Annotated in this window: 86 protein-coding genes; 45 read left to right on the top strand and 41 right to left on the bottom strand. The window is 61.6% G+C overall.

Going from position 1 to position 89318, the window contains the following annotated elements; genetic code table 11:
* Nucleotides 1-21: 21 nt before the first annotated feature.
* Nucleotides 22-900: a putrescine utilization regulator PtrR gene (gene ptrR / locus BLX41_RS31230; RefSeq protein WP_123727975.1), complete on the bottom strand. Its 879-nt coding sequence runs from the start codon at nucleotides 898-900 to the stop codon at nucleotides 22-24.
* 100 nt (nucleotides 901-1000) lie between these two features.
* Here ptrR and BLX41_RS31225 point away from each other — a divergent pair, with 100 nt between their 5' ends.
* The 3 genes from BLX41_RS31225 to BLX41_RS31215 all read left to right on the top strand — a co-directional run bounded on the left by BLX41_RS31225 (nucleotide 1001) and on the right by BLX41_RS31215 (nucleotide 5335).
* Nucleotides 1001-2392, top strand: a complete 1392-nt coding sequence (locus BLX41_RS31225; RefSeq protein WP_123727974.1) for an aldehyde dehydrogenase family protein — start codon at nucleotides 1001-1003, stop codon at nucleotides 2390-2392.
* A 254-nt stretch (nucleotides 2393-2646) separates the two neighbouring features.
* Nucleotides 2647-2895: an Arc family DNA-binding protein gene (locus BLX41_RS31220; RefSeq protein ID WP_123727973.1), complete on the top strand. Its 249-nt coding sequence runs from the start codon at nucleotides 2647-2649 to the stop codon at nucleotides 2893-2895.
* Between the two features lie 256 nt (nucleotides 2896-3151).
* Nucleotides 3152-5335 (top strand): TonB-dependent siderophore receptor, encoded by a 2184-nt coding sequence (locus tag BLX41_RS31215; protein WP_123727972.1) that lies wholly within the window; start codon nucleotides 3152-3154, stop codon nucleotides 5333-5335.
* 187 nt (nucleotides 5336-5522) lie between these two features.
* Here BLX41_RS31215 and BLX41_RS31210 read toward each other — a convergent pair whose 3' ends face one another.
* The 5 genes from BLX41_RS31210 to BLX41_RS31190 all read right to left on the bottom strand — a co-directional run bounded on the left by BLX41_RS31210 (nucleotide 5523) and on the right by BLX41_RS31190 (nucleotide 8698).
* Entirely contained in the window at nucleotides 5523-5807 is a 285-nt protein-coding gene (locus tag BLX41_RS31210) for a helix-turn-helix domain-containing protein (RefSeq protein ID WP_015636246.1), read from the bottom strand.
* The gene (locus BLX41_RS31205; RefSeq protein WP_047288019.1) at nucleotides 5797-6114 is read right to left on the bottom strand and encodes a hypothetical protein; all 318 of its coding nucleotides are present in this window, start codon (nucleotides 6112-6114) and stop codon (nucleotides 5797-5799) included. The genes BLX41_RS31210 and BLX41_RS31205 overlap by 11 nt, the downstream gene beginning before the upstream one ends.
* Before the next feature lie 359 nt (nucleotides 6115-6473).
* Nucleotides 6474-6956, bottom strand: a complete 483-nt coding sequence (locus BLX41_RS31200) for a DUF4265 domain-containing protein (RefSeq protein ID WP_123727971.1) — start codon at nucleotides 6954-6956, stop codon at nucleotides 6474-6476.
* Between the two features lie 87 nt (nucleotides 6957-7043).
* Nucleotides 7044-7730, bottom strand: a complete 687-nt coding sequence (locus BLX41_RS31195; protein ID WP_123727970.1) for a hypothetical protein — start codon at nucleotides 7728-7730, stop codon at nucleotides 7044-7046.
* Nucleotides 7730-8698, bottom strand: a complete 969-nt coding sequence (locus BLX41_RS31190; protein ID WP_123727969.1) for a hypothetical protein — start codon at nucleotides 8696-8698, stop codon at nucleotides 7730-7732. The genes BLX41_RS31195 and BLX41_RS31190 overlap by 1 nt, the downstream gene beginning before the upstream one ends.
* A gap of 320 nt (nucleotides 8699-9018) precedes the next feature.
* Between BLX41_RS31190 and BLX41_RS31185 the strand changes: the two genes are divergently transcribed.
* The gene (locus BLX41_RS31185; RefSeq protein ID WP_123727968.1) at nucleotides 9019-10056 is read left to right on the top strand and encodes a PDDEXK nuclease domain-containing protein; all 1038 of its coding nucleotides are present in this window, start codon (nucleotides 9019-9021) and stop codon (nucleotides 10054-10056) included.
* A gap of 192 nt (nucleotides 10057-10248) precedes the next feature.
* On the opposite strand, the gene BLX41_RS31180 is transcribed toward BLX41_RS31185, so the two are convergent.
* The 5 genes from BLX41_RS31180 to BLX41_RS31160 form a co-directional block, all read right to left on the bottom strand.
* The gene (locus BLX41_RS31180) at nucleotides 10249-13371 is read right to left on the bottom strand and encodes a type I restriction endonuclease subunit R (protein WP_123727967.1); all 3123 of its coding nucleotides are present in this window, start codon (nucleotides 13369-13371) and stop codon (nucleotides 10249-10251) included.
* Nucleotides 13372-13460: 89 nt separating this feature from the next.
* Nucleotides 13461-14474 carry a Fic family protein gene (locus BLX41_RS31175; RefSeq protein WP_123727966.1) on the bottom strand — a complete coding sequence of 338 codons (1014 nt, stop codon included), beginning with the start codon at nucleotides 14472-14474 and terminating at the stop codon, nucleotides 13461-13463.
* A 37-nt stretch (nucleotides 14475-14511) separates the two neighbouring features.
* Nucleotides 14512-15453 carry a COG2958 family protein gene (locus tag BLX41_RS31170; RefSeq protein ID WP_123727965.1) on the bottom strand — a complete coding sequence of 314 codons (942 nt, stop codon included), beginning with the start codon at nucleotides 15451-15453 and terminating at the stop codon, nucleotides 14512-14514.
* A gap of 2 nt (nucleotides 15454-15455) precedes the next feature.
* The gene (locus BLX41_RS31165) at nucleotides 15456-16721 is read right to left on the bottom strand and encodes a restriction endonuclease subunit S (RefSeq protein WP_123727964.1); all 1266 of its coding nucleotides are present in this window, start codon (nucleotides 16719-16721) and stop codon (nucleotides 15456-15458) included.
* Nucleotides 16711-18450 carry a class I SAM-dependent DNA methyltransferase gene (locus tag BLX41_RS31160; protein WP_123727963.1) on the bottom strand — a complete coding sequence of 580 codons (1740 nt, stop codon included), beginning with the start codon at nucleotides 18448-18450 and terminating at the stop codon, nucleotides 16711-16713. Before BLX41_RS31160 ends, BLX41_RS31165 begins: the two co-directional genes overlap by 11 nt.
* Before the next feature lie 490 nt (nucleotides 18451-18940).
* Here BLX41_RS31160 and BLX41_RS31155 point away from each other — a divergent pair, with 490 nt between their 5' ends.
* On the top strand, nucleotides 18941-19333 hold the full coding sequence (locus BLX41_RS31155) for a DUF6124 family protein (protein ID WP_123727962.1): 393 nt from the start codon (nucleotides 18941-18943) through the stop codon (nucleotides 19331-19333).
* A gap of 77 nt (nucleotides 19334-19410) precedes the next feature.
* Here the strand turns inward: BLX41_RS31155 and BLX41_RS31150 are convergent, their stop codons facing one another.
* The 7 genes from BLX41_RS31150 to BLX41_RS31120 all read right to left on the bottom strand — a co-directional run bounded on the left by BLX41_RS31150 (nucleotide 19411) and on the right by BLX41_RS31120 (nucleotide 25152).
* Nucleotides 19411-19704 carry a type II toxin-antitoxin system RelE/ParE family toxin gene (locus BLX41_RS31150; RefSeq protein ID WP_123727961.1) on the bottom strand — a complete coding sequence of 98 codons (294 nt, stop codon included), beginning with the start codon at nucleotides 19702-19704 and terminating at the stop codon, nucleotides 19411-19413.
* A complete protein-coding gene (locus BLX41_RS31145; RefSeq protein ID WP_123727960.1) occupies nucleotides 19692-19964 on the bottom strand; it encodes a CopG family ribbon-helix-helix protein in 273 nt (90 codons plus the stop codon). The genes BLX41_RS31150 and BLX41_RS31145 overlap by 13 nt, the downstream gene beginning before the upstream one ends.
* A gap of 341 nt (nucleotides 19965-20305) precedes the next feature.
* Complete coding sequence (locus tag BLX41_RS31140; RefSeq protein ID WP_123727959.1) at nucleotides 20306-22339, bottom strand: LTA synthase family protein; 2034 nt, start codon at nucleotides 22337-22339, stop codon at nucleotides 20306-20308.
* Between the two features lie 49 nt (nucleotides 22340-22388).
* A complete protein-coding gene (locus BLX41_RS31135) occupies nucleotides 22389-23000 on the bottom strand; it encodes a hypothetical protein (RefSeq protein ID WP_123727958.1) in 612 nt (203 codons plus the stop codon).
* Nucleotides 23000-24295 carry a sialidase family protein gene (locus BLX41_RS31130; RefSeq protein ID WP_123727957.1) on the bottom strand — a complete coding sequence of 432 codons (1296 nt, stop codon included), beginning with the start codon at nucleotides 24293-24295 and terminating at the stop codon, nucleotides 23000-23002. Before BLX41_RS31130 ends, BLX41_RS31135 begins: the two co-directional genes overlap by 1 nt.
* 45 nt (nucleotides 24296-24340) lie before the next feature.
* Entirely contained in the window at nucleotides 24341-24886 is a 546-nt protein-coding gene (locus BLX41_RS31125; protein ID WP_123727956.1) for a cytochrome b/b6 domain-containing protein, read from the bottom strand.
* The gene (locus BLX41_RS31120) at nucleotides 24886-25152 is read right to left on the bottom strand and encodes a PepSY domain-containing protein (protein ID WP_041752407.1); all 267 of its coding nucleotides are present in this window, start codon (nucleotides 25150-25152) and stop codon (nucleotides 24886-24888) included. Before BLX41_RS31120 ends, BLX41_RS31125 begins: the two co-directional genes overlap by 1 nt.
* 170 nt (nucleotides 25153-25322) lie before the next feature.
* On the opposite strand from BLX41_RS31120, the gene BLX41_RS31115 reads away from it, so the two are divergent.
* The 3 genes from BLX41_RS31115 (at nucleotide 25323) to BLX41_RS31105 (ending at nucleotide 28097) form a co-directional block, all read left to right on the top strand.
* Nucleotides 25323-25985: a response regulator gene (locus BLX41_RS31115; RefSeq protein WP_011062140.1), complete on the top strand. Its 663-nt coding sequence runs from the start codon at nucleotides 25323-25325 to the stop codon at nucleotides 25983-25985.
* Nucleotides 25982-27364, top strand: a complete 1383-nt coding sequence (locus BLX41_RS31110; protein WP_011062141.1) for an ATP-binding protein — start codon at nucleotides 25982-25984, stop codon at nucleotides 27362-27364. Before BLX41_RS31115 ends, BLX41_RS31110 begins: the two co-directional genes overlap by 4 nt.
* A 190-nt stretch (nucleotides 27365-27554) precedes the next feature.
* Nucleotides 27555-28097: a hypothetical protein gene (locus BLX41_RS31105; RefSeq protein ID WP_123727955.1), complete on the top strand. Its 543-nt coding sequence runs from the start codon at nucleotides 27555-27557 to the stop codon at nucleotides 28095-28097.
* A 75-nt stretch (nucleotides 28098-28172) separates the two neighbouring features.
* Here the strand turns inward: BLX41_RS31105 and BLX41_RS31100 are convergent, their stop codons facing one another.
* The 8 genes from BLX41_RS31100 to BLX41_RS31065 form a co-directional block, all read right to left on the bottom strand.
* Entirely contained in the window at nucleotides 28173-28946 is a 774-nt protein-coding gene (locus tag BLX41_RS31100) for a 1,6-dihydroxycyclohexa-2,4-diene-1-carboxylate dehydrogenase (protein WP_123727954.1), read from the bottom strand.
* Between the two features lie 142 nt (nucleotides 28947-29088).
* On the bottom strand, nucleotides 29089-30102 hold the full coding sequence (gene benC, locus BLX41_RS31095; protein WP_123727953.1) for a benzoate 1,2-dioxygenase electron transfer component BenC: 1014 nt from the start codon (nucleotides 30100-30102) through the stop codon (nucleotides 29089-29091).
* 10 nt (nucleotides 30103-30112) lie between these two features.
* Nucleotides 30113-30601, bottom strand: coding sequence for a benzoate 1,2-dioxygenase small subunit (gene benB, locus BLX41_RS31090; protein ID WP_047287877.1), 489 nt, complete (start codon nucleotides 30599-30601; stop codon nucleotides 30113-30115).
* Nucleotides 30598-31962 carry a benzoate 1,2-dioxygenase large subunit gene (gene benA, locus BLX41_RS31085; protein WP_123727952.1) on the bottom strand — a complete coding sequence of 455 codons (1365 nt, stop codon included), beginning with the start codon at nucleotides 31960-31962 and terminating at the stop codon, nucleotides 30598-30600. The genes benB and benA overlap by 4 nt, the downstream gene beginning before the upstream one ends.
* 221 nt (nucleotides 31963-32183) lie before the next feature.
* The gene (locus tag BLX41_RS31080) at nucleotides 32184-33140 is read right to left on the bottom strand and encodes an AraC family transcriptional regulator (protein ID WP_011062147.1); all 957 of its coding nucleotides are present in this window, start codon (nucleotides 33138-33140) and stop codon (nucleotides 32184-32186) included.
* A gap of 136 nt (nucleotides 33141-33276) precedes the next feature.
* Entirely contained in the window at nucleotides 33277-34206 is a 930-nt protein-coding gene (gene catA, locus BLX41_RS31075) for a catechol 1,2-dioxygenase (RefSeq protein ID WP_123727951.1), read from the bottom strand.
* 51 nt (nucleotides 34207-34257) lie between these two features.
* The gene (gene catC / locus BLX41_RS31070) at nucleotides 34258-34548 is read right to left on the bottom strand and encodes a muconolactone Delta-isomerase (protein ID WP_011062149.1); all 291 of its coding nucleotides are present in this window, start codon (nucleotides 34546-34548) and stop codon (nucleotides 34258-34260) included.
* Nucleotides 34549-34558: 10 nt separating this feature from the next.
* Nucleotides 34559-35707, bottom strand: a complete 1149-nt coding sequence (locus BLX41_RS31065) for a muconate cycloisomerase family protein (RefSeq protein ID WP_185073870.1) — start codon at nucleotides 35705-35707, stop codon at nucleotides 34559-34561.
* A gap of 125 nt (nucleotides 35708-35832) precedes the next feature.
* Between BLX41_RS31065 and BLX41_RS31060 the strand changes: the two genes are divergently transcribed.
* The 4 genes from BLX41_RS31060 (at nucleotide 35833) to BLX41_RS31045 (ending at nucleotide 38462) form a co-directional block, all read left to right on the top strand.
* A complete protein-coding gene (locus tag BLX41_RS31060) occupies nucleotides 35833-36741 on the top strand; it encodes a LysR family transcriptional regulator (protein ID WP_123727949.1) in 909 nt (302 codons plus the stop codon).
* A gap of 101 nt (nucleotides 36742-36842) precedes the next feature.
* Nucleotides 36843-37343: an RDD family protein gene (locus tag BLX41_RS31055; protein WP_123727948.1), complete on the top strand. Its 501-nt coding sequence runs from the start codon at nucleotides 36843-36845 to the stop codon at nucleotides 37341-37343.
* 36 nt (nucleotides 37344-37379) lie between these two features.
* Nucleotides 37380-37709 carry a DUF6388 family protein gene (locus BLX41_RS31050; protein WP_123727947.1) on the top strand — a complete coding sequence of 110 codons (330 nt, stop codon included), beginning with the start codon at nucleotides 37380-37382 and terminating at the stop codon, nucleotides 37707-37709.
* Between the two features lie 48 nt (nucleotides 37710-37757).
* On the top strand, nucleotides 37758-38462 hold the full coding sequence (locus BLX41_RS31045; RefSeq protein WP_123727946.1) for a YoaK family protein: 705 nt from the start codon (nucleotides 37758-37760) through the stop codon (nucleotides 38460-38462).
* Between the two features lie 15 nt (nucleotides 38463-38477).
* Here BLX41_RS31045 and BLX41_RS31040 read toward each other — a convergent pair whose 3' ends face one another.
* A complete protein-coding gene (locus tag BLX41_RS31040; protein ID WP_123727945.1) occupies nucleotides 38478-39227 on the bottom strand; it encodes an SDR family oxidoreductase in 750 nt (249 codons plus the stop codon).
* 186 nt (nucleotides 39228-39413) lie between these two features.
* On the opposite strand from BLX41_RS31040, the gene tusD reads away from it, so the two are divergent.
* The 6 genes from tusD to BLX41_RS31010 all read left to right on the top strand — a co-directional run bounded on the left by tusD (nucleotide 39414) and on the right by BLX41_RS31010 (nucleotide 42886).
* Complete coding sequence (tusD, locus tag BLX41_RS31035) at nucleotides 39414-39806, top strand: sulfurtransferase complex subunit TusD (protein WP_123727944.1); 393 nt, start codon at nucleotides 39414-39416, stop codon at nucleotides 39804-39806.
* A 1-nt stretch (nucleotide 39807) separates the two neighbouring features.
* Nucleotides 39808-40170, top strand: coding sequence for a sulfurtransferase complex subunit TusC (gene tusC / locus BLX41_RS31030; protein WP_123727943.1), 363 nt, complete (start codon nucleotides 39808-39810; stop codon nucleotides 40168-40170).
* Nucleotides 40170-40466, top strand: coding sequence for a sulfurtransferase complex subunit TusB (gene tusB / locus BLX41_RS31025; RefSeq protein WP_053159429.1), 297 nt, complete (start codon nucleotides 40170-40172; stop codon nucleotides 40464-40466). Before tusC ends, tusB begins: the two co-directional genes overlap by 1 nt.
* Nucleotides 40463-40798 carry a TusE/DsrC/DsvC family sulfur relay protein gene (locus BLX41_RS31020; protein ID WP_019092901.1) on the top strand — a complete coding sequence of 112 codons (336 nt, stop codon included), beginning with the start codon at nucleotides 40463-40465 and terminating at the stop codon, nucleotides 40796-40798. The genes tusB and BLX41_RS31020 overlap by 4 nt, the downstream gene beginning before the upstream one ends.
* Nucleotides 40795-41796, top strand: coding sequence for a glycosyl transferase family protein (locus BLX41_RS31015; RefSeq protein WP_123727942.1), 1002 nt, complete (start codon nucleotides 40795-40797; stop codon nucleotides 41794-41796). The genes BLX41_RS31020 and BLX41_RS31015 overlap by 4 nt, the downstream gene beginning before the upstream one ends.
* A gap of 88 nt (nucleotides 41797-41884) precedes the next feature.
* Nucleotides 41885-42886, top strand: coding sequence for a glutathione S-transferase family protein (locus tag BLX41_RS31010; RefSeq protein ID WP_123727941.1), 1002 nt, complete (start codon nucleotides 41885-41887; stop codon nucleotides 42884-42886).
* Nucleotides 42887-42953: 67 nt separating this feature from the next.
* Here the strand turns inward: BLX41_RS31010 and cysG are convergent, their stop codons facing one another.
* From cysG to BLX41_RS30980, 6 genes are all read right to left on the bottom strand, one after another.
* Entirely contained in the window at nucleotides 42954-44348 is a 1395-nt protein-coding gene (gene cysG / locus BLX41_RS31005) for a siroheme synthase CysG (RefSeq protein ID WP_123727940.1), read from the bottom strand.
* A complete protein-coding gene (gene serS, locus BLX41_RS31000; RefSeq protein ID WP_123727939.1) occupies nucleotides 44349-45629 on the bottom strand; it encodes a serine--tRNA ligase in 1281 nt (426 codons plus the stop codon). It abuts the gene before it with no gap.
* Nucleotides 45630-45645: 16 nt separating this feature from the next.
* Nucleotides 45646-46020, bottom strand: a complete 375-nt coding sequence (gene crcB, locus BLX41_RS30995; RefSeq protein ID WP_016966951.1) for a fluoride efflux transporter CrcB — start codon at nucleotides 46018-46020, stop codon at nucleotides 45646-45648.
* Nucleotides 46017-47342 (bottom strand): replication-associated recombination protein A, encoded by a 1326-nt coding sequence (locus BLX41_RS30990; protein WP_011062166.1) that lies wholly within the window; start codon nucleotides 47340-47342, stop codon nucleotides 46017-46019. The genes crcB and BLX41_RS30990 overlap by 4 nt, the downstream gene beginning before the upstream one ends.
* A gap of 33 nt (nucleotides 47343-47375) precedes the next feature.
* Nucleotides 47376-47999, bottom strand: a complete 624-nt coding sequence (lolA, locus tag BLX41_RS30985) for an outer membrane lipoprotein periplasmic chaperone LolA (protein WP_123727938.1) — start codon at nucleotides 47997-47999, stop codon at nucleotides 47376-47378.
* 68 nt (nucleotides 48000-48067) lie between these two features.
* On the bottom strand, nucleotides 48068-50476 hold the full coding sequence (locus BLX41_RS30980) for a DNA translocase FtsK (RefSeq protein WP_123727937.1): 2409 nt from the start codon (nucleotides 50474-50476) through the stop codon (nucleotides 48068-48070).
* 295 nt (nucleotides 50477-50771) lie between these two features.
* On the opposite strand from BLX41_RS30980, the gene trxB reads away from it, so the two are divergent.
* From trxB to infA, 4 genes are all read left to right on the top strand, one after another.
* On the top strand, nucleotides 50772-51722 hold the full coding sequence (trxB, locus tag BLX41_RS30975) for a thioredoxin-disulfide reductase (RefSeq protein ID WP_015636286.1): 951 nt from the start codon (nucleotides 50772-50774) through the stop codon (nucleotides 51720-51722).
* A 72-nt stretch (nucleotides 51723-51794) separates the two neighbouring features.
* Entirely contained in the window at nucleotides 51795-52475 is a 681-nt protein-coding gene (gene aat, locus BLX41_RS30970) for a leucyl/phenylalanyl-tRNA--protein transferase (protein ID WP_053152680.1), read from the top strand.
* A 58-nt stretch (nucleotides 52476-52533) separates the two neighbouring features.
* Nucleotides 52534-53241 (top strand): arginyltransferase, encoded by a 708-nt coding sequence (locus BLX41_RS30965; protein WP_015636288.1) that lies wholly within the window; start codon nucleotides 52534-52536, stop codon nucleotides 53239-53241.
* A gap of 100 nt (nucleotides 53242-53341) precedes the next feature.
* Nucleotides 53342-53560: a translation initiation factor IF-1 gene (infA, locus tag BLX41_RS30960; protein WP_002553999.1), complete on the top strand. Its 219-nt coding sequence runs from the start codon at nucleotides 53342-53344 to the stop codon at nucleotides 53558-53560.
* 127 nt (nucleotides 53561-53687) lie between these two features.
* On the opposite strand, the gene clpA is transcribed toward infA, so the two are convergent.
* Both clpA and clpS read right to left on the bottom strand, forming a co-directional pair.
* Nucleotides 53688-55958, bottom strand: a complete 2271-nt coding sequence (clpA, locus tag BLX41_RS30955) for an ATP-dependent Clp protease ATP-binding subunit ClpA (RefSeq protein ID WP_011062172.1) — start codon at nucleotides 55956-55958, stop codon at nucleotides 53688-53690.
* 29 nt (nucleotides 55959-55987) lie between these two features.
* The gene (gene clpS, locus BLX41_RS30950; RefSeq protein WP_011062173.1) at nucleotides 55988-56350 is read right to left on the bottom strand and encodes an ATP-dependent Clp protease adapter ClpS; all 363 of its coding nucleotides are present in this window, start codon (nucleotides 56348-56350) and stop codon (nucleotides 55988-55990) included.
* 218 nt (nucleotides 56351-56568) lie between these two features.
* On the opposite strand from clpS, the gene cspD reads away from it, so the two are divergent.
* Nucleotides 56569-56832 (top strand): cold shock domain-containing protein CspD, encoded by a 264-nt coding sequence (gene cspD / locus BLX41_RS30945; RefSeq protein ID WP_019092905.1) that lies wholly within the window; start codon nucleotides 56569-56571, stop codon nucleotides 56830-56832.
* 79 nt (nucleotides 56833-56911) lie between these two features.
* Here the strand turns inward: cspD and icd are convergent, their stop codons facing one another.
* The gene (gene icd, locus BLX41_RS30940) at nucleotides 56912-58168 is read right to left on the bottom strand and encodes an NADP-dependent isocitrate dehydrogenase (RefSeq protein ID WP_011062175.1); all 1257 of its coding nucleotides are present in this window, start codon (nucleotides 58166-58168) and stop codon (nucleotides 56912-56914) included.
* A gap of 504 nt (nucleotides 58169-58672) precedes the next feature.
* On the opposite strand from icd, the gene BLX41_RS30930 reads away from it, so the two are divergent.
* From BLX41_RS30930 to nuoN, 22 genes are all read left to right on the top strand, one after another.
* The gene (locus BLX41_RS30930) at nucleotides 58673-60898 is read left to right on the top strand and encodes an NADP-dependent isocitrate dehydrogenase (protein WP_123727936.1); all 2226 of its coding nucleotides are present in this window, start codon (nucleotides 58673-58675) and stop codon (nucleotides 60896-60898) included.
* Nucleotides 60899-61045: 147 nt separating this feature from the next.
* Nucleotides 61046-61492, top strand: a complete 447-nt coding sequence (locus tag BLX41_RS30925; RefSeq protein WP_011062177.1) for an NUDIX hydrolase — start codon at nucleotides 61046-61048, stop codon at nucleotides 61490-61492.
* Nucleotides 61493-61563: 71 nt separating this feature from the next.
* A complete protein-coding gene (mnmA, locus tag BLX41_RS30920) occupies nucleotides 61564-62697 on the top strand; it encodes a tRNA 2-thiouridine(34) synthase MnmA (RefSeq protein WP_015636291.1) in 1134 nt (377 codons plus the stop codon).
* Nucleotides 62694-63317, top strand: a complete 624-nt coding sequence (hflD, locus tag BLX41_RS30915; protein WP_011062179.1) for a high frequency lysogenization protein HflD — start codon at nucleotides 62694-62696, stop codon at nucleotides 63315-63317. Before mnmA ends, hflD begins: the two co-directional genes overlap by 4 nt.
* Nucleotides 63318-63436: 119 nt before the next feature.
* Entirely contained in the window at nucleotides 63437-64807 is a 1371-nt protein-coding gene (gene purB, locus BLX41_RS30910) for an adenylosuccinate lyase (protein WP_019092906.1), read from the top strand.
* Nucleotides 64808-64890: 83 nt separating this feature from the next.
* The gene (locus tag BLX41_RS30905; RefSeq protein ID WP_123727935.1) at nucleotides 64891-66057 is read left to right on the top strand and encodes a ribosomal protein uL16 3-hydroxylase; all 1167 of its coding nucleotides are present in this window, start codon (nucleotides 64891-64893) and stop codon (nucleotides 66055-66057) included.
* Complete coding sequence (locus BLX41_RS30900) at nucleotides 66050-66472, top strand: GNAT family N-acetyltransferase (RefSeq protein ID WP_123727934.1); 423 nt, start codon at nucleotides 66050-66052, stop codon at nucleotides 66470-66472. Before BLX41_RS30905 ends, BLX41_RS30900 begins: the two co-directional genes overlap by 8 nt.
* 176 nt (nucleotides 66473-66648) lie before the next feature.
* Nucleotides 66649-67404, top strand: a complete 756-nt coding sequence (locus tag BLX41_RS30895; protein ID WP_123727933.1) for a secretin N-terminal domain-containing protein — start codon at nucleotides 66649-66651, stop codon at nucleotides 67402-67404.
* 514 nt (nucleotides 67405-67918) lie between these two features.
* Nucleotides 67919-69244: an isocitrate lyase gene (gene aceA, locus BLX41_RS30890; RefSeq protein WP_025126589.1), complete on the top strand. Its 1326-nt coding sequence runs from the start codon at nucleotides 67919-67921 to the stop codon at nucleotides 69242-69244.
* A gap of 611 nt (nucleotides 69245-69855) precedes the next feature.
* Nucleotides 69856-70269, top strand: coding sequence for an NADH-quinone oxidoreductase subunit A (locus BLX41_RS30885; protein WP_011062185.1), 414 nt, complete (start codon nucleotides 69856-69858; stop codon nucleotides 70267-70269).
* A 10-nt stretch (nucleotides 70270-70279) separates the two neighbouring features.
* Entirely contained in the window at nucleotides 70280-70954 is a 675-nt protein-coding gene (locus tag BLX41_RS30880; protein WP_011062186.1) for a NuoB/complex I 20 kDa subunit family protein, read from the top strand.
* 70 nt (nucleotides 70955-71024) lie between these two features.
* Nucleotides 71025-72809, top strand: coding sequence for an NADH-quinone oxidoreductase subunit C/D (nuoC, locus tag BLX41_RS30875; protein WP_015636296.1), 1785 nt, complete (start codon nucleotides 71025-71027; stop codon nucleotides 72807-72809).
* 2 nt (nucleotides 72810-72811) lie between these two features.
* On the top strand, nucleotides 72812-73309 hold the full coding sequence (gene nuoE, locus BLX41_RS30870; protein ID WP_011062188.1) for an NADH-quinone oxidoreductase subunit NuoE: 498 nt from the start codon (nucleotides 72812-72814) through the stop codon (nucleotides 73307-73309).
* A complete protein-coding gene (gene nuoF / locus BLX41_RS30865) occupies nucleotides 73306-74661 on the top strand; it encodes an NADH-quinone oxidoreductase subunit NuoF (RefSeq protein WP_123727932.1) in 1356 nt (451 codons plus the stop codon). Before nuoE ends, nuoF begins: the two co-directional genes overlap by 4 nt.
* Before the next feature lie 137 nt (nucleotides 74662-74798).
* Nucleotides 74799-77513 (top strand): NADH-quinone oxidoreductase subunit NuoG, encoded by a 2715-nt coding sequence (nuoG, locus tag BLX41_RS30860; protein ID WP_123727931.1) that lies wholly within the window; start codon nucleotides 74799-74801, stop codon nucleotides 77511-77513.
* A complete protein-coding gene (nuoH, locus tag BLX41_RS30855) occupies nucleotides 77510-78517 on the top strand; it encodes an NADH-quinone oxidoreductase subunit NuoH (RefSeq protein WP_123727930.1) in 1008 nt (335 codons plus the stop codon). Before nuoG ends, nuoH begins: the two co-directional genes overlap by 4 nt.
* Before the next feature lie 11 nt (nucleotides 78518-78528).
* Nucleotides 78529-79077: an NADH-quinone oxidoreductase subunit NuoI gene (nuoI, locus tag BLX41_RS30850; RefSeq protein ID WP_003223795.1), complete on the top strand. Its 549-nt coding sequence runs from the start codon at nucleotides 78529-78531 to the stop codon at nucleotides 79075-79077.
* Nucleotides 79078-79086: 9 nt separating this feature from the next.
* A complete protein-coding gene (gene nuoJ / locus BLX41_RS30845; protein WP_011062192.1) occupies nucleotides 79087-79587 on the top strand; it encodes an NADH-quinone oxidoreductase subunit J in 501 nt (166 codons plus the stop codon).
* Between the two features lie 4 nt (nucleotides 79588-79591).
* A complete protein-coding gene (gene nuoK, locus BLX41_RS30840; RefSeq protein WP_077934490.1) occupies nucleotides 79592-79900 on the top strand; it encodes an NADH-quinone oxidoreductase subunit NuoK in 309 nt (102 codons plus the stop codon).
* A complete protein-coding gene (gene nuoL, locus BLX41_RS30835; protein ID WP_123727929.1) occupies nucleotides 79897-81750 on the top strand; it encodes an NADH-quinone oxidoreductase subunit L in 1854 nt (617 codons plus the stop codon). Before nuoK ends, nuoL begins: the two co-directional genes overlap by 4 nt.
* 39 nt (nucleotides 81751-81789) lie before the next feature.
* Complete coding sequence (nuoM, locus tag BLX41_RS30830) at nucleotides 81790-83322, top strand: NADH-quinone oxidoreductase subunit M (protein ID WP_011062195.1); 1533 nt, start codon at nucleotides 81790-81792, stop codon at nucleotides 83320-83322.
* 7 nt (nucleotides 83323-83329) lie between these two features.
* Nucleotides 83330-84793, top strand: coding sequence for an NADH-quinone oxidoreductase subunit NuoN (nuoN, locus tag BLX41_RS30825; RefSeq protein ID WP_015636299.1), 1464 nt, complete (start codon nucleotides 83330-83332; stop codon nucleotides 84791-84793).
* Nucleotides 84794-85079: 286 nt separating this feature from the next.
* On the opposite strand, the gene BLX41_RS30815 is transcribed toward nuoN, so the two are convergent.
* The 5 genes from BLX41_RS30815 to BLX41_RS36830 all read right to left on the bottom strand — a co-directional run.
* Nucleotides 85080-86822 carry an ABC transporter substrate-binding protein gene (locus BLX41_RS30815; protein WP_123335498.1) on the bottom strand — a complete coding sequence of 581 codons (1743 nt, stop codon included), beginning with the start codon at nucleotides 86820-86822 and terminating at the stop codon, nucleotides 85080-85082.
* Nucleotides 86823-86874: 52 nt separating this feature from the next.
* Complete coding sequence (locus tag BLX41_RS30810) at nucleotides 86875-87147, bottom strand: DUF2160 domain-containing protein (protein WP_123727928.1); 273 nt, start codon at nucleotides 87145-87147, stop codon at nucleotides 86875-86877.
* Nucleotides 87148-87157: 10 nt separating this feature from the next.
* Nucleotides 87158-87958, bottom strand: coding sequence for a carbohydrate ABC transporter permease (locus tag BLX41_RS30805; protein ID WP_123727927.1), 801 nt, complete (start codon nucleotides 87956-87958; stop codon nucleotides 87158-87160).
* Nucleotides 87959-87965: 7 nt separating this feature from the next.
* A complete protein-coding gene (locus tag BLX41_RS30800; RefSeq protein ID WP_123727926.1) occupies nucleotides 87966-88832 on the bottom strand; it encodes a carbohydrate ABC transporter permease in 867 nt (288 codons plus the stop codon).
* Nucleotides 88829-89318, bottom strand: a 490-nt coding sequence (locus tag BLX41_RS36830; RefSeq protein ID WP_259745417.1) for a TOBE domain-containing protein, incomplete at its 5' end; no start/stop codon positions are given. The genes BLX41_RS36830 and BLX41_RS30800, both read right to left, overlap by 4 nt.

The following is an 89318-nucleotide window of genomic DNA, read 5'->3' as shown; positions in this document are numbered from 1 at the left end:
CGATCTCCCCCCCCCCGCCATTCACCCCTCGGCCAGCACCACGCCCCGTGCTTCCAGCAGCTTCACGAAACTGCTCAGGCTTTGCGACACGGTGCCGCGCCGCCAGACCAGCCAGGTGCGCAGGAAGCGAAAACGCGGCGACAGCGGCCAGACGCTGACCGTGGCGCAGCCGGGCATGCTTTCCAGCATGCTGCGGGGCATCAGCGCCAGCCCGGCACCGGCGCTGACGCAGGCCAGCATGCCGTGGTAGGACTCCATTTCATGGATCTTGCCCGGCACTGCGGCGTCCTGGGTGAACCAGCTTTCGAAGTGATGACGGTAGGAGCAATTGGCGCGAAAGGCGTAGATGCTTTCGCCATTGACTTCCCGCGCTCGGGTAATCGGGGCATGCCCCAGGGGCGCAATCAACACCATTTCTTCCTCGAACACCGGCAGTCCTTCCAGGGCCGGGTGGCGCACCGGGCCGTCGACGAAGGCCGCCACCAGACGGCCGGAGAGTACGCCTTCGATCATGGTCCCCGAGGGGCCGGTGGACAGGTCCAGCTCGACCTTGGCGTACTGCTGGTTGTAGGCCGCGAGCAAGGCCGGGATGCGCACCGCTGCGGTGCTTTCCAGGGAGCCCAGGGCAAACGGGCCCTGGGGTTCCTCGCCGGCCACGGTCAGGCGCGCTTCGGCCACCAGGTCGAGAATGCGCCGGGCGTAGTCGAGGAAGTTCCACCCGGCGGGCGACAGGCGCAGGCGGCTCTTCTCGCGGATAAACAGCTCCACCCCCAGGTCTTGCTCCAGTTGCTTGATCCTTGTGGTCAGGTTCGACGGCACCCGGTGGATCAATTGCGCCGCGGCGCTGATGCTGCCCTGTTCGGCAACCGCCTTGAAAATCTCCAGCTGGACCAGATCCACTTCATTCTCCAAACGTGAACGACTCGCTTAATATTATTCAGTTTTCAGCAAAGATCCAGCACCGTAACCTGCCGTCATTCCCACCCAGCAGGACGGTGCCATGAGCCTTGTTTCCAGCCACACCCACGCCTTGTCGATCAACCCCGCCAGCGGCGAGCAGATTGGCGCCTACCCCTACCAGTCCGAAGCGAAACAGGACGCCACCCTGGAGCGCGCCGCCCGCGGTTTCGCCCAGTGGAAACGCCAGAGCGTCGCCGAGCGCGCCAGCCGCCTGAACGCACTGGCCCAGGCCCTGCGGGACAACAGCGAGGCCATGGCACGCATGATCAGCCTGGAAATGGGCAAGCCCCTGCCCCAGGCCCGGGGCGAAATCGAAAAGTGCGCCCAGCTGTGCCTGTGGTACGCCGAACACGGCCCAGCCATGCTGGCCCCGGAAGCAACCCTGGTGGAGAACGACAAGGCGCGCATCGAGTACCGGCCCCTGGGCCCGCTCCTCGCGGTGATGCCGTGGAACTTCCCGATCTGGCAGGTGCTGCGCGGCGCGGTGCCGGCACTGCTGGCGGGCAATACCTATGTGCTCAAGCACGCCCCGAATGTCATGGGCAGCGCCTACCTGCTGCTGCAAGCGCTGCAGCGCGCCGGTTTCCCTGAAGGGGTGTTCGAGCTGCTCAACGTCACCCCGGACGGCGTGTCCCGCGCCATCGCCGACCGCCGCATCGCCGCCGTGACCCTGACCGGCAGCGTGCGCGCCGGCATCGCCATCGGCGCCCAGGCGGGCGCCGCCCTGAAGAAATGCGTGCTGGAACTGGGCGGTTCCGATCCCTTTATCGTGCTCAACGACGCCGATCTGGACGAAGCGGTGAAGGCCGCGGTGATCGGCCGCTACCAGAACACCGGCCAGGTCTGCGCCGCCGCCAAGCGCCTGATCATCGAACAAGGGGTGGTCGCGGAGTTCACCCGCAAATTCGTCGAAGCCACCCGTACCCTGGTGGTCGGCGACCCGCTGGCCAGCGACACCTACCTCGGCCCCATGGCCCGCTTCGACCTGCGCGACGAGCTGCACCAGCAAGTCCAGGCGACCCTGGCCGAAGGCGCCACCCTGCTGCTGGGCGGCGACAAGGTCGAAGGCGCCGGCAACTATTACCAGCCCACGGTGCTGGCCGACGTCACCGAGCAGATGACCGCCTTCAGGCAGGAACTGTTCGGCCCGGTGGCCGCCATCATCAGCGCCCGCGATGCCCAACACGCCCTGGAACTGGCCAACGACAGCGAATTCGGCCTCACCGCAACGATCTTCACCCAGGACCTGGAACGGGCCCGGCAGATGACCGACGAGCTGGAAACCGGCGGCGTGTTCATCAACGGCTACAGCGCCAGTGACCCCCGGGTGACCTTCGGCGGGGTGAAGAAAAGCGGCTTCGGTCGCGAGCTGTCGCACTTCGGCGTGCGCGAGTTCTGCAATGCGCAGACAGTGTGGCTGGATCGGCGTTGAGGTAGCACCAAAGCAACGTGACCTGTGGCGAGGGAGCAAGCTCGCTCGCCACAACCCAAGTGTTGATCCTTGACTGAGCGGCCTGACTTTTTTATGGAGATGAATCCCCCCATCAATCAGATCCGACTCAGCCAGCGTCCAAAACCGCTGAATAAAACTGCTTACGATTCTTTCAGTTTTTCAGAATTTTCTTGAGGCCCTGCCGCTACCGACCTTTCTATGATGTTTCTTTTTGATATCACCTGAGGTTCGGCATGTGCGCCCCCGTTCAAAAGTTCATCGTTCGCCTGCCTGGTGAGCTTCACCTGCAAGTCAAGCGCATCGCCAAGCAGGAAAACCGCAGCATGAACCATGAAATCGTCAACCGCCTGGAAAAGTCCCTGACCGCCACCGACGCCCGCCCCCTGGACGAAAAACTCATCACTATCCTGCTCAACAAGATTGAATCCCTGGAACAACAGATTGAATCCCTGCAAATGAACACCCCCGAGCCCGACCAGTAACGCAGCCCCTTTTCACCCATCAGCGCCGCCCCCCTCGGCAACCTGAGTTGATTCATTTCCCGCCTTTACCCCCACGCCGCACCTTGTATGATGGCGCCTGCCCGACAGCACCCAGCGGCAACCGCCAGGCCCTGGCCTGATGCCTGCAGGGCTCCCCCGCTGTTCCTCACTACAGACTCAGGTCGACGATCGTAGCCTTCTCAGGAACCTCCCCCGGCTTCTGCCATGGGGACAGCGTCGCCTTCTAGGATTGTTCATGAGCCGGACTCACCCGACGCCCCACACACGCGCCTGCTCCACAGGATTGCCTTTCAATCGCCTGACCCTCGGCCTGCTGCTGGCCGGTAGCCACGCCGTGGCCAACGCCAGCGGCACCCAGTTACCGACCCAGACCGTCAGTGGCGAAGAGCAATACGGCTACCGCGCCGACAGCGCCTCGGTGGGCGGCTTCAGCGAAACGCCGCTGCTGGACACCCCGGCGTCCATCAGCGTGATCAACGAAGAGCTGATCAAGGACCAACAGGCGCGGCTGCTCAGCGAGGTGCTGAAGAACGACGCCTCGGTGGGCCAGAGCTACGCGCCGGTGGGCTACTACGAAAACTTCGAGGTGCGCGGCTTTTCCCTGAACGCCGCCAGCAGCTACAAGATCAACAACCGCACCGTCACCGGCGAACAGAACGTCGCCCTGGAAAACAAGCAGCGGGTGGAACTGCTCAAGGGCCTTTCCGGCCTGCAAAGCGGGGTCAGCGAGCCGGGTGGGCTGATCAACTACGTGACCAAGCGGCCCACGGATATCCGCTCGGTGACCGTCTCCACCGACGATCGCGGCAGCGGTTACCTGGCCACCGACGTGGGCGGCTGGTTCGGCAGCGAACAGCAGTTCGGCCTGCGGGCCAACCTGGCCCATGAAGACCTGCACTCCTACGTCGAGCACACCAACGGCCAGCGCGACTTTGCCTCCCTGGCCTTCGACTGGAACATCAGCCCCGATGCCCTGCTGCAACTGGATATCGAATACCAGAACAAGCAACAGCGCTCGGCCCCGGGTTATCAACTGCTGGGCGGCTCCAGCCTGCCCCACCACGCCTCGCCGAAAAAACTCCTGGGACACCAGAGCGGGTCAAAGCCGGTGACCAACGAATCGCTGAATATCGGCGGCAACTTCGAGTACCGCTTCAACGACGACTGGAAGGGCAACCTCAGTGCGTCCCGCAGCCGGGTGGTGATCGATGACTACAGCTCGTTTGCCTGGGGCGGCTGTACCACCGGCTGCATCAACGCCAACGGCAACTACTTCAGCCCCGAGGGCAACTACGACCTCTACGACTTTCGCAGCCCCGACGACACCCGGCGCAACGATGAAGTGCAGGCGGTGCTCAACGGTCGTTTCGACGCTGCAGGACTGGGGCATGAGTTGACCGTGGGAAGCAGTGCGTTCCGCCGCGTGGTGGACCGGCGCGAGTCCATCAATCAATGGATTGGCACGGGCAATATCCAGAGCGAGCCGGAAAACTTCGACCGCTACAACGGCGCCCTCAACGACACCCACAAACGCCTCGACAGCCGTCAATACGGCCTGTTCCTCAGCGACCGCATCAGCTTCAACGATCAGTGGCAGACCGTCCTCGGCGGGCGCGAAGTGCGCCTCGACGAAGAAAGCTTCGACAAGGACGGCGTGCGCGATCGCCACACCCAACGCTATGTATTCCTGCCCCAGGCCGCGTTGATCTACAAACCGATCAACAATATTGCGCTGTACACCCAGTACAGCAAGGGCCTGAGCCTGGGTGGCCAGGCCCCATGGTTCGCCAGCAACAGTGGCGACACCCTGGCCCCCACCGTCTCGCGCCAAATCGAAACCGGGATCAAATACGACTGGCAGCGCATGAGTTTTACCGCCGCCCTGTTCCAGATGCGCCAGGCCTACCAGTACTCGCGCCCGGACGCTGCAGGCGGCTTCACCTACGTCCAGCAGGGCCAGCAAAAGAACACCGGCCTGGAGCTCTCCGCCAACGGCTGGGCCACCCAGCGCCTGCAGATTGCCGCCAGCGTCGCGGCGATCCGCTCCCGGGTCGAGGACACCGGCACCCCGGCCTACGAAGGCCATCAAACCCTCAACGTCCCACGCCTGCGGGCCAGCCTCCAAGGCGACTACGCCCTACCCTGGCTCGACGGCCTGGCCCTGCTGGGTGGCGTGCAGTACAGCGGCAGCAAGTACGCCGACCGCCAGGGCAACGTCGCCACCGGCGCCTACGCCATCTTCAACATCGGCAGCCGCTACAGCACGCGCATCGATGGCTACGACACCGTGTTCCGCCTGACCCTGGACAACCTGTTCGACAAGCGCTACTGGCGCGATGCCGGTGAATACATGGGCGACGACTACCTGTTCCAGGGCGCGCCGCTGACGGCTAGGTTGAGTGCTTCGGTGAGTTTCTGAGGCAGCGCCAACCGCCCAGCGCGAATGCGCCTCTCAAGTTAGCCCCTGTATTGTAGGAGCCGGCTTGCCGGCGAAGGCGGTCTCAAGGACACCCTCGCTGGCAAACCAGTGACTATGCGAATCTGTCAGGCATGCACAAAAAAGCCGGTCATCAAGACCGGCTTGTCAGCGCCTGGTCTACTCGCCATCAAACCGGCTGCAAAGCCCGCAAGGCTTCAGGGTACTGGCTGGCCACACGCAGCAGCGTTTGAGCCGCGCCTGTCGGCTGGCGCCGGCCTTGCTCCCAATCCTGCAGTGTACGCAGGCTGACCCCCAACAGCGTGGCGAACGCACTCTGAGAGAGCCCCACCTTAGCCCGGGCCTCTGCCGCCCCGGACAGTTTTACCACCGTTGCACGCGCCGCCTTGCCGGCTTTCATCTGGCCCACCGAAGTCAGCAAATCCTTCTGAAACTGCTGCAGTTCATGGTCCATGACTGATTCCCTCTTTCAATTGATTCAGAAAGCCGATGGGCAGATTGTCTAACTTCGCCTTGGTGTAGACGATCAGCAACCAAATAAGACCTTCCGAAAGCAGGTTGTAGTAGATGACTCGTGTGCCGCCGCGCTTGCCGATGCCACTGCAAGACCAGCGCACCTTGCGCAGCCCTCCGGTACCGGGGATGACGTCTCCAACCCATGGGTCTGCGACCAACCAGGTGATGAACTCCAAGCGCTCGGTGTCATTCCAGATCGGCTCGGCGTAGCGCTTGAAGACCTCTGTTTCGATAACGGTATACATGGCTCCACCATCTACGGCAAGGCCGTACAGACGAACAAACAGGCATTCGTCCGACACAACCTGCTGGCGCTGGAAAAACCAATACTCCTGCCGCAACCAGGCATCGCAAGGGGTGGACGTTTGATCTACTCATCACCGAGGGTGGCCGCAATCATCGAGGGCAGCCACTGCTTACCGAAAATACAGATTTGCCTTACAGGCTCGGAGCCGGTTTACCGGCGAAGGTGTCCTCAAGAGAGCAGTGGTAAGCCAAGGTGCATCACTCTGTAATGACTCGAAGCTGCCAACCTGCTTGATCGGTTACTTGGTCGGTTACTTGGTCGGTTACTTGGTCGCTCTGGCGGCAGCCCCAAGGATGATCACACGTCCAACCACCAGTTCAACAGCGTCTCGTCCTCATCGTCGTCGAGGTTTTTATAGACATTGGCGTAGTACCACTCGATCCCGGTTTTCTCGCGGAAGCGATCGAACACCGCATTGATACGGTCCATGCCATTCCTTGCAGGAACAGCAAATGACCGGTTCCCCTCGAACAGCCCATCCAGGGTTCCGCCCAGTTCACCAGCGACCTCGTTTTCAAGCGCACTGATCACCGTAGGATCAATGTAATCGGCATAGATCTGAATGCAGAAATTCCCGCCTCGGCGCAGTACTTGCGCCGGAGCATCGGGATTGCGGATTGAAACGATATCGCCCCGCGCCAGGTTCTGTGCCAGCCCCGGCGAAGACAGCAACTCGTAGGTATCCTCATCGATGCGCCGCGCCGGCAACTCCTCGCGAACGGCGCCATCGTCATCGGCCATGTACACCTGAATCAGCACAGGGGATTGCTTGTCATCCATACGATGGCTCCACCACTTCCAGGTTCAACACCAGACTCATCTAATCCACCAGCCGCCACGTCCCCAAAGGGCGCAAACGAACGGGCCTCAAGGCAACGGCGCAAAGCTCCCACCGCCCTCATTCCACCGAAACCCCGGAAACGTGCAGTCCTTGAAAGCAATCCGCAGTTGCTCCCCCTCACCCTGCAACTGCAAGGTATCCACTCCCTGATTCGGACAGCCCGGTGCCGCGATCGCCAGGCTCACCAGCAACTTGCCGGTGGCCTTGTCCATCACCTCCAGCGTCGTGATTCGCTGATCATTGCCCTGCATCGGCACCTGGAAATACCAGCGTTTGGTGGAAGCACTCTGCAACAGCGTGGTGACCGGCTGCGGCCACGAGCGATCCGAATCCACCAGCCCCACCAGCTTCAGCGCAATGGGCAAGGACTTGCCCGTGCGATAACTGGTCCAGGTGCCGCGCACCTGCTCCTGCTGGCGGGAGTTCATCAAGTCATTGAACTGCAGACGCGCCACCGGCAAGCCCTGCTCGTCCAGCTCATCCATGGCCAGCGTCTTGTTGCTGTAGCTGAAGGTCGGCTTGAGGCGGATCGGCGTGCGATAGCGCTGATAGGCATAGGTGCCCTGGTAGACCGCATTCTGGCTACCCAGGGTCAAGACAATCGCCTGCTTGCCCAAGGTCCCCTCATACACCCCATGGGACGCCTGCGCCGGCAACAGCCACAGCGCCAACACCAGCACCGCCAGCCCCCGAGCAAATTCAAACCCGCGCATCAGAAACGCTCCTCGCCCGACGACAGATATTCCAAACGCTCAGGGGTGATCACCCGGTAATAATCCCAACGCCGAGTGCGCTTGTCGTAATTGATAAAGTCCTGCTTGCTGAACTCCATCTGCCCACTGGGGGAAAAGCGCAGATCACCGTCCACCGCGAACTGCTCCAACTGCGGATGACGCCGATAGGTCCGCAGATCCCGGCTGTACAGGTAGTACTGCGTGGGCGAGCACCACACCCGGCCATCCGCCTCCCCCACGCGATAGCCCTGGACCTGAAAGTCCATCCGCGCCTCGGCATGAAAATGCCCGAAGGTCAGCGTCCTGGTGCCCACGGACGACAGACACCACTGCCCGCTAATCTCCTGCACCCGCTTACCGGTGGCCCGGCTGATCACCCGGATACTGTCCACCTGCGCCACCTCCTCCCCGGCCTTGCGCGCGGCATGCACACTGAAATAGAAATCCCGATCGAACACCGGCTGCAACAACTCCCCCTCAAACGCCTCCCGCTGACTGTCGCCAAAGCGCGTCACCCGCTGCAACTGCAACGGCTGCTGCGTGCCCGTGCGCAAATCCACCAGACTGCCCTGCAACGCCTCCGTGCCCTCGGCGAACGGCTGCAACGACACCGCCGTCGCCGGCAGGGTCGGGTTGTCCATGATGTTGATCAACAGCGCGGAGCCGGGATGGAAAGGGGTGGATTCCAACGCCATGGGCAAGCGCTCGGACTCGGAGAACCAATAGCCGGACATACCGCCGCCGTATTGGGAGTCGTAGGTGAGCGCCAGTTCAACCGGGGTGTCGCCGAGGGTGCCGCGGTAGGTGGTGGTGGGGTTGGCTTGGGCGGTTGGGGCGAGGATTGCCAGGCCCAACAAGAGTGCTGGAGCCAGGTGGGATAGGAGGTGTTGGAGGTAATGCTGTTTGCCAGCCCTTGTTTGCGAACTGCTGCCAATGGGCTGGGTCATGCCTGCGTTCCTTGCGGTAGGGAAAAGGGGCGCAGGATAGCAAAATCGATTGAAGGTCAGATGGTTTTGCCAAGGTCACTCTATAGCCGATATCCACCTTGCTGGTTTCAACCCCCTTGTGTGTAGCGGATCGATAAAACAGTAACCCCTTACGCACAAACCGGACCTGCCTTACAGCGCTGCCGTTGTACCAAAGAAATGCCCTGCCTACAGTTTCAGACGTGATGAAAAGCCCTACCGGCCTCCCTCCTGATACTTCGTTCCCCGGCCCTCTCGGCAATCAAAACCCGCACTGATCTGAAACCCCAGAAAGAGGCCGCATGACCGACTCTCGCCCCCTCTCGCTGACCACCCCACCCGTTGGCTACAGCGACTGGCTGGCGGAGTTGAAAACCCGTATTCACCAAGCGCAGCAACGTGCCATGCGGACAGTGAACCGCGAGTTGGTCGCACTCTATTGGCACATCGGCCACGACATACTCCAACGCCAGAACCGCGAAGGCTGGGGTGCCAAAATCATCGAACGACTGGCTCAGGACTTGCGTGCAACCTTCCCCGATATGAAGGGTTTCTCCCGCGCCAACCTGATGTACATGCGCGCCTTTGCCGAGGCCTGGCCCGATTCTGAAATTGTCCAACAGGCTGTTGGACAATTGCCGTGGGGCTACAATCTGCTGCTGATCACCAAGCTGAAAGCTCCACAAGAGCGCCTGGTCTACGCCCAACGGGCCGTCGAATACGGCTGGTCCCGAAACGTGCTGGGCATGCACATCGAGACTCGCTTGCTGGAGCGTGAAGGCATGGCCCAAACCAACTTTTCAACGCAGTTGCCGGCCCCAAACTCGGACCTGGCCCAACAGCTGTTGAAAGACCCTTATGTATTCGACTTTCTCGACGTCAACCGAGAAGCAAACGAGCGCGATATCGAACATGCCCTGGTACAGCATGTCACCCGATTTCTGCTGGAGTTGGGGGCAGGCTTTGCCTTTGTTGGTCGGCAAGTGGCACTGGAAGTGGGTGGAGAAGACTTCTTCATCGACCTGCTTTTTTATCACCTCAAACTGCACTGCTATGTGGTCATCGAACTGAAATCTGACAAGTTCAAACCTGAACACCTGGGCCAGTTGGGCTTCTACCTGACAGTCGTGGACAGCCAGATAAAAAGCCGGAAAGACGCCCCCAGCATCGGTTTGCTGTTGTGCAGAAGCAAAAACAAGGTCGTGGCGGAGTACGCATTGCGTGACAGCGCCAAACCCATGGGCGTAGCGGAGTATCAACTGAGGGCGGCGCTACCGGCGGAGTTGCAATCGACCTTGCCTAGCATCGAGCAGATAGAGCAGGAATTGGCTGAGCATTGAGTGGTGACAAGCATTGATGTAGCGGGATAGAAGGTGGGGCCGGCGTTACAAGAAACCCGCAAGCCATTGGTTATGTACAGCTATCAGTGGACTGGCTCATGTCGGATCCTCCTAGTTGTAGGGAAAAGGGGCGCTAGATAGCAAAGTCCCCTCTCCCTGAAGATCGTTAGATAACAACTAACTCCAAAAACCCTAGAACCACCCCTCACAAAGTTTTTCCGTTTGGTCGAGAATCATCTGCGCGGCATCCTCGGCCTTGTCGGGCGGGTACTTGTAATGACGTAAAATCCGCCGCACCAAAATCCGCAACTTAGCCCGCACACTCTCGCGCCGGCTCCAATCGACACTGACATTGGCGCGCAAGCTCGCCGTCAGCTCATGAGCAATTTTCGCCAAAATCTCATCGCCCAGTTCACGCACCGAGGCTTCATTGGTAGCCAGGGCATCGTAAAACGCTAACTCATCCTCATTGAGCCCAAGCTTCTCGCCACGCTTGCTGGCAGCGGCAAATTTCTTGGCCATCTCGATCAACTCTTCGATCACCTGAGCCGTTTCGATCGAGCGGTTTTGGTAGCGCTTGATGACATTGGCGAGCAGCTCGGAGAACTTCTTTTCTTGGACCAAGTTGGAGCTGTAGCGGCTCTTAATTTCACCTTCGAGCAAGCGTTCCAGCAGCTCTACCGCAAGGTTCTTCTCCGGCAGGTTGCGTACATCGGCAAGAAAAGCCTCATCGAGCAGGCCGATATTAGGCTTGTCCAGCCCCACTGCTTCGAAGATGTCCACCACATCCCCAGAGACCACGGCATTACCGATGATCTGGCGAATCGCCAACTCACGCTCTTCATCGGTTTTCTTCTGCTGACTGACATCGCGCTTGATCAAAATCACCTTGATCGCTTGGAAAAAAGCCACCTCCTCGCGCACTGCCTTGGCTTCATCCAAGGTGCAGCACAAGGTGAACGCCTTACTCATGGCCAACGCGTTGTCAGCAAAACGCTTCTTACCGTCCTCCAAACCCAACACATGGTTGGCGGCTCCAGCCAGCAACTTGTGGCCTCCGGTTAGAAAATCGCTGTAATCAAAACCGTGCAACAGGCTGCGCAGGACATCGAGCCGCTCCTCCAACACCGAGTAGGCTTCATGAGCATCCACCGTTGGGCGCCCTTTGCCCTTGCTGCCGGTGTATTCCTTGAGCGCCGCTTTCAACTCGTTGGCGATACCGATGTAGTCCACCACCAGGCCGCCCTGCTTGTCCTTGAATACTCGGTTAACCCGGGCGATGGCCTGCATCAGGTTGTGGCCCTTCATCGGCTTGTCGACATACAGCGTATGAACACAAGGCGCATCGAATCCGGTCAGCCACATATCCCGGACGATCACCAACTTGAGCGGATCGAGGGGATCTTTGAAGCGTTTTTCCAGGCGCTTTTTGACCTGGCCAGAGTAGATATGCGGCTGCAACAAGGCCTTGTCCGAAGCGCTGCCGGTCATCACGATCTTGATCGCGCCTTTCTCCGGGTCTTCGTGGTGCCAGTCAGGGCGCAGGGCAACGATTTCGTTGTACAGATGCACACAGATTTCGCGGCTCATGGCGACCACCATGGCTTTGCCGGGCATCTGCCCCATGCCGACCAGCCCCAGATTGCGCTCCTCAAAGTGCGTGACCATATCCGCCGCCACGCTGTGAATACGCGGCGAGGCGCCCACTACCTTTTCCAACGCAGCCCAGCGGCTTTTCAAGCGTGACTGTTGCTCGTCTTCTTCATCTTCGGCCAGCTCATCTACCTGATCGTCGATGTGCGGCAGTTCGCTTTCTTTCAAGGACAGCTTGGCCAGGCGTGATTCGTAGTAGATGGCGACGGTGGCGCCGTCTTCTGTGGCCTGCTGCATGTCGTAAACATGGATGTACTCACCGAACACCGAACGGGTATCGCGGTCTTCGCTGGACACCGGAGTGCCGGTAAAGGCCACGAATGTAGCGTTCGGCAGTGCATCGCGCAGGTGCTGGGCATAGCCCACTTCATAGCGCGCCCGGCTGTCTGCTGCCTGCAGGCCAGCGGGGGCTTTGAGCTCGGCATTAAAGCCGTATTGAGTGCGATGAGCCTCGTCGGCGATAACCACGATATTGGAGCGCAGGGACAGCACCGGAAAGCTGTCTTCATCCACGCCTGGCATAAACTTTTGAATGGTGGCGAACACAATGCCGCCACTGGGCCGGTTGGCCAGCTTGGTCCGCAGATCACCACGGGACTCCACCTGAACCGGCTGTTCCCGAAGCAAATCCTGGGACAGGGAGAACACTCCAAACAGCTGGCCGTCCAGATCGTTGCGGTCGGTGATGACCACAATGGTGGGGTTCTCCATCGCCGTTTCCTGCATCACCCGAGCGGCGAAGCAGGTCATGGTGATGCTCTTGCCCGAGCCCTGGGTGTGCCAAACCACACCGCCCTTATGGCTACCGCCAGGACGCGAAGCCACGACCACCTGCTGGATGGCGGCGCGCACGGCATGGAACTGGTGATAACCAGCAATCTTCTTCACCAAACGGCCGTCATCTTCGAACAACACAAAATAGCGCAGGTAATCGAGCAACATCTCCGGCGCCAGCGCACCACGGACTAATGTTTCAAGCTCACTGAATTGCCCCAGCGGATCGAGGGTTTCACCGTCGATGGTGCGCCAGTTCATAAAGCGCTCGATATCCGCCGACAGCGACCCCATTCGAGCTTCAGTACCATCGGAAATCACCAGGATTTCGTTGTACTGGAACACGTCCGGAATCTGCTCCTTGTAGGTCTGAAGCTGCTCAAAGGCTTTACCGAGATCTGCGTTTACGTCAGCCGGGTTTTTCAACTCCAACAAGACCAGCGGCAACCCGTTAATGAACAAGATGATGTCCGGCCGACGAAGCTTTTTCCGCCCTTGGATACGGAACTGACTGATGGCCAGCCAATCATTGGCTTTGACTTCGGCCCAATCGATCAAGCGCACGAAATCGCCGCGGGTTTCGCCGTCTTTCTGGTACTGCACCGGCACGCCACTGACCAGTAGGCGATGGAACAAGCGGTTGGCCGAAAGCTGCACCGGCAAACCCAACTCCAGCACCTGCTTAAGGGCATCTTCACGGGCTGCCAATGGCACCTTGGGATTGAGCTTGGCCATCGCACTGCGTAAGCGCTCTACCAACACCACTTGCCGGTAATTATCACGCTCAGGGTGTTCTCCGTCGTGGGCGATATCTGGCCCGTACAAACGGGTGTAACCCACCTCCTCCAGCCAGCCGAGGGTTTCCTGCTCCAGTTGGTCTTCGGTCATTACGGCATTAGTCCCTTATCAATCCTCGACATTGGCCAGCACTAGGCTACCCAATCAAGTCGCTTCCCCAGCCTCACAGACGGGGTCATCTAGTTATTGGCCACCCACGTCGCCCCTTGTGCAGTCAATCGGTACTTCTGTGCCGGGCTGCGTGGCGAATCGGGATGAGTCATTTCGATCAACCCGGCCACTAATGCCGGGTTCAAATAGTTGTTACGGAAACTCGGGCGATGGGCCAATTGCAGCTGCTGCATCAGCTCTCCCGCTTTCAGGGCAACACCGCCACTCAGCACGTGGAGCAGCCGAGCTACTTGGTCGCTTACTTGATCGGTTACTTGGTCGCTTTGGCCGCCATCGAGCAATGCCTGGTGCAAGGCTTGCAACATGAACTCCACGAAAGGCGTGGCCTCGCTGCGTTGATCCGCCGCACTCAGCGCAGCGTAATAAGCCTGTTGCTGCTCGCGAATCACCGTTTCCACCGGCAGCCAGGCCAAAACGGGACGCCATAGACTGAGAATCAGCGTTTGCCACAAGCGTCCCATCCGCCCGTTGCCATCGGCGAACGGGTGGATGAACTCGAATTCGTAGTGAAAGACACAGCTGGCCAGCAGTGGGTGCAGATCCGTGCTGGACAGCCAACCGAGCAGGTCGTCCACCAAGGTGGGTACACGGCTAGCCGGCGGGGCCATATGCACCAGCTTGTGCTCGCGATAGATACCGACCCCAGCACGGCGAAACTGCCCGGCATCGTCGATAAGCCCGTGCATCAACAGGGCATGAGCTTCCAGCAAATGCTCACGCAACGCCGGGCGCCAGCCAGGCATGGCCTCATAAGCGGCAAAAGCATTGCGCACTTCCTGGATCTCACGGGGCAGGCCTAATACCCGCCTACCCTCCAGAACGGCCGTCACCTGCTCCAGGCTCAGCGTGTTGTTCTCGATGGCCAGCGAAGCCTGGATGGTGCGAATGCGATTACCCCGCCGCAACTGCGGCGTCAGGGTCGCCTCATGCCGCGCCGACAACCGCCCCACCTGCTCGCTAATCTGCGCAACCAGCGCGAGCAGGGTTGGGGTCAGGGTCAACGGCGGCTGATAGCGGCTCATGGGCTAGGCCACCGCTCGGTGAGAAGCTGGGGATGGCTCACGCAGAAGCCTCCCATTCCTTGGCAGTTAACTCGCCGGTTTGGTGGAAGCGCCGGACACGTCCGAGGAACTCGGCAAAATCGCTATTTTCTTCGCTGAGGCGGTTGCACATGTCCCAGTCAATATCGCTGCGTTCCCGCGCAGGAATCAGAATCTGGCTTTCCGTGGGGTTCTCCACATCCAATTGAATCACCCCAATGCCATGGGCAGCGGCGAGCATGCGCAACTCTTTGAGCGTGCCATCGCCTTCCACCGTAGCAGCCACCAAGTAGCCAAAATGCGCCCAGGAGGAATTGGACACCGTCTGGAAAAAACACTTGCGGGCATTGGAGCGGTTAAGCAGCAACTTGACCTCGAACGACCACAAGCGAGCGCGTCGCTCACCCAATACACGAACGCACTCACGCACATTCGCCGTCCAGTCAGCGGTCAGGTTTTCCAGACCGACTAGATCCGGGTGCAACCACTCATTGCCACCGCTCCCGGCGCGGTTGGAGGAGCGTTTTTCGTTGATACGCATGGCGTTCACGCACTGTTCTTCCGACAGCAGGTACTGCGCCAGCAAAGGATAGAGCGCGTGCTCACGTAACCGTGAGGACTCAGGCAATTCTGCGACTTCAGGTGACAGGCCTTCCGCAGCTGCGACCTCAGCATTAGCGTCCAACTCCGACCAGTAATAGTGACGTGGCCGGCCTTCAGTGGTTTTCAATTGCGAGTGCTGCTTCTGCCAGCGAGGACGCGAGCCTGCGATTTCGGCCGCCAGTTGCTGCACAAGGTCAGCGTCGGTCTGAATATGGCTGCCGCTGCCAGCTTTTTTGACCGCGCATTCGGCGGGGAACTGCTCGAATACCCATTGCGCCAGTTCGCGAGCGGTGTGTTGGGTGTCGGGCTGGCTTTGCAGGCACTCGATGACACGTTCGCGCAGGTTAAGAGAAGTCATATTTAAATAACCTCCGATAAAAATTTTTCGGTGGCGGCTGTTGCTTCTGGTAGGCGTAGTTGGCCGGAGATTAGGCGGGGTAATAGGGTGTCGCGGAGTTGGGTGAGGGTTTTGGCTTGGCGTTCGTTTTCAATCCAAACATCTAGCAATGCACCTGCCACGCTCTCATAACTTTTCAAAATGCTGTCGGGAGCTAATAAAATTTTGTGGCTTGATACCAATCCTTTATTTAGGTTCTGTTGTGCCGATCCCGAAGATTTTGATGCAAGAACTTCCCGCTCTCGTCGAACACACATAAACAAAAATGCTCTATTGCATATCTTGGGAATCAAACCACAACAGGCTTGGTTGGCGGTTGACGATTCTGCTAACAGACATGCCTCACCGGCAGTCGCTCCATACATTGCGAGTACAGTCGTCCCTTGGGGCCAGAGTTTAGCCGAACTATCTTTAACTCCAAGATCACTAATTTTTTCCTTAGTATCAAAAACAATAGGGCTCCTGACCTCACCAGAGGTTAACCATGGAACTTCTCCAATCCAATATTCAGGAACTGTTCTCTTTGGAGTGCCGCCGCTTTCAATTCGGTCGCAGCACTCTGCTAAATTTCCGACCATCCACCCTTTGGGCGCCAACCCCAGCTCAGTCTCTTCGAAACTGTCAGGAAACAGTGCTGCAGTGGCTGCGTCCATACCTTCAGGCTCAAGCCCCTCAGACTTCGCACGCACAGGGTCGAAATCGACGAACCAGGACTTGAACAACGCCCGAGCAATGACTTCCAGGGTGGTGTTGGTTTCTCGTAGAAGGGTGATGCGGTCGTCGAGGGAACCAAGAACATCAACAATATCGTCCTGAATATGCAACGGTGGGCATTTCAATTCGATTTTGTTCATGTTTCCTTGGGTCAGTTTTGGCATCACGGCGCCTGTGAGATAGCCGCTGATGTCAGTACCCAGTAAGGAATACTGCAAATAACGCGTGTTTGCCCTCTCGTTCCCGGTCACGATATGTGCGTGATTGTTTACCCAAAATTTTCCAGATGCCATGAAAGCAACCGGTGTTTGGCGAGTACGCAAATTCTCACCATCTTCGGCAATCAACAAATAATCACCGTCAAAAATATACCCATCAACGAAATCGACGATACCTGATGCACCATAGTACGGGTATGGGCCAGGCTTGCGATCAGGCCCCCTCACTGGCTTTCGTTTTGTATCGTAGTTAACGGTTAACTGACCTAACGTCAAAATCTCCCACTCAGAACTCATACCCCAGCCCTCCCAGCTTCTGCCGGATCAACTGGTCGAGTTCTGCACCTTTGGCCATCTGTTCACCCAAGAGGGAAGTGAGATTCTGCATCTTGTCGGCAAAGGCTTCGTCGTCGTCTTCCACCGCCTCGGCACCAACATAACGGCCGGGGGTCAACACATAACCGTGCTCAGCGATTTCGGCGAGGGTTACGCTGCGGCAAAAACCTGGAACGTCGATGTACTCCGCGATATCGCCACCTACATCCAACGGCTCACCGCGCCAATTGGCCACGGTCTGCGCAATACGCTCGATATCACTATCGAGCAGTTCGATCTGCACTCGACTGATGTTAGTGCCTAACTTGCGTGCATCGATAAACAATACTTCGCCAGGGCGAGCAGCTTTTTGCTTGGTAAGAAACCACAAACAAGCCGGGATCTGCGTATTGAAGAACAACTGGCCTGGCAGCGCGATCATCACTTCCACCACATCAGCCTCAACCATGGCCTTGCGAATCTCACCTTCACCACTCTGGGTGGAGCTCATCGAGCCATTGGCCAAAACAATACCGGCCCGCCCATTGGACTTGAGGTGAAACAGCATATGTTGCAGCCAGGCATAGTTGGCGTTGCCTTGCGGCGGTGTGCCATATACCCAACGCGGGTCACCTTCCAAACTACCATGCCACCAGTCGCTGATATTGAATGGTGGATTGGCCAGTACAAAGTCTGCGCGCAGATCGCTGTGTTGGTTACGGATAAAGGTGTCAGCCGGTTCTTTACCGAGATTGAAGTCAATGCCGCGAATGGCCAGGTTCATTGCCGCCAAACGCCAGGTGGTTGGATTGGACTCCTGACCATAGATGGAAACATCACCCAGTTTGCCGCCATGAGCTTCGATGAACTTTTCCGACTGCACGAACATGCCGCCCGAGCCGCAGCAAGGGTCGTAAACCTTGCCATGGTGTGGGTTAAGCACCGCTACCAGGGTTTTAACGATACTGGCCGGGGTGTAGAACTGCCCACCCTTCTTGCCTTCGGCGCTGGCGAATTGGCCCAGGAAGTATTCGTATACCTGGCCCAGCAGATCGCGAGCCTGGTTGGCATCACCACCGAAGCCGATGGTCGAGATCAGATCGACCAGCTCACCGAGCTTGCCGTCCGGCAATTGGACGCGGGCATAACGCTTGTCGAGGATGTTTTTCAGGCTGGCGTTTTCCGCCTCGATAGCGACTAGGGCGTCGTCGATGAGTTTGCCAATATTCGCCTGTTTAGCGACGGCGCGCAGTGACTCCCAACGCGCCACTTCCGGCACCCAGAACACGTTGACTTCGGTGTAGTAGTCGCGCTCTTCCAGCTCTTGGGCTAACAGTTCGGCGTCGTCGCTGCCCAGGTAGTAATCATCGCTGGCATCGGTAAAACGACGCTTCAGCTCGGCACTACGGCCGGCGAAGCTGTCGGAGATGTACTTGAGAAAGATCAAACCGAGAACGATGTGCTTGTACTCGGCGGCGTCCATATTGGCGCGCATCTTGTCGGCGGTGGCCCACAGGGTTTTTTGTAGGTCTTGCAGCGTGTTGTTGGTGGTCTTGACCGCTGCCTTGGCTTTACGTCCTGGCTTTTTTTTAGCCGGTTCAGCCTCCAGGCCTTCGGGGGATTCGTTTGGTGTGTAACGCGCTCGGGCTTCGTTCAATGCTTGCTCGGCGAGGCTGATAGCAGCCTGTTTGCCAGTCTTTTGATCCGTCATGGACAAATTCCTACCTTCAACGCAGATGAGTTGCGCAACAAAAATGAAAAACCAACCCCTGAGGCTGGTTAAAGATGGACTGCATGATACCGGGCTGATGGCTTTTCGTCAGAACCCAGGCTTGAGTCGGCGAAAAATCACGAGGCGTCGCAAAAACTTCCCGTCCTTCGATGCCCAATGTAAGGCCAGTCCCTTTCTATTAAGCGACTTTTCCTAGAGAATCCAGACCGCTTGCGCCTGTGAAAGCGGCTGTCTAGGCTCGGTTCATCACTGCATATCAGTGATCGGGTTTAGCAGCTCGAAACATCACATTGGGCGCATCGACGTCACCTATTGGCAGAGTTTTTCTTCTGCTTTTCATGGTGGCTGTGCGCAGGGCACCTTCGGGTGCGCCGGTTTCCAATGTGACCGGTCTGCTAACCTGCGTACAGCTGCCACTCCTTCGTTTAGCAGCGATCGCTGGCAGCTCCATTCACATTGGAGATGCACCATGAAAAAGCTCGTTCCCGATCCGCCCCTGTCCTTGCCTGGACAATTCAGAACCCCCGAACACGATATCGACACCCAGCGCATTCGCTTGGCCTTGGCGGCGCATTGCGCCGAAACCTCGATCCTCAATAACCTGAAAGACACCGTGCCTACGTCAGTAGGTCATCAATCCATGTTCAGTGTCCGCCCCGGTATCAATGCCGAAGAAGCGTTGGTGCATGTGTCGTTGCTGCTGGACTGTGCGGTACAGGTCAGCGATGAAATCACCGAGCGCGCCAGCGGTGTGGAGCGTGGGTTGATTTGGTCGATGATCCATTCGGTGGAAATGGCTAGAGCGGTGGTGGATTCGTTGCTGGATGCCAATAGACCGGCAGAAAACATTCAGCAAATCTGAGGAAGGAGAAAACGGGGTAAGCCGTGACTTACCCCGTTGCCATCTGACTGAAGCGCTAAACAGCTTGCGACTAAAACTCAGTAACCGGCTTCTTTCTGGTGCCGAAAGGCAAGTAGGTAAACAGCATCATCCGCACGCTCATGCCGATAAAGTGCGACATAACCCGAATCATCGAACTCGATGATCAGCTCGCGTAGCTCCGGCAGCTCTGGAAAGGGATGATCGATTTCTGGGTCTTCCTCCAGTCGAGCGATTTGACGCTCAATCACTTGGGCAGCTCGTTGAGCGATCAGCGGGCCTTTCTCGACTAGAAACTGGCGACAACGCTCCAACCCTTGCGCAGCACCTTCGGTGAGAATCAATCGTGGCACTTAGGCAGCCCCGCCTCAGTCTCGGTACCCCAGGTATTGAGCCAGGCCCGAGTTTCTTCGCCGGTCAGATGCCGACCCGTTTCCTGATACGCCGCCCAAGACGCCAAGGCTTCTTGTTTGAAGCCCTCACGGGCTTCCTCGCGCTCGACGTACTGCGCTATTGCTTCGCGCATAATCCAGTGGGATGAATGTTGACGCAGTCCCGCCAGATGCTGAATGCGCTTTTTCAGCTCGTCATCAATCTTGATAGAAGTGGCCATTGCCGAACCCTTGTTATCTAAAGGTATTACCTTTCGATAAGGTATCAGGCACCCAACGCAGCTGTCCCGCACCGAAGGCGCGGATAATGTCACGCAGCACTGGCCTGGGAGGACACGAGGGGAGACAGATATGTACTTTAAAATAAACCTGATTTACCCCGTCTCCCTCTAACTTCTGCTGCTCGCAAGAACAGGCTGTTCGATGATCAGGCGCTTGATAAAGCGCTCAATCGCCTAACCACCAGCAGCTTCAGTTAAATAGAGCTCAGGCGGTATTTCGGCCGCCTTCGCTGGCAAGCCAGCTCCTACACGAGCCGGCGTCAGCCGATGGCTGTGCGGGGTCACCTAACATTGCGATACAACATCAACCGCGCCCCCTCATGCATCCCCCGCGTCAACTCCAGCAACCGTTCAAACTCCTGCGGATGCTCCTGCGCCACGTCGTCGCGTGGGGTGGGTGAGGCCAAATCATGCAAGGTCGCGCCACTGCCGTCGTGCTGCATCTGCAACAGAAAATCCTTGGTCACGCCGCCAATCACCGGGAAGGTCCCTTCCCTCAATACCAGCGGCACCACCCGCTCCCCCTCCGGTGCAGGCTGTTGAATGTCCCGCCCCATGGCGCCATTGGTGAAGGGCATCCCGGCCATGCCGGCTACGGTGGGCAGCAGGTCGGCGAGGCCGACGGCTTCTTCGATCACTCTGGGCTGCAACATCCCCGGTGCATGGATCAGCAGCGGTACGTTGTTGCTTTCCAGCCCTAGCTGTTCAAAGGCGGGGGCCATGTGGGGGATCTGGCTGATGCGGGTGTTGTGGTCGCCGAAGAACACGAAAATCGTGTTGTCGTAGTAGCCCCCCGCTTTGGCGATCTCCATCAGGCGGCCGATGTTGAAGTCCAGGAGGCGCACGGCGTTGTATTGCTCCAGGCTGCGGGAACCGGCGGCCTGGACTTGTTCTAGGGGCAGGTCCTGAGTTTGGAAGCCGTCGTTGTCCTCGGGGATGGTGAACGGGCGGTGGTTGCCGGAGGTTTGCAGGTAGGCGAAGAACGGTTGGTCCTGGGGGATGGCGCGCAGCAGGCGGTCGCTTTCCTTGAACAGGTCGAGGTCGGAGATGCCCCAGACGTCCACCTGGGGCGATTGCCAGTGGCTTTCGTCGTACAGGCGCACGTTGTCGATGCTCTGGCGGATCAGGCCGTTGATGTTGGCCCAGCCGGCGTTGCCGCCGATCAGGTAGAGCTTGTGGTAGTCGCTGAAGGCGTTGATCAGGCTGTGTTGGCGGGTGATCAGCGGCTGGCGGGTGGCGGTCTCTTGGCGGGTGACGTCGGGCACGCCGGTGATGCTGGCCCACACGGTCTTGGCGGTGCCGGTGACCGGGACGTAGAAGTGTTTGAAGAACCAGCTCTGGCTGGCCAGGCGGTCGAGGTTGGGGGTGGGGTTGAGCGGGTTGCCGTAGGCGCCCACGGCGCTGGTGCCGAGGGATTCGAGCATGACGAAGATGACGTTGGGCGGCCGGGGGCGGTCGATGCGGTACGGCTGTACGCCTTGCTGGCGGATGAAGTTCAGGCGCTGCGGGTCCGGGTGGTCGACGCCGAGGTAGCGGGCCAGGGCCGGGTAGTGTTGGCGCACTTGGGCTTCGTCGTACTGGGCTTGGCCGGCTTTGAGGGTGTCGTAGAAGAACAGCACGGGGTTCAGGCCCAAGGCGGCGATCTGGCTGTTGCCGGAGAAGTAGGCATCGCTCCAGCGCAGGGGCACGGGGTTTTCCAGGTTGAGGTTTTCGACCCGGCCCAGCAGGGCGAGGAACACGGCGGCGATGCCCAGGGCGCTGACGCTGGTCAGGGACCAGCGGCCCAGGGTTTGCGCCGGGCGGTCGAGGGTCAGGCGCTCCAGGCGCAGCAAGGCGTAGCACCACAGGCTCAGGGCGCTGCCCCAGGCGAGGACGATCCACAGCACCGGGTAGCTTTCCCAGAGCATTTGCCGGGAGATCTGTGCGTCGTCCAGGTAGCGCAGCACGGTGGCGTTGATGCGTACGCCGAGGTAGGCGTAGTGGCCGAAGTCGATGATGTACAGCAGCCCTACCCCGCCCAGCACCAGCAGCAAGTAGACCCGGGCCAGCCAGCGCAAAGTTGGCAGGCGCAGCAGGTTCCAGCGCGGCAGCCAGGCCAGCAGGGCCAGGGGCAGCAGTAGCAGCAGGGTCAGGCGCAGGTCGAAGCGCAGACCGATGCCGAGGGTCTGCAGAATGGCCTCGCGCTGGTCGGCGGCGCTCAGGTCCACTCCGGAAAACCCCACGGCGAACAGCAGCCGCAGCAGTGCCAGCAAGCCGAATACCAGCCCAATTGCGCCCACGCCGTAGCGCAGGCGGCGTGATTGCAACCCGCCCATCATTGACCTCTGTGTGGTGTTGTCGAAGGCCGCGGCGCGGCCTGTTGGTTTACCCGGCAAGGGGCTGCCCGCGGCTGCGCTGGGTGACGCGGCGCCACAGCCACAGCAGCAGCGCGCCGCTGCCGGCGATCAGGCAGTAGCCCGCCAGCAGCGGGTCCAGCAGGTAGTCCCAGTAGTTTTCCGAAGGCTTCAGACGCAGGGCAAAGGCCAGGGTCCCGGCCGCCAGCATCAGTACCCCCAGCAGGTTGCGCTGCCACAGCAGCACCAGCGCCGCCAGGCCCATCAGCACGATCATCGGCCGTGGGTTGTAGCCCCAGCGGTAGGGGTCGAGGTAGGTCAGGCCCAGGGTCGCGGGGTACAGGCTCAGGGTCAGGCCGATAAACAGCAGCAAAACCTGCACTCGGTGTTTGGCTGGCAAGGGCGCAATCACCCCCAAGTGCCGCAGGCTGACCCAGCCCAGCAGCACCAGGGTGCTGATGGCCAGGTCATCGGTGAAGCTGCGCACATAGGCCGCCAGCGGCAGCTGGTTCAGTGGAATAAAGCTGACCTGGGCCAGCACGGGCAGCAGCCAGGGCCGCCAGGGCGCGGTCAGGCGCAGGCTGCCGAGCAGCACGAAGCCCAGGAGGATAAAACTCAGGTGTGCTTGCCATAGCGACAGCATCACAAGCGCTCCGCCAGCCACGCCGCGTTGAAGCTGACGTGCTTGATAAAGGTGTTGTTCCAGGAATAGACCAGGTGGTACAGGCCGTCCGCCCCGCGGCTGAAGTAGGGGTATTCGTACTCGAAGTCGCAGCCCTGGGGCTTGCACACCCGGTAGTCGAGGTTGCTCAGGAAGCGCTGTTCCAGGGGCAGACGCCGGGCGCCGCTGGAGGCACGAAAGCCTTCGCCGATGATGTCCTTGTAGGCCTCGTGGGAAAACGGCTGGCCCAGGGGATCGGGGGACTGGTCCAGTTCCACCAGGGGCCGCCATTGGCTGAGGCCGGCATCGGTGCCGTACAGACTGAGTTTGAAGCGTCCGTCCTGCAGGTCGTTGAGGGCCACCAGCAGGCCCTGGTCGTCGGTGCCCACCGCCGCCAGCGATGAGTTGGGGTTGGACGGTTGCAGCGGATAGGGCTCGCTCCAGGTCTGCCCGGCGTCTTCGGTGCGGCTGGCCAGGACCTTGTGGTGGGTGTCGCCGGCGTAGCGCAGCATGGCCACGGCGCGGCGTTCGTCCAGGGGCACGATGGTCGGTTGCAGGGAGTGCTTGCCACGGCTGATGCGGAATTTGTCGATCACCGCGCCGTCGGCGCTCAGGTACAGGTACTCGGCGAACTTGCCCATGAACTCGTGGTACACCGGCAGGCCGATCGCGCCGTCGGCATGGAACACCGGCGCGGCGCGCACCAGGGTGCTGATGTTGAAGAACGGCGAGGTAATCAGTTGCCGCGGCGCCGACCAACTGCGCCCCAGGTCATCGGAAACCATCAGGTTGATGGCGCTGGTGGCCCAGCCGCCCACCGACACCGAGACGTAGAACATCCACAGGCGCTGGTCCGGGCCCAGGGCGATCACCGGGTTGCCGAGCTTGCGGATGTAGCGCCCGGTGCCGTCACGGGTCGATTCGCGGGTGGCCAGTACTTGCTCGGCGCCCCACTCGCCGCTCTGGGCGTCAAAGCGTGCGCTGCGCACCTGGACGTCGGCGGCGCCTTCCCGGGAGCCGGCGAACCACACGGCCATCAGGTCGCCGCCGGGCAAGGCGGTCACCGGGGAGGAATGCACGAAGTCATCCAGGTCCGAGGAGACGAAGCGGCTGTTGTATTGCGGCGTGCTGTTGGCTTTAGCCACATCGCTGCCGACGGCGGCCTGGGCAAACGGCGCCAGTTGGTGAGGCGGATGGCTGCGCCAGGCGGCAATAAAGACGGCGGCCAACAGCAGGCTGCCGCAGAGGAAGATCAGGCGAAAGGACAGCGCACGCATACAGGAGCCCGTGGCAAATACAGGGTGGGAACAAGGGAAAAACCATTAGCGCTTATCACTGTCCGGCAAGGGCCGACGGCGGCCGGTGAGCATCGACAACGGCAGGTTGTCGCGCACCTGCAGGCTTTCAAAAATCGCCGCGCACAGGTGCAGCAGCACCAGCCCCAGCAGCACATCGGCGCTGGTCTCATGCACTTGCAGCGGCCAGTCGGCGCCCCACAGGGCATCGATCTCTTCCATCAGGAAACCGCTGATGCCGATCAGCAACAGGGCCAGCAGCATCAGCAGCATCACCAAAGCCCCGAGGGGCGAATGCCCCAGGCGATGCTCGGGACGCCCGGCCAGCAGCGAGCGCAGGTGCCGCGCCAGCCGGGCCCGGGTCGGCCAGAAGTCGGACCAGCGCGCACTGCGCGGCCCGACAAATCCCCAGGCTGTGCGCAACAGCAGCCAGGCCATGGCGTAGTAGCCGAGCCAGACGTGCCAGTCGTCACCGGCTTCATTGAAGAAGTAGTTGCCGATAAAGACCCCGGCGATGGACAGGTGAAACAGTCGCACCAGCGGGTCCCACAGCCGCAGGGAAGCCTCTGGCATCAGCCTTTGATCTCGGTCTTCACCGCCTTGCCGGTGACCGGGTCGTGGTAGATCTCGACCTTGCGCTTGTCCTTGTCGAAGCCGTAGATCTCGTAGCAGTTGCCGTCGGTGACCTTGAACTTGCTGATCTGGTAGCCCTGGGCCTTGAGCTGTTCCTGAAAGGCCTTCTGATCCTGCCATTGCGAGCGTTCGGCGGTGGTGCATTGCGGGCCGGCGAGGGCCAGGGGGCTGGCGAGAACCAGGGACAGCAGGAGGATCTTGCGCATGGAAAACGCTCCGGTGATGGGGGAGATTCCACTGTGCAAAACCAAGCTTAGTGAAAGCTTAGTTGGCAACGCGCGGTAACATTTTCCCCGCTAAAAACCCCTGCCGACGGACCCTGGCCGGCGTCATCATGCGCCCCTTCCCTGCCCCCTCGCCCTACCGAGAACCGCCCATGCGCCTGCTGCTTGTCGAAGATGATCGTGCCCTCGGCCAGGGCATCCGCGTGGCCCTGAGCGCCGAAGGCTACACCCTGGACTGGCTGCAGGACGGTGCCAGCGCCCTGCACGCCCTGCGCACCGAAAGCTTCGACCTGTTGCTGCTGGACCTGGGCCTGCCGCGGCTCGACGGCCTCGAACTGCTGCAGCAATTGCGTGCCGCCCAGCAGGACCTGCCGGTGCTGATCCTCACCGCCCGCGACGGCACCGCCGAACGCATCGCCGGGCTGGATGCCGGGGCCGACGACTACCTGGTCAAGCCCTTCGATGTCGAGGAATTCAAGGCCCGGGTCCGCGCCCTGCTGCGCCGCAGCCAGGGTCGTGCCCAGCCGCTGCTGGAACACGCCGGCATCCGCCTCGACCCGGCCAACCAGCAGGTGCAGTACCAAGACAACGAAGTGGTGCTCACGCCCATGGAATACCAGCTGCTGCACCAGCTGATGGTGCGCCCGGGCAAGGTGGTGACCCGCGAGCGCCTGTCCCGGGCGCTGTACGGCTGGCAGGACCGGGTCGAGAGCAACACCCTGGAAGTGCTGATCCATAACCTGCGCAAGAAGCTCTGCAGCGAGCTGATCCGCACCGTGCGCGGCGTCGGTTACGTGCTGGCGCTCAAGCCATGAACTCGGTGCGCACGCGGATTCTGCTGCCGGTCCTGGTGCTGGTGCTGCTGGGGGACCTGCTGATCAGCTGGCTGGTGCTGCGCGACAGCCACCACGAAATCGAAGAGGTCTACGACGCCCAGCTGGCCCAGAGCGCGCGCCTGCTGCAAGGGGTGCTGCGCCAGCGCGACCCGGCTCAAAAGCCGGACGCGGCGGACTGGGAGCGCCTGCACCAGGCCTTCGACCAGGCCATGAGCCGGGTCGGCGTGGCAGGCGCGGCCCACCCTTATGAAACCCGCCTGACCTTCCAGGTCTGGCGCGACGATGGCCAGTTGCTGATGCGCTCCGCCGAGGCCCCGCTGCTGGAGGCGCCGCCCACCACCCTGGGGGCCCACGACATCCTGGAAAACGGCAAGGACTGGTGCGCCTTCCTGCTGGCCGACCCACAGCAGGGCTTGCTGATCTGGGTTGGCGAGCGCGATGACATCCGCCAGGACCTGATCCAGCGCATCGTGCGCCATACCCTGTGGCCGACCCTGATCGGCGTGCCGCTGCTGGCGTTGCTGATCTGGCTGACCATCGGCTGGGGCCTGGCGCCGCTGCGGGCCATGGCCCGGGCCATTCGCGGACGCAGCAGCGACACCTTGCAGCCGCTCGGGCTCAAGCCCCTGCCCCAGGACCTGGAGCCAATGCAGACCGCCCTCAACCAGTTGTTGGCCCAGATCGACAGCCTGCTGGAGCGCGAGCGGCGCTTTATCGCCGACGCCGCCCATGAACTGCGCACGCCCCTGGCGATCCTGCGGATTCATGCGCAGAACGCCCAGAGTGCCAGCAGCCCGGAGCAGCGCCGGGAGGCCCTGGATTTTCTAGTAAGCGGCGTCGACCGGGCCACCCGCATCGGCAGCCAGTTGCTGACCATGGCCCGCATCGAACCGCAGCTGAACAGCCCGCGCCTGAGCCGCATCGACCTCAGCGCCCTGGTGCGCGAAGAGCTGGCGGAACTGACGCCCCTGGCCCTGGAGAAAGACGTCGAACTGGTGCTGGAAGGCGACGAAGGCTGCCTGATCGCTACCGACCCGGTGGCCCTGGCCATCGCCCTGCAGAACCTGGTGACCAATGCCCTGAACTTTGCCCCAGCGGGCAGCGAGGTACGGGTCGGCCTGCGGCCCCAGGCGGACGGCGCGATGCACCTGTGTGTGGAAGATGCGGGGCCGGGTATCGACGAGCAGCAGCGCGAGCGTTTGCTGGAGCGCTTCTACAGCCAGGGCAACGCCAATGGCGCCGGGCTGGGGCTGGCAATCGTGCAGATGATCGTCAGCAAGATCGGCGGTCGCCTGGAGTTGCGCAATCGGCCTGAGGGCGGGCTGTGTGCATTGTTGTTGCTGAGGCCGGCGCTTTAGTCGGCGGCGCGAAGGGCCTATCCTGTGCGCCGCTCGGGAATGGGGGCGGCCTTGCGGGCGTATTCGCTGGCAAGCCAGCTTCTACACAAGCACGCCCCCGTAGGAGCCGGCTTGCCGGTGAAAGCGTCCGTAAGATCGCCTTCGTCGGCAGCCGACTCCTACAAACGAAATGACAATCAGGGAGACACCCATGGCCATGCCGGAACGGCTGAAACCAACACCCGCCACGCCGAAAATACGTGCGCTGATGAAGGGCTTGCTGAAGCAGATCCTCGACCGGATCTGGGACAACCAGGAACGGGAAAGCCCCGAGATCAATGCACTGATCCAGCAGTGGAACAGCCACGCCGGCCGGCCTTTCGAGTTCCACGAATTTCGCGATATGCACAGCCATACCAGCGCGGCGAACTTTCTGCGCACGGCCTTTCATCAGGAGCGCTACGTTGACGACCTGAGCTTCGCCGAGGCCTGCGCCGTGGCGGATTTCATCTGCCAGTGCGAGGGCACGGAATCTGATACGGACTACGCCCTGAACCTGCTGGAAACCAACTTCCCCGAGGTCAATGCCTCGGACCTGATCTTCTGGCCCAACGAGTGGTTTGGCGATCAAGATATGTTGCATATCGAGCTGAGCTCGGCGCAGATCATCGGTTATCTGATGGCGCAGTCTTCGCGGCAACTGCAGGATGCACCGCCGATCAACTTGCCCTACCCCATTCCACCGCAGCCATAGAGGCCCTCGGGCTGGCCAGTTGCATAAGCACCGCCGTGGCCAGCCACAGGTAAGGGCGTCCAGTTCGCCCCTCGTTCAGCCCTGATCGCCGCCGCCCACCGGCAGCACCGTGCCGGTGATATAGGAGGCTTCGTCGGAGGCCAGGAACAGGATCGCCGCCGCCTGCTCGTCAACGCTGCCGTAGCGGTGCATCAGGCTGCTATCCAGGGTCTGGTCGACGATCTGCTGGTACCAGGCCTGCTCTTCGGTACTGGGCTCGGCGCTGTTGCGCGGAATGCGCCGCGGCGGTGCCTCGGTGCCGCCGGGAGCGGTGGCGTTGACCCGCACGCCGCGGCCGGCGGTTTCGAAGGCCAGGCACGCAGTGAGTGCATTGATGCCGCCCTTGGCCGCGCCGTAGGGCACGCGGTTGAGGCTGCGGGTGGCGATGGACGAGACGTTGACGATGGCGCCGCGGCCCTGCTCCAGCATCTGCGGCAAGGCGGCGTGGCAGCACCACAGGGTGGGGAACAATGAGCGACGGACTTCGGCTTCGATCTGCGCGGGCTCGTAGTGTTCGAAGGGCTTGGCCCAGATGGTGCCGCCGACGTTGTTGATGAGGATGTCGAGGCGGCCGAAGTGGGCGATGGCCGCCGCCATGATCCGGCTGCATTCGCTGTACTGCTCCAGGTCGGCGGTCAGGGCCAGCACCGGGTAGCGGGGGCTGAGTGCAGTGGCCAGTTCGAAGACCAGTTCGGAGCGATCCACCAGCACCACGCGGGCGCCCTCTTCGGCCAGGCGTTCGGCAACGCGACGGCCGATGCCCTGGGCGGCACCGGTGACCAGGGCGACTTGGTTGTGGAAACGGTTCATGGAAACCTCGTGAGTACAAAAAGATGGAGAGCACATCACCCGACGTAGGAGCCGGCTTGCCGGCGAAAGGGCCCGCGAGCCTTGCAGCACCCTGATGGACGCCTTCGCTGGCAAGCCAGCTCCTACAGCGGCGAGGCGCTCTTCAGGCGGCGCTGGCGGCGAACTTCTCGTAGTAGAAGTTCGCCGGGGCGATGCCCTGTTCGCGGATGAACTGGCTCACCGCCTCCACCATTGGCGGCGGCCCGCACAGGTAGACGTCCACATCGCCCTGGTTGAGGTGCGCCGGTTCGATATGCTGGGTCACGTAACCCTTGCGCGGGTACTGGCTTTCGGGGTTGGCCACGCAGGCGCTGAAGCTGAACTGCGGGATGCGCGCGGCAAAGTCTTCCAGGCGCTCCAGTTCCACCAGGTCGAAGTCGTTGGTCACGCCATAGATCAAATGCAACGGGTGCTCGCTGCCCTGCTCGGCAATCTTCTCCAGCATGGCGGTGAACGGCGCCAGCCCGGTGCCACCGGCCAGCAACAGCAAGGGCCGGCGGATGTCCCGCAGGTAGAAGCTGCCCAGGGGCCCGGCCAGGGTCATGCTGTCGCCGGCTTTGGCGAGACTGCTGAGGAAGCTGCTCATCAGGCCGCCGGGCACATTGCGGATCAGGAAACTGACTTCGCCATCGCGCTGCAGGGAGCTGAAGGAATAGGCGCGGGTCTGCTCGCTGCCAGGCACGCCGAGGTTGACGTACTGCCCCGGCAGGAACGCCAGCTGGTTCAGGGCCTCGCCCTTGATCGACAGGGCGATGGTGCTGTCGGACAGCTGGCGCACCGCGCTGATGCTGGCCTGGAAGGTGGCCTGCCCGGCCCGGCAGACCTGGGACGAGGCCGGCACCCGCACCACGCAGTCGCTCAAGGCGCGCATCTGGCAGGTGAGGACAAAGCCCTGCTCGGCCTCGTCGGCGCTCAGGGCGTCTTCGATGTAGTCCTCCCCCAGCTCGTAGCGCCCGGCTTCGGCCAGGCACTTGCAGGTGCCACAGGCGCCGTCGCGGCAGTCCAGGGGAATATTGATGCCCTGGCGGTAGGCGGCGTCGGCCACGGTTTCGCCCGGGTTGGCGTTGACGAAACGGGTGACGCCGTCTTCGAAATTGAGTGCGATTTGATGGCTCATGGCGGTCGCCTCAGAGGTGGTAGATATCGACGACCTGGCGAACGTAGTCGTTCTTCAGGATGACTTTCTTGGCCAGGATCAGCGGGTTTTCGCCGCGCAGGTCGAGGGTGTAGAAGCTGCAACCGAAGTAGCTGTCCACGGTCTTGTAGCGAAAGCTCAGGGTGTGCCAGTTGAAGCGCAGCTTGCACTGGCCGTCGCCCTGCTCCAGCAGCTCGATATTGCTCAGGTTGTGGGAGGTGCGGGTGTCGGGAATGCTGGCGCTGGAGCGCTCGGTCTTGATGCGGAACACCCGGTCTTCCAGGCCGCTGCGGTTGCCGTACCAGATCAGCGAGATTTCCCGCTGCGGGTCTTCGGTCAACTGGTCGCTGTCATCCCAGGAGGGCATCCAGAAGGTGGCGTCCGGGGCGTAGAGTTCCAGCCAGCTGTCCCACTCCTTGTCGTCCAGGTAGCGGGCTTCGCGGTACAGGAAATCGCGCACGGCGTCGTAGGAAATGGTCATTGCACGGCCTCCACGTCGATCCGGCGAGAGGCTTCAAGCTCCAGGGCCGCGAGCATGGTTTGCTGCCAGTACTTGTGCTGCATCACGAACAGGCCTTCGTCCTCGGTGCGCACCCCGCTGAGGATCGGTTGCAGGTCGATTTCTTTCGCTGCGTCGTCCGCCCCCTGGACCCAATGCTCGGCGCCGCGGGACATGTCGTTCCAGGCCGTGGTGCTGCCCTGGTAGCCGAGCTGGCAGGAGCGGAATTCCTCCAGGTCGTCCGGGGTGGCCATGCCGCTGACGTTGAAGAAGTCTTCGTACTGGCGGATGCGCCGGGCCCGGGCTTCGTCGCTCTCGCCCTTGGGGGCGATGCAGTAGATGGTGATTTCGGTGCGGTCCACGGAGATCGGCCGGGCAATGCGGATCTGCGAGCTGAACTGGTCCATCAGGTAGACGTTGGGGTACAGGCACAGGTTGCGCGAGTTCTCGATCATCCAATCGGCGCGGGCCTGGCCAAAGTCCTGGGCCAGTTCGTCGCGGCGCTCGTAGAGCGGGCGGTCTTCGGGGTTGGACCAGCGGGTCCAGAGCAGCATGTGGCCCTTGTCAAAGGAGTAGAAACCGCCGCCCTGCTTGGCCCAGGTGCCGGCGCTCATGGTGCGGATGTCTTCCCCGGCCTCGCGCTGCTTGCGCTGGTTCTGGGTGGCCGCGTAGTTCCAGTGCACCGAGCTGACGTGGTAGCCGTCGGCGCCGTTCTCGGCGGTGAGCTTCCAGTTGCCTTCGTAGATGTAGCTGGAGGAACCGCGCAGTACTTCCAGGCCGTCGGCGGACTGGTCGACGATCATGTCGATGATCTTCGCCGACTCCCCCAGGTGTTCCACCAGGGGCAACACGTCGGGGTTGAGGCTGCCGAACAGAAAGCCACGGTAGGACTCGAAGCGCGCGACGCGGGTCAGGTCGTGGGAGCCTTCGCAGTTGAAGCTGGCCGGGTAGCCCGCGGCGGCCGCGTCCTTGACCTTGAGCAGCTTGCCGGTGTTGTTGAAGGTCCAGCCGTGGAACGGGCAGGTGAAGGAGGCCTTGTTGCCGGTCTTGTGCCGGCAGAGCATGGCGCCGCGATGGCTGCAGGCGTTGATGAAGGCATTGAGCTCGCCGTTCTTGTTGCGCGCGATGAACACCGGCTGCCGGCCCATGGTGGTGCTGTAGTAGTCGTTGGGATTGGGGATCTGGCTTTCGTGGGCCAGGTACAGCCAGTTGCCTTCGAAGATGTGCTGCATCTCCAGGTCGAACAGCCGGGGGTCGGTGAACATCTCCCGCTTGCAGCGGTAGACGCCCTGGTCGGGGTCTTCTTCAAGCAGGGAATGCAGGTATTCGGGTCGCAGGGACATGGCCGCCGCCTCCATTGTTTTTATTCAGGCAGGGCCATGCTAGGGCGGGCTTGGAACGGGCAATAGCCAATGCGTGCACACCTGTATCCGTTTTCTGCAAAAGCGCCGACGTGGCCTGTGTAGAAGCCGGCTTGCCGGCGAAAAGGCCCTTGGATGGGGTGCTGAGCCTGCAGGCCTCTTCGCTGGCAAGCCAGCTCCTACAAGAGGCCGATGCCAGAGGATCAGTGCCGACGCTTGAGGGTGTCGGAGGGCAGTTCGCCGTATTGCTGGCGGTAGCTTTGGGCAAAACGCCCAAGGTGCAGGAAGCCGAAATCCAGGGCCAGTTCGGTGACGTTGCGCACCGGGCTGTGCGGGTCGCTGAGGCAGGCGTGCACCCGTTGCAGTTTCTGCTGGCGGATGTAGTTCTTCGGCGTGGTGCGGGCGTTGCGTTCGAACAGCGCGTACAGCGAGCGCAGGCTCATGCGCGCCTGTTGCGCCAGTTCTTCGCATCCGATGTCGTGCTTGAGGTTGCGTTCGATGTAGTCGGCAATCCGTTCGAAGGTCGCCGCCGAGGCGCCCAGGGCACCGCGCTGCACGTTGGTCTGCATCAGCCCCAGCAGTTTGCCCACCAGGATGTGCGCGTAGTGCTCCTGGACCTTGGGCATGCTTTCCAGGGCTTCGGCTTCCTGGCACAGCAGGCTCAGCAAGGGCACGAAGCCTTCCAGTTCCTGCAGTTGGTAGCGCTGGCGCAGAAAGCGCACGCCCTGCCCCGGGTACTGCCAGCGCTGTTCCTGGCAGGCGTTTTCCACCAGGTGGGTGGGAATCTTGATGATGAATTTTTCGCAGTCGTCGGAATAGGTCAGGTCCACCGGGTCGTCGGGGTTGATCAGCAGCAGTTCCCCCGGGGCGAAGTAGTGCTCCTGGCCCGGGCCACGCCACCGGCAGTGGCCCCGCAGCAGTACTTGCAAGTGGTAGATGCTTTCCAGGGCCGGCGAGGTGACGCGCACGCTGGCGCCGTAGCTGATGCTGCACAAATCCAGGCTGGCCAGGGCCCGGTGTTGCAGGCTGGCCTGGGGATGGCCGGCCCGGGGCAGGCGGATGCAGTGGCTGCCCACGTGCTGGTTGACGTAACCGGATACGGCATAGGGATCGGCTTGAACAAACACGCTGCTGCGCTCACTCAACAGATGCATCTGCATGATCGGGTCACTCTGATGGTTCTTATTGGGTCTGCGCTTCAGGCACGCAGCGCAGTCTCGTCAGGCCCGGCATAACGGCAAAAGCCACGGGCACCTGGGTCGGTGCTCCGTGGCCGGGCCAGGCACGGTCGGCGCTTCAGTCCTCCAGGGCGCGGACCCGCTCGTGGCGCTGCTGCTCTTGCGGCTGGGCCGAAGACTGCAGGGTGAAGTCGAACTCGATCTCGGCAAAGCGCCCGCTGACCCCCAGGGCCATGGCCCGAGCCTGGTCTTCGCTGAAGGTGATCTGGGCGATCAGTTCGTCGCGAGTGGCGTAGGCAAAATCGTCGTGCAGGTACTGGTCGCCATCCAGGTTGATCTGGGTGGTCAGGTGGCGATGGTCATCGGCCGAGATGAAGAAGTGGATGTGCGCCGGGCGCTGGCCATGGCGGCCCAGTTGGTCCAGCAGTTGCTGGGTCGGGCCATCCGGCGGGCAACCGTAGCCGGACGGCACGATGCTGCGAAAGCGGTAGCGGCCCTCGGCGTCGGTGACGATGCGCCGGCGCAGGTTGAACTCCGACTGGCTGCCGTCGAAGTAGGAATAGGTGCCGCCGGTGTTGGCGTGCCAGACATCGACGATGGCCCCGGCCAGTGGCTCGCCGGCGGTGTTGCGAACCTGCCCCTGCATGAACAGCACCACCCCCGGGTCGACGCCGTCGTCCAGGCGCGCTTCGCCCTGGCTCAGCGGTGCACCGGCCACGTACAGCGGGCCTTCGATGGTGCGCGGAGTGCCGCCGGTCTTGCCCACCTGTTCGTCGGCGGCGTCCATCAGCAGGTCCAGGTAATGCTCCAGGCCCAGGCCCGCGGCCAGCAGCCCGGCTTCCTGGCGGGCGCCGAGAACGTTGAGGTAGTTGACGGCCTTCCAGAACTCTTCCGGGGTGATCTCCAGGTCTTCGATGATGTTCACCGAATCCCGCAGGATGCGGTAGATGATGGCCTTGGCCCGGGGGTTGCCGCCCTCGGTGAACTGGCCGCTGGCTTCTTCAAGAAACTGCTGGGCGCTGGCAGTGTGGGAAATTCTGACGTTCATGATTAATCCTCATCTTGTATTTATTAGAGTGGTGAACGGGCTGGCACGGGCTCAGCGGTCATCCTCATGAATGGACGAAGGATGCCTGCACATGGCGTCAACTTCGATGGCCATATAGGGGTACAGCGGCAATTGCATCAGGGTGTCGTGCAATTCCTGCACGCTGTCGACGTCGAACACGCTGTAGTTGGCGTACAGCCCGGCGATGCGCCACAGGTGGCGCCACTTGCCTTCGGCCTGCAGGCGTTGGGCCAGGGCCTTTTCGTCGGCTTTCAGCTGCGCGGCGCGCTCGGGGTTCATGTCGACCGGCAGGTTCACGGTCATTTTCACGTGGAATAGCATGCAGCCCTCCTCAGGTGTGGTGCAGCACGGGGGTGGTTTTGTCGCGACGGAAGAACGCCAGGCGCTCTTCGTCCAGGCTCAGGCCGAGACCCGGTGCCCGTGAGACATGCAGGTGGAAATCCCGGTACACCGGCGCCTCGGCGAGGATGTCCTCGGTCAGCAGCAGTGGGCCGAACAGCTCGGTGTCCCAGCTCAATTTGTTCAGGGTCAGGAAGGCGTGGGCCGAGGCCAGGGTGCCGATGCCGCCTTCGAGCATGGTGCCGCCGTACAGGCCGATGCCCGCCGCCTCGGCAATTGCCGCGGTGCGCAGGGTGGCGCGGGGGCCGCCGTTCTTGGCGATCTTCAGGGCGAACACCGAAGCCGCACCTTCCCGGGCCAGGTTGAAGGCGTCTTCCACGCATTCGATGGATTCGTCGGCCATGATCGGCGCCGGGCTGCTGGCGTTCAGGCGCACCATGCCGGCGCGGTTGTTGCGCGAAATCGGTTGCTCGATCAGGTCGATGCCGTTGCTGCCGAGAATGCGGCACGCGCGCAGGGCTACGGCTTCGTCCCAGGCCTGGTTGACGTCGACCCGCACGCTGGCGCGCTCCCCCAGGGCCTTCTTGATGGCGATCACGTGGGCCAGGTCGCGGTCCACTTCACCGGCGCCAATCTTCAGCTTGAAGATCCGGTGGCGGCGCAGGTCAAGCATCTTCTCGGCTTCGGCAATGTCCTTGGCGGTGTCGCCGCTGGCCAGGGTCCAGGCCACGGGCAGCGCATCGCGCACCCGGCCACCCAGCAGCTCGCTGACCGGCAGCCCGAGGCGCTTGCCCTGGGCGTCGAGCAACGCGCTTTCGATCCCGGACTTGGCGAAGGTGTTGCCGCGGATGCTCTGCTCCAGGCGCAGCATGGCGGCGTTGATGTTGCTGCTGTCTTGGCCAATCAGTAGCGGGGTGAAGAAGCGGTCGATATTGGTCTTGATGCTGTCCGGGCTTTCATTGCCATAGGCCAGGCCACCGATGGTGGTGGATTCCCCCAGGCCTTCAATGCCGTCGGCGCAGCGCAGGCGGATCAGTACCAGGGTCTGGTTCTGCATGGTGTGCATGGCCAGCTTGTGGGGGCGAATGGTCGGCAGATCGACGATGATCGTTTCGATCGACTCAATGGCAGAAGCGTGCATGTCCATACCCGTCAGGTTCTTGAAGTTCTGTGATCGATTCTGTCCCGGCTTTTTCCAGGGTTCCAATATAGAATTGGTCTGGTTTGATACCTTTAAGGTATGCACATCATCACAGGGGAGCTGTCATGGAACTGCGTCATCTGCGCTACTTCCAGGTGCTGGGGGAAACCCTCAATTTCACCCGCGCCGCCGAGCGCCTGCACATCGCCCAGCCGCCCTTGAGCCGGCAGATCCAGCAGTTGGAGGACGAGCTGGGGGTGCTGTTGCTGGAGCGTGGCCGGCCGTTGCGCCTGACCGCCGCCGGGCGGTTTTTCTATGAACATTCCAACCGGGTGCTGGAGCAATTGGGCAAGGTCTGCGACAACACCCGGCGCATTGGCCTGGGGCACAAGACCTGGCTGGGCATCGGCTTTGCCCCTTCGACCCTGTACGGCGTGCTGCCGCAATTGATCCGCCGCCTGCGCAGCAACGAGACCCTGGAACTGGAGCTGGGATTGTCGGAAATGACCACCCTGCAACAGGTGGAAGCCTTGAAGGCGGGACGCATCGACATCGGCTTCGGGCGCATCCACATCGACGACCCGGCCATCGTGCAGAAGGTGCTGACCGAGGACCGGCTGGTGGTCGCCCTGCCCGCCGGCCACCCCTTGCTGGGACAAGAGGTGAGCCTTGAGCAACTGGCCAGCGAGCCCTTCGTGCTGTATCCGGCCAACCCGCGCCCGAGCTACGCCGATCACGTGATCGCGCTGTTCAACGCCCGCGGCCTGAACCTGAAGATCGCCCAATGGACCAATGAACTGCAGACCGCCATCGGCCTGGTGGGCGCCGGCATCGGCATCACCCTGGTGCCGGCCTCGGTGCAGGTGCTGCATCGCGACGACATCGGTTTTTGCCCGCTGCAGGAACCCGAGGCCACCTCGCCGATCATCCTCAGCCGCCGGGTCGGCGAGCCGTCGCCGGGGCTCACCCACTGCCTGCACCTGATTGCCCAGTTGCGCAGCGAGATCGGTCGCGAACAGCCCGTGGTCAGCTGACTCGGTGCGGGTGTAGTAGGCTCCGGCCAAAACCACTGCTACACCTCGCCCTGCGGGGATTACACTGCGCCCGATGTGATGGAAAAACTTTGGAATCGACCATGGAAGTCTCAAGAACCCAACTGATCCTGCGCCGCGCCGCCGCCTTCATGCTCGACCAGGTGCTGGCGCTGGCGGTGTATTTGCTCCTGTCGCTGAGCCTGCACGGGGTGCTGGCGTTGCAGCCGGTCAGACGCTTGCTCGACCTCGAGCAACAGACGGGGCTGGAGCCCTACCTTCATTCAATGCTGTTCATGCTGGTCTGGCCCTTGTACTTCGTGGCCTGGGAGTATTTCTTCAAGGGCCGCACGCCCGGCAAGTGCGCCCTGGGCCTGGTGGTGATCAACGCCGCCGGGACGCCGCCGACGCTGATCCAGGTACTGATCAGAAGCGCCACCCGCCATCTGGAGGCCGCGTTCGCCTTTGTCCCGCTGATGGCCTGTGCGGAATCAAGCCGCTGCCAGCGAATAGGCGATATGCTCGCCCGCACCTACGTGATCCCGCACAAGGATCTGCAGCAGATACGCAGTGAAATGCCAGAACATCCCCTGTCCCGGGCTTGATGCCTGAAGACTGCCCGTTCCCCTCAAGGAGCCCCGATGCCCGCCAATGCCCTGCACCACGAAATAGCCTTGGAAAGATTTCTCGCCGCCCGCCCCGAACTGCGCGAAGCCCTGGACAAGCTCAATCCGCTGGAGGCCCAGGCCAAGGGCGAGACGCCCGAGCAGTACCGCAATGAACGTCTGCATGAAGCCTTTGAAGCCGAAGCCGAACACCTGGGGCTGTTCGCCTGGGAACTGAGCCTGCAACTGACCGCCGCCAGCCCCGAGGAATTCCACGCCCAGCGCCTTGAAGTGCACAGGGAAGTCGCGGAAATGGCCGGCTTGCCCTGGGATGAATATTGCGCCCTGCATCCTCTCGATCCATAGCCTTGACCCGCACACGTCCCCCGCAGTCCCTGTTCAGGAGAACCGACGATGTTGCCTTCGACTTCCACCCAATCGGCCAGCGCCGCCCTGCAGCACACGCAGAAATGGCGCGGGCGGGTCGGCCTCGGGCTAGTGGCTTGCCTTTCGGTGCTGGCTGGCATGACCGACGCCATCGGCTTCATGGCCACCGGCGATTTCGTTTCCTTCATGAGCGGCAACACCACGCGCATGGCGGTGGCCATCAGCGATGGCGAGCTGGGCCTGGTGCTGCGCCTGCTGCTATTGGTGGCGACCTTTATCGTCGGTAACGCCCTGGGCGTGGTGGTCAGCCGCCTGGCCGGGCACCGCGCCCTGCCCTTGCTGCTGAGCATCGGCGCATTGCTCTGCGCCTCTGCCGCCTGGCCCTTCGAGCAGCATCTGCCGGCCCTGCTGGCGGCCATTATCGCCATGGGCATGCTCAATGCGGCAGTGGAGGAAGTGAACGGCCTGCCCATTGGCCTGACCTATGTCACCGGTGCCCTGTCGCGCTTTGGCCGTGGGCTGGGGCGTTGGATGCTCGGTGATCGGCGCAACGGCTGGCGGGTGCAACTGGTGCCCTGGAGCGGGATGTTCGCCGGGGCGGTGCTGGGAGCCCTGCTGGAACAGCACCTGGGACTCAAGGCGCTGTATGTCAGCGGGTTGTTTGCAGCCCTGCTGGGCATCGCGTCATTGAAGATCCCGCGACGCTGGCAACTGGGCTACAAGAACCGCTGACATCAGGCCCGGCGATCAGCTGAACAGACCGCCGCTGTCGGTATCGATGACGATGGATGACAAGCTGATATGCCGCGGTCGGGTCAGGGCAAAGACCACCGCTTCCACCACGTCGCGGTTGGTGCCCTGCTCACCCTTCTGCCGCGCCGGAACTTGCTGCCAGGCCTCGTCCAGCGGCGAGACATCTTCCAGGTACGGTGGATGCACGCACAGCGAACGCACCGGCGTGCCCTTGAGCATTTGCCGCAGGCCGTCGGCCAGGGCCAGTTGCCCGTGCTTGGCCGCGTAGAACGGCAGCGACACGCTGTGCAGTGGTGCATTGGGCAAGCCGCTGATGGAACCGATGGTGACGATGTCCGGACGCTTGGAGGCCTTGAGCGCCGGCAGCAGGCCCTGGGTCAGCAGGAAGGTGCCCGTCAGGGCCGCATCGATCACGCCCGTGACCTCGGCAGCGCTGTGGGGCTGCTCGCTGGCCTCCAGCCACATGGCGCCGTTGTTGATCAGGATGTCCACTTGCGGGTGACGGACGTGAATCTCCGCCAGGGTCGCCTTGACGCTGTCGCTGTTGGCCAGGTCCACCACTACGTGATCGGCGGGACTGCCGGTGCGCGCCTCGATGGCCGCGCTGACTTGCGCCAGGGCTTCGGGGTTGCGCCCACAGAGAATCAGCTTGCAGCCCAGGTCCGCCAGACTGATGGCCAGTGCCGCTCCCAGCCCGCGACCGGCACCGGTGATCACCACCACCGCCGAATTCAAATCCATCATCCCTTGCTCCTTGTCCCAGGTTGAATGAAGGCGCGAGTCTATCCCTGGTTGCCGCTTCAGGGCCCGGGCAAAGCTTTACCCGATATGTCCTGGGCTCCCGGAGCCAGAGCCTTCGGGGCGAAAGGGGTTTAGCCGATCCACGGAGAAAGCTTTATCATGGCCGCAGTTTTATCCATCGAGTCCGTCATGAAGTTCGCCATCGCCCTGTTCTCCGCCGCTCACGCGCCTTCCTCGCGCCGCGCCCTGCTGTTCGCCCAGGCGGCGCTGGCGGGCGGGCATGAGATTGTCCGGCTGTTTTTCTACCAGGACGGCGTCTACAACGCTGCCAACAGCATCGTCACGCCCCAGGATGAGCAGAACCTGCCCCAGGAATGGCGCGACTTTGTCGGCCAGCATCAGTTGGATGGCGTGGTGTGCATCGCCGCGGCCCTGCGTCGGGGTGTGTTGAATGCCGACGAAGCCCAGCGCTATCAGCGCACGTCGGTGAGCGTCGAAGCCCCCTGGGAGCTGTCGGGGCTCGGGCAATTGCATGACGCGGTACAGGCCGCCGACCGCCTGATCTGTTTTGGAGGGGCGTGAGATGGCCAAATCCCTGTTGTTGATCAGCCGTCAGGCGCCCTGGTCCGGCCCTGGGGCCCGCGAGGCCCTGGATATCGTCCTGGCCGGCGGCGCCTTCGACCTGCCGATCGGCTTGCTGTTTCTCGACGATGGCGTGCTGCAACTGGCGCCGGGGCAACAGGCTTCATTGCTGCGGCAGAAGGACTTGAGCGCCAACCTGCAGGCGCTATCGCTGTTCGGCGTCGACGAGCTGTTTGCCTGCAGCGCCAGCATCGCTGCTCGTGGTCTGGACCCGGCGGCCTTGAGCCTTGACGCGGTACAGCTGCTGGACGCCCCGGAACTGGCCGGGATCATCGACCGTTTTGACCAGGTGATTACCCTCTGATGTCGACCTTGCATGTGTTGTCCCACTCGCCCTTCACCGACACCCGCCTGAGCAGTTGCCTGCGTCTGCTGGGCAGCGCCGATGGCCTGCTGCTGTGTGGCGACGCCGCCTATGCCTTGCAGCCGGGCACCACTCTTTACGGCGAACTGGGCGCCCGTAGCGGCCTGAATCTGTATGTGCTGGAAGAGGACTTGCAAGCCCGGGGCCTGGAGCTGCCGGCCTGGGCCCGCGCAGTGGATTACCCGGGCTTCGTCGAGCTCTCGATTGAGCATGACAAGGTCAACACCTGGCTATGAGTACCCTGACTGTGGGCGCTCGCGCCATCGAACTGGACAAGGACGGTTACCTGGTCAACCTCGACGACTGGTCCGCCGACGTGGCCCAAGCCCTGGCCGCCAATGAAGCACTTGAACTGAGCCCGGAACACTGGGAAATCCTCGAGCTGCTGCAAGGCTTCTATAGAGAGTTCCAACTGTCCCCGGCCACCCGCCCGCTGATCAAGTACACCGCCCTCAAGCTGGGCCCGGACAAGGGCAACAGCCTGCACCTGAACCGTCTGTTCAAAGGCACTCCCGCCAAACTTGCCGCCAAGCTGGCGGGCCTGCCGAAGCCGACCAATTGCCTATGAACGATTTCGCCCCCCTGCTCACCCAGACCCCGGAAGAACACCCTTTTGCCCAGTTCGTGCGCATCCTTGGCAAGGGCAAGCGCGGCGCGCGCAACCTGACCCGGGAAGAAGCCCGGGAAGCCATGGGCATGCTGCTGGACGGCAAGGTCGAGGACACTCAGCTCGGCGCCTTCCTCATGCTGCTGCGGCACAAGGAGGAAAGCCCGGAAGAGCTGGCGGGCTTCACCGAAGCCTTGCGCGAACGCCTCAACGCCCCGGCCATTGCCCTGGACCTCGACTGGCCGACCTACGCCGGCAAGAAGCGCCACCTGCCCTGGTACCTGCTGGCGGCCAAGTGCCTGGCGCAGAACGGCGTGCGCATCCTGCTGCACGGCGGCGGCGCCCATACGGCCGGGCGCCTGTACACCGAGCAGTTGCTGGAGCCCCTGGGGATTCCCCTGTGCCGTGACTGGCCATCGGTCAGCCAGGCACTGGATCAGGGCAACCTGGCCTTCATGCCGTTAGGCGACTGGGCGCCACAGCTGCAACGGATGATCGACCTGCGCAACATCCTCGGCCTGCGCTCACCGATCCACTCCCTGGCGCGCATTCTCAATCCCCTGGGCGCCCGTTGCGGCCTGCAGAGCATCTTCCACCCCGGCTATCAGGCGGTGCACCGCGATGCCAGCGGCCTGCTGGGGGACAACGTCATCGTGATCAAGGGTGACGGCGGCGAGATCGAGATCAACCCGGACACCACCAGCCATCTGTACGGCAGCACGGGCGGCGTCAGTTGGGACGAGGAATGGCCGGCACTGTCGGCACAACGCCATGTGAAACCGGCCAGCCTGGAACCCGAGCACCTCAAGGCGCTGTGGCGTGGCGAGGTAGAGGACAGTTACCCGCAGTTGGCCCTGCTGGCGACCATGGCCCTGGCCTTGCGCGGCCTGGGCATGCCTCGGGAGCAGGCCTTCGAGCGCGCCCAACACTACTGGGACGCCCGGGACAGATCGATTTAATCGATCCTGACTGCCCAAGTTTTGCGCTTTTTGTTCGAACCCAGCGCAATAGACTGCACTCCAACGCAAAATCGCTGAGGAGCATTTCATGGGTCTGCTGATCGAAGGGCGCTGGCATGACCAGTGGTACGAAAGCGGCAAGGACGGCGCCTTCCAACGGGAACAGGCGCAACGTCGTCACTGGATCACTGCCGATGGCAGTCCGGGGCCCAGCGGTGAAGGCGGCTTTGCCGCCGAGGCCGGGCGCTACCACCTTTATGTATCGTTGGCCTGCCCCTGGGCCCACCGCACGCTGATCTTGCGCAAGCTCAAGGGCCTGGAACAGTTGATCGACGTCTCGGTGGTCAGTTGGCTGATGCGCGAGAACGGCTGGACCTTCGACAGCGCCTTCGGCTCCAGCGGTGATGCGCTGGATCACTTCGACTTCATGCACCAGCGCTACACCGCCGACAGTGCCGACTACACCGGCCGCGTCACCGTGCCGGTGCTCTGGGACAAGCAGCAACAGCGCATCGTCAGCAATGAGTCGGCGGAGATCATCCGCATGTTCAACAGCGCTTTTGATCACTTGACCGGCAGTGACCTGGATTTTTATCCGCAACCATTGCGCGCACAGATCGACGAACTCAACGGACGCATCTATCCAGCGCTGAACAATGGCGTGTATCGCGCCGGGTTTGCCACGTCACAACAGGCCTATGAGTCGGCGTTCGATGATGTCTTTGCCGAGCTGGACGCTTTGGAAGCGTTGCTGGGTAAACAGCGCTACTTGGTCGGCGAGTACCTGACCGAAGCCGATGTGCGGCTGTTCACCACGCTGATCCGCTTCGATGCGGTGTACTACAGCCACTTCAAGTGCAACCTGCGACGGATTGCCGATTACCCGAACCTGTCGAACTGGCTGCGGGAGCTGTATCAGTGGCCGGGGATTGCCGAGACCGTGGATTTTGCCCATATCAAGGGGCACTACTACGCCAGCCATCGCACCATCAATCCGACGGGGATTGTGCCGAAGGGGCCGTTACAGGACTTCAGCCGCGGCCATGATCGGCAGCGGTTGAGTGGGCAGGGGGTTTGGTGCAGGGGTTGAGGACGCTTTCGCTGGCAAGCCAGCTCCTACATCGATCCTGTAGGAGCCGGCTTGCCGGCGAAGCTTTTCAGACCTCGGACTGAGCGCCTTCGAACCAGGCCAGCTTCTCGCGTAGCTGGACCACTTCGCCAACGATCACCAGGGTCGGGGCATGCACTTCGTGTTCCGCCACCAGGGCCGGCAGGTTGGCCAGGGTGCCGGTGAAGACTCGCTGGTTGCTGGTGGTGCCCTGCTGGATCAGGGCGGCCGGGGTGTCGGCGCCCCGACCGTGCTTGATCAGTTGCTCGCAGATAGTCGGCAAGCCCACCAGGCCCATGTAGAACACCAAGGTCTGGGCCGGCGCCACCAAGTCGCTCCAGGGCAGGTTGCTGGTGCCGTCCTTGAGGTGACCGGTGACGAAGCGCACCGACTGCGCGTAGTCGCGGTGAGTCAGGGGAATCCCGGCATAGGCCGAGCAACCACTGGCCGCGGTAATCCCCGGCACCACCTGGAACGCAATGCCGTGGGCCGCCAGTTCTTCGATCTCTTCGCCGCCCCGGCCGAAGATGAACGGATCACCACCCTTGAGACGCACTACACGCTTGCCTTGCTGGGCCAGGGTCACCAATTGCTGGTTGATCTGTTCCTGGGGCACGGCGTGATCGGCGCGACGCTTGCCGACATAGATGCGTTCGGCGTCGCGGCGGCACAGTTCGAGAATCGCCGGCGCCACCAGACGGTCGTAGAGCACCACGTCGGCCTGCTGCATCAGGCGCAGGGCACGGAAGGTCAGCAGGTCCGGATCACCCGGGCCTGCCCCCACCAGATACACCTCGCCCGGCGCATGGGGCGCCTTGCCGGCGATCTTGGCCTGCAACAGACGTTCGGCTTCCGCGCCCTGCCCCGCCAGTTGGCGATCGGCGATGGGGCCCTGGAATACATCCTCCCAGAACGCCCGGCGTTGCTGCACATCCGGAAACAGGCCTTTGACCTGGGCGCGGAAACGCGCCGCCAACCCGGCCAGTTGGCCGTAGGTGGAAGGAATCCAGGTTTCCAGCTTGGCCCGGATCAGCCGCGCCAGCACCGGCGCATCGCCGCCGCTGGAGACTGCGATGACCAGCGGCGAACGGTCGACGATAGCCGGGAAGATCACGCTGCACAGGGCCGGCGCGTCCACCACATTGACCGGGACGCAACGCCGATGGGCATCGGCGGAGACCTGGGCATTGAGGGATTCGTCGTCGGTGGCGGCGATGATCAGGGTGCAGCCGTCGAGGTCAGCCTCGACATACCCGCGCAGCAGGGACTCACCGCCGCTGGCGACGATCAGTTCCTGCAATTGCGCTTCTATTTCAGGTGCGACCACTCGCAGCTGCGCACCGGCATCGGCCAGCAGACGGGATTTGCGCAAGGCAATTTCCCCTCCGCCGACCACCAACACACGACTGCCGCGAAGGTTGTGAAACAGCGGCAGATATTCCATTTAGCCGATGACCTCAAGGCCACCCATGTACGGCTTCAGCACGTCCGGCACACGGATCGAACCGTCGGCCTGCTGATAGTTTTCCAGCACCGCCACCAGGGTACGGCCCACGGCCAGGCCGGAACCGTTAAGGGTGTGCACCAGCTCCGGCTTGCCGGTTTCCGGGTTGCGGAAACGTGCCTGCATACGGCGGGCCTGGAAGTCGCCGCAGTTGGAGCACGAGGAGATCTCGCGGTACTTGTCCTGGCTCGGCACCCAGACTTCGAGGTCGTAGGTCTTGACCGCGCTGAAGCCCATGTCGCCGGTGCACAGGGCCAGTACGCGGTACGGCAGTTGCAGCAGTTGCAGGACTTTCTCGGCGTTGGCGGTCAGGCCTTCCAGGGCCTCCATGGACGTCGACGGCTCGACCACCTGGACCATCTCGACCTTGTCGAACTGGTGCTGGCGGATCATGCCGCGGGTGTCGCGACCCGAGGCACCGGCTTCACTGCGGAAGCATGGCGTGTGGGCGACGAACTTCAGCGGCAGTTGCTTCGGATCGAGGATCTCACCCGCCACGATGTTGGTCAGGGACACTTCGGCGGTCGGGATCAGGTACAGATCGGCTTCGCCTTCGCGAGTGATCTTGAACAGGTCTTCCTCGAACTTCGGCAGCTGGCTGGTGCCCACCAGGGCCGGCGCCTGCACCAGGTACGGGGTGTAGGCCTCTTCGTAGCCGTGCTCGCCGGTGTGCAGGTTGATCATGAACTGCGCCAGGGCGCGGTGCAGACGGGCGATAGGCCCGCGCAACAGGGCGAAGCGCGCGCCGGACAGCTTGGCCGCGGTTTCAAAGTCCAGCCAGCCGTGGGTTTCGCCCAGGGCCACGTGGTCCTTGATCGGGAAATCGAAGGCGGTCGGGGTGCCCCAGCGGCGCACTTCAACGTTGCCGTCTTCGTCTTCGCCGACCGGCACCGATTCGTGAGGCAGGTTGGGAATGCCGAACAGGATCGAGTCCAGTTCGTTCTGGATGTTTTCCAGCTCTACCTTGCCGGAGCTCAGCTCGTTCCCCATGCGCTCAACGTCGGCCATCAGCGGGGCGATGTCTTCGCCGCGTTGCTTGGCCTGGCCGATGGACTTGGAGCGCGCGTTACGTTCAGCCTGCAGTTGCTCGGTGCGGGTCTGCACGGTCTTGCGCTGTTCTTCCAGCGCTTCGATGCGTGCCACATCCAGGGCAAAGCCGCGGGATGCCAGACGATCCGCTACGTCCTGGAGGTTGCTACGTAACAGTTTGGAATCGAGCATGTCGTTCTCTCGTTTATCAAAGTTTGGTCAAGGACAGGCCGGCCCAGGTAGCAAGCAGCCCGCCGAATACACTCAGTGCCGCATAGCCCAGGGCCAGCGCCACTTGTCCGCTTTCCAGCAGACGCACGGTATCCAGTGAAAAGGATGAAAAAGTCGTCAGGCCACCGAGGAAGCCCACTATCAATCCGGCACGCACTTCGATCGGCACTTCCGGACGGATCAGGAACAGTCCGTACAGCACGCCAATCAGCAGGCAGCCCACGATATTAACGGCCAGCGTCGCGGTATAGAAGTGCCGCGGCCAATTGGCGTTGATCCAGTTGCCCGTGGTGAAGCGCAACAGGGTGCCGGCCACACCGCCGGCGGAGACTGCGAGGATCAGGGGGATCAAGGTTTTCTCCGCTGCAGGGGGCTGGCCCGGTCCAGGGCAGCCAGATGCTTGAGCTTCTCGCCGATTTTCAATTCCAGGCCACGGGGCACCGGCTGGTAGAGCGGCAAGGGTTCAAGTTCTTCGGGAAAATAGTCTTCACCGGCAGCGTAGGCATCCGGCTCGTCATGGGCGTAGCGGTATTCATCGCCGTAACCCAACTGCTTCATCAGCTTGGTCGGGGCGTTGCGCAGATGGATCGGCACTTCCAGGGAACCGTGCTCGGCAGCGGCGCGCATGGCGGCCTTGAAGCCCATGTACACGGCGTTGCTCTTCGGCGCACAGGCCAGGTAGGTGATGGCCTGGGCCACCGCCAGCTCGCCTTCGGGGCTGCCCAGGCGCTCCTGCACATCCCAGGCCGCCAAGCACAGGCTCAAGGCCCGCGGGTCGGCGTTGCCGATGTCCTCGCTGGCCATGCGCACCACGCGCCGGGCCAGGTACAGCGGATCGCAACCGCCATCAAGCATGCGTGCAAACCAGTACAGGGCACCGTCAGGGTTGGAGCCGCGCACGGATTTGTGCAACGCGGAAATCTGGTCGTAGAACGCCTCGCCGCCCTTGTCGAAACGGCGGCGGGTATCCCCTAACAGGCTTTGCAACAGATCGACACTGATCTCGCCGCCGTCTTCCGCCAGATCCGAGGCGTTCTCCAGCAGATTGAGCATACGCCGGCCATCGCCATCGGCCGCCGACAGCAGCATCTGGAAGCCTTCATCGCTGAGGCTCAATTGGCGCTTGCCCAGGCCGCGTTCCTCGGTCAGGGCGCGCTGCACCAGGGTGCCCAGGGCCGCTTCATCCAGGCTCTTGAGCACATAGACCCGGGCCCGGGAGAGCAAGGCGTTGTTGAGTTCGAAGGACGGGTTTTCCGTGGTGGCACCGATAAAGATCAGCGTGCCGTCTTCCACGTAGGGCAGGAAGGCATCCTGCTGCGACTTGTTGAAACGATGCACTTCGTCGACGAAAAGGATGGTCCGCCGCCCGTATTGCCCGGCCTGCTGCTTGGCGATTTCCACCGCCTGGCGGATCTCCTTGACCCCGGCCAGCACCGCCGAGACGGTTTCGAAGTGGGCATCCGAGACTTCCGCCAGCAGCCGCGCCAGGGTGGTCTTGCCGACCCCGGGCGGGCCCCAGAAGATCATCGAATGCAGGGCGCCCTGCTCCAGGGCCTCACGCAGCGGCTTGCCCCGAGCCAGCAGGTGCTGCTGACCGACGTACTCGTCCAGGTTGGTCGCACGCAGGCGTGCGGCCAGTGGCTGGGCGATCGGGGCACTACGAAACAGGTCCATGGACTACCTTCGAAACCTTGCGGCTGCGGCTGCTTACTCTTGGATCACATCGGCACCCTTGGGGATGTCGAACTTGAACTTGGACGCTGGGATCGATTCGTTGGCCTTGACCCCGGTGAACAGGATATTGGTGCGCTGGCCAACGCTGTCGATCAACTGCATGTCGTTGATCATGCCGTTGCGAAACGACAGGCGCAGGCTGTCGAACAGAGTGTCGCGGGTTTTCGGCTTGAGGGTGAAGTCCATCACGCCACCGGCCTCCTTGGAGGTGATGTCGAAGCTTTCGCTGATCTTCGACACGTCACCGGAGAGCAGCAAGGCTGGGGTCTGGGTCAGGCGCTGGTCGAGCTTCTTGATGGTCACTTGCTCCAGGTCCGGGTCCCACAGGGAGACTTTCTGGCCGTCGGAAACCATCAGCTGTTCTTGCGGCGCATCGGTGTGCCAGTAGAACAGGCCAGGACGCTGCAGGGACATCTCGCCGGCGGTTTCCTGCAACTGGGTGCCGCTGCCGTCGAGGGTCAACTGGGAGAAACGCGCCGTCAGGGTCTGGGACTTTTCCAGCAACTGGGTCAGGCGCGCCACGTCTTTGGGGTCGGCGTGGGCCGACAAGGTGGTCACAGCCAATACCGGCAGCAGCAACATGCGAATCAGGCGCATGGAATTCCTCATAAATTGGATGGGTATGCGAGCGGCGTGACCTCACGCCGCTGAAAGCGAAACAGGGATCAGTCGCGCATCGGGCCCGGCGCCAGCACTTCGCGGGAGCCGTTGGTGTTCATCGCCGTCACCACTCCGGCCATTTCCATGGCCTCGATCATCCGGGCGGCGCGGTTGTAGCCAATCTTCAGCTTGCGCTGTACCGCCGAGATCGAGGCCCGGCGGCTTTCCAGGACGAACTGCACGGCTTCGTCGTAGAGCGCGTCGGCTTCCGGATCATCACCGTCACCACCGCCGCTGCTGCCTTCGAAACCACTGCCCGCCTCTTCGACACCGTTGAGGATGTCGTCGTTGTATTCCGGCGCGCCGCGCAGTTTCCAGGCCTCCACCACGCGGTGCACTTCATCGTCGGAGACGAAGGCACCGTGGACACGAATCGGCAGACTGGTGCCCGGTGGCATGTAGAGCATGTCACCGTGGCCCAGCAGCTGTTCGGCGCCGCCCTGGTCGATGATGGTCCGCGAGTCGATCTTGCTCGACACCTGGAACGCCATGCGGGTCGGGATGTTGGCCTTGATCAGGCCGGTGATCACGTCCACCGACGGCCGCTGGGTCGCGAGAATCAGGTGGATACCGGCAGCACGGGCCTTCTGAGCGATACGGGCGATCAGTTCTTCGACCTTCTTGCCGACGATCATCATCATGTCGGCAAATTCGTCCACCACCACCACGATGGTCGGCAGCTTGGTCAGCAGCGGCGCTTCGTCGTGGATGCTTTCGCGGTTGTACAGCGGGTCCGCCAGTGGCGTACCGGCTTCAATGGCTTCCTTGACCTTGGCGTTGAAGCCCGAAAGGTTGCGCACGCCCATCTTGGCCATGAGCTTGTAGCGCCGCTCCATCTCCGCCACGCTCCAGCGCAGGGCGTTGGCCGCGTCCTTCATGTCGGTGACCACTGGGCACAGCAGATGCGGAATGCCTTCGTAGATCGACAGTTCGAGCATCTTCGGGTCGATCATGATCAGCTTGGCGTCTTCCGGGCCAGACTTGAACAGGATCGACAGGATCATTGCGTTGACCCCCACCGACTTACCGGAGCCAGTGGTACCTGCCACCAGCAGGTGAGGCATTTTCGCCAGGTCAGTGATGATCGGCTTGCCGCCGATATCGTGGCCCAGGGCCAGGGTGACCGGGGATTTGAAGTTGTCGTATTCCGGGGTCGAGAGCACTTCGGAGAAGCGCACGATCTGCCGGTCTTCGTTGGGAATCTCGATGCCCACGGTGGTCTTGCCGGGAATCACTTCCACCACGCGCACACTGGTCACCGCCAGGGAACGCGCCAGGTCCTTGGCCAGGTTGGCGATACGGCTGACTTTCACCCCGGCCGCCGGCTGGATTTCGTAACGGGTAATCACCGGCCCCGGGTGGATCGAATCCACCGAGACTTCGACGCCGAACTCCTTGAGCTTGATTTCCAGCAGGTGGCCGACTGCCGCCAGGGATTCGGGGGAATAGTTCAGCTGTTTCTTTTCTGCCGGGTCGAGGATCGAGATCGGTGGCAAGGTGCCTTCCACCGCGCTGTCGACGAACAGCGGCACCTGTTTCTCTTTCTGCACGCGCTTGCTGGGCTCCGGCGCCTTGGTGGCGATCGGCGTGATCACTGGCGGCACCTGCTTTTCGCGCTCGGACATGTGCTTGCTCAGGGCCTGCTCGCGCTCGATAAGGCGCTCCTTGACCTTGGCCTGCTCGCGCTTGTCGGCCACGTTCGGGGTCACGACTTCATCGACCCGGGCATCCACTTCGCGCAATTGCGCCACCAGTTGCTTGCGCTCCACGCGCGCATCCCACCAGCGGTTGGCGGCGCCCTGGAACAGTTCGAACAGGTCGAGGGTGATCTTGCCGGTCACGTCCATCACCTTGAACCACGACAGGTCGGTGAACACCGTCAGGCCGAACAGGAACAGGGCAATGAACATCAGGGTGCTGCCCTGCACGTTCAGGGCATTCTTGGCCAGGTCGCCCAGGCTTTCGCCCAGGGCGCCACCGGCACCGGCCGGCAGGCCCGTGGCGGCATGGAAATGGATATGGGCCAGCGCGGCGCCCGACAGCACCAGGAACACCAGGCCGATCAGCCGCCAGGAAAACAGCCAGCCGCTCCACTGCCAGGGCTCATGGCGCTGGCGGAAGATCTGGTAGGTCTTGATCGCCAACAGCAGCGGGAAGATATAGGCGAAGTAACCCAACACCATAAACAGGATATCGGCGCTGTAGGAACCGGCCGGGCCACCGAAGTTCTGCACGTCTTCAATCTTGCTGTTATGACTCCAGCCCGGATCATCTTTCCCATAGGTCAGAAGTGCCATCATCAAGAACAGGCACAGGGCGCCAATGGCGATCAACGCACCTTCCTTGAGCCGGTAGTGCAATTGTTGACGCCAGAGCGGAACAACAGGTTTAGGTGCTGCGGTGGATTTCTTCAAAACGCGTCTTTTCCTGCGCCAAGGGCGCGTCCAACGGGTGATTGACTACAAGATACTGCTCAATCCGAGCAGGTAAATAAAGTTGACCGGCGTAACTGGGGCTACTTTTAACACTCTGCCCCTTGCTTCTGAAACAGTGCAATTCTGAATAAACCCGGTACAGCGTCGTATTGTACGGGTTTGTTCACGCCATGCCACGTCGGAACCCTCCGACCAGCATAGTCAACGGCCTGTTACGCACTGTTCAATTGGAGCATGCATTCTCTTTTGTGACAAAGGCTTATGAGGTGTTTTTATGAACGATGCGAAGCATTCACGCCTGATCATTCTGGGCTCTGGCCCTGCCGGTTACAGCGCTGCCGTCTATGCCGCTCGGGCCAACCTCAAACCGACGGTGATCACCGGTTTGCAAGCCGGCGGCCAACTGACCACCACCACCGAAGTCGACAACTGGCCCGGCGATGTCGAAGGCTTGACCGGCCCGGTGCTGATGGAGCGGATGCAGAGACACGCCGAACGCTTCGACACCGAGATCGTCTATGACCACATCCACACCGCACAGTTGCAGCAGCGGCCGTTTATCCTCATCGGCGACAGCGGCACCTACAGTTGCGACGCGCTGATCATCGCCACCGGCGCCTCGGCGCAATACCTGGGCCTGCCCTCCGAAGAAGCCTTTGCCGGCAAGGGGGTTTCCGCCTGCGCCACCTGCGATGGCTTCTTCTACCGCAATCAGGTGGTGGCCGTGGTGGGCGGCGGCAACACCGCCGTGGAGGAAGCACTGTACCTGTCGAACATCGCCAAAGAAGTGCACCTGGTGCATCGCCGCGACAAGCTGCGAGCCGAGAAGATTCTCCAGGACAAGCTGTTCGACAAGGCCGCCAATGGCAATATCCGCCTGCACTGGAACCAGCACCTGGAGGAAGTGCTGGGCGATGCCAGCGGCGTGACCGGCGCCCGCCTCAAGGACAGCCACAGCGGAGAAACCAAGGATCTGGCACTGGCCGGGGTGTTTATCGCCATCGGCCACAAGCCCAATACCGATCTGTTCCAGGGCCAGCTGGAGATGCGCGACGGCTACCTGCTGGTGCGTGGCGGCAGCGAAGGCAATGCCACGGCCACCGGCATCCAGGGGGTATTTGCCGCCGGCGACGTGGCCGACCACGTCTATCGCCAGGCCATCACTTCGGCCGGCGCCGGCTGCATGGCAGCGCTGGATGCGGAAAAATTCCTCGACGACAACTAAGCCCTCGCCCTACGCTTGTGGCGGGCCCGCAATGGCTCGCCACCGCCCTCCCCTGCCGCAAGTCTGGATACCATGCTGACCTGGTTACAACGCAACACACTCGACTTCCCGCCGCTGGAAAAGGCCATGCGCGAGCCCAATGGCTTGCTGGCCGCGGGCGGAGACTTGTCTGCCGACCGCCTGATCCAGGCCTATCGTCACGGCTGCTTTCCCTGGTTTTCCGAAGGCCAGCCGATTCTCTGGTGGTCCCCCGATCCGCGCACGGTGTTATTCCCGGACGAACTGCATGTCTCCCGCAGCCTGGGCAAACTGTTGCGCAAACAACGCTATCAGGTGACCTTCGATCGGGACTTTGCCGCAGTCATCAGCGCCTGCGCAGCGCCTCGCGCCTATGCCGACGGCACCTGGATCAGCGAAGCGATGCAACGCGCCTACCTGCAACTGCATCAACGCGGCTACGCCCATTCGGTGGAGGTCTGGGATCAGGGAGTGCTGGTGGGCGGCTTGTATGGACTGGCCATGGGGCAGCTGTTTTTCGGCGAGTCGATGTTCAGCCGCGCCGACAATGCCTCGAAATTCGGCTTTGCCACTCTGGTGGAACGCTTGAAGGCGTGGGGATTTGTGCTGATCGACTGCCAGATGCCCACCGAACACCTGCACAGCCTCGGCGCCCGATCCATTTCCCGGCCAGAGTTCGCGAATTACCTGAAACACCACCTGGACCTGCCGAGCCGCGCCATATGGGTTTCCTAGGCGGGTTTGCCGGGGGTGGCTTACACTTAATTGCAAAGCTTATTCCGAGGGTTGACTCATGACCGAGTTGGCGCGCCTGAAGTTCTATGCCACCCAACCCCACTCTTGCAGCTACCTGCCCGACGAACAGGCGACCACTCTGTTCCTCGATCCCAGCCAGCCCATGGACGTGCATGTCTACGCGGATCTGTCGGAAATGGGCTTTCGGCGCAGCGGCGATCATCTGTATCGCCCCCACTGCCAGAACTGCAACGCCTGCGTGCCGGCGCGCATTCCTGCTACACAGTTCCTGCCCAGCCGCCAGCAAAAGCGCATTCTCAAACGCAACAGCGACCTGACCGTACACGCGGCGAAACCCTGCTTCAGCGAAGAGTATTTCGACCTCTACCAGCGCTACATCGAGCAACGCCACGCCGATGGCGACATGTTCCCCCCAAGCCGCGACCAGTTCTCGACCTTCCTGGTTCGAGACCTGCCCTTCTCGCGCTTCTACGAGTTCCGCCTGGACGGCCGCCTGCTGGCCGTGGCGGTCACAGACCTGCTGCCCAATGGCCTGTCAGCGGTCTACACCTTCTATGAACCCGACGAAGAGCGCCGCAGCCTCGGGCGCTTTGCGATCCTTTGGCAAATCGGCGAAACCCTGCGCCTCGGGCTGGATGCGGTGTACCTCGGCTACTGGATCAAGAACTGCAAAAAGATGAACTACAAGACCCAATATCGCCCCATAGAGCTGCTGGTTAACCAGAGATGGGTGATCCTCAACTAGAAGGTCTTGGCTTAAACCCCACTTTTCGGGCACAATGCACGCCGCTTTTGCCTGGCGCAGTTGCACCGGGCCATTCATTGGACACCGAGGGCTTTACTGCATGTCGAAAGAAGACAGCTTCGAAATGGAAGGCACTGTCGTCGACACCCTGCCCAACACCATGTTTCGTGTGGAGTTGGAAAATGGGCACGTCGTAACCGCGCATATTTCCGGCAAGATGCGCAAGAACTACATTCGTATTCTTACCGGTGACAAAGTGCGCGTCGAGCTGACGCCCTATGACTTGAGCAAAGGGCGCATCACTTACCGCGCTCGCTAAGCAAGTCAATACAAGACGCCCGGTTATGCCGGGCGTTTTTGTTCGTCTGCAAAAAAACGTTTCAAACGCCAGATAGCACAAAGGCACCTCCCGGTGCCTTTGGCTGTACTGCTGTGTTATGCGGCGATCAAGCCATTTCCGCCGTGGTCTCGAAATCGAAGGTCAGCTCGCCATCCTTGATGTCGATGTGGACCACACCGCCATGGTCGGACAGCTCGCCAAACAGGATCTCCTCGGCCAGGGGACGCTTGATCTTGTCCTGGATCAAGCGCGCCATCGGACGGGCGCCCATGGTCACGTCGTAACCACCGGCGGCCAGCCAGCTGCGAGCGGCATCGGTCACTTCCAGCTGCACGCGCTTGTCTTCCAGCTGCGCCTGAAGCTCGGTAAGGAACTTGTCCACCACGCTCTTGATCACTTCGTGGCTCAGGCGACCGAACTGGATAATGGTGTCCAGACGGTTGCGGAACTCCGGCGTGAAGCTCTTCTTGATCACTTCCATGGCATCGGAAGAGTGATCCTGATGCGTGAAGCCGATGGAGGCTCGCGCCGCGGTTTCAGCACCGGCGTTGGTGGTCATGATGACGATCACATTGCGGAAATCCGCCTTGCGCCCGTTGTTGTCGGTCAGGGTCCCGTGGTCCATCACCTGCAGCAGCAGGTTGAAGACTTCCGGGTGGGCCTTCTCGATTTCATCGAGCAGCAATACGCAATGCGGCTGCTTGGTGATGGCCTCGGTCAGCAAGCCACCCTGGTCGAAACCGACATAGCCGGGAGGCGCACCAATCAAGCGCGAGACGGTGTGCCGCTCCATGTACTCGGACATGTCGAAGCGTACCAGCTCGATCCCCATGGCCTTGGCCAACTGCCGCGCCGCTTCGGTCTTGCCGACACCGGTAGGACCGGCGAACAGGAAGGAACCGACCGGTTTGTCCGGCGATTTCAGGCCTGCACGGGACAGCTTGATCGCGGTGGACAGCGAATCGATCGCCGCATCCTGGCCAAACACCGTCAGCTTGAGATCGCGCTCAAGATTACGCAGCAGCTCTTTATCGGAACTGGTGACGTGTTTTGGTGGAATCCGCGCGATTTTCGCCACGATGTCTTCGACCTGGGCCACTTCGATGCGCTTCACGCGCTTCTCCGCCGGCTGCAGGCGCTGATAGGCACCTGCCTCGTCGATGACGTCGATGGCCTTGTCCGGCATATGCCGGTCATTGATATAGCGAGAGGCCAATTCTGCAGCGGCACGCAGGGCTTCATCACTGTATTCGATACTGTGATGCTGCTCGAAACGCCCCTTGAGGCCGCGCAGGATGCCAATGGTGTCTTCAACCGAGGGCTCGGACACATCGACTTTCTGGAAGCGCCGCGCCAAGGCCCGGTCCTTCTCGAAAATGCCACGGAACTCCTGGAAGGTAGTCGAGCCGATGCAACGGATATCACCCGAGGACAGCAGCGGCTTGAGCAGGTTCGAGGCGTCCATCACCCCACCGGAGGCCGCACCGGCACCGATGATGGTGTGGATTTCGTCGATGAACAGGATCGCCTGAGGGCGTTTTTTCAGTTCGCCCAGCAGCGCCTTGAAGCGCTTCTCGAAATCGCCGCGGTATTTGGTACCGGCCAGCAACGCCCCGAGATCCAGCGAGTAGACGACGCTGTTGACCAGCAGGTCCGGCACTTGATTGTCGACGATGCGCTTGGCCAGGCCCTCGGCAATCGCGGTCTTGCCCACGCCTGCCTCACCCACCAGCAGCGGGTTGTTCTTGCGCCGGCGCGCCAGGATCTGCGCTACGCGCTCGACTTCCTGCTCGCGCCCTACCAACGGATCAATGCGGCCCTGACGGGCCAACTCATTGAGGTTGCTGGCATAGGCATCCAGAGGATTGCCCGAAGAAGACGACTCACCACCCTCTTCGTCCTGCATATCCTGTTCACCTTCAGAATGATCGCCATGCCCGGGCACCTTGGAGATGCCATGGGCGATGTAGTTGACCACGTCGATACGGGCAACGCTCTGCTGTTTCAGCAGGAACACCGCCTGGCTCTCTTGCTCACTGAAGATTGCCACCAGCACATTGGCACCGGTGACTTCACGCTTGCCCGAGCTCTGTACGTGAAAGACAGCACGTTGCAATACACGCTGGAAACCCAGGGTTGGCTGAGTTTCGCGATCCTCGTCGTGCACGGGAATCAGCGGCGTTGTGGAGTCGATGAACTCCTGCAGGTCGTGCTTGAGTTTGTCGAGGTTTGCTCCGCAGGCACGTAAAACGGTGGCGGCGGCCTCATTATCCAAAAGAGCCAACAGGAGATGCTCGACGGTCATGAACTCATGACGCTTCGAACGGGCCTCCTTGAAGGCGAGATTGAGGGTGACTTCGAGCTCGCGGTTTAACATAGCTTCACCTCATACCCAAGTGGTCGGCGTTAACCGTCCTTCTCGATTTCACAGAGTAGCGGATGCTGGCTTTCCCGGGCGTACTGGTTGACCTGCATGGCCTTGGTCTCGGCGATGTCGCGGGTAAACAATCCACACACTGCCCGCCCTTCGGTATGGACGGCCAGCATGACCTTGGTCGCCAGCTCGCGATTCAGGTTAAAAAACATCTCGAGCACTTCGACGACGAAATCCATCGGCGTGTAGTCATCGTTGAACAAAACCACCTTGTACATCGGCGGCGCCTGGAGAGCAGGCTTAGCCTCCTGTACTGCCAAGCCAGCGGAATCGTCGTCGTGCAAGTCCGGGCGATCCTGATTGAATGTTAGTCGAATCTGGCTGATTGCATGCATGGAAAGAAAGGTTCGTCAGTTGTGCAAATACAGTGGTGGGGGCGCCCTGGAAGGATTTCAACTCCGACCGCCGGGTCAACTTGACTATCGGCAAAACGGTGTTACAACCAATAGGGCCCACATTGGGTAATAAACGTCCGCGGCGTCAACCTTTTTACCAAGCTTGGCGGCGGATGAACTGGATGATACTCCAGTGATGGAGTCTGTTGCAGAGGGATATGAGTATGGCTAGCGGTAAGGTCAAGTGGTTCAACAACGCCAAGGGTTATGGCTTTATTAATGAGGAGGGCAAGACTGACGATCTGTTTGCCCATTACTCGGCCATCGATATGGATGGCTACAAGACCTTGAAAGCCGGACAGGCTGTGAGCTTCGAGATCATCCAAGGGCCCAAGGGCCTGCATGCGATCAAAATCAGCGCGTTGAAGGTGCCCGGCGAAATCGTCACCGCCGAGGCCCAGCCCGAAAGTGCCCTGAGCTGATCCAACCAACATCCAGTCATGAAAAAACCGGCCGACTCAAGGGATTGAGTCGGCCGGTTTGCTTTGGGCGCCGTACAGCTTACATGTGCGAGATCAGCGCATCGCCGAAGGCCGAGGAAGACAGCAGGGTTGCACCGTCCATCAGGCGTTCGAAGTCATAGGTCACGGTCTTGGCCGAGATTGCGCCATTGGTGCCCTTGATGATCAGGTCGGCCGCTTCGGTCCAGCCCATGTGGCGCAACATCATCTCTGCGGAGAGGATCAGCGAACCCGGGTTGACCTGGTCCTTGCCAGCATACTTGGGCGCGGTACCGTGGGTGGCTTCGAACATGGCCACGGTATCGGACAGGTTGGCGCCTGGCGCAATGCCGATGCCGCCCACTTCCGCCGCCAGGGCGTCGGACAGGTAGTCACCGTTGAGGTTGAGGGTCGCGATCACATCGTATTCGGCCGGGCGCAGCAGGATCTGCTGGAGCATGGCGTCGGCGATGGCATCCTTGACGATGACGTTCTTGCCGGTTTTCGGGTTCTTGAACTGCATCCAGGGACCGCCGTCCAGCAGGGTCGCGCCGAACTCTTCGGCCGCCACTTCGTAGGCCCATTCCTTGAAGGCACCTTCGGTGAACTTCATGATGTTGCCTTTGTGCACGATGGTCAGCGAGTCGCGGTCGTTATCCACTACATATTGCAGCGCCTTGCGCGCCAGACGCTTGGTGCCCTGCAGGGAAACCGGCTTGACGCCGATGCCGCAGTTTTCGTCGAAACGGATCTTGGTGACACCCATTTCCTCCTTGAGGAACTTGATGACCTTGGTGGCTTCTGCCGAGCCGGCTTTCCACTCGATGCCGGCGTAAATGTCTTCGGAGTTTTCACGGAAGATGGTCATGTCCACGTCACCCGGCTTCTTCACCGGGCTGGGCACGCCTTCGAACCAGCGCACAGGGCGCAGGCATACATAAAGATCGAGTTGCTGACGCAGGGCCACGTTCAGGGAACGGATGCCACCACCGACCGGAGTGGTCAGCGGGCCCTTGATGGAAACCACGTAATCCTTCACTGCGTCCAGGGTTTCCTGAGGAAGCCAGGTGTCCTGGTCGTACACTTGAGTCGCTTTTTCCCCGGCATACACTTCCATCCAGGAAATCTTGCGTTCGCCGCCGTAAGCCTTCTTAACCGCAGCATCGACAACCTTGATCATGACCGGGCTGATATCAACACCAATACCGTCGCCTTCGATGAAAGGAATAATCGGGTTGTTAGGAACATTGAGAGAATGGTCTGCGTTGACGGTGATTTTGTCGCCGACTGCTGGAACCTGAATCTTCTTGTATCCCATGCTGAACTCCGTTGTGTGGATTGAACATCTGGCTGCGTTCGAGCGTACCCCAGTTGAATCTGGACGGGAACCTCATGTTCCACCCATATGCCGTGAAAGCTGCACAGTTCGCGGCCTACAAGCCTGAAAGCAAAGGGAAAAGTGCCAAAGTAAAGCACCCCGAGCGACTCTACGCCTGCACCCTGCCTGCGACCTTTAGACCAATGGACGAGAACGGGCGCCTATGAAGCATCGGCGTTTTGCTAGCTACCTATGTATAATGCCGCCGCTGACCACAGAGTCACGACGGCCGAACGCTCTGCTACCGACAAAACAAGCCGAGAATGGCCGCCCAAAGCCGGGTTGTTACCGCAGCCCACCCGCTTGACGCTCGACTGATGCACCCAACATCACCGCGAAGAAACCTCGACATTCGGCTCATGGATGACCTTTGAACGAAAGCGCTTACCCGGCGCACCTCGAGTTTCTGCGCACGCTTTAGCAAAGAAGAGAGTTAATCCGAATATGCCCACCCGCTCGAAGATCATCTACACCTTCACCGACGAAGCCCCGGCCCTCGCCACCTATTCCCTGCTGCCTATCGTAGAAGCCTTCACCGCTTCGGCTGATATCGCCGTGGAAACCCGCGACATCTCCCTGGCCGGCCGCATCCTCGCCAGCTTCCCTGAGCAGTTGGGTACCAAAGCGGTGCCGGACCACCTTGCCGAACTGGGCGAGCTGGCGGTCACCCCAGAAGCCAACATCATCAAGCTGCCGAACATCAGCGCCTCGGTCCCGCAACTGCAAGCCGCGATCAAAGAGCTGCAGGCCCAGGGCTATGCGCTGCCGGACTACCCAGAAACCGTGACCTGCGACGCCGACAAAGACGCCAAGGCGCGTTACGACAAGGTCAAGGGCAGCGCCGTGAACCCGGTCCTGCGTGAAGGCAACTCCGACCGCCGCGCTCCGCTGTCGGTGAAGAACTATGCGCGCAAGCACCCGCACAAGATGGGCGCCTGGGCCAAGGACTCCAAGTCCCACGTTGCCCACATGAGCAACGGCGACTTCTACGGCAGCGAAAAAGCCGCCCTGATCGAAGCAGCCGACAGCGTCAAGATCGAACTGATCGCCCTGGACGGCACTGCCACCGTCCTGAAGGAAAAGACCGCCGTGCAAGCCGGCGAGATCCTCGACTGCGCCGTAATGAGCAAAAAGGCCCTGCGCGCCTTCATCGCCGCTGAAATCGAAGACGCCAAGAAGCAAGGCGTACTGCTCTCGGTACACCTCAAGGCCACCATGATGAAGGTCTCCGACCCGATCATGTTCGGCCAGATCGTTGCCGAGTTCTATCAGGATGCCCTGAGCAAGCACGCCACCGTGCTGCAAGAAATCGGCTTCAACCTAAACAACGGCATCGGCGACCTGTACGCCCGCATCAAGGCCCTGCCGGCCGACCAGCAAGCTGCGATCGAAGCCGACATCCAGGCCGTCTACGCTGCCCGCCCTGCCCTGGCCATGGTCAACTCCGACAAAGGCATCACCAACCTGCACGTGCCGAGCGACGTGATCGTCGACGCCTCGATGCCGGCCATGATCCGTGACTCCGGCAAGATGTGGGGCACCGACGGCCAGCTGCACGACACCAAGGCCGTGATCCCGGACCGTTGCTACGCCACTATCTACCAGGCCGTGATCGAAGACTGCAAAGCCAATGGCGCGTTCGATCCGACCACCATGGGCAGCGTGCCGAACGTTGGCCTGATGGCGAAAAAAGCCGAAGAATATGGCTCCCACGACAAGACTTTCGAAATCAAGGCTGACGGCGTGGTTCGCGTCACCGACAGCAAAGGCAGCCTGCTGCTGGAGCAGAAAGTCGAAGCCGGCGACATCTTCCGCATGTGCCAGACCAAAGACGCGCCGATCCAGGACTGGGTCAAACTGGCGGTCAACCGTGCTCGTGCCAGCAGCACTCCGGCCATTTTCTGGCTGGACCCGATGCGTGCCCACGACGGCGTGATGATCGAGAAAGTTCAGGCCTACCTGAAGGATCACGACACCAGCGACCTGGACATCCGCATCATGTCCCCGGTTGAAGCCATGAAGTTCACCCTGGCCCGCACCCGCGACGGCAAGGACACCATCTCGGTGACCGGCAACGTACTGCGCGACTACCTGACCGACCTGTTCCCGATCATGGAACTGGGCACCAGCGCCAAGATGCTGTCGATCGTGCCGCTGATGAACGGTGGCGGCCTGTTCGAAACCGGCGCCGGCGGTTCGGCCCCGAAGCACGTACAGCAGCTGCTGGAAGAGAACTTCCTGCGCTGGGACTCCCTGGGTGAGTTCCTGGCCCTGGCAGCCTCCCTGGAGCACCTGGGCAACACCTACAACAACCCGAAAGCCCTGGTGCTGGCCAAGACCCTGGACCAGGCGACCGGCCAGTTCCTCGACAACAACAAGTCGCCATCGCGCAAGGTCGGCAACATCGACAACCGCGGCAGCCACTTCTACCTGGCGCTGTACTGGGCTCAAGCCCTGGCCGCCCAGACCGAGGACGCTGCCCTGCAAGCGCAGTTCAGCACCCTGGCCAAGACCCTGACCGAGAACGAAGCGACCATCGTCGCCGAGCTCAACGCCGTACAGGGCAAGCCCGTGGACATCGGTGGCTACTACAGCGCCAACCCCGAGCTGGTGAGCCAGGCCATGCGCCCGAGCGCCACCCTCAACGCGGCCATCGCTGCGCTGGTGTAAGCACGAGCGAACACACAAACCCCGGCCCCGCGCCGGGGTTTGTGCTTCTGGCGCCCGCAGCAACCGGCCTGTCGGCGAAAAAGACAGCGCTCGCTTCGCCGGCAAGCCGGCTCCTACAATGCTCACCCTTTATAAAGGAGTGCCTTTATGGAATGGCAACCCCATATCACTGTCGCCACCATCGTCGAGGATCAGGGCCGCTTCCTGTTCGTCGAGGAATACCAGGGCGAACAAGCCGTGCTCAACCAGCCCGCCGGGCACCTGGATGCCAATGAAAGCCTGCTCCAGGCGGCCGTACGCGAAACCCTGGAGGAAACCGGCTGGGATGTGGAGTTGACCGGCGTGGTCGGCATCTACCTCTACACCGCCCCCAGCAACGGCGTGACCTACCAGCGCGTGTGCTTTGCCGCCAAGCCACTGCGCCATCATCCGGACTATCAGTTGGATGACGGCATCATCGGCCCGCGCTGGCTGAGCCGCGAGCAACTGCTGGAGCAACGGGCCAACTGGCGCAGCGAGCTGATCCTGCAGTGCCTGGACGATTACCTGGATGGCCAGTTGCACAGCCTGGCACTGATCCGACCAATGCTTTAACCGCAGTTTTAGCCTTGCAGGCCTCAGCCTGTTAGAATCGCGTCCTTTTTCAAGACACCCGTTGAATTCCTATGCGTGATCCAGCCCCTTCTGATAACCAAAAGAAGCGCGTCATTGTCGGCATGTCCGGCGGCGTGGATTCTTCCGTTTCCGCCCTCCTGCTGATGGAGCAGGGTTACCAGGTGGAAGGCCTGTTCATGAAGAACTGGGAGGAAGACGACGGAACCGAATACTGCACCGCCATGGACGACCTGGCCGACGCCCAGGCCGTGTGCGACAAGATTGGCATCAAGCTGCACACCGCCAACTTCGCCGCCGAATACTGGGACAACGTGTTCGAGCACTTCCTGGCCGAATACAAGGCCGGCCGCACGCCGAACCCGGATATCCTCTGCAACCGCGAAATCAAGTTCAAGGCCTTCCTCGACTACGCCATGATGCTCGGCGCCGACCTGATCGCCACCGGCCACTATGTGCGCCGCCGCGACATCGACGGCCGCACCGAACTGCTCAAGGGCCTGGACCCGAACAAGGACCAGAGCTACTTCCTCCACGCCGTTGGCGGCGAGCAGATCGCCAAGACCCTGTTCCCGGTAGGCGAGCTGGAAAAGCCCGAAGTGCGCGCCATTGCCGAAAAACACGACCTGGCCACGGCGAAGAAGAAAGACTCCACCGGCATCTGCTTTATCGGTGAGCGGCGCTTCAGCGACTTCCTCAAGCAATACCTGCCGGCCCAGCCCGGCGAGATCAAGACCACCGAAGGTGAAGTCATCGGCCGCCATCACGGCTTGATGTACCACACCATCGGCCAGCGTCAGGGCCTGGGCATCGGCGGCCTGAAAGACGCCGGCGAAGAGCCGTGGTACGTGCTGATCAAGGACCTGGAGCACAACGAGCTGATCGTGGGCCAGGGCAATGATCACCCCTGGCTGTTCTCCCGCGCCCTGCTGGCCTCCGACATCTATTGGGTCAACCCCATCGACCTGAGCCAGCCGCGACGCCTGACCGCCAAGGTGCGCTACCGCCAGAGCGACCAGCCCTGCACCCTGGAAAAGACCGCCAACGGCTACCGCGCCACCTTCGACGACCCACAGCGCGCCGTCACTCCCGGCCAGTCCGTGGTGTTCTACGACGGCGAGATCTGCCTCGGTGGCGGCGTGATCGAAGTGGCCGAACCCTGGAGCAGCAAGGACGCCCGTCCATGAGCCCGATTCAGGAACAACTGACGGCGCTGGGCGGTGTATTCCTGGCCGCCGTACTGGTGGACCGGATCGCCAAGACCGGCCAGGTCAGCGAAGCGGCCTTGAGCTGCATGCTCGGCAGCCTGCTGATCCGCGACCCGAAAGACACCCTGGAAGTCTACGGCGGCGACGACATCAACCTGCGCGAGGGTTACCGGGCCCTGATCGGCGCCCTGGAGCGCGACCCCAGCACCCTGCAGCGCGAACCGCTGCGCTACGCTTTGTCGATGCTCGGCCTGGAGCGCCAGCTGGCCAAGCGCGACGACCTGCTGGAGACCATCGGCAAACGCCTGCCGCAGATTCAGTCCCAGGTAGAACATTTCGGTCCAGCCCACGAAAACGTCATCGCCGCGTGCGGCGGGCTGTACCAGGACACCCTGAGCACCCTGCGCCAGCGCATTCAGGTGCACGGCGACATGCGCAACCTGCAGCAGCCCAGCAATGCCTCGAAGATCCGCGCCCTGCTGCTGGCCGGCATCCGCTCGGCACGCCTGTGGCGACAGCTGGGCGGCCATCGCTGGCAACTGGTGATCAGCCGGCGCAAATTGCTCAAAGAGCTTTATCCGTTGATGCGCAGCAGCTGAGCTGCGCCTGATTTTTCAAGAGCTGCGCGTAAGACGCTGGTCAGTTGGCAACGGACCGGCGGATATTTTCATGTATTATACGCGCCCCATTTCGTTGCCCGACTGTCCGAGAACACCCCATGCAGCTCTCTTCGCTCACTGCGGTTTCCCCTGTTGACGGCCGCTACGCCGGCAAAACCCAGGCCCTGCGCCCCATTTTCAGCGAATACGGCCTGATCCGTGCTCGCGTCCTCGTTGAAGTGCGCTGGCTCCAGCGCCTGGCCGCCCACAGCGCCATCAGCGAAGTGCCGGCGTTCTCCGCCGAAGCCAACGCCGTGCTCAATGCCCTGGCAGAGAATTTCTCCCTGGAGCACGCCGAGCGCGTCAAAGAGATCGAGCGCACCACCAACCACGACGTCAAGGCCATCGAGTACCTGCTCAAGGAGCAAGCTGCCAAGTTGCCTGAACTGGCCAACGTCAGTGAATTCATCCACTTCGCCTGCACCAGCGAGGACATCAACAACCTGTCCCACGCCCTGATGCTGCGCGAAGGCCGTGATGAAGTGATGCTGCCGCTGATGCGCCAGACCGCCAACGCCATCCGCGAACTGGCGATCCGTTTCGCCGAAGTGCCGATGCTGTCGCGCACCCACGGCCAGCCGGCCTCGCCGACCACCCTGGGCAAAGAACTGGCCAACGTCGTGTACCGCCTGGAGCGCCAGATCGCCCAGGTCGCTGCCGTGCCGCTGCTGGGCAAGATCAACGGCGCCGTAGGCAACTACAACGCCCACCTCTCGGCCTACCCGGACATCGACTGGGAAGCCAACGCCCGCGCCTTCATCGAAGACGAGCTGGGCCTGGCCTTCAACCCCTACACCACGCAGATCGAGCCGCACGACTACATCGCCGAGCTGTTCGACGCCATCGCCCGCTTCAACACCATCCTGATCGACTTCGATCGCGATATCTGGGGCTACATCTCCCTGGGCTACTTCAAGCAGCGCACCATTGCCGGCGAAATCGGTTCCTCGACCATGCCGCACAAGGTCAACCCGATCGACTTCGAAAACTCCGAAGGCAACCTGGGCATCGCCAACGCCCTGTTCCAGCACCTGGCGAGCAAGCTGCCGATCTCCCGCTGGCAGCGCGACCTGACTGACTCCACCGTATTGCGCAACCTGGGCGTAGGCTTTGCTCACAGCGTGATTGCCTACGAAGCCAGCCTCAAGGGCATCAGCAAACTGGAGCTCAACGCCCAGAAGATCGCTGAAGACCTGGACGCTTGCTGGGAAGTCCTGGCCGAGCCGATCCAGACCGTGATGCGCCGCTACAACATCGAAAATCCGTACGAAAAACTCAAGGAACTGACCCGCGGCAAGGGCATCAGCCCAGAAGCGCTGCAGACTTTCATCGACGGGCTGGACATGCCCGCCGCGGCCAAGGCCGAGCTGAAACAGCTCACCCCGGCCAGCTACATCGGTAATGCCGCAGCCCAGGCCAAGCGCATCTGACCGATTGCTCGACCTTTTGACGCCCGGCCGCGCCGGGCGTTTTTATTCCTGCTAGAAAAGTACACTTTTTCAATAGGTTACACATGAATCCTGATATTCCTCTTCAACTTCTGGGCGGCATCACTGCACGGGAATTTCTGCGTGACTACTGGCAGAAGAAACCCCTGCTGATCCGTCAGGCCCTGCCTGACTTCGAAAGCCCGATCGAACCTGACGAACTGGCCGGCCTGGCCCTGGAAGAAGAAGTCGAATCGCGCCTGGTGATCGAGAACGGCGAGCGCCCATGGGAACTGCGCCGCGGCCCCTTCGCCGAAGACGAGTTCAGCAAGCTGCCGGAACGCGACTGGACCCTGCTGGTCCAGGCCGTGGACCAGTTCGTCCCGGAAGTCGCCGAGCTGCTGGAGCACTTCCGCTTCCTGCCGAGCTGGCGCATCGATGACGTGATGATCAGCTTCGCTGCGCCTGGCGGCAACGTCGGTCCGCACTTCGACAACTACGACGTGTTCCTGCTGCAAGGCCACGGCAAGCGCAACTGGAAGATCGGCCAGATGTGCGACTCCGAGAGCCCGCTGCTGCAACACGCGGACCTGCGCATCCTCGCCGAATTCGAAGAGACCGAAAGCTGGGTCCTGGAGCCGGGTGACATGCTTTACCTGCCACCGCGCCTGGCCCACTACGGCGTCGCGGTGAATGACTGCATGACCTACTCGGTCGGCTTCCGCGCCCCAAGCGCCGCCGAAGTGCTGACCCACTTCACCGACTTCCTCGGTCAGTTCCTGCCGGACGAAGAGCGCTACACCGACGCCGACGTGCAACCGGTCAGCGACCCGCACCAGATCCAGCAGGATGCCCTCGATCGCCTCAAGGGCCTGCTGGCCGAGCACATGAGCGACGAGCGCCTGCTGCTAACCTGGTTCGGCCAGTTCATGACCGAGCCACGCTACCCGGAGCTGGTGGTCGGCCCGGAACTGGAAGAGGACGACCTGCTGGGCAGCCTGGAACAGGGCGCGATCCTGATCCGCAATCCAAGCGCGCGTCTGGCCTGGTCGGAGGTCGATGAAGACCTGCTGCTGTTCGCCAGCGGCCAAAGTCGTCTGCTTCCCGGTAAACTGCGCGAGCTGCTGAAAATGATTTGCGCCGCTGACGCCCTGCATATCGACAACCTCGGCCCCTGGCTGGCGGATGAAGATGGGCGCGGCCTACTGTGTGAACTGGTCAAGCAAGGGAGCCTGGGGTTTGCCGATGAATAAGATTCACGTACGTGTCGCAGACTGGCAAAAGGATAACGCCGAGATCCGGCGCATTCGTGAAGCAGTGTTCATTGCCGAGCAATCCGTTCCACCCGAGTTGGAGTGGGATGCCGACGACGACAGCGCCGTGCACTTCCTGGCCTTCGAGGGTGATTTCCCTATCGGAACCGCACGCTTGCTGCCGGACGGCCATGTCGGCCGGGTCTCGGTGCTCAAGGACTGGCGCGGCCTCAAGGTCGGCGATGCGCTGATGCGCGCAGTGATCGATGAAGCCGAGAAGCGCGGCCTGAGGCAACAGATGCTCAGCGCCCAGGTCCAGGCCACGCCGTTCTACGAGCGCCTGGGCTTCTCGATTGTCAGCGAGGAGTTCCTCGAAGCGGGCATCCCCCACGTCGACATGGTTCGCGGCGCCTGACCGACATGCCCTGGCGGCAATGGCCAGAGCGAACGCCCCGCCATCCCCTTGCGTCCACCCGGCGCAAGACCAGGATGCCGGGGCGTTTTGCCGTCTAGGATTCAACTTGCCCCACCCAAAGCCGACAAAGTGTCAAACTCAAGGCTTTACGCCAGCTACTCGCGGAGATAACGGATATGTCCCTACGCACCTTGCTCACGACGCTGCTGCTGACCTTCAGCTGCTCGGTCATGGCCGCCACCGAGATCATGCCCCTCAACAACCGCACCAGCGCCGACCTACTGCCGGTGGCGCAGAATTTTCTTGGCAAGGACGGCAAGGTCAGCGCCTATGGCAACCAACTGATCGTCAACGCCGAACCGGACAAGATCGCCGAACTGCGGGCTTTCATTGCGCAATTGGATACGGCGGCCAAGCGCCTGCTGATCACCGTCGATACCAATGAAAACAACCTCCAGGACAATCAGGGCTATTCGGTCAACGGCGCGCCCCAGACCCGCATCATCAATCGCAGCACCGAGAGCCGCGATGGCGGCATCCAACAGGTCCAGGCCAGCGAAGGCGTGCCGGCGCTGATCCAGGTGGGCCAGAGCGTGCCCCTGACCACCACCCAGACCGATCCCTACGGTCGCCTGCAAAACCAGACTCAATACCGCAACGTCACCCAGGGCTTTTACGTGACAGCCAGCGTGACCGGCGAGACCGTGCACCTGAGCATCAGCACCAACCGTGACCGCATGAGCCAGGAACGTCCCGATGTAGTGAACGTGCAAAGCACCGACACAACTGTCAGTGGGCGCCTGGGCGAGTGGATCACCCTGGCCGGGGTCAATCGCCAGACCCAGGCCGACAAGCAGGCCCTGAGCCGCAGCTACTCGACTCAAGGGCGGGATGACATGACCTTGCGAGTCAAGGTCGACGCCTTGGACTAAAGCACCAAAAACTGACTGATTAGTCGTATTAGACCAAAGATGTAGTGCCACAAAAAAAGCACTACAAAACATTTGACGAGCCAAAAAACCGCGGGCATGATGGCCTCGCTCCCGCTAATCAGGGGCCCTGGCAAGGGCCTTCGGATCGCCGCTCTAACCTACCCACCTGAGCCGATTCGTGTCTGTACCGCCCACAAGGTGTGTTTGACGAGATTGCGACTGGAACGAAGTTGTCCCGAGGGACGGAAGCGTAATTAGGTCGATCGGCAACACACTGATGGAACGCACCAAGGCCCACGACGCCCGCATGCGCACCGCAGCTCGCCTTCACCTGCTCACTTTCCCCTCGAGCCCATCGTTCACCCGTCGCCATCCCCGCCAGACCCGACTTGACCGCCTAAGCTTCCTGGTCAGCGAGCAGCCTTCCACGCAGCGTTATGACGCGTGATCGGCGGAGCCGGAATTCTCCAACCAAGAACGACTTTTTACACAAGACGCGACGAGGTTTATCTCCATGGCACTGACACGCGAACAGCAAATTGCAGCCCTTGAAAAAGACTGGGCTGAAAACCCGCGCTGGAAAGGCGTGACTCGCACTTACTCCGCTGCCGACGTGGTCCGTCTGCGTGGCTCGGTCCAACCCGAGCACACCCTGGCACGCATGGGCGCCGAGAAGCTCTGGAACCTGGTCACCCAAGGCGCCAAGCCGTCCTTCCGTCCTGAGAAAGATTTCGTCAACTGCATGGGCGCCCTGACCGGCGGCCAGGCTGTACAACAAGTCAAAGCGGGGATCCAGGCGATCTACCTGTCGGGCTGGCAAGTGGCTGCGGACAACAACTCCGCCGAATCCATGTACCCCGACCAGTCGCTGTACCCGGTGGACTCGGTTCCGACCGTGGTCAAGCGCATCAACAACTCGTTCCGTCGTGCCGACCAGATCCAGTGGAAAGCCGGCAAGAACCCGGGCGACGACGGCTACATCGACTACTTCGCACCGATCGTGGCTGACGCTGAAGCCGGTTTCGGCGGCGTGCTGAACGCCTACGAGCTGATGAAGAGCATGATCGAAGCGGGCGCCGCTGGCGTTCACTTCGAAGACCAGCTGGCTTCCGTTAAGAAGTGCGGGCACATGGGCGGCAAGGTACTGGTTCCAACCCAGGAAGCCGTACAGAAGCTGACCGCTGCCCGTCTGGCGGCCGACGTTGCCGGTGTACCGACCATCATCCTGGCCCGTACCGACGCCAACGCTGCTGACCTGCTGACTTCGGACTGCGACCCGTACGACCAGCCGTTCGTGACCGGCACCCGCACCCAGGAAGGCTTCTACAAAGTCAAAGCCGGCCTGGATCAAGCAATCGCCCGCGGCCTGGCTTACGCTCCGTACGCCGACCTGATCTGGTGCGAAACCGCCAAGCCGGACCTGGACGAAGCCCGACGTTTCGCCGAAGCGATCAAGAAGGAATACCCAGACCAGATCCTCTCGTACAACTGCTCGCCTTCCTTCAACTGGAAGAAGAACCTGGACGACGCCACCATCGCCAAGTTCCAACGCGAACTGTCCGCCATGGGTTACAAGCACCAGTTCATCACCCTGGCCGGCATCCACAACATGTGGCACAGCATGTTCAACCTGGCGCACGACTACGCCCGCAACGACATGACCGCCTACGTGAAGCTGCAAGAGCAGGAATTCGCTGACGCCGCCAAAGGCTACACCTTCGTGGCGCACCAGCAGGAAGTGGGCACCGGCTACTTCGACGACATGACCACCGTGATCCAGGGTGGTTCGTCCTCGGTAACCGCGCTGACCGGCTCCACCGAAGAAGAGCAGTTCCACTGATTTAGGCCTCGCGCCTTGATCGAGCGGCCAATGCAGATCCGGTAAAAACAACTGCATTGCTGTACAGCTGACGCCCCGACTGGTTCGGGGCGTTTTTTTTGCCCGCCCCTCCTGTAGGAGCCGGCTTGCCGGCGAACCGCCCCCCTCTGCACCGCCCGCTGACCGAAAAACTTGCCAGCAAGCCGCCGTCGACGAAAAAGCCGACAAAAAATTGATCCAGAGCGGTGTTACCCAGAGCGAAAGAGGTTAAAAGGTGCGCCCCTGCTACTTGCAGTAACAGGGATATAACAAGCAACTTTCCCACTCCCCGAAGGAAAGCAGATTAAAACAGCCTCTAAACAATATTGATTATCATTTAGCAGTTGTAACTTTCGTTACAGCAGCCACAAAACATAATTAACAAAACCTCCCCTAATGCCCGCAGGCCGCGGCTTACGGGGCTACCGGGGTGAGCTATGTCCTTATTACGATAAACAATTTCGCTTTAGAAATTTTACTTGCCCGGTGTTTAGCCATAAAATCAGCGCGATTGATTGCGCTGCGACATATCGTCACTGCTTTATTTCTTTATCAAGCTCAGAGACTCTTGCTCTCTGTTAAGGATTACCAGCATGCCCGAAGCGACAGGACTCATGGCCCACAACTGGGGCTTTGCCATTTTCCTTCTGGGTGTTGTCGGCCTTTGCGCCTTCATGCTCGGCGTCTCCAGCCTCCTCGGGTCAAAAGCCTGGGGCCGCAGCAAAAACGAACCGTTCGAGTCCGGCATGCTACCTACCGGTGGCGCCCGCTTGCGGCTCTCAGCCAAATTCTATCTGGTCGCGATGCTCTTCGTGATCTTCGATATCGAAGCCCTCTTTCTCTTTGCCTGGTCTGTGTCCGTCCGCGAAAGCGGCTGGACCGGATTCGTCGAAGCTCTCGTTTTCATAGCAATTCTGTTGGCAGGTCTTGTCTACCTTTGGCGAGTGGGGGCTCTTGACTGGGCTCCGGAAGGTCGTCGTAAGCGGCAGGCGAAGCTAAAACAATGAGGCTTTGGCGATGCAATACAATCTCACCAGGATCGACCCCGATGCTCCTAACGATCAGTACCCGATCGGCGAACGGGAAACCGTTTCCGATCCGTTAGAGGATCAGGTCCACAAAAACATCTTCATGGGCAAGCTGGAAGACGTGCTGAGCGGCGCGGTCAACTGGGGGCGTAAGAACTCCCTGTGGCCGTACAACTTCGGTCTGTCCTGCTGCTACGTGGAAATGACCACTGCCTTCACGGCGCCCCACGACATCGCGCGCTTTGGCGCCGAGGTTATCCGGGCATCGCCGCGTCAGGCGGATTTCATGGTTATTGCCGGCACCTGCTTCATCAAGATGGCGCCGATCATCCAGCGTCTCTATGAGCAAATGCTCGAGCCTAAATGGGTTATCTCCATGGGTTCGTGCGCCAACTCCGGTGGCATGTACGACATCTACTCCGTAGTTCAGGGGGTGGACAAGTTCCTGCCCGTGGACGTCTACGTACCTGGCTGCCCGCCCCGCCCTGAAGCATTCCTGCAAGGCTTGATGCTCTTGCAAGAATCCATTGGCCAGGAGCGTCGCCCACTTTCCTGGGTCGTCGGTGATCAAGGCGTGTACCGCGCCGAAATGCCGTCGCAAAAGGAGCAGCGCCGCGAACAGCGTATTCAGGTCACCAACCTGCGCAGCCCTGACGAAGTCTGATCCAGATCTGTTCTCACGAAGAAACGACACTGGTTTCACTCTTTACGTTGACCGAAAGCGATAAAAAACCATGACTACAGGCAGTGCTCTGTACATCCCGCCTTATAAGGCTGACGACCAGGATGTGGTCGTCGAACTCAATAACCGTTTTGGCCCTGAGGCATTCACCGCCCAGGCTACCCGCACCGGCATGCCGGTGCTGTGGGTTACCCGCTCCAAACTCGTTGAAATCCTGACTTTCCTGCGCAACCTGCCCAAGCCGTACGTCATGCTCTATGACCTGCACGGCGTGGACGAGCGCCTGCGCACCAAGCGCCAGGGTCTGCCGAGCGGCGCCGATTTCACCGTGTTCTATCACCTGCTGTCGATCGAACGTAACAGCGACGTGATGATCAAGGTCGCCCTGTCCGAAAGCGACCTCAGCGTACCGACCGTGACCGGTATCTGGCCGAACGCCAACTGGTACGAGCGTGAAGTCTGGGACATGTTCGGCATTGATTTCCCGGGCCACCCGCACCTGTCGCGGATCATGATGCCGCCGACCTGGGAAGGTCACCCGCTGCGCAAGGACTTCCCGGCCCGCGCCACCGAATTCGACCCGTTCAGCCTGAGTCTGGCCAAGCAGCAACTGGAAGAGGAAGCCGCACGCTTCCGTCCGGAAGACTGGGGCATGAAGCGTTCCGGGGCCAACGAGGACTACATGTTCCTCAACCTGGGCCCGAACCACCCTTCGGCTCACGGTGCCTTCCGCATCATCCTGCAACTGGACGGTGAAGAGATCGTCGACTGCGTTCCGGACATCGGCTACCACCACCGTGGCGCCGAGAAGATGGCCGAACGTCAGTCCTGGCACAGCTTCATCCCTTACACCGACCGTATCGACTACCTCGGCGGGGTGATGAACAACCTGCCGTACGTGCTCTCGGTCGAGAAGCTGGCCGGCATCAAGGTGCCGGAGAAGGTCGACGTCATCCGCATCATGATGGCCGAGTTCTTCCGGATCACCAGCCACCTGCTGTTCCTGGGCACCTACATCCAGGACGTGGGCGCGATGACCCCGGTGTTCTTCACCTTCACCGACCGCCAGAAGGCCTACACGGTGATCGAAGCCATCACCGGTTTCCGTCTGCACCCGGCCTGGTACCGCATCGGTGGTGTTGCCCACGACCTGCCCCGCGGCTGGGAAAAGCTGGTCAAGGACTTCGTCGAATGGCTGCCCAAGCGCCTGGACGAATACACCAAGGCCGCCCTGCAGAACAGCATCCTCAAGGGTCGGACCATCGGCGTTGCCGCCTACAACACCAAGGAGGCCCTGGAGTGGGGCGTCACCGGTGCCGGCCTGCGTTCCACCGGTTGCGATTTCGACCTGCGCAAGGCCCGTCCGTACTCCGGCTACGAGAACTTCGAGTTCGAAGTCCCGCTGGCCGCCAACGGCGACGCCTATGACCGCTGCATGGTTCGCGTCGAGGAAATGCGCCAGAGCATCAAGATCATCGACCAGTGCCTGCGCAACATGCCGGAAGGCCCGTACAAAGCGGATCACCCGCTGACCACGCCGCCGCCGAAAGAGCGCACCCTGCAGCACATCGAGACCTTGATCACGCACTTCCTGCAAGTTTCGTGGGGCCCGGTCATGCCGGCCAACGAATCCTTCCAGATGATCGAAGCGACCAAGGGCATCAACAGTTATTACCTGACGAGCGATGGCGGCACCATGAGCTACCGCACCCGGATTCGTACCCCAAGCTACCCGCACCTGCAGCAGATCCCTTCGGTGATCCGCGGCAGCATGGTCGCGGACTTGATCGCGTACCTGGGTAGTATCGACTTCGTTATGGCCGACGTGGACCGCTAAGCATGAACAGCACGCTTATCCAGACAGACCGTTTCGCCCTGAGCGAAACCGAGCGCTCGGCCATCGAGCACGAGATGCATCACTACGAGGACCCGCGCGCGGCGTCCATCGAAGCCCTGAAGATCGTCCAGAAGGAACGTGGCTGGGTGCCGGACGGCGCGGTCTACGCCATCGGCGAGATCCTTGGCATCCCCGCCAGCGACGTTGAAGGTGTGGCGACGTTCTACAGCCAGATCTTCCGCCAGCCAGTGGGCCGCCACATCATTCGCGTCTGCGACAGCATGGTCTGCTACATCGGCGGCCACGAGTCCGTGGTCAGCCAGATTCAGAGCGAGCTGGGCATCGGCCTCGGCCAGACCACCGCCGACGGCCGCTTCACCCTGCTGCCGGTGTGCTGCCTGGGCAACTGCGACAAGGCCCCGGCGCTGATGATCGACGACGACACTTTCGGCGACGTACAGCCTGCTGGCGTGGCCAAACTGTTGGAGGGCTACGTATGACCCTGACCTCTTTCGGCCCTGCGAACCGCATTGCGCGCAGCGCAGAAACCCACCCCCTGACCTGGCGCCTGCGTGACGACGGCGAGCCGGTGTGGCTCGACGAGTACCAGGCCAAAAACGGCTACGCGGCGGCCCGCAAGGCTTTCGCCGACCTGTCCCAGGACGACATCGTGCAGACCGTCAAGGATGCCGGCCTCAAGGGTCGCGGCGGTGCGGGCTTCCCCACCGGCGTGAAGTGGGGCCTGATGCCCAAAGACGAATCCATGAACATCCGCTACTTGCTGTGCAACGCGGACGAAATGGAACCCAACACCTGGAAAGACCGCATGCTGATGGAGCAACTGCCCCATCTGCTGATCGAAGGCATGCTGATCAGTGCCCGCGCACTGAAAACCTACCGCGGCTACATCTTCCTGCGCGGCGAGTACACCACCGCCGCCAAGCACCTGCGGCGTGCCGTGGAAGAAGCCAAGGCCGCGGGCCTGTTGGGCAAGAACATCCTGGGCAGCGGTTTCGATTTCGAGCTGTTCGTCCACACCGGCGCCGGGCGTTACATCTGCGGTGAAGAAACCGCACTGATCAACTCCCTGGAAGGCCGTCGCGCCAACCCGCGCTCCAAGCCGCCCTTCCCTGCCGCCGTGGGCGTGTGGGGCAAGCCGACTTGCGTGAACAACGTCGAGACCCTGTGCAACGTGCCGGCGATCATCGGCGACGGCGTGGAGTGGTACAAATCCCTGGCCCGCGAAGGCAGCGAAGACCACGGCACCAAGCTGATGGGTTTCTCCGGCAAAGTGAAGAACCCCGGCCTGTGGGAGCTGCCCTTCGGCGTGACCGCACGCGAGCTGTTCGAAGACTACGCCGGCGGCATGCGCGACGGCTTCAAGCTCAAGTGCTGGCAGCCAGGCGGCGCCGGTACCGGCTTCCTGTTGCCAGAACACCTGGATGCGCAAATGTATGCCGGCGGCATCGCCAAAGTGGGCACCCGCATGGGTACCGGCCTGGCCATGGCGGTGGACGACAGCATCAACATGGTGTCGCTGTTGCGCAACATGGAGCAATTCTTCGCCCGTGAATCCTGCGGCTTCTGCACCCCTTGCCGCGATGGCCTGCCATGGAGCGTCAAACTGCTGATGGCCCTGGAGAACGGCCAGGGCCAGCAAGGCGACATCGAGACCCTGCTGGGTCTGGTGGGTTTCCTCGGCCCAGGCAAGACCTTCTGTGCTCACGCACCGGGTGCCGTGGAGCCGTTGGGCAGTGCCATCAAGTATTTCCGCCCAGAGTTCGAAGCCGGCATCGCGCCTACCAGCGCCGCCGTCCCGCCTCTGGCCCGACCGATCGTAGTCGGCGCGTAACGCTTAGATGAGGGCGCCGGGTCCGTGCCCTGCGCTCGACGTGCGATGACGCCGTGAACGGCTGTGTTGATTCGCACGCATAACAAGATTCCATTAGCCACGCCCGCTGACACCGGGCCAACGAAGAACTTTGAACCATGGCCACTATCCACGTAGACGGCAAAGCGCTCGAAGTCGATGGGGCGGACAACCTGTTACAGGCTTGTCTGTCACTAGGCCTCGACATCCCTTATTTCTGCTGGCACCCCGCTCTCGGTAGCGTCGGTGCCTGTCGCCAGTGCGCGGTCAAGCAGTACACCGACGAGAACGACACCCGTGGTCGTATCGTCATGTCCTGCATGACCCCAGCCACTGACAACACCTGGATCTCCATCGACGATGAAGAATCCAAGGCCTTCCGCGCCAGTGTTGTCGAGTGGCTGATGACCAACCACCCCCACGACTGCCCGGTCTGTGAGGAAGGCGGTCACTGCCACCTGCAAGACATGACGGTGATGACCGGCCACAACGAGCGCCGTTATCGCTTCACCAAGCGCACCCACCAGAACCAGGACCTCGGCCCGTTCATTTCCCACGAGATGAACCGCTGCATCGCCTGCTATCGCTGCGTGCGCTTCTACAAGGACTACGCCGGCGGTACCGACCTGGGCGTCTACGGCGCCCACGACAACGTGTACTTCGGTCGCGTTGAAGACGGCACCCTGGAAAGCGAGTTCTCCGGCAACCTCACCGAGGTCTGCCCGACCGGTGTGTTCACCGACAAGACTCACTCCGAGCGCTACAACCGCAAGTGGGACATGCAGTTCTCGCCGAGCATCTGCCATGGCTGCTCCAGCGGTTGCAACATCTCCCCGGGCGAGCGCTATGGCGAGCTGCGGCGCATCGAGAACCGCTACAACGGTTCGGTGAACCAGTACTTCCTCTGCGACCGTGGCCGCTTCGGTTATGGCTACGTCAACCGCAAGGACCGTCCACGCCAGCCACGCCTGGCCGACGGCACCCAGCTGACCCTGGACCAGGCTCTGGACCAGGCGGCCGACCTGCTGCGCGGTCGCAACATCGTCGGTATCGGCTCGCCTCGCGCCAGCCTGGAAAGCAACTACGCGCTGCGTGAACTGGTAGGTGCCGAGCACTTCTACAGCGGTATCGAAGCCTCCGAACTGGAGCGCATCCGCCTGGTGCTGCAGGTTCTGAACGACAGTCCGCTGCCGGTTCCGAACATGCGCGACATCGAAGACCACGATGCCATCTTCGTCCTCGGCGAAGACCTGACCCAGACCGCCGCACGCATGGCCCTGGCCCTGCGCCAGTCGGTCAAGGGCAAGGCCGAGGAAATGGCCGATGCCATGCGCGTCCAGCCTTGGCTCGACGCGGCGGTGAAGAACATCGGCCAGCACGCGCTGAATCCGCTGTTCATTGCCAGCCTCGCCGAAACCAAGCTCGACGACGTGGCCGAGGAGTGTGTACACGCCGCTCCGGACGACCTGGCGCGCATCGGTTTCGCCGTGGCCCACGCCATCGACGCCAGTGCCCCTGCCGTGGAAGGCCTGGACAGTGAAGCCCTGGAACTGGCCAAGCGCATTGCCGACGCTCTGCTGGCGGCCAAGCGTCCACTGATCATTTCCGGTACATCCCTGGGCTCCAAGGCACTGATCGAAGCGGCGGCGAACATCGCCAAAGCCTTGAAGCTGCGCGAGAAAGCCGGCTCCATCAGTCTGATCGTGCCAGAGGCCAACAGCCTCGGCCTGGCCATGCTTGGTGGCGAATCCGTGGACGCGGCTCTGCAGGCGGTGATCGACGGTAAGGCCGACGCCATCGTGGTGCTGGAAAACGACCTGTACACCCGCACCGATGCAGCCAAGGTGGATGCCGCACTGAACGCAGCCAAGGTGGTGATCGTTGCCGATCATCAACAGACCGCTACCCTTGAGCGCGCGCACCTGGTGCTGTCGGCGGCCAGCTTCGCCGAAGGCGACGGCACCCTGATCAGCCAGGAAGGTCGCGCCCAGCGCTTCTTCCAGGTCTTCGATCCAACCTACCTGGACGCCAGCATCATGGTTCACGAAGGCTGGCGCTGGCTGCATGCCCTGCGCAGTACCTTGCTGAACCAGCCGGTGGACTGGACCCAGCTGGACCACGTGACCGCTGCCTGCGCCGCGAGCACCCCGCAACTGGCCAGCATCGTTGACGCCGCGCCATCCGCCGCGTTCCGCATCAAGGGCCTGAAACTGGCTCGCGAACCGCTGCGCTACAGTGGCCGTACCGCCATGCGCGCCAACCAGAGCGTGCACGAACCGCGTACCTCGCAAGACCCGGATACCGCCTTCGCCTACTCCATGGAAGGTTACTCGGGCTCCGCCGAACCGCGCTCGCAAGTGCCGTTCGCCTGGTCGCCGGGCTGGAACTCGCCGCAAGCCTGGAACAAGTTCCAGGACGAAGTCGGCGGCCACCTGCGTGCCGGTGACCCGGGCACCCGCCTGATCGAAACCCAGGGCGACCGCCTCAGCTGGTTCGCCAGCGTGCCGCGGGCCTTCTCCCCGGCTCAGGGCTCTTGGCAAGCGGTGCCGTTCTACCACCTGTTCGGCAGCGAAGAGAACTCTTCGAAAGCCGCTCCAGTGCAGGAACGCATTCCGGCGGCCTACGTGGCCCTGGCCAAGTCCGAAGCCGATCGCCTGGGTGTCAACGACGGTGCCTTGCTCGCGGTGAACGTAGCCGGCCAGACCCTGCGTCTGCCACTGCGCATCAACGAAGAGCTGGGCGCTGGCCTGGTGGGCCTGCCTGCCGGTCTGGCGGGGATTCCTCCGGCGTTCTTTGGCAAATCCGTTGACGGTCTGCAGGAGGCGGCGCAATGAGTTGGTTTACCCCTGAAGTGATCGAAGTGATCCTGACGGTCGTCAAGGCCATCGTGATCCTGCTGGCCGTGGTGGTCGCCGGGGCGCTGCTGAGCTTCGTCGAACGTCGCCTGCTGGGCTGGTGGCAGGACCGTTACGGTCCGAACCGCGTTGGCCCGTTCGGCATGTTCCAGATCGCTGCCGACATGCTGAAGATGTTCTTCAAGGAAGACTGGACTCCACCGTTCGCCGACAAGGTGATCTTCACCCTGGCACCGGTGGTAGCCATGAGCGCCTTGCTGATCGCCTTCGCGATCATCCCGATCACCCCGACCTGGGGCGTCGCGGACCTGAACATCGGCCTGCTGTTCTTCTTCGCCATGGCCGGCCTGTCGGTCTACGCGGTGCTGTTCGCCGGCTGGTCGAGCAACAACAAGTTCGCCCTGCTGGGCAGCTTGCGGGCCTCGGCCCAGACCGTGTCCTACGAAGTGTTCATGGGCCTGGCGCTGATGGGCATCGTGGCTCAGGTCGGTTCATTCAACATGCGCGACATCGTCGAGTACCAGGCGCAGAACCTGTGGTTCATCATTCCGCAGTTCTTCGGCTTCTGTACCTTCTTCATCGCTGGCGTGGCCGTGACTCACCGTCACCCCTTCGACCAGCCGGAAGCGGAGCAGGAACTGGCCGACGGCTACCACATTGAATACGCCGGTATGAAATGGGGCATGTTCTTCGTCGGTGAATACATCGGCATCATCCTGATCTCGGCGCTGTTGGTCACCCTGTTCTTCGGTGGCTGGCACGGTCCGTTCGGCATCCTGCCGCAACTGTCCTTCGTCTGGTTCGCCTTGAAGACCGCGTTCTTCATCATGCTGTTCATCCTGCTGCGCGCTTCTATCCCGCGCCCGCGCTATGACCAGGTGATGGACTTCAGCTGGAAATTCTGCCTGCCGCTGACCCTGATCAATTTGCTGGTGACCGCTGCGCTTGTGTTGTTGAACACGCCTGCGGGCGCGGTTCAGTGAGGATTTGACCCATGTTCAAATATATTGGCGACATCGTTAAGGGTACTGGTACCCAGTTGCGCAGCCTGGTGATGGTGTTCGGTCACGGCTTTCGCAAACGCGACACCCTGCAATACCCCGAAGAGCCGGTGTACCTGCCGCCCCGCTACCGTGGCCGCATCGTGCTGACTCGCGACCCCGACGGCGAAGAGCGTTGCGTAGCCTGCAACCTGTGCGCCGTGGCCTGCCCTGTGGGTTGCATCTCGCTGCAGAAAGCTGAAACCGAAGACGGTCGCTGGTACCCGGACTTCTTCCGCATCAACTTCTCGCGCTGCATTTTCTGCGGCCTCTGCGAGGAAGCCTGCCCGACCACCGCGATCCAGCTGACACCGGATTTCGAGATGGCCGAGTTCAAACGTCAGGACCTGGTTTACGAGAAAGAGGATCTGCTGATCTCCGGTCCCGGAAAGAACCCTGACTACAACTTCTATCGTGTTGCAGGTATGGCCATTGCCGGTAAGCCAAAAGGCTCCGCGCAGAATGAAGCCGAGCCGATCAACGTGAAGAGCTTGCTGCCTTAAGGAAGAACGATGGAATTCGCTTTCTATTTCGCATCAGGTGTTGCCGTTGTTTCCACGCTGCGCGTGGTCACCAACACCAACCCTGTGCACGCCCTGCTCTACCTGATCATTTCGTTGATCGCCGTGGCCATGACCTTCTTCAGCCTCGGCGCACCGTTCGCCGGTGCCCTGGAAGTGATCGCCTACGCCGGCGCCATCATGGTGCTGTTCGTGTTCGTGGTGATGATGCTCAACCTCGGCCCGGCCGCGGCTCAGCAAGAACGCATCTGGCTCACGCCCGGCATCTGGATCGGCCCGGTGATTCTCGCCGCGCTGCTGCTGGCTGAACTGCTGTACGTATTGTTCAGCCACCAGAGCGGTGCCGGTATCGGTCAAACCACCGTCAGCGCCAAGGCCGTGGGCATCAGCCTGTTCGGTCCTTACCTGCTGGTGGTCGAACTCGCCTCGATGCTGCTGCTCGCCGCAGCCGTCACGGCGTTCCACTTGGGCCGCAACGAGGCGAAGGAGTAATACCATGCCTGTTATCCCTCTCGAGCACGGTCTGGCGGTTGCCGGCATCCTGTTCTGCCTCGGTCTGGTCGGCCTGATGGTCCGCCGTAACATCCTCTTCGTATTGATGAGCCTGGAAGTGATGATGAACGCCTCTGCACTGGCCTTCATCGTTGCGGGCGCCCGCTGGGCGCAACCGGATGGACAAGTGATGTTCATCCTGGTGATCAGCCTGGCAGCCGCCGAGGCCAGTATTGGCCTGGCGATCCTGCTGCAGCTGTACCGCCGCTTCCACACTCTCGATATCGATGCAGCCAGCGAGATGCGCGGATGAACCTTCTCTTTCTGACTTTCGTATTCCCCCTGATCGGTTTCCTGTTGCTGTCGTTCTCCCGGGGACGCCTCTCGGAAAACCTCTCGGCCCTGATCGGCGTCGGCTCCATTGGCCTGTCGGCCATCGTGACCGCCTACGTGATCTGGCAATTCAACGTCGCGCCGCCCGAGGGTGGTCACTACACCCAGGTGCTGTGGCAATGGATGTCGGTGGACGGTTTCGCGCCGAACTTCGCCCTGTACCTGGATGGTCTGTCCGTGACCATGCTGGGTGTAGTAGTGGGCGTGGGCTTCCTGATCCACCTGTTCGCGTCCTGGTACATGCGTGGTGAAGCCGGCTACTCGCGCTTCTTCGCCTACACCAACCTGTTTATCGCCAGCATGCTGTTCCTGGTGCTGGGCGATAACCTGTTGTTCCTGTACTTCGGTTGGGAAGGCGTGGGCCTGTGCAGCTACCTGTTGATCGGTTTCTACTACAGCAACCGCAACAACGGTAACGCTGCACTCAAGGCCTTTATCGTCACCCGGATCGGCGACGTGTTCATGGCCATCGGCCTGTTCATCCTGTTCCAACAGGTAGGCACGCTGAACGTCCAGGAACTGCTGGTGCTGGCACCGCAGAAATTCCAGGCCGGCGACTTCTGGATCACCCTGGCAACCCTGATGCTGCTGGGTGGCGCCGTGGGTAAATCCGCGCAACTGCCGCTGCAGACCTGGCTGGCGGACGCGATGGCCGGCCCGACCCCGGTTTCGGCACTGATCCACGCCGCGACCATGGTGACCGCCGGTGTCTACCTGATCGCCCGTACCCACGGCCTGTTCACCCTGGCGCCGGAAGTCCTGCACCTGGTAGGCCTGGTCGGCGGCGTGACCCTGGTACTGGCCGGTTTCGCCGCGCTGGTGCAGACCGACATCAAGCGGATCCTCGCCTACTCCACCATGAGCCAGATCGGCTACATGTTCCTGGCCCTGGGCGTTGGCGCCTGGGACGGCGCGATCTTCCACCTGATGACCCACGCCTTCTTCAAGGCCCTGCTGTTCCTTGCTTCCGGTGCGGTGATCGTTGCCTGCCACCACGAGCAGAACATCTTCAAGATGGGCGGCCTGTGGAAGAAACTGCCTCTGGCCTACGCCAGCTTCATCGTCGGTGGTGCAGCCCTGGCGGCCCTGCCTCTGGTGACCGCAGGCTTCTACTCCAAGGACGAAATCCTCTGGGAAGCCTTCGCCAGCGGCAACCACGGCCTGCTGTACGCCGGCCTGGTGGGTGCGTTCATGACCTCGCTGTACACCTTCCGCCTGATCTTCATCACCTTCCACGGTGAAGCCAAGACCGAAGCCCACGCCGGCCACGGTATCTCCCACTGGCTGCCGCTGGTGGTGCTGATCGTGCTGTCCACCGGGATCGGCGCGATGATCACTCCGCCCCTGCATGGTGTACTGCCGCTGAGCGCCGGTCATGCCGGTGGCGAAGCCAAGCACAGCCTGGAAATCGCCTCGGGCGCCATCGCCCTGGCCGGTATCCTGCTGGCCGCCCTGTTGTTCCTTGGCAAGCGTCGCGTTGTGACCGCCATCGCCAACAGCGGCATCGGGCGTCTGCTCTCGGCCTGGTGGTTCGCCGCCTGGGGCTTCGACTGGATCTACGACAAACTGTTCGTCAAGCCATACCTGGCCATCAGCCATGTACTGCGCAAGGACCCGCTCGATCAGACCATCGGTTTGATCCCGCGTATGGCCAAAGGGGGTCACAACTCCCTGAGCCGTACCGAGACCGGTCAACTGCGTTGGTACGCCGCCTCGATGGCAGCCGGTGCCGTGCTGGTCATCGGCGCCATTGTGCTGGTAGCGGTCTGATATGAACCTTGCGAACTTGCGAAAGGAATTGAGCCCGTCATGATTCTGCCTTGGCTAATCCTGATCCCCTTCATCGGCGGCCTGCTGTGCTGGCTGGGGGAGCGCTTCGGCGCCACCCTCCCCCGCTGGATTGCGCTGTTGACCATGACCCTGGAACTCGCTCTCGGCCTCTGGCTGTGGGCCCACGGTAACTATTCATTTGCTCCGGCGCCTGGCGCCGATCCAACTTGGGCCATCGAGTTCAAGCATGTCTGGATCGAGCGCTTCGGCATCAACGTGCACCTGGCGCTGGACGGCCTGTCGCTGTTGATGATCCTGCTGACCGGCCTGCTGGGTATCCTCTCGGTACTCTGCTCCTGGAAAGAGATTCAGCGTCACGTGGGCTTCTTCCACCTGAACCTGATGTGGATCCTGGGCGGTGTGGTCGGCGTGTTCCTGGCGCTGGACCTGTTCATGTTCTTCTTCTTCTGGGAAATGATGCTGGTGCCGATGTACTTCCTCATCGCGCTCTGGGGTCACAGCTCGGCAGACGGCAAGAAAACCCGGATTTACGCAGCAACCAAGTTCTTCATCTTCACTCAGGCTTCCGGCCTGATCATGCTGGTGGCGATCCTGGGTCTGGTGCTGGTCAACTTCAACAACACCGGGGTCATCACCTTCGATTACGCCCAGCTGTTGAAAACCAAGATGTCCACCGCCACCGAGTACATCCTGATGCTCGGCTTCTTCATCGCCTTCGCGGTGAAGCTGCCGGTGGTGCCGTTCCACTCCTGGCTGCCTGACGCTCACGCCCAGGCACCGACTGCCGGTTCCGTGGACCTGGCGGGCATCCTGTTGAAGACCGCGGCCTACGGCCTGCTGCGTTTCGCCCTGCCACTGTTCCCCAACGCCTCGGCAGAGTTCGCACCGATCGCCATGACCCTGGGTCTGATCGGGATCTTCTACGGCGCCTTCCTGGCCTTCGCCCAGACCGACATCAAGCGTCTGATCGCCTTCTCCAGCGTTTCCCACATGGGCTTTGTGCTGATCGGTATCTACTCCGGCAGCCAGCAGGCTCTGCAGGGCGCGGTGATCCAAATGCTGGCCCACGGTGTTTCGGCAGCCGCGCTGTTTATCCTCAGCGGCCAGTTGTATGAACGCACCCATACCCGCGACATGCGTGAAATGGGCGGCCTGTGGTCGCGTATCGCCTACCTGCCGGCCATCAGCCTGTTCTTTGCAGCCGCTTCTCTGGGCCTGCCGGGCACCGGCAACTTCGTCGGCGAGTTCCTGATCCTGATCGGCACCTTCGTCAGCGCGCCATGGATCACTGCGATCGCGACTTCCGGCCTGGTGTTCGGCTCGGTCTACTCGCTGATCATGATCCACCGTGCCTACTTCGGCCCGTCCAAGTCGGACGCGGTACTGCACGGAATGGATGCTCGCGAACTGATCATGGTGCTGGGACTGGCGGTACTGCTGATCTACATCGGCGTGTACCCGCAACCGTTCCTCGATACCTCTGCCGCCACCATGCATGGCGTGCAGCAATGGCTCAGCACCGCCTTCACTCAACTCGCTTCGGCCCGGTAAGAGCGCTATGGACTTTACGATTCAACACTTTATAGCCCTGGCGCCGCTGCTGATCACCAGCGCCACCCTTGTGGTGGTGATGCTGGCGATCGCCTGGCGGCGCAACCACGCCCAGACCTTCCTGCTGTCGGTGGCCGGTCTGAACCTGGCATTGCTGTCGATCTTCCCGGTGCTGAAAGTGGCACCCCTGGCAGTCACCCCGCTGTTGCAGATCGACCAGTTCGCCTGCCTGTACATGGCCCTGATCCTGGTAGCCACCCTGGCCTGTGTCACCCTGGCCCACGCCTACCTGGGCGACGGTAGCAGCGGGTACCCGGGCAACCGTGAAGAGCTGTACCTGCTGATCCTGCTGGCCGCCGCCGGTGGCCTGGTACTGGTCAGCGCGCAGAACCTGGCCGGCCTGTTCATCGGCCTGGAGCTGCTCTCGGTACCGGTCTACGGCCTGGTGGCCTATGCCTTCTTCAACAAGCGCTCCCTGGAAGCCGGCATCAAGTACATGGTGCTGTCGGCCGCCGGTTCGGGCTTCCTGTTGTTCGGCATGGCCTTGCTCTACGCAGAAGCCGGCAGCCTGAGCTTCAGCGGTATCGGCCAGGCCCTGGCCGCCACTGGGCTGCCAAGCCCGCTGGCGCAACTGGGCCTGGGCATGATGCTGATCGGCCTGGCCTTCAAACTGTCGCTGGTACCGTTCCACCTGTGGACTCCGGACGTCTACGAAGGCGCCCCGGCCCCGGTCGCCGCCTTCCTGGCCACCGCCAGCAAGGTGGCGGTGTTCGCGGTACTGGTGCGTCTGTTCCAGCTCTCGCCAGTGGCCAGCAGCGGTGTCCTGAGCAACGTGCTGACCGTGATCGCCATCGCCTCGATCCTGGTGGGCAACCTGTTGGCGCTGACCCAGAGCAACCTCAAGCGTCTGCTGGGTTACTCGTCCATCGCCCACTTCGGTTACCTACTGATCGCCCTGGTGGCGAGCAAGGGCCTGGCCATGGAAGCCATCGGCGTGTACCTGGTCACCTACGTGATCACCAGCCTTGGCGCCTTCGGTGTGATCACCCTGATGTCTTCGCCGTACAAAGGCCGTGATGCCGACGCCCTGTATGAGTACCGCGGCCTGTTCTGGCGCCGTCCGTACCTGACCGCCGTCCTCACCGTGATGATGCTGTCCCTGGCTGGTATCCCGCTGACCGCAGGCTTCATCGGCAAGTTCTACATCATCGCTACCGGTGTCGAAGCGCACCAATGGTGGCTGGTCGGTTCCCTGGTAATGGGCAGCGCCATCGGCGTCTTCTACTACCTGCGAGTGATGGTCACCCTGTACCTGATCGAGCCGAACCTGCGTCGCGTCGATGCCCAACTGCACTGGGAACAGAAAGCCGGTGGCGTCATGCTGCTGGCCATCGCGGTCCTGGCGTTCTTCCTCGGCGTATACCCACAGCCGCTGCTGACCCTGGTCCAGCACTCCGGCCTGGCGGGTTGATCGCTTAGGTTTCAACGCAACAAACAGAACGGCACCTTCGGGTGCCGTTTTGCATTTCAGGGTTCCTACCACTCTCCCCTGCTTCCCTGGCATTTACCGAAACGCCCTTCAGCGTTTAAAGGGATGGGCCACGCCCAATGCCCGGGCCACAATCCTGATTCTCCCGGTGGAGCGTTTTCCCGATACGGTCGAGCATCTGGCGGCGCTGGCCTGAAACCCGGCTATTTCGCCCCTGGCAAAAAAAACGGCACCCGAGGGTACCGTTGCAGATGACTACAAAGGTCAACTATTTACGCGCGGCCTCCCACGACTTGAGCAGTTCGTTGTAGCTGACGGTCTCCCCCTTGGGCTTTTCGTTGGCCAGTTTCGGTTTCGGCGCACCCGGTTGGTCGAACCAGTATTGGGCGTCCCGTTCCGGGTTCATCTTCGGCGCACACACTGCCTGGGCCTTGGAGCGTTCAAGCCGCGTCATGATCGCGTCCTGATCCTTGGCCAGGCCGTCGAGGGCTTGTTGCGGAGTCTTCTCGCCGCTGGCGGCTTCCGAGATATGGCTCCACCACAGCTGAGCCAGGCGTGGATAGTCCGGCACGTTGGTCCCGGTCGGGGTCCATTGCACCCGGGCCGGGCTGCGGTAGAACTCCACCAGGCCACCGAGCTTCGGCGCCAGGTCGGTCATGGCCTGGGAGTTGATGTCCGACTCGCGAATCGGTGTCAGGCCGACGATGGTTTTCTTCAGCGAAACGGTTTTCGAGGTGACGAACTGGGCATACAGCCAGGCCGCCAGTTTCTGTTTCTCCGGCGTGGACTTCATGAAGGTCCAGGAACCCACGTCCTGATACCCCAGTTTCATGCCCTCTTCCCAGTACGGCCCACGTGGTGACGGTGCCATCCGCCATTTTGGCGTGCCATCGGCGTTCATCACCGCCAGGCCCGGCTTGGTCATGTCGGCGGTGAAAGCGGTGTACCAGAAGATCTGCTGAGCGATATTGCCCTGGGACGGTACCGGCCCGGATTCGGAGAAGGTCATGCCCGCCGCTTCCGGGGGGGCATAAGCTTTCATCCAGTCGACGTATTTCTGGGTGGCGAAGACCGCCGCCGGGCCGTTGGTGTCGCCGCCCCGGGTGACGCTGGAGCCCACCGGGTGGCAGTCCTCCACGCGAATTCCCCACTCGTCCACCGGCAAGCCGTTGGGCAGCCCCTTGTCGCCGCCACCGGCCATGGAGAACCAGGCATCGGTAAAGCGCCAACCCAGGGACGGGTCTTTCTTGCCGTAGTCCATGTGCCCATAGACCCGCTTTCCGTCGATTTCCTTGACGTCTTCAGTGAAGAATTTGGCGATGTCTTCATAGGCCGACCAGTTCACCGGCACGCCCAACTCGTAGCCGTACTTTTCCTTGAACTTGGCCTTCAGGTCGGCCCGCTCGAACCAGTCGGCGCGGAACCAGTAGAGGTTGGCGAACTGCTGGTCGGGAAGCTGATAGATCTTGCCGTCCGGCGCAGTGGTGAAGGAGATGCCGATGAAGTCCTTGAGGTCCAGGGTCGGCGAGGTGTAGGCCTTGCCCTCATTGGCCATCAGGTCGGTGATGGATTCTGTCTTGCCATAGCGAAAGTGCGTACCGATCAGGTCCGAATCGTTGACCCAGCCGTCGTAGATGTTCTTGTCGGACTGCATCTGGGTTTGCAGCTTCTCCACCACGTCGCCTTCCTGCAGCAAATCGTGGGTCAGCTTGATCCCGGTAATTTCGCTGAAGGCCTTGGCCAACACCTTGGACTCGTATTCGTGGGTGGTCAGGGTTTCCGAAACCACGTTGATCTTCATCCCGCGGAACGGCTCGGAGGCCTTGATAAACCACTTCAGCTCTTCCAGCTGCTGGGCTTCAGTGAGGGTGGACGGCTTGAACTCGCTGCCAATCCACTTCTTCGCCGCGTCCTCATAGGCATCGGCCCAGGCCGCAGCACTCAACCCGCTGAGCGCCAGCATGGCCGCCAATGAAACGCTATGTCGCAGCTTATTGTTTTTGTCGAACATAGAGACCTCCCGGTTAGATTTCGGAGCAGGATCGCCAAGCAAGGGTGCCCGGCTAACCCCAACGCATCACCACCAACAGCCACACCAGGGACAGCGCGGACGCCACCCAAATGCTCCAGTCGGTCACGCCTATCACCATCAGGTGCAGGTAGGCACTGCCGAGAAGACCGATAAACAGCCGATCGCCACGGGTGGTGACAATCGGCAGAAAGCCGCGCCGAGGAATGCTCGGCGAACGCAGTTCCCAACTGGTCATGCCTACCAGCAACAGGACGATGGCACCAAAGAAGGCTGCCGTGGGGGTGGTCCAGGCCATCCATTCCATCATCGTTTCCTCAGACCCGGCCCAGGGCAAAGCCCTTGGCCACATGGTTACGGACAAACCAGATCACCAGCATGCCCGGCAAAATGGTCAGCACCCCCGCCGCCGCCAACACGCCCCAGTCGATCCCCGAGGCGGACACGGTGCGCGTCATCACCGCAGCAATGGGCTTGGCGTTGACCGACGTCAGGGTCCGCGCCAGCAGCAGTTCGACCCAGGAAAACATGAAGCAGAAAAACGCCGTGACACCGATGCCCGAACCAATCAGCGGGACGAAGATCTTCACGAAAAACTTGGGAAAACTGTAGCCGTCGATATAGGCCGTCTCGTCGATTTCCTTGGGCACCCCGGACATGAAGCCTTCAAGGATCCATACCGCCAGCGGCACGTTGAACAGGCAGTGGGCCAGGGCCACGGCGATGTGGGTATCGAACAGGCCGATGGAGGAATACAGCTGGAAGAACGGCAGCAGGAACACCGCGGGCGGCGCCATGCGATTGGTCAGTAGCCAGAAGAACAGGTGCTTGTCGCCGAGAAAGCGGTAGCGCGAGAACGCATACGCCGCCGGCAGCGCCACGCTCAAGGAGATCACCGTGTTCAGGCTCACGTAGTACAGCGAGTTGAGGTAGCCCGTGTACCAACTGGGGTCGGTGAAGATCACCTTGTAGTTGTGCCAGGTGAAGTCCTGGGGCCACAAGGTCAGGCCGCCGAGGATCTCGGTATTGCTCTTGAACGACATGTTCAGCAACCAGTAGATCGGCACCAGCAGGAACAGGATGTAGATCAGCAGCGCAATCAGCTTTCTCTTGCTCATGGCGACCTCAGCGGCTGGCGTCGGAGTGAGTCATGGCGGTGTAGAACAGCCAGGACACCAACAGGATGATCAGGAAGTACACCAGGGAAAACGCCGCCGCCGGGCCCAGGTCGAATTGCCCGACCGCCATCTGGGTCAGGGTCTGGCTGAGGAAGGTGGTGGCATTGCCCGGCCCGCCGCCGGTCAGCACAAAAGGCTCGGTGTAGATCATGAAACTGTCCATGAAGCGCAGCATCACCGCGATCAGCAGCACGCTCTTCATCTTTGGCAGTTGGATATGCCGAAACACCGCCCAGCTCGACGCCCGGTCGATGCGTGCGGCCTGGTAGTACACATCCGGAATGGCCCGCAACCCCGAGTAGCACAGCAGTGCCACCAGCGAGGTCCAGTGCCAGACGTCCATCACCAGTACCGTGACCCAGGCGTCCATGGTATTGGCTGCATAGTTGTAGCTGATGCCCATGGCATTCAGGGTCGAGCCCAGCAACCCGATGTCGGCCCGGCCGAAGATCTGCCAGATAGTGCCTACCACGTTCCAGGGAATCAGCAGCGGAATCGCCAGAATGATCAGCACCAGGGACGACCAGCGGCCCTTGCCGGGCATGGTCAGGGCAATGGCGATGCCCAGCGGAATCTCGATCAGCAGCACGCAGGCGGAATAGATGAACTGGCGCAGCAGCGAGTCATGCAGGCGCGGGTCCAGCAGCACCTGGCGATACCAGTCGGCACCGACGAAATAGCGGCTCGACTGATCGAAGATGTCCTGTACCGAATAGTTGACCACGGTCATCATCGGGATGACCGCACTGAAGGCCACCAGCAGGAATACCGGCAATACCAGCCACCAGGCCTTGTTGTTCTGCACCTTGTTCATGGCTGCACCTCCAGCAGGTAGTCATCGGCATAGACCATCAGCCACTGGGAAGGAAAGCTGATACAGGCCTGGCCCTGGGGCACGGGCTTGTCTTCCGTCAGGCGCACTTTGAGCAGGGCGCCATCGAGCTTCAAGGTCATGATCTTGTAGGTGCCCAGGTCTTCGACGTGCACCACCTCGGCCTGCAGCCCGTCCTCGTAGGGTTCGTCCCAAACGTGGACGAACTCGGGGCGAATGCCGATTTTCAGGCTGCTGTAATCGGTTTCGGCGATGCGCCGCTGCAGCACCTCGGACAAGGGCAGGTGCGTGCCGGCAAAGCCCACGCCCCCGGCCTCGGCGCGCACCTCGATCAGGTTCATTCCCGGGCTGCCGATGAAATAGCCGACAAAGGTGTGGCTCGGCCGCTCGAACAACTCCCGCGGCGTGCCGAACTGGACGATCTGACCGCCGTACATCACCGCAATCTTGTCGGCGAAGGTCGAGGCT

The sequence above is a fragment of the Pseudomonas protegens genome (genome assembly GCF_003732485.1).
Lineage (GTDB): Bacteria > Pseudomonadota > Gammaproteobacteria > Pseudomonadales > Pseudomonadaceae > Aquipseudomonas > Aquipseudomonas protegens_B.
The sequence above is the reverse complement of the archived record's forward strand: the minus strand, read 5'-3'. Positions and strand labels throughout refer to the sequence as shown.

What these genes read in the sequence shown, in the direction of transcription:
- BLX41_RS31225 (WP_123727974.1), top strand. Translation starts at nt 1,001, where the DNA reads ATGAGCCTTGTTTCCAGCCACACCCACGCCTTGTCGATCAACCCCGCC.
- BLX41_RS31220 (WP_123727973.1), top strand. Translation starts at nt 2,647, where the DNA reads ATGTGCGCCCCCGTTCAAAAGTTCATCGTTCGCCTGCCTGGTGAGCTT.
- BLX41_RS31215 (WP_123727972.1), top strand. Translation starts at nt 3,152, where the DNA reads ATGAGCCGGACTCACCCGACGCCCCACACACGCGCCTGCTCCACAGGA.
- BLX41_RS31210 (WP_015636246.1), bottom strand. Translation starts at nt 5,807, where the DNA reads ATGGACCATGAACTGCAGCAGTTTCAGAAGGATTTGCTGACTTCGGTG.
- BLX41_RS31205 (WP_047288019.1), bottom strand. Translation starts at nt 6,114, where the DNA reads ATGTATACCGTTATCGAAACAGAGGTCTTCAAGCGCTACGCCGAGCCG.
- BLX41_RS31200 (WP_123727971.1), bottom strand. Translation starts at nt 6,956, where the DNA reads ATGGATGACAAGCAATCCCCTGTGCTGATTCAGGTGTACATGGCCGAT.
- BLX41_RS31195 (WP_123727970.1), bottom strand. Translation starts at nt 7,730, where the DNA reads ATGCGCGGGTTTGAATTTGCTCGGGGGCTGGCGGTGCTGGTGTTGGCG.
- BLX41_RS31190 (WP_123727969.1), bottom strand. Translation starts at nt 8,698, where the DNA reads ATGACCCAGCCCATTGGCAGCAGTTCGCAAACAAGGGCTGGCAAACAG.
- BLX41_RS31185 (WP_123727968.1), top strand. Translation starts at nt 9,019, where the DNA reads ATGACCGACTCTCGCCCCCTCTCGCTGACCACCCCACCCGTTGGCTAC.
- BLX41_RS31180 (WP_123727967.1), bottom strand. Translation starts at nt 13,371, where the DNA reads ATGACCGAAGACCAACTGGAGCAGGAAACCCTCGGCTGGCTGGAGGAG.
- BLX41_RS31175 (WP_123727966.1), bottom strand. Translation starts at nt 14,474, where the DNA reads ATGAGCCGCTATCAGCCGCCGTTGACCCTGACCCCAACCCTGCTCGCG.
- BLX41_RS31170 (WP_123727965.1), bottom strand. Translation starts at nt 15,453, where the DNA reads ATGACTTCTCTTAACCTGCGCGAACGTGTCATCGAGTGCCTGCAAAGC.
- BLX41_RS31165 (WP_123727964.1), bottom strand. Translation starts at nt 16,721, where the DNA reads ATGAGTTCTGAGTGGGAGATTTTGACGTTAGGTCAGTTAACCGTTAAC.
- BLX41_RS31160 (WP_123727963.1), bottom strand. Translation starts at nt 18,450, where the DNA reads ATGACGGATCAAAAGACTGGCAAACAGGCTGCTATCAGCCTCGCCGAG.
- BLX41_RS31155 (WP_123727962.1), top strand. Translation starts at nt 18,941, where the DNA reads ATGAAAAAGCTCGTTCCCGATCCGCCCCTGTCCTTGCCTGGACAATTC.
- BLX41_RS31145 (WP_123727960.1), bottom strand. Translation starts at nt 19,964, where the DNA reads ATGGCCACTTCTATCAAGATTGATGACGAGCTGAAAAAGCGCATTCAG.
- BLX41_RS31140 (WP_123727959.1), bottom strand. Translation starts at nt 22,339, where the DNA reads ATGGGCGGGTTGCAATCACGCCGCCTGCGCTACGGCGTGGGCGCAATT.
- BLX41_RS31135 (WP_123727958.1), bottom strand. Translation starts at nt 23,000, where the DNA reads ATGCTGTCGCTATGGCAAGCACACCTGAGTTTTATCCTCCTGGGCTTC.
- BLX41_RS31130 (WP_123727957.1), bottom strand. Translation starts at nt 24,295, where the DNA reads ATGCGTGCGCTGTCCTTTCGCCTGATCTTCCTCTGCGGCAGCCTGCTG.
- BLX41_RS31125 (WP_123727956.1), bottom strand. Translation starts at nt 24,886, where the DNA reads ATGCCAGAGGCTTCCCTGCGGCTGTGGGACCCGCTGGTGCGACTGTTT.
- BLX41_RS31120 (WP_041752407.1), bottom strand. Translation starts at nt 25,152, where the DNA reads ATGCGCAAGATCCTCCTGCTGTCCCTGGTTCTCGCCAGCCCCCTGGCC.
- BLX41_RS31115 (WP_011062140.1), top strand. Translation starts at nt 25,323, where the DNA reads ATGCGCCTGCTGCTTGTCGAAGATGATCGTGCCCTCGGCCAGGGCATC.
- BLX41_RS31110 (WP_011062141.1), top strand. Translation starts at nt 25,982, where the DNA reads ATGAACTCGGTGCGCACGCGGATTCTGCTGCCGGTCCTGGTGCTGGTG.
- BLX41_RS31105 (WP_123727955.1), top strand. Translation starts at nt 27,555, where the DNA reads ATGGCCATGCCGGAACGGCTGAAACCAACACCCGCCACGCCGAAAATA.
- BLX41_RS31100 (WP_123727954.1), bottom strand. Translation starts at nt 28,946, where the DNA reads ATGAACCGTTTCCACAACCAAGTCGCCCTGGTCACCGGTGCCGCCCAG.
- benC (WP_123727953.1), bottom strand. Translation starts at nt 30,102, where the DNA reads ATGAGCCATCAAATCGCACTCAATTTCGAAGACGGCGTCACCCGTTTC.
- benB (WP_047287877.1), bottom strand. Translation starts at nt 30,601, where the DNA reads ATGACCATTTCCTACGACGCCGTGCGCGATTTCCTGTACCGCGAAGCC.
- benA (WP_123727952.1), bottom strand. Translation starts at nt 31,962, where the DNA reads ATGTCCCTGCGACCCGAATACCTGCATTCCCTGCTTGAAGAAGACCCC.
- BLX41_RS31080 (WP_011062147.1), bottom strand. Translation starts at nt 33,140, where the DNA reads ATGCAGATGCATCTGTTGAGTGAGCGCAGCAGCGTGTTTGTTCAAGCC.
- catA (WP_123727951.1), bottom strand. Translation starts at nt 34,206, where the DNA reads ATGAACGTCAGAATTTCCCACACTGCCAGCGCCCAGCAGTTTCTTGAA.
- catC (WP_011062149.1), bottom strand. Translation starts at nt 34,548, where the DNA reads ATGCTATTCCACGTGAAAATGACCGTGAACCTGCCGGTCGACATGAAC.
- BLX41_RS31065 (WP_185073870.1), bottom strand. Translation starts at nt 35,707, where the DNA reads ATGCACGCTTCTGCCATTGAGTCGATCGAAACGATCATCGTCGATCTG.
- BLX41_RS31060 (WP_123727949.1), top strand. Translation starts at nt 35,833, where the DNA reads ATGGAACTGCGTCATCTGCGCTACTTCCAGGTGCTGGGGGAAACCCTC.
- BLX41_RS31055 (WP_123727948.1), top strand. Translation starts at nt 36,843, where the DNA reads ATGGAAGTCTCAAGAACCCAACTGATCCTGCGCCGCGCCGCCGCCTTC.
- BLX41_RS31050 (WP_123727947.1), top strand. Translation starts at nt 37,380, where the DNA reads ATGCCCGCCAATGCCCTGCACCACGAAATAGCCTTGGAAAGATTTCTC.
- BLX41_RS31045 (WP_123727946.1), top strand. Translation starts at nt 37,758, where the DNA reads ATGTTGCCTTCGACTTCCACCCAATCGGCCAGCGCCGCCCTGCAGCAC.
- BLX41_RS31040 (WP_123727945.1), bottom strand. Translation starts at nt 39,227, where the DNA reads ATGATGGATTTGAATTCGGCGGTGGTGGTGATCACCGGTGCCGGTCGC.
- tusD (WP_123727944.1), top strand. Translation starts at nt 39,414, where the DNA reads ATGAAGTTCGCCATCGCCCTGTTCTCCGCCGCTCACGCGCCTTCCTCG.
- tusC (WP_123727943.1), top strand. Translation starts at nt 39,808, where the DNA reads ATGGCCAAATCCCTGTTGTTGATCAGCCGTCAGGCGCCCTGGTCCGGC.
- tusB (WP_053159429.1), top strand. Translation starts at nt 40,170, where the DNA reads ATGTCGACCTTGCATGTGTTGTCCCACTCGCCCTTCACCGACACCCGC.
- BLX41_RS31020 (WP_019092901.1), top strand. Translation starts at nt 40,463, where the DNA reads ATGAGTACCCTGACTGTGGGCGCTCGCGCCATCGAACTGGACAAGGAC.
- BLX41_RS31015 (WP_123727942.1), top strand. Translation starts at nt 40,795, where the DNA reads ATGAACGATTTCGCCCCCCTGCTCACCCAGACCCCGGAAGAACACCCT.
- BLX41_RS31010 (WP_123727941.1), top strand. Translation starts at nt 41,885, where the DNA reads ATGGGTCTGCTGATCGAAGGGCGCTGGCATGACCAGTGGTACGAAAGC.
- cysG (WP_123727940.1), bottom strand. Translation starts at nt 44,348, where the DNA reads ATGGAATATCTGCCGCTGTTTCACAACCTTCGCGGCAGTCGTGTGTTG.
- serS (WP_123727939.1), bottom strand. Translation starts at nt 45,629, where the DNA reads ATGCTCGATTCCAAACTGTTACGTAGCAACCTCCAGGACGTAGCGGAT.
- BLX41_RS30990 (WP_011062166.1), bottom strand. Translation starts at nt 47,342, where the DNA reads ATGGACCTGTTTCGTAGTGCCCCGATCGCCCAGCCACTGGCCGCACGC.
- lolA (WP_123727938.1), bottom strand. Translation starts at nt 47,999, where the DNA reads ATGCGCCTGATTCGCATGTTGCTGCTGCCGGTATTGGCTGTGACCACC.
- trxB (WP_015636286.1), top strand. Translation starts at nt 50,772, where the DNA reads ATGAACGATGCGAAGCATTCACGCCTGATCATTCTGGGCTCTGGCCCT.
- aat (WP_053152680.1), top strand. Translation starts at nt 51,795, where the DNA reads ATGCTGACCTGGTTACAACGCAACACACTCGACTTCCCGCCGCTGGAA.
- BLX41_RS30965 (WP_015636288.1), top strand. Translation starts at nt 52,534, where the DNA reads ATGACCGAGTTGGCGCGCCTGAAGTTCTATGCCACCCAACCCCACTCT.
- infA (WP_002553999.1), top strand. Translation starts at nt 53,342, where the DNA reads ATGTCGAAAGAAGACAGCTTCGAAATGGAAGGCACTGTCGTCGACACC.
- clpA (WP_011062172.1), bottom strand. Translation starts at nt 55,958, where the DNA reads ATGTTAAACCGCGAGCTCGAAGTCACCCTCAATCTCGCCTTCAAGGAG.
- clpS (WP_011062173.1), bottom strand. Translation starts at nt 56,350, where the DNA reads ATGCATGCAATCAGCCAGATTCGACTAACATTCAATCAGGATCGCCCG.
- cspD (WP_019092905.1), top strand. Translation starts at nt 56,569, where the DNA reads ATGAGTATGGCTAGCGGTAAGGTCAAGTGGTTCAACAACGCCAAGGGT.
- icd (WP_011062175.1), bottom strand. Translation starts at nt 58,168, where the DNA reads ATGGGATACAAGAAGATTCAGGTTCCAGCAGTCGGCGACAAAATCACC.
- BLX41_RS30930 (WP_123727936.1), top strand. Translation starts at nt 58,673, where the DNA reads ATGCCCACCCGCTCGAAGATCATCTACACCTTCACCGACGAAGCCCCG.
- BLX41_RS30925 (WP_011062177.1), top strand. Translation starts at nt 61,046, where the DNA reads ATGGAATGGCAACCCCATATCACTGTCGCCACCATCGTCGAGGATCAG.
- mnmA (WP_015636291.1), top strand. Translation starts at nt 61,564, where the DNA reads ATGCGTGATCCAGCCCCTTCTGATAACCAAAAGAAGCGCGTCATTGTC.
- hflD (WP_011062179.1), top strand. Translation starts at nt 62,694, where the DNA reads ATGAGCCCGATTCAGGAACAACTGACGGCGCTGGGCGGTGTATTCCTG.
- purB (WP_019092906.1), top strand. Translation starts at nt 63,437, where the DNA reads ATGCAGCTCTCTTCGCTCACTGCGGTTTCCCCTGTTGACGGCCGCTAC.
- BLX41_RS30905 (WP_123727935.1), top strand. Translation starts at nt 64,891, where the DNA reads ATGAATCCTGATATTCCTCTTCAACTTCTGGGCGGCATCACTGCACGG.
- BLX41_RS30900 (WP_123727934.1), top strand. Translation starts at nt 66,050, where the DNA reads ATGAATAAGATTCACGTACGTGTCGCAGACTGGCAAAAGGATAACGCC.
- BLX41_RS30895 (WP_123727933.1), top strand. Translation starts at nt 66,649, where the DNA reads ATGTCCCTACGCACCTTGCTCACGACGCTGCTGCTGACCTTCAGCTGC.
- aceA (WP_025126589.1), top strand. Translation starts at nt 67,919, where the DNA reads ATGGCACTGACACGCGAACAGCAAATTGCAGCCCTTGAAAAAGACTGG.
- BLX41_RS30885 (WP_011062185.1), top strand. Translation starts at nt 69,856, where the DNA reads ATGCCCGAAGCGACAGGACTCATGGCCCACAACTGGGGCTTTGCCATT.
- BLX41_RS30880 (WP_011062186.1), top strand. Translation starts at nt 70,280, where the DNA reads ATGCAATACAATCTCACCAGGATCGACCCCGATGCTCCTAACGATCAG.
- nuoC (WP_015636296.1), top strand. Translation starts at nt 71,025, where the DNA reads ATGACTACAGGCAGTGCTCTGTACATCCCGCCTTATAAGGCTGACGAC.
- nuoE (WP_011062188.1), top strand. Translation starts at nt 72,812, where the DNA reads ATGAACAGCACGCTTATCCAGACAGACCGTTTCGCCCTGAGCGAAACC.
- nuoF (WP_123727932.1), top strand. Translation starts at nt 73,306, where the DNA reads ATGACCCTGACCTCTTTCGGCCCTGCGAACCGCATTGCGCGCAGCGCA.
- nuoG (WP_123727931.1), top strand. Translation starts at nt 74,799, where the DNA reads ATGGCCACTATCCACGTAGACGGCAAAGCGCTCGAAGTCGATGGGGCG.
- nuoH (WP_123727930.1), top strand. Translation starts at nt 77,510, where the DNA reads ATGAGTTGGTTTACCCCTGAAGTGATCGAAGTGATCCTGACGGTCGTC.
- nuoI (WP_003223795.1), top strand. Translation starts at nt 78,529, where the DNA reads ATGTTCAAATATATTGGCGACATCGTTAAGGGTACTGGTACCCAGTTG.
- nuoJ (WP_011062192.1), top strand. Translation starts at nt 79,087, where the DNA reads ATGGAATTCGCTTTCTATTTCGCATCAGGTGTTGCCGTTGTTTCCACG.
- nuoK (WP_077934490.1), top strand. Translation starts at nt 79,592, where the DNA reads ATGCCTGTTATCCCTCTCGAGCACGGTCTGGCGGTTGCCGGCATCCTG.
- nuoL (WP_123727929.1), top strand. Translation starts at nt 79,897, where the DNA reads ATGAACCTTCTCTTTCTGACTTTCGTATTCCCCCTGATCGGTTTCCTG.
- nuoM (WP_011062195.1), top strand. Translation starts at nt 81,790, where the DNA reads ATGATTCTGCCTTGGCTAATCCTGATCCCCTTCATCGGCGGCCTGCTG.
- nuoN (WP_015636299.1), top strand. Translation starts at nt 83,330, where the DNA reads ATGGACTTTACGATTCAACACTTTATAGCCCTGGCGCCGCTGCTGATC.
- BLX41_RS30815 (WP_123335498.1), bottom strand. Translation starts at nt 86,822, where the DNA reads ATGTTCGACAAAAACAATAAGCTGCGACATAGCGTTTCATTGGCGGCC.
- BLX41_RS30810 (WP_123727928.1), bottom strand. Translation starts at nt 87,147, where the DNA reads ATGGAATGGATGGCCTGGACCACCCCCACGGCAGCCTTCTTTGGTGCC.
- BLX41_RS30805 (WP_123727927.1), bottom strand. Translation starts at nt 87,958, where the DNA reads ATGAGCAAGAGAAAGCTGATTGCGCTGCTGATCTACATCCTGTTCCTG.
- BLX41_RS30800 (WP_123727926.1), bottom strand. Translation starts at nt 88,832, where the DNA reads ATGAACAAGGTGCAGAACAACAAGGCCTGGTGGCTGGTATTGCCGGTA.